Here is a 115,343-nt window from a genome sequence, read left to right as displayed (position 1 = left end):
CGTGATGGAAAGGCCTAGCCCGGTGCCGTCTGGGCGCCCGCTGACCATCGGGAAGAACAGGGTGTCTTGCAGCTCGGCCGGAATGCCCGGCCCGTTGTCGATAATTTCGATTTTGGTGACCAGTCGGTGGCGCACGTGGCCAATGGTGAACTGGCGCATGGCGCGGGTACGCAGGCTGATACGCCCCAGCCGCAGCTCGTTTTGGCTGCCGATGGCTTGCATCGCGTTGCGCACGATGTTGAGGACGGCCTGGATCATTTGTTCACGGTCGATCAGCAGGTCGGGCAGGCTCGGGTCATAGTCGCGCACCAATGTGATGCTGCCCTGTGTTTCGGCCTCAACCAGGCTGCACACCCGCTCCAGCACTTCGTGGACATTGGTCATGGACAGCGAAGGCAGCTTGTTGGAGCCCAGCATGCGGTCGACCAGGTTACGCAGGCGGTCGGCTTCTTCGATGATCACGTTGGTGTAGTCACGCAGGTTTTCGTCCGGTAACTGACGGGCCAGCAACTGAGCAGCCCCACGAATGCCGCCCAGGGGATTCTTGATCTCGTGGGCCATGCCGCGTACCAGCATCTTGCTGGTTTCCTGCTTGGACAGCTGGGCTTCTTCTTTGGTGATGCGCAGCAAGCGGTCACGGGGGTGGACTTCGAGCAGCAGCATCGTGCCGCCATTGCTCAAGATGGGGGTTACGGCGTAATCCACCGTGAGGGTCTGGCCCGTCAGCGAGGTCAGCATGGCTTCGCGCTTGGTAAACGGATGCGCTTGCTCAACTGCCTGGCGCAGCGAATGCAGGGCCTCGGTGGACTCTGTAAAAAGCTCACTGATGAATTGCCCGTGACTGCGTTGACCGCTGATTGCCAACAGCATCTCTGCCGCCGGGTTCATGTACTCAAGGCGCAGATCGGCATTCAGTAACAGCGTGGCGGTGGTCAGGTTGTCGAGTAACAGTCGGTGCAGGGCGTCACTGATGGTCATGGGCCGATCCCGGATTGCGTGCGCGGGTGAGGCGCTGGTGCAATGAAAATGCAAAAACCAAACCAAGGCTCTGAAAAGAAGCATTAAACGCCTGAAATAGGCGCCTGAAACCCGTTCAGGCAATGCAGCCGGGCGGTGCGCAGGTGTTTTTGAACCAAATTGGGCTGGCTAATGCACAATCAAACTATCGTCGCACCAATATAGTGCATTTTTGATGAATGGATTCAGTTGCTCTGAAATGAGCCGGGGATGCTTGATTGGCGCGTTGAGGGTGGTGAGTCTGTGGCAGTCATTGTGTCGTCGCTGGCGAAGGCTGCGTTCGTCGCAAGGTCCTGCGGCCAGCGGCTACAGGTTTGGTGTTGTCAGTGAGACAGTGCCATGCCAGGCGCACCGGCATAGAACACGATCAGTTCAACGGGGGCCTTGCCGCTGATACCTCGATGGGAGGTGTTGACCACCTCGGGCAGAACCTGGCCAGGCTTGAGCGTGGTTTTGTGGATGCCGTCTTCGGTTTCGACCATCAGTTCACCGGACACCAGGTAGGCGAGGTTAGGCATGGGGTGGCTGTGCCATTTCAGCGTGGTGTTGGCCGGGAGCGTGATCTTGACCACGGTGAATTCCGGCTTGGCGTCCGGATAGCTATAAGCCGCCCCATCCCAGGACTTGTCAGCCTTGAGCAACTGCTCGACCTTGACCTCTGTGGGGGTGTTTTTACAACCCAGCAGTACCAGGCAGGCGCAAGTCAGGAACAGGGGTTTGAGGGCCATGAAAGGGTGCATGTCAGTCTCCGTTGGTTTGAGTGGCCTAAAGCTACCGATCACTCATCAAGGTGGCTGTCAGGTGCTGGCATGAATCCAGAGGCCCTGATCCTGTGCTCGCGTAAGACGTCGCCCACAAAAAAGCCTCCCGTAGGAGGCTTTTTCGAATCACGCCGCTTGCGCGGGCGTCACGGGATTAGCAGCTGTAGTACAGCTCGTATTCCAGTGGGTGTACGAAGGTACGAACCTGGATTTCTTCTTCGCTTTTCAGGGCGATGTAAGCGTCGATGAAGTCGTCGCTGAAAACGCCGCCTTTGGTCAGGAACGCACGACCTTTGTCCAGCTCTTCCAGGGCTTCTTTCAGGCTGCCGCAAACTTGTGGGATCTCTTTGGCCTCTTCAGGCGGCAGGTCATACAGGTTTTTGTCAGCTGCGTCGCCAGGGTGAGTCTTGTTCTGGATACCGTCCAGGCCAGCCATCATCAGTGCAGCGAAGCACAGGTACGGGTTGGCCGCTGGATCCGGGAAACGTGCTTCGATACGGCGAGCTTTAGGGCTGGACACGTAAGGAATACGGATCGATGCGGAACGGTTGCGAGCCGAGTAGGCCAGCATTACCGGAGCTTCGAAACCTGGTACCAGACGCTTGTAGGAGTTGGTAGCCGGGTTGGTGAAGCCGTTCAGTGCCTTACCGTGCTTGATGATGCCGCCGATGAAGTACAGAGCGGTGTCGGACAGGCCGGCATAGCCTTCGCCTGCGAAGGTGTTCTTGCCATCTTTGGAGATGGACATGTGAACGTGCATACCCGAGCCGTTGTCGCCGTACAGAGGCTTAGGCATGAAAGTAGCGGTACGGCCGTAGGCGTCTGCCACGTTGTGTACGCAGTATTTCAGGGTCTGAACTTCGTCAGCCTTTTTCACCAGAGTGTTGAACTGCACGCCGATTTCGTTCTGGCCGGCAGTTGCCACTTCGTGGTGGTGTACTTCGATAACCAGGCCCATTTCTTCCATGGCGTTGCACATGGAGGTACGGATTTCGTGGTCATGGTCGAACGGCGGAACTGGGAAGTAGCCACCTTTGACGCCTGGACGGTGGCCTTTGTTGCCGCCTTCCACGTCCTGGTCGGACATCCACGAACCTTGTTCGGAGTAGATCTTGAACATGGAACCGGAGATATCGGACTTGAACTTCACTTGGTCGAAAATGAAGAACTCTGGCTCCGGGCCGACGAAAACGGTGTCGCCGATACCGGTGGACTTCAGGTATTCCTCGGCACGAGTAGCGATGGCGCGTGGGTCGCGGTCATAGCCTTGCATGGTCGAAGGTTCGATGATGTCGCACACCAGGATCAGCGTAGGCTGTTCGGTGAACGGGTCCAGAACGGCAGTGCTGTCGTCTGGCAGCAGGATCATGTCGGACGCTTCGATGCCTTTCCAGCCAGCAATGGAGGAGCCGTCGAACATTTTGCCGTCGGTGAAGAAGTTTTCATCCAGCGCATCACGGGCCGGCATGGTCACGTGGTGCTGAGTGCCTTTGGTATCAGTGAAGCGCAGATCAATCCACTTGACGTCATGATCTTTGATGAGTTGAACCGACTTCGACATAGTGTCCTCCGGGGTGGCTTAGGGCGGGTAGTGGAATGCCCTTAATAAGTGGTTGATGCCGGCGCGAATACTCTGCCAAGGCAACCTGCCTCACAAGGGAGCAAATTGCATGCCAGTGCCCCGACTTGGGTTTAATGCCCCAATCTCAAGCAGGTTAGAGACGAAGACTACCGATTAGGCGCACTTATCGCACTCAAATGAAGCGATTAAAGGCATTTACGTCCCATTTTGGTGCGTCGAAAACCGTTTGTACGATAACTGGTTAAACCTTGAACAATTTCCGCTATAATCCGCGCCCCCCTTTTTTGGCAGGCTGCTCGCGCGCTGTTTTCATGAAACTAATCGTTAAAGTCTTCCCCGAAATCACTATCAAGAGCCGTCCGGTTCGGATGCGTTTCGTCCGTCAATTGGCTAAAAACATCCGTGCTGTGCTCCGCGATCTGGACCCGGCTGTGGTGGTGACGGGCGTGTGGGACAACATCGAACTGCAAACGCGCGTCAGTGATCCTAAAGCCTTGAAAGAAATGACCGAACGCCTGAGCTGCATGCCGGGCATCGCGCATTTCCTGCAAGTTGACGAGTACCCGCTGGGCGACTTCGACGACGTCGTTGAGAAGTGCAAATTGCACTTTGGCGATGCTCTGGCCGGCAAGATCTTTTCCGTGCGTTGCAAGCGCGGTGGCAAGCACCCATTTACCTCGATGGAAATCGAGAAATACGTCGGCAGCAAGCTGCGTCGTGAGTGCGGTGCCGCCGGAATTGATCTGAAAAAGCCGGAAATTGAAGTGCGCTTCGAAATTCGCGACCAACGGTTGTTTGTGATTCACAGTCAGCACGACAGCATAGGCGGCTTCCCGCTGGGCTCTCTGGAACAGACCCTGGTGTTGATGTCCGGCGGTTTCGATTCCACCGTCGCGGCCTACCAGATCATGCGTCGCGGCCTGATGAGCCACTTCTGCTTCTTCAATCTGGGCGGACGTGCCCATGAACTGGGCGTGATGGAAGTCGCGCACTTTATATGGAAGAAGTACGGCAGCTCCCAGCGTGTGCTGTTTGTCAGCGTTCCGTTCGAAGAAGTTTTGGGCGAAATTCTCGGCAAAGTCGATAACAGTCATATGGGCGTCATTTTGAAGCGTATGATGTTGCGCGCTGCGACCCGTATTGCCGAACGTCTCGAAATTGAAGTGCTGGTGACGGGTGAAGCGATTTCCCAGGTGTCGAGCCAGACGCTGCCCAACTTGTCGCTGATTGACTCGGCTACCGACAAACTGGTGTTGCGTCCGCTGATTGCGAGCCACAAGCAGGACATCATTGATCAGGCGGTTGAAATCGGTACGGCCGATTTTGCCAAGCACATGCCTGAATATTGCGGGGTGATTTCGGTCAACCCCAAGACCCACGCCAAACGCAACCGCGTGGAGTACGAAGAACAACAGTTCGATATGGCCGTGCTCGAGCGAGCGCTTGAGCGGGCCAAAATGGTGCCGATTGATCGAGTGATCGAGGAATTGGGCCAGGACTTGCAAGTCGAAGAAGTCAGCGAAGTGCTGGCGGGCCAGATCGTGATCGACATCCGTCACCCGGATGCTCAGGAAGATCAACCGCTGGAACTGGCTGGCATCGAAGTACAAGCGTTGCCGTTCTATGCACTGAACAGCCGCTTCAAGGAACTGGATGACACTCGTCAGTACCTGTTGTATTGCGACAAAGGCGTGATGAGTCGCCTGCATGCTCACCATTTGCTCAGTGAGGGACATGCCAATGTGCGCGTTTATCGACCGAGCTAAGAGCCCGGGGCTGTATGCCTGTGGCCTGCGTCACCGGCCCCCCGACGCCACCGTCAAGCTGTAACGGCTTGCACGGACTCTACTGTTAATCGCTGCCTGGACTCAGTCAGCACACCGAATCCTCTGATCGAGATACACAAGTGATCGAAAATCTACGTAACATCGCCATCATTGCTCACGTTGACCACGGTAAAACTACCCTGGTAGACAAACTCTTGCGTCAATCCGGCACTCTGGAGCGCAACGAGCTCAACGACGAGCGCGTGATGGACTCCAACGACCAGGAAAAAGAGCGCGGCATTACCATTCTTGCCAAGAACACCGCTATTAACTGGAACGGCTACCACATCAACATCGTGGACACCCCGGGCCACGCCGACTTCGGCGGCGAAGTTGAACGCGTAATGTCGATGGTTGACTCCGTTCTGCTGCTGGTTGACGCTCAAGACGGCCCTATGCCGCAAACCCGTTTCGTGACCAAGAAGGCTTTCGAAGCCGGCCTGCGTCCAATCGTGGTGATCAACAAGGTTGACCGTCCAGGCGCGCGTCCGGACTGGGTTCTGGATCAGATCTTCGACCTGTTCGACAACCTGGGTGCTACCGAAGAACAGCTGGACTTCAAAGTAGTTTACGCCTCGGCCCTGAACGGTATTGCTGGTCTTGACCACACCGACATGGCTGAAGACATGACCCCGCTGTACCAGTCGATCGTCGACAACGTACCGGCTCCAAAAGTTGACCGTGACGGTCCATTCCAGATGCAAATCTCGGCACTGGACTACAACAGCTTCCTGGGCATTATCGGCGTTGGCCGTATCGCTCGTGGTCGCGTCAAGCCAAACACCCAGGTTGTGGCTATCGATGCCGACGGCAAGCGCCGTAACGGTCGTATCCTGAAGCTGATGGGTCACCACGGTCTGCACCGTATCGACGTTGACGAAGCAGCTGCCGGCGACATCGTCTGCATCAGCGGCTTCGACCAGCTGTTCATCTCCGACACTCTGTGCGACCCACTGAATGTTGAAGCGATGAAGCCGCTGACCGTTGACGAACCTACCGTTTCGATGACCTTCCAGGTTAACGACTCGCCGTTCTGCGGCCGTGAAGGCAAGTTCGTAACCAGCCGTAACATCAAAGAGCGTCTGGACAAAGAACTGCTGTACAACGTTGCTCTGCGCGTTGAAGAAGGCGACACCGCTGACAAGTTCAAAGTGTCTGGCCGTGGTGAGCTGCACTTGTCCGTACTGATCGAAACCATGCGTCGCGAAGGCTTCGAAATGGGTGTTGGTCGTCCGGAAGTGATCATCCGCATGGTTGACGGCGTTAAGCACGAACCGTACGAAAACGTAACCATCGACCTGCCAGAAGAATCCCAGGGTTCAATCATGGAACAGATCGGTATCCGTAAAGGCGATCTGACCAACATGGTTCCGGATGGCAAGGGTCGTGTTCGTCTTGAATACAACATCCCTGCACGTGGCCTGATCGGTTTCCGTAACGAGTTCCTGACTCTGACTTCGGGCGCTGGCATCCTGACCTCGATCTTCGACCGTTACGACGTGATGAAGTCGGGCGACATGTCCGGCCGTCAGAACGGCGTTCTGGTTTCGGTTGCTACCGGTAAGGCTCTGACTTACTCGCTGGAAACCCTGCAAGCTCGCGGCAAACTGTTCCTGGGTCACGGTGAAGACGTGTACGAAGGTCAAATCGTCGGCATCAACAGCCGCGACAACGACCTGGGCGTTAACCCAACCAAAGGCAAGAAGCTCGACAACATGCGTGCTTCGGGTAAAGACGAAACCATCGCTTTGGTTCCGCCTATCCGCTTCACTCTGGAGCAAGCTCTGGAATTCGTACAGGAAGATGAACTGTGCGAAGTAACGCCTAAGTCCATCCGTCTTCGTAAGAAGATCCTGGGCGAAAGCGAGCGTACCCGCGCTGCGAAGAAATCCGGTAACAACTAAGTTATTTAGTTAGCCGTAAAAAAACGCCCCCGACCTTGCGGTCGGGGGCGTTTTTTTATGTCCGGGTTTTAGACGTTTACCTGTAGCCGCAGCCGGCGGCAGTGGCTACAGGTGATGCCTTAGAAAACCATCAACTTCTCGCTGCTGTTCTTGCGCTCAACGGCTTTAGGCACGTAGGCGCAATAACCAGGGCGGGGGCCCACTCGCGGGTGGTTGCGGCAGGTGTCCGGGCGGATTTCATAGATGGTGCACATCCGTGACTTGCGATCCAGATACAGGCAGTCGTTGTTGCTCATGCGCTGCAACGTGAAAATCCCGGACTTCTGGTTGAAGCGCTCCACGATCCCTTCTTTTTGCAGGCGCTTGGCGATGTTCTTCGGTGGGTCGCCCATCTCGAATTCATCGACGATGCCGATGCGGATCAGGTCTTTGATCTTGACCTCGACCGGCAACGTGCAGCAGCTGGAAATGCAGGAGCCGCACATGGGCGCGGAGTATTTGGCCCAGGTATCGAGACGGTCGATTTCCGCGGCGGCGATCAGGTTGGACTTCATCAGGCTTGTATTCCAGCGTGCATCAGGGCGCGCGATCATACCGGTGTTGATGAATGTGTGAACAACCATTTGCCGGTTTTTCGATCAGGGCCATGTTTTAAAGCATTCAACGGCGTATTTGCCTCGTTTTGGGGCATCGCACATGTCGTCAGTTTTATTTAAACAATCACCCAAAAAAATCTTTAACCAAGTCACTTTGTTTCTGTCCAAGCGTCTAGGCTGACACCATTCGTTCTTCAAATCGCCCATCTCGATTGAGGTTGTATCGATGTCCCAGGAACCGCTTGTTCGTGACGCACAGGTGGCGGCTTTCCGTGCCGCTGTAGTAGCCAAACTGACTTACGCGGTGGGTAAGGACCCGGAACACGCGTTTGACCATGACTGGTTTGAAGCTATTGCTCTGGCCGCCCGCGACCATATGGTCGAGCACTGGATGGACCACACGCGCCAGATTTATCGCAAGGACCAGAAACGGGTGTACTACCTGTCGCTGGAATTTCTGATCGGCCGCTTGCTGTATGACAGCCTGAGCAATCTGGGGTTGCTGGAGGTGGCCCGCGAAGCACTGACCGAGCTTGGGGTCGACCTGGAGCGTATCCGCCTGCTGGAGCCGGATGCGGCGCTGGGCAACGGCGGTCTGGGCCGGTTGGCCGCCTGCTTTATGGAAAGCATGTCGACCCTGGGCATTGCGGCTCACGGCTACGGCATCCGCTACGAGCACGGTCTGTTTCGCCAGAGCATTGTCGACGGCTGGCAACAGGAGCAGACCGAGAACTGGCTGGACTTTGGCAACCCCTGGGAGTTCGAGCGTGCCGAGGTGTTGTACTCGGTCGGCTTTGGCGGTTCGGTCGAGACCAAACAGGATGAGCAGGGCCAGCTACGCCAGATCTGGTGGCCGGGCGAGACCGTACGAGCTATTGCGTATGACACCCCCGTAGTGGGCTGGCGCGGGGCCAGTGTCAACACCTTGCGGCTGTGGCGGGCGAGGGCGCTGCACGATTTGAACCTGGGCCGGTTCAACGCGGGCGACCATTTGGGCGCCGTGGCCGAAGTGGTGCGGGCTGAAAGCATCTCTCGCGTGCTGTACCCGGCTGACAGCAACGAAGCGGGGCAAGAGCTGCGCCTGCGCCAGGAGTTCTTCTTTGTATCGGCCTCGCTGCAGGACCTGCTGCGTCGTCATCTGCATGTGCATGACACGCTGTTGAACCTGGCCGAGCATGTCTCGATCCAGCTCAATGACACCCATCCCTCGATTGCCGTTGCCGAGTTGATGCGCATTCTGGTCGATGAACACGGCATCGAGTGGCACGCGGCGTGGCAGGTCACGGTCGATACCTTGTCATACACCAACCACACGCTGCTTCCGGAGGCGCTCGAAACCTGGCCCGTTGGCTTGATGGAGCGCCTGTTGCCGCGCCATATGCAGATTATTTATCTGATCAACGCGCACCATATCGATGCGTTGCGGGCCAAGGGTATTCACGACTTTGACGTGCTGCGTGCGGTTTCGCTGATTGAAGAGGACCACGGGCGGCGAGTGCGCATGGGCAATCTGGCCTTCCTGGGTTCCCACAGCGTGAACGGGGTATCCGGGCTGCACACGCAGTTGATGCGCAGCACCGTGTTTGCCGAACTGCACAAGCTCTACCCTGATCGGATCAACAACAAAACCAACGGTGTCACCTTTCGCCGCTGGCTGTTTCAGGCCAACCCACCGTTGACCTCGATGCTGGTGGATGCACTGGGGCCCGATGTCCTTGATGAAACCGAGTACAAGCTGATCAAGCTGGAGCCTTTTGCCGAGCGTGCCGATTTTCGCAAACGTTTCGCCGAACAGCGCCTGCAAAGCAAATGCACCCTGGCGGCGCTGATTTATGAGCGTTTGGGTATCGTGGTCAACCCTGAAGCGATGTTCGATGTGCAGGTCAAACGGATTCACGAGTACAAGCGTCAGCTGCTCAACCTGATGCACACCGTGGCGCTGTACCAGGCCATTCGTGCCGAGCCGGGTAATCATTGGGTGCCACGGGTGAAGATTTTTGCCGGCAAGTCGGCGGCCAGTTATGAACAGGCCAAACTCATCATCAAACTGGCCAACGACATCGCCCGCACCGTCAACAATGACCCCACCGTGCGTGGTTTGCTCAAGGTGGTGTTTATCCCCAACTACAACGTCAGCCTGGCCGAAAGCATCATTCCGGCGGCGGATCTGTCCGAGCAGATATCCACTGCAGGCTACGAAGCATCGGGCACCAGCAACATGAAATTCGGCCTTAACGGCGCACTGACCATCGGCACGATGGATGGGGCCAACGTGGAGATGTGCGAGCGGGTCGGGGCGGACAACATGTTTATCTTCGGGCTCAGTTCGCAGCAGGTTGAAGCGCGCAAACACAATGGCGAGTTCCACGCGGCGCCGGATGTGGCCGCATCCCATCGGCTCAATGATGTGCTGCAGGCGATTCGCGGCGGGGTGTTTTCACACGATGACCCGGCGCGCTACACCGGGCTGGTGGACTCACTTATTGAGTACGACCGGTTTCTGGTGTGTGCGGATTTCGATGCTTATTGGGATGCGCAGATGCGTGTGGAACACCTGTGGCAGGACAAGGACGAGTGGTGGCGCAAGGCGGTGCTGAACACGGCGCGCATGGGCTGGTTCTCATCGGACCGCACCATTCGTGAGTACGCCACCGACATCTGGAAAGCGCTGTAACGCACCTGTAGTCGCTGCCGCAGGCTGCGAAGGGGGCATTTAGCCCTTGAGAGCACGGGTTGCTCTGCAACCCTTCGCAGCCTGCGGCAGCGATCACAGGGTTTTTTGCAGGTGATTTAAGGGTTCAGCAGAACCCGCTCTGTCGGTTCTGAGTCTGATTAGAAGATTTGCACGGCAACACGCGCTAAACTGCGCGGGTTTTTCGCCCCCTCCCCATTGTTCGGAGCCTTACATGTCCCGCGTTACCCTGAGTCGCTATTTGATCGAGCAGACCCGCAGCAACAACACGCCTGCTGATTTGCGTTTCCTCATCGAAGTGGTGGCGCGTGCTTGCAAAGAGATCAGCCACGCCGTGTCCAAAGGCGCCCTGGGTGGTGTTCTGGGCAGCATGGGCACCGAAAACGTACAAGGTGAAGTGCAGAAGAAACTCGACGTGATTTCCAACGAGATCCTGCTCGAAGCCAACGAATGGGGCGGTCACCTGGCCGGCATGGCGTCCGAAGAAATGGACAATGCCTACCAGATCCCGGGCAAGTACCCGAAAGGCGCCTACCTGCTGGTATTCGACCCACTGGACGGTTCGTCGAACATTGATATCAACGCTCCGGTCGGCACTATCTTCTCGGTACTGCGTTGCCCGAACGAATACCTGACCCAGAATGAGCCGTTGAACGAAAAGGCCTTCCTGCAGCCAGGCACCCAGCAGGTAGCTGCCGGCTATGCCATCTACGGTCCTCAGACCATGCTGGTATTGACTCTGGGCGACGGCGTTAAAGGCTTCACCCTGGACCGCGAAATGGGCAGCTTCGTTCTGACCCACGAAGACATCACCATTCCTGAAACCACCCAGGAATTTGCCATCAACATGTCCAACCAGCGTCACTGGGAAGCTCCGGTCCAACGCTATGTAGACGAGTTGCTGGCGGGTGAAGAAGGTCCGTTGAACAAGAACTTCAACATGCGTTGGGTGGCCGCGATGGTTGCCGACGTACACCGTATCCTGACCCGCGGTGGCCTGTTCATGTACCCGCGCGACAGCCGTGAGCCGTCCAAGCCGGGCAAGCTGCGCTTGATGTACGAAGCCAATCCGATGTCGTTCCTGGTTGAACAGGCTGGCGGTGCGTCCACTGACGGCCATCAGCGCATCCTCGATATCCAGCCTGAAGGCCTGCACCAGCGTGTAGCGGTGTACCTGGGTTCGAAAGAAGAAGTGGCGCGCATTACCGATTACCACAAAGCCTAAGCACGCCTCACTGCCCCCTCCTGTGGGAGCGGGCTTGCTCGCGATAGCATCGATACGGTCAATCAGTTGAACCGGGTTGCATGCATCGCGAGCAAGCTCGCTCCCACAGGTGTTTCAGATCATTGTCTTTGCCTGACTGACGCCCCTCGCCAAACAAATCCCTGCAACCTGCGGGAACCACCCTGCACTTTTCTCTTCTAAGCTTGCATCAGGCATCTATGCCGACCTTTCCATGCAGGAGCTTTCCATGAAGTTGCGTACTTTGGCGGTGTTGTCGTTCTGCGTATTGCTGGCGGCGTGCAGCAAGATCAATCAACAAAACTACTCAAAACTGTCGGCAGGCATGACCAAGGCTGAGGTTGAACAGCTGCTGGGCAGCCCGACCGATTGTTCGGGTGCATTGGGGGTGTCGAGCTGCACCTGGGGCGATCAGAAGAGCTTTATCAGCGTGCAATACGCGGGCGATAAAGTGCTGATTTTTTCGGGGCAGGGTCTGAAGTAATACCGCTCAGGAGCGTTCGCGATGAAACGTCTTTTAGTCAGCCTGGGGGCCGCACTGTTGCTGGCCGGGTGCGCGGGTTCCAGCAGCGATTCGCTGGCGCCCAACACCGTTGCAAGCGTCGATCTCAAACGCTATCAGGGCACCTGGTATGAGTTGGCGCGCTTGCCGATGTTCTTCCAGCGCAACTGTGCGCAGTCCGAAGCCCATTACAGCTTGAAGCCTGACGGTAACGTAGCCGTGTTGAACCGCTGCCGCACAGCAGAGGGCAAGTGGGAAGAGGCAAAGGGCACGGCAACGCCGCAGGTGGAGGGTAAAACCGACAAGCTGTGGGTCGAGTTCGACAATTGGGTATCAACAGTACTGCCGGGTGTCACCAAGGGCGACTATTGGGTGTTGTACCTGGGGGACGACTACAGCACGGCGCTGGTGGGCAACCCCGACCGCCGCTATTTGTGGTTGTTGTCGCGCAAACCGCAGGTTGATCAGCAAACCCGTGATGAATTGCTCAGCAAGGCTCAGCAGCAGGGCTACGACACGTCACGTTTGATCTGGCGTACGCCGGATGCACAGATGCCCAAAGACACCCAATAAACAAAAACGCCCCTCAGTTGGCACCAAGGGGCGTTGGCTGGGCGCTTAGGCGCGCAGCAGGGTCTTCCATGCGCGGTTCTGGTACACGGCGATGGCTTGCTGCTTACGGGCATTGAGCAACTCGTCGTTGTGCTCTGCGTCGTCAGTGATTGGCAGGTTGGCCAATTCCTGCAGCTTGTTCATCTCGCCGTACAAACGGTCCAGTTCCGGAATTTCCAGCACGTTACGCGCCAGACGCAACCAGGCCTGAATGCGCTCGATGCGCGGCAGTTGCTCGGCCAGATCTTCGGGTTGCTGCTGGTAGCGGTTCAAGCGCAAGGCAATCGCCTCATCCGACAACAAGCGCGGCAGCCAGCTGTGCAGTTGTGCGGCGCCTTGACGGTTGCCACGGGTGGTGCCGCGATCAACGGTCCAGCTGCGCGCCATCAACCAGCGCGAAGTGTTCAGTGAGAACTGGCCCCAGCGCGGGTCTTCCAGCTCTTCAAGGAACTGCTCAGGGGCGGCTTTACGAACGTCTTCGTCGTCCTGGCCGATCTGAACCAGCGGGCGCCAGTCTTCAAGCAGGGCGTCCAGCTCAGCACGCAAGGTGCTGGTGGACTGGCGTGGAGCGGCTTGACCCAGGCTGCTGACCAGCGCGCGCAGGTCAATCAATTGCTGAACCCAGTCCTGCAGCAAACGCCAGTGGCCATTGAAACGGTACTGCTCGGCCAGACGCTGGCTGTTGCCCAGCAAGTGCCAGGCCAGGGCGGCGAAGGCATCGTCCAGTGGCGTCTCGGGTGTCAGCTCTGGGGCGGGCAGGTTGACGCTGTAGCTGTTGGCGTCGAACAGGCGATAGCCACGTTCGGCCTTGCTGATGTCACAAGGCATCAGGGCCAGCTTCTCGGCCAGTTCTGCCGCCAGTTCCAGCAGGGCAGATGGCTCGCCTTCGCGCAGTTCGAGTTCCAGTTCGCAGATTTCTTCTTTCTGCTTGCCGGCAATCACGTGACCCAGGTCCAGGGCCGCTTCGATGACCACTTTGGCCTTGCCGCGGCCCCAGGAGATTTCAGCGCGTTCACGTACGAAATCAGTGGTGAAGATTGGCTTCAGGGTTTTTTTGTCCAGCTCGGCCAACTCTTCTGGCCAGCATTCGCCATCGAGCTTCTTGATGTCGAGCTTGGCTTTCGGCAGGTTCCAGTCGTACTCATTACGCTCGGACAAACCGGCGATGCTTTGGCCGCGGGTCTTGAGGGTCTGAATCACGTCTTCGCCATCGCGGCGCAGGCGCAGGGCAACCTTGGCCTTGGCCAGATCGCGCTCAGGCGTGTCGAAGTACTGGTTCAACAACTCACGGCTTTCCCAGCCACTTTTGTTGCGCTTTTTCAGCAAGGGGTGCTCGCGCAGGGCGGCGAGGGTTTCGCGGCTGACGCGGAGTTTGATTTCGGTTTCTTTCTGCATGGCCGGAAAATCCAGGATCGGTGCGCAGCCGGGAAAAGTGTGGCTGCCAAGGCCGTGCAGTGTACAGGACAAGCCGCCCCGGCGCGCCGAACGGGTTTATTCTGCGCAGCAGATGGCTCTATGATGGGCCTCGCCCCGCCAACAGGAAGTCAGCGCATGCCTTTACCTTCCATGAAAGAGCAGTTCGCTGCCTTGATCGCCACACCGTCGGTCAGTTGCACCCAGCCTTATCTGGATCAGTCCAATCGCGGGGTGATCGATTTGCTGGCCACCTGGCTGAGCGAGCTGGGCTTTAGCTGCGATATCCAGCAGATCAGCCCCGGCAAGTTCAACTTGCTTGCCACCTTCGGCAGCGGTCCCGGAGGACTGGTGTTGGCCGGTCATAGCGACACCGTGCCCTACGATGAAGCGCTGTGGCAGACCGATCCACTCAAGCTGACAGAAGTGGATAACCGCTGGGTAGGCCTTGGCAGTTGCGACATGAAGGGTTTTTTCGCGCTGGTGATCGAAGCGGTGCGCCCGTTGCTCGATCAACCGTTCAAGCAGCCGCTGCTGATTCTGGCCACGTGCGACGAAGAGACATCGATGGCTGGCGCCAGGGCGCTGGTCGAAGCCGGCAGGCCGCTGGGCCGTGCCGCGGTGATTGGCGAGCCGACCGGACTCAAGCCGATCCGCATGCACAAGGGGGTGATGATGGAGCGCATCGAGATTCTCGGGCGCAGTGGCCACTCATCCGACCCAAGCCTGGGGCACAGCGCCCTTGAAGCCATGCACGATGCGATCAGCGAACTCAAAGGCCTGCGTCAGCAGTGGCTCAACGAATACCGCAACCCGCAGTTCAGCGTGCCGCAGCCGACCCTGAACTTTGGCTGTATTCATGGTGGCGATAACCCGAACCGTATTTGCGGGCAGTGCTCGCTGGAATTTGACCTGAGACCGTTACCGGGCATGGACCCCAACGAGCTGCGGGCCATCATTCGCAGCAAGCTGCAACCTTTGGCCGAGCGCCATCAGGTGAAAATTGATTTCGCGTCCATTGCAGCCGGAGTGCCGCCATTCGAACAGGACGCCGATGCAGAGCTGGTACGGGTGGCCGAACGACTCACCGGCCATCGCGCGCAAGCAGTGGCGTTTGGCACCGAAGCGCCTTATCTTCAGCAGCTTGGCTGCGAAACGCTGGTACTGGGCCCGGGCGACATCGCCTGTGCGCATCAGCCGGGGGAATACCTGGAAATGTCACGTTTGCAGCCGACCGTGCGTCTACTGACTCAACTGGTCGAACACTATTGCCTGAAATAGTGGCGATCCCCTTTGCTTTTCACACAAGGAGAACACGCGTGTTGCCGACCCTGTTTCGACGATAACCATCAGCCCGATGTGCGTTTGCTGTTTTAGCCCTTTTTTAGGCGATTTATTTTTTACAGGCTTTGGTTATGCACGATTACGTTAACTGGTTGCGTCACGCGTCTCCTTACATCAATGCCCACCGCGATTGCACCTTTGTCGTCATGCTCCCCGGCGACGGTGTGGCGCATCCCAATTTTGGCAATATCGTCCACGACCTGGTGCTGTTGCACAGCCTGGGCGTGCGCCTGGTGCTGGTTCACGGCTCGCGTCCGCAAATCGACAGCCGCCTTGAAGCCCGTGGTCTGGTGCCGTACTACCACAACGGCATGCGCGTCACCGACGCCTCCACCCTGGAATGCGTGATCGACGCCGTGGGGCAGTTGCGCATCGCGATTGAGGCGCGCTTGTCGATGGACATGGCATCTTCGCCGATGCAGGGCTCGCGCCTGCGGGTAGCGAGCGGCAACCTGGTGACGGCACGGCCGATCGGCGTGCTCGATGGCGTGGACTTCCACCACACCGGCGAAGTCCGTCGTGTCGACCGCAAGGGCATCAACCGTCTGCTCGATGAGCGCTCGATTGTGTTGCTATCGCCCTTGGGCTACTCGCCGACCGGTGAGATTTTCAACCTGGCGTGTGAAGACGTCGCCACCCGTGCCGCTATCGACCTGGCGGCTGACAAGCTGCTGTTGTTCGGCGCCGAGTCCGGCTTGCTCGACGCAGAAGGGCGCTTGGTGCGCGAGCTGCGCCCACAGCAAGTGCCTGCCCACATGAAGCGTTTGGGCAGCGACTACCAGGCCGAGCTGCTGGAAGCGGCGGCCGAGGCCTGCAGCGGTGGTGTGGCTCGTAGCCATATCGTCAGCTATGCCGAAGATGGCGCCTTGCTGACGGAGCTGTTCACCCGTCATGGTGGCGGTACGTTGGTGGCCCAGGAGCAATTCGAACTGATCCGTGAAGCAGCGATTGAAGACGTCGGCGGTTTGCTGGACCTGATCAGCCCGCTGGAAGAACAGGGCATTCTGGTGCGTCGCTCGCGAGAAGTGCTGGAGCGTGAGATCGAACAGTTCAGCGTGGTTGAGCGCGAAGGGATGATTATCGCCTGTGCGGCGCTGTATCAGATTGCTGATTCGGATGCGGGGGAGCTGGCGTGCCTGGCGGTGAATCCGGAGTACCGTCATGGTCGCCGTGGGGATGAGCTGCTGGAACGCATCGAAAACCGCGCCCGGGCACAAGGGTTGAAAACCCTGTTCGTATTAACCACGCGTACTGCGCACTGGTTCCGTGAACGCGGGTTTGAACCTAGCGGTGTCGAGCGCCTGCCGGCGGCGCGAGCGTCGCTGTACAACTATCAGCGTAACTCCAAGATCTTCGAGAAAACGCTGTAAAGCGCCTGTGGCTCCCTCACCTTATGCAGCCTCCAAAACTTTGTAGTCGCTGAGGAGCGGAGCGAGGCTGCGATCGAGCGCGAAGCGGTCGTAAACCCGGTGAGCGTGGTGTATCTGACACACCGCAGCGAATGGATTTACGGCCGCTGCGCAGCCGATCGCAGCCTCGTGCCTCGTCAGCGACTACAGCAAAGGCTTTGAGGGGCTTTTGATCTGCCTAGTTACTGATCGCCAAAATACTCGCCTGATACGAGGCCACAAACAGGTCGAAGTCGCCTTCTTCTGTTTGTTCGGTCTGGATCTGTTCGAGCAATGACTTGCGTGCTTTCTCTTCAAACGCGGCCTGATCTTCTGCGCTCAACGGTTCGCTACGGAAGAACTCGGCATGGGCCAGGCTTTGGCGCATCGAGAACTGGGCGAAGCTTTCGTTGTGCTCACTCATGCTGGCCAGCACTCTGGCAGACGGCGTCAGTGACACGTCCTTGATCTTGGCCAACTGTTCGTCGACGGCTTTGCTGTGGTGATCGCCACCGTGGCTCTGGTCGAGCAGGGCGGCCAGCGGCGCGATTTTTTCCAGCAGTTCTGCCGCCCATTCCTTCATGTCGACGGCTGCACCATCACGCTGCAGTTGCAGGCCCGGACGGCGACCCTCCATGACTACGCTCAGGAAGTTCGAAGAGCAGCTGCCGCACCCTGTGCTGTCGAACTGCGGGCTGTCTTGCAGCGCGCAATACAGCAGGAAGGCGTCCAGAAAACGTGCCTCTGGCAGGTCAATGCCCACCGGCAGGAACGGGTTGATATCCAGCAAACGCACTTCAACGTACTGCACGCCACGGGACACCAGGGCCTGAATCGGCCGCTCGCCGGTGTAGGTCACACGCTTGGGACGGATGTTGGAGTAGTACTCGTTTTCGATTTGCAGGATGTTGGTGTTCAACTGCACCCATTCACCATCCTTGTGCGTGCCGATTTCAACATAAGGCGCGTAAGGCGTGGCCACTGCTTTGCGCAGGCTGTCGGTGTAGCTGTCCAGGTTGTTGTAGCACGGCGTCAGGCCAGCCTGGGCGTTGCTCTGGTAACCCAGGTCGCTCATGCGCAGGCTGGTGGCGTACGGCAGGTAGAGCGTGTCGGGATCCAGTTGTTCCAGCTGGTGTGAACGACCGCGCAAAAAGCCGGCGTCCAGCGCTGGGGAGGCACCGAACAGGTACATCAGCAGCCAGCTGTAACGACGGAAGTTGCGAATCAGGGCGATGTAGGCGTTCGACTGATAGTCGCGCTCGGTACCCACAAAGCCTTCGGCCTGCATCAGCACGGGCCACAGGGCCTCGGGCAGGGAGAAGTTGTAATGGATACCGGCGATGCACTGCATGGTCTTGCCGTATCGCAGGGCCAGGCCCTTGCGGTACACGTACTTGAGCTGCCCGATGTTGGACGTGCCGTAGTAGGCAATCGGGATATCTTCTTCGGCCGGCAACGGGCACGGCATCGAAGGGCTCCACAGGAACTCGTTGCCGAGCTTGCTGTAGGCAAAGCGGTGGATCTTGTCGAGGCTGGCCAGCGTCTGCGCCGGATCGGGCAGGGCCGGGGTGATGAACTCCAGCAGCGATTCGGAATAGTCGGTGGTGATTTGATCGTTGGTCAGCGCCGAGCCCAATTCTTCAGGGTGCGGGGTCTGAGCCAGGCGTGCGTCAGGCGTGACGCGCAGGCATTCGCGCTCGATGCCGTGCAGGCATTGCTCAAGCAGAGTGAGGTTAGCGCGCTTGCTGAGCAGAGCCAGGCGGCGGTTGAGAAGTTGGCTCAAGTTGGATTCCTTCACGCGTCAGTCGCCCCAATATGGGGGTGGTCAGGACGGTCTACAAGGGTGAAGTTGAAACCGGCGTGGTCGCCTGGCTTTTATTGATACTGCTTTGGCCCCGTCCCTGTTTCGGCCCCTGAGCGCTCCAAGCGCCTTCCGGCACCGCGTCAGCAGTACCGAAATTAACTCAAATGACCCCGTGGCGGCTACAGGACAGCGAACGTGCCTTGTGCTTTTGCGACCAGTTTGTCGCCCTGGAATACATCGGCTTCGACCACCAGCGTGCGTCGTCCGGGGTGGATGACTTTGGCGATGCACAGCACGTCGCCTTCAGACACCGCGCGGATGTAGTTGATCTTGCACTCGATAGTCGCGCTCTGCTGATCGAACCCATGGGCGCTGGAACACGCCAGCCCCATGCTGATATCGACCAGGCTGAACAGCGCGCCACCGTGCAGCTTGCCACCCCGGTTGCGCAGTTGCGGCTCCAGGCTTAGCGCTACGTGCGCCACGCCGTCTTCCACCGACTGCACGCGGCAACCGATCAACTCGCTGAAAGCGCTTTGGGTCAGGCCGTCCGGGAGCGCCATTAGCGTTTCTTCAACTGTTTGGCGTTGGCAAACAGCGAAGCCATCGCGTTGTTGCTTGGCGCGGCGGCAACGGTTTCTTTACGGGGTGCGGTGTTTTGCTGGCGCGGGGCGGAACCCGGGCGTGCACCACGGGCGCCGTCAATCTTCTCGCCCGGGGTGTCGCTCATGCGCATCGACAGGCCAACGCGTTTGCGCGGGATGTCGACTTCCATGACCTTGACCTTGACCACGTCACCGGCTTTCACGGCTTCACGCGGGTCCTTGATGAACTTCTCGGACAATGCCGAGATGTGCACAAGGCCGTCCTGATGCACGCCGATATCGACGAAAGCCCCGAAGTTGGTCACGTTGGTCACCACGCCTTCCAGGATCATGCCCAGTTGCAGGTCCTTGAGGTCTTCGACGCCTTCCTGGAACTCAGCCGTCTTGAACTCGGGACGCGGGTCGCGGCCCGGTTTTTCCAGCTCTTGCAGAATGTCGGTCACGGTCGGCAGGCCGAAGGTTTCGTCGGTGAACTTCTTCGGGTCCAGACGCTTCAAGAAGCTCGCGTCGCCGATCAGCGAGCGGATGTCGCGCTCGGTGTCCGAAGCAATGCGCTTGACCAGCGGGTAGGCCTCGGGGTGAACCGCCGAGCTGTCCAATGGGTTGTCGCCATTCATTACGCGCAAGAAACCTGCCGCTTGCTCGAAGGTTTTTTCGCCCAGGCGGCTGACTTTTTTCAGCGCCGCACGGGTTTTGAACGCGCCGTTCTCGTCGCGATGACTGACGATGTTTTGCGCCAGCGTGGCGTTGAGGCCCGAGATGCGTGCCAGGAGCGCCACGGATGCGGTGTTCACGTCCACGCCCACGGCGTTTACGCAATCTTCAACCACAGCGTCCAGGCCACGTGCCAGTTTGAGTTGGGACACGTCGTGCTGGTACTGACCCACACCAATGGACTTGGGATCGATCTTCACCAGTTCGGCCAGCGGGTCTTGCAGGCGGCGGGCAATGGACACGGCACCACGGATCGATACGTCCAGGTCCGGGAATTCCTTGGCCGCCAGTTCCGAGGCCGAGTACACCGAAGCACCGGCTTCAGAGACCATCACCTTGGTGACTTTCAGGGCCGGGTATTTTTTCATCAGGTCGATGACCAGTTTGTCGCTTTCGCGGCTGGCAGTGCCGTTGCCGATGGCGATCAGCTCCACCGAGTGCTTGGCGCACAGGGCGGCCATGACCGAGATCGTCTGATCCCATTTGTTGTGCGGTACGTGGGGGTACACGGTGGCGTATTCGAGCAGCTTGCCGGTGGCATCGACCACGGCAATCTTGCAGCCGGTGCGCAGGCCCGGGTCCAGGCCCAGGGTGGCGCGCGGGCCAGCAGGTGCGGCCAGCAGCAGGTCGTGCAGGTTGTGGGCGAATACGTTGATCGCTTCGGTTTCAGCACCGTCGCGCAACTCACCCAGCAAGTCGGTTTCAAGGTGGGTGTAGAGCTTGACCTTCCAGGTCCAGCGCACTACTTCGCCAAGCCACTTGTCCGCCGGGCGGTTCTGGTTTTGCAGGCCGAAACGTTCGGCAATCATCATCTCGCCGGGATGCATCGACCCAGGCAGTTCTTCGCCCACTTTGAGTGAAGAGCTGAGAATACCTTCGTTGCGACCACGGAAAATCGCCAGCGCACGGTGAGAAGGCATGCTTTTGAGCGGCTCATCGTGTTCGAAGTAGTCGCGGAACTTGGCGCCTTCTTCTTCTTTGCCAGCGATCACGCGGGCACTGAGAATGGCTTCGTTCTTGAGGAAGCTGCGCAGTTTATCCAGCAGGCTGGCGTCTTCGGCGAAGCGCTCCATGAGGATGTACTTGGCGCCGTCGAGGGCCGCCTTGGTATCAGCCACCCCTTTTTCTGCGTCGATAAAACGGGCAGCTTCGGTTTCAGGGTTGCGTGTCGGGTCGTTGAACAGGCCATCTGCCAGCTCGCCAAGGCCTGCTTCCAGGGCGATCTGGCCCTTGGTGCGGCGCTTTTGCTTGTAAGGCAGGTACAAGTCTTCGAGGCGGGTTTTGGTCTCGGCGAGTTTGATGTCGCGGGCGAGTTCGGGTGTCAATTTGCCTTGTTCTTCGATGCTGGCGAGGATGCTCACGCGCCGTTCGTCGAGTTCACGCAGATAGCGCAGGCGTTCTTCCAGATGACGTAACTGGGTGTCATCCAGGCTGCCGGTCACTTCCTTACGGTAGCGAGAAATGAAGGGTACGGTGGAGCCTTCATCCAGAAGAGCGACGGCCGCTTCGACCTGCTGCGGGCGCACGCCAAGTTCTTCGGCGATGCGGCTGTTGATGCTGTCCATAAAACCACCTGACAAATTGTGATGCAGGCTCGCAGGCCCGGGCTTGAAGGCCTGCGAGGCTGGTTGAGCGGCCCGGAGGGCGCCGCTACCTGGGCCAAAAGGGCAGCCTGTTGACCCGTGAAATCAGCAAATTACGGCAGGTGTTGAAAAAATAAATCCTGCCACAACCATTGAAAATTCGAGGTTGCCTGACACAAAAGGCGGCGCATTATAACCAGCGTTCCCGGATTCAGGGGACTGCAGGCTGCGGCCACATTGATTGGTCTGCTGTTTGTAGAGGAAAAATCTGCTAACAATGCACACCATGCGTATGACAGCAGCTAAGCCATAATGCGCGCCGAGATCACAGGAGCATCTAATGAGCAGCATTGCACAACCGGCTGAAGGCGAAAAAATTCTCATCGTTGATGACGATCCTGGACTGAGCAGCCTGCTGGAACGTTTCTTCGTCAGCAAGGGCTATCGTGCCCGGGCTGTGCCGAACGTCGAGCAAATGGATCGTTTGCTGGCTCGTGAGGTATTTAACCTGGTGGTACTGGATTTGATGCTGCCCGGTGAAGACGGCTTGTCTGCCTGCCGCCGCCTGCGTGCAGCGGGCAATCGGGTGCCGATCATCATGCTGACTGCCAAGGGCGACGAGCTGAGCCGCATCAAGGGCCTGGAACTGGGCGCAGACGATTACCTGGCCAAACCGTTCAACCCCGATGAGCTGATGGCTCGGGTGCGGGCTGTATTGCGCCGCCAGTCGGCACCGGTGCCGGGTGCGCCGGGCAGCGAAGACGAAAGCGTGACTTTCGGTGATTACGAGTTGTCCCTGGCCACCCGCGAACTCAAGCGCGGTGATGAAGTTCACATGCTCACTACGGGTGAGTTTGCGGTACTCAAGGCCTTGGTCATGCATGCTCGCGAGCCATTGACCCGTGACAAGCTGATGAATCTGGCCCGTGGTCGCGAATGGGATGCACTGGAGCGTTCAATCGACGTTCAGATCTCCCGTTTGCGTCGCATGATCGAGCCTGATCCGTCCAAACCGCGCTATATCCAGACTGTCTGGGGCGTAGGTTATGTGTTCGTGCCGGATGGTAACGCGACCAAGTGACCGATCATTTGTAGGAGCGAGTCATTCAGGTTCCTGAGTGGCTCGCGATTCATTTTTTTGCGGGCTTTTGGGCTCGTTCCTGCAAAGTGTAAAAACGGCTGTCTATGAAAACCCCTCTCTGGTTTCCCCAAAGTTTTTTCTCGCGCACTCTCTGGCTCGTCCTGATAGTCGTTCTGTTTTCCAAGGCACTGACGCTGGTTTACCTGCTCATGAACGAGGACGTGTTGGTCGACCGCCAATACAGTCACGGTGTGGCACTGACCTTGCGCGCCTATTGGGCGGCCGATGAGGAAAACCGCAACAAGATTATCGATGCCGTTGATTTGGTGCGCGTCGTGGGTGGTGGTGTGCCCGAGGGTGAGCAGCACTGGCCTTACAGCGAAATCTACCAACGTCAGATGCAGGACGAGCTAGGCCCTGACACCGAAGTTCGCTTGCGCATGCACACGTCTCCCGCCCTGTGGGTGCGTGCGCCTAGCCTGGGTGAAGGCTGGTTGAAAGTGCCGCTGTATCCGCATCCGCTTCGTGGGCAGAAAATCTGGAATGTCCTGGGCTGGTTCCTGGCCATTGGCTTGTTATCCACTGCGTCGGCGTGGATTTTCGTCAGCCAGCTCAATCAGCCGCTCAAGCGACTGGTGTATGCGGCTCGTCAACTGGGGCAGGGGCGCAGCGTGCGCTTGCCGATCAGCGACACCCCCAGCGAGATGACCGAGGTGTACAGCGCCTTCAATCAAATGGCTGAAGATGTTGAGCAGGCAGGCCGTGAGCGTGAGCTGATGCTTGCCGGTGTGTCCCATGACCTGAGAACACCGCTGACCCGTTTGCGCCTTTCTCTGGAGCTGATGGGCAACCACAGCGACCTTTCAGACGATATGGTGCGTGACATTGAGGACATGGATGCGATTCTCGATCAGTTCCTGGCCTTTATCCGTGATGGGCGTGACGAGCCGGTCGAAGAAGTTGATCTGTGTGATCTGATCCGCGAAGTGGTGGCGCCCTACAACCAGAACGGTGAACAGGTGCGCTTGCGCTTGCAGCCGATCCAGCCGTTTGCGTTGCGTCGGGTGTCGATGAAGCGTCTGCTCAACAACCTGATCGGCAATGCCCTGCACCATGCGGGCGAAGACGTTGAGGTTGCTGCATATGTGTCCGGAGACGTCAGTGCACCGTACGTGGTGCTCAGCGTAATGGACCGGGGCGCGGGTATTGATCCTTCGGAACTTGAAGACATCTTCAATCCGTTTATTCGCGGTGACCGTGCCCGTGGTGGCAAAGGCACAGGGTTGGGCCTGGCTATCGTGAAGCGGATTGCCTCCATGCATGGCGGCAATGTTGAATTGCGTAACCGTAGCGGCGGTGGGCTGGAAGCCCGTGTACGCCTGCCGCTGGGGCTTATGTTGCCAAGAGGGGCGGTGTAGATTTTTCTGGCCCTGTGGGAGCGGGCTTGCTCGCGATGCAGGCGGCGCGGTCAGCCAGTTAAACTGCGGTGCTGCCATCGCGGGCAAGCCCGCTCCCACAGGGTTTGACGGGCGTTTAGCCTTTGCCCTTGGTCCGTGTCATGTGCGGGCTGCTGTTTTTTTCAAGATGTTGAATGATGATCCCGGCCACGTCCTTGCCTGTGGTGGTTTCAATACCTTCCAGGCCCGGCGATGAATTGACCTCCAGCACTAATGGGCCGTGGTTGGAGCGCAAAATATCGACCCCCGCCACGCTCAACCCCATGACCTTGGCCGCACGAATGGCGGTCATGCGCTCCTCAGGGGTGATCTTGATCAGGCTGGCGCTACCGCCCCGGTGCAGGTTGGAGCGGAACTCGCCAGGTTTGGCCTGACGCTTCATGGCCGCGATGACCTTGTCCCCGACCACGAAGCAGCGAATATCGGCGCCTCCCGCTTCCTTGATGTATTCCTGCACCATGATGTTTTGCTTGAGCCCCATAAAGGCCTCAATCACCGATTCAGCGGCAGTGGCGGTTTCGCACAGCACTACGCCGATGCCCTGGGTGCCTTCCAGTACCTTGATCACCAGCGGCGCGCCATTGACCATCTCGATCAGGTCGGGAATGTCGTCAGGGGAGTGGGCAAAACCGGTCACAGGCAAACCCAGGCCTCGACGCGACAGCAGTTGCAACGAGCGCAGTTTGTCCCGTGAACGGGCAATCGCTACCGACTCATTGAGCGGGAACACCCCCATCATTTCGAACTGACGCAACACTGCACAGCCATAGAACGTGACCGAGGCGCCAATACGCGGGATTACGGCGTCGAAGCCTTCCAGTGGCTTGCCGCGATAGTGAATCTGCGGCTTATGACTGGCAATGTTCATATAGGCGCGCAGGGTATCGATCACTACCATTTCATGGCCTCGTTCGGTACCGGCTTCAACCAGACGACGAGTGGAATACAGACGCGGGTTACGCGACAGCACAGCGATCTTCATGCAACACCTGTGGCAGAGGTAGTAGTGACCGGAAACACCGGCTTGTCTTGAACGTATTTATGTTCTGGATTGACGACCAGCTGGCCGTCAATCAGGGCTTTCGAGCCCAGTAATAAGCGGTAACGCATCGATTTGCGGCAGGCGAGGGTGAACTCGACCTGCCAGACCCGATCGCCCAGCGCCAGGCCGGTACGGATCACATAGCGAACCTGGGTGTGACCATTGGAGCTTTTTATGGTTTTTATGGCGACTAACGGGGCTTCACAGCGGCGGTGGCGCAGCTGTACCAACGTGCCCAAATGGGCATTGAAACGTACCCACTTTTCACCCTCGCGCTCAAATGGCTCGATCTCGGTGGCGTGCAAGCTGGAGGTACTGGCACCGGTGTCGATTTTCGCCCGCAGGCCGGCAACTCCCAAATCGGGAAGCGCCACCCACTCGCGCAGACCGACAACGGTCAAGTGATCAAAAGTCTTCAATATAAGTAACCAGCGATTAACGTATTCAGGCTGCAGGAGAAACCCTGCAGGTAAAACAATCGGCGATGCCGATTTGGCTGTGTAGAAACGGTATTCACGCAGAATATCCGGCAAATGGCGACAGTTATCTACGTGTACGCTATTCAGCAGGCAGGCATTCTATCGGGCTGATTGCTTCAGTTGTTCATCGCAAGTAGTAGTACAGTTCTGACTATTCAAATGAAGAGGGATTCCAGTGGCACAAAAACAGGAAGTGGACGACAAGGTTCGCCTGGACAAGTGGCTCTGGGCAGCGCGTTTTTACAAAACCCGTGCATTGGCCAAAGCCGCGATCGAAAGCGGCAAGGTGCATTGCCGTGGTGAGCGCTGCAAACCGAGCAAAGAGCCACGGGTGGGCGATGAACTGCAAATACGTGTAGGCCTTGAAGAACGTACTGTGGAAGTCAAAGCACTGTCAGTGGTGCGTCGAGGCGCTCCCGAGGCTCAATTGCTGTACGCCGAAACCGGGCAAAGCATTGCCAAGCGGGAAAACGCAGCGGCCATGCGCAAATCCGGTGCAATGGGTATCAGCACCGAAGGAAAACCAACCAAGAAACAACGACGCCAACTGCATCAGTTCCATGATGCCAGTGGGGCCGAGTGAGCTGGCCGAAGCTCGCAAACCGTACGTCGAGTCTGTGTGCGCATAACTTGTAATCATCCATGTATGGCGCCATATAGGGTCATTAGACCTGCACGACATCCAACGATCCGTACACATTTTGTCACCAATTCAGAACTCTATTCTTATGTCCGACTTACTCAAAAACGATGCCACACAACGCTTTATGTTCGATACCAGCGACGCCCGTGGCGAACTGGCATCGCTGGAGCATAGCTACGCTGACGTGTTGGCCAAGCACGCTTATCCACAGCCGGTCCAGCAGTTGCTGGGCGAGCTGATGGCTGCTGCTGCGTTGCTGGTGGGCAACCAGAAAATTGATGGTTTGCTGAGCTTGCAAGCCCGTTCGGAAGGCCCGGTGCCGCTGCTGATGATCGAATGCACCAGCGACCGTGAGATACGCGGCCTGGCACGTTTCGACGCCGATCGCATTGCTCCTGATGCCACTCTGGCCGACCTGCTGCCCAATGGCGTACTGGCCATTACCATTGATCCTACGGTTGGCAAACGCTACCAGGGGATTGTGGACCTGAACGGCGAAACCCTGGCCGACTGTTTCACCAACTACTTCGTGATGTCCGAGCAAGTGCCAACCCGCTTCTGGCTGGTTGCCGATGGCCAGCGCGCCCGTGGCATGTTCTTGCAGCAGTTGCCTGCCGACGTGGTCAAGGATGAAGACGAGCGTGTGGACAGCTGGGACCGGCTGCTGATGCTGGGCGATACACTCAAAGCTGAAGAGCTGCTGGGGCTGGACAACGAGACTATCCTGCACCGCCTTTATCACGAAGAAACCGTGCGTCTGTTTGACAACGAGGCCATCGAATTCAAGTGCAGCTGTTCCCGTGAGCGTTCGGGCAATGCCCTGACCAGCCTCGGCCACGAAGATGCGCTGACTCTGGTGACCGAGCATGGCGGTCATATCGAAATCGACTGCCAGTTTTGCAACGAGCGCTACCTGTTTGACGCGGCTGATGTCGATCAATTGTTCGCAGGCGCGGGTGTTGAATCCCCTTCTGGCACTCATCACTAAAACGTTTCAGCCTAGGTAAAACACCTGTCAAACCCCGTTCTTGCGCGGTTCTGACAGGTGGGCCCTACTCTTTTTGGGGTTTTCTGGCATAATCCGGCCCACTTTTTTCGCGGTAGTAGTGCAAATTTTTCTACTACAAAACGTTTGGCGCACTCGGCCAATGGCCGACGGGGAACCTCATGACGCAAGCTAATAACGCCGTGTACACCGATCTGAGCATCGACGATCTGGTCAAAGAAGCCCTGAGCCGTGGTGAAGGCGTGCTTGCCGACAATGGCGCACTGGTTGTCGAAACTGGCCACCGTACAGGCCGTTCACCGGCTGACCGCTTCATTGTTGAAGAACCGTCCACTCAGGCATCCATTGCCTGGGGCCCGATCAACCGCAAGTTCCCGGCCGACAAGTTCGATGCCTTGTGGGACCGCGTCGAGGCGTTCAACAACGCGCAAGAGCATTTCGTTTCCCACGTGCATGTAGGTGCTTCCGAAGACCACTACCTGGCCGTGAAAATGACTACCCAGACTGCCTGGCAGAACCTGTTCGGCCGTTGCCTGTTCATCAACCCGGCTCAGTACAACCCGGCCGGTCGTGAAGAGTGGCAAGTGCTCAACGTGGCCAACTTCGAGTGCGTACCTGAGCGTGATGGCACCAACTCTGACGGTTGCGTGATCCTCAACTTCGCCCAGAAAAAAGTGCTGATCGCCGGTATGCGTTACGCCGGTGAAATGAAAAAAGCCATGTTCTCGGTACAGAACTTCCTGTTGCCTGCTGCTGACGTGCTGCCGATGCACTGCGCTGCCAACATTGGCGAAGAAGGCGATGTGACCCTGTTCTTCGGCCTGTCCGGCACCGGTAAAACCACCCTGTCCGCCGATGAAAGCCGTTACCTGATCGGTGATGACGAACACGGTTGGGGCGAAGGTGTGGTGTTCAACATCGAAGGCGGTTGCTATGCCAAGTGCATCGACCTGTCCGAGAAGAACGAGCCGGTCATCTGGAAAGCCATCAAGCACGGCGCCGTGTTGGAGAACGTTGTTCTCGACGATGCAAAGCACCCTGACTATGCCGATGTCAGCCTGACCCAGAACAGCCGCGCAGCTTACCCGCTGGAGCACGTTGCCAAGCGTTCCGAGAAGAACCTGGGCGGCGAGCCAAACGCTGTGATCTTCCTGACCTGCGACCTGACCGGCGTATTGCCGCCCGTGTCGATCCTCAGCGAAGAACAAGCGGCCTACCACTTCCTGTCCGGCTACACCGCACTGGTGGGCTCGACTGAAATGGGTTCGGGCAGCGGCATCAAGTCCACCTTCTCCACCTGCTTCGGCGCACCGTTCTTCCCGCGTCCGGCTGGCGAATACGCAGAGCTGCTGATCAAACGCATCCGCGGCTTCGGCTCCAAGGTGTACCTGGTCAACACCGGCTGGACCGGTGGTGGCTACGGTGTTGGCAAGCGCTTCAACATCCCGACCACCCGTGGCGTGATTGCTGCGATCCAGAGCGGTGCTCTGGTCGGCGCAGAAACCGAACACCTGGACACCATCAACCTCGACGTGCCATTGGCCGTACCGGGCGTTGACACTGTTCTGCTCAATCCACGCAACACCTGGGCAGACAAAGCTGCCTACGACGAAGCTGCCAAGGCATTGGCTGGCCTGTTCGTAGAGAACTTCAAGAAGTTCGACGTCAGCGACGCGATCAAGGCAGCGGGTCCGAAGGCGTAAGCATTCGGTCAGTGTGTTGATCCACAAAGAAGCCGCCTGAGAGGGCGGCTTTTTTGTGCCTGAGCAGATGCATCCTGTGGGAGCGGGCTTGCTCGCGATGGCATCGCCGGGGTGACTCTGGCAAACCGCGTTGCCCGAATCGCGAGCAAGACTGCTCCGACAGAACGTCTTACCTAAGCTTCCAGGTTTTGCGTATCCCAATGGCCGCTGCTGATCGCCGCGTACAGCATGCCGATGGTCAGGGGTACTTTGCCCTCGCGGCCCTTGGCCTTGCGCTTGAGGTGCGGGTCGTTGCCCGCAGGCTGGAAGTAGCGGTAGGCATCATAGTCCGCCAACTCGAGCCCGAAACGTTCCTCGAGGGCTTCCATCAAATGCTGGGCATCGCTGCCATTGCAGCCAAGATCCGCGTTGATCGCGGTCTTGAGACTGATGGTTTTGTGTTCCGGCAGGCCGATTTCTTCATGCAGCAACTGCATCAGCTCGCGCAGGATGGGGGTGTCCGGGAGGTCGGTGGCGAGTTTCATTATCAAAAGTCCGAAAAGAGTTTCAAGGTATCTCTCCTGGCGAATGACTCTTCAACCAGTCAGCCAGTGCTGCGTTCATGCGTGTTTGCCAGCCGGGGCCGGAGGCCTTGAATTGCTCTACGACTTCGGGAGCAAGACGGATGGTGATTCGTGTGAGCACTTTGTTCGCTTTGGGTCTGCCGCGTTTAATCAACAGCGGACCTTTGAACTCGTCGGCAGCTTCAAAAAAGGCTTCTGTCAGTTCGGGCGCGTCATCCGGGTCAACCCAGTCGATGGGCGTAGAGTGCTTGTTCGCGCTCATTGGCTTTCCTCATGGAAATAATACGGCGGTCCGCGCCGCGCGGTGTCCAGACCAAAACAATCATGCGCTCCTGTAACAGGCCGATGCTGATTAGTCGGACTTCGCCGTAATCCTGGCGTGAGTCTTCAGATGTGAAGTGATGACCTGCAAATAGGGTTTTTGCGTCAGCGAAATCAAGGCCTCGCTCGATTAGCGTCTTGTTGCGTTTGGTGATGTCGTAGGTTATTTGCATCAATTTATCGTATGCACAATAAATACTACTGACAAAATCCTGTTATTGCCAAATTTTGCGTTTTCTCCTGACAAAGGGTTATTCAGGGCATCCTGGCTCGACCCTGTATCATCCCCTCTCAATTTGCCCCCGGCCTTTTCTCGATCGGCTGCAAACCTGGCGTAGAGTCTTGCGCTTTGCAACGGTCAAAGGAGTGACAGTCATGCACAACACCCTGGAACAGGTCTTTGGTTATCCACAGTTTCGTGCCGGGCAAGAAGCGGCGATCAGTGCCGTGTTGGCTGGACGTTCAGCGGCGGCGATTTTCCCTACGGGATCGGGCAAATCCCTGTGCTACCAACTGCCGGCGCTGCTGTTGCCTCACCTGACGCTAGTGGTTTCGCCGCTGTTGGCCTTGATGCAGGACCAATTGGCTTTTTTGCAGCGCCACGGGATTGCAGCGGCCAGCATCGATTCGGCGCAAAGCCGCGACGAGGCAAGCGCCGTCATGGCCCGGGCGAAAGCGGGCGAGTTGAAGATCCTGATGATTTCGGTCGAGCGACTGAAAAACGAGCGCTTTCGTAACTTTTTGCAGCAAGTGCCGATTTCCCTGCTGGTGGTGGACGAAGCGCACTGTATTTCCGAGTGGGGGCATAATTTCCGTCCGGACTACCTGAAGCTTCCGGACTACCAGCGCCAGTTCAATATCCCGCAAGCGCTGCTGCTGACCGCGACGGCGACCCCTAATGTGATCGCAGACATGCAGGTCAAGTTCGCGATTGCCGAGTCGGACGTCATCACCACCGGTTTCTATCGCGCCAATCTCAATCTTTGGGTCGAGCCCGTCACTGGTGCCGCCAAGCGTCAGCGCCTGGTGCAGTGGATGGGCGAGCGTCTCGGTCAGCCGAGCATTGTGTATGTCACGCTGCAAAAGACCGCCGAGCACATTGCCCAGCACTTGAACCAGAACGGGATTAGCGCCAACGCCTATCACGCCGGTTTGCCCCATGATCAGCGCGAGGGCATTCAGCGCCAGTTCATGGGCGGGCAGTTGAATTGCATCGTTGCCACCATTGCCTTTGGCATGGGCATCGACAAGAGCGACATCCGTAACGTGGTGCATTTCGACTTGCCCAAGTCGATCGAAAACTACAGCCAGGAAATCGGCCGCGCAGGGCGTGATGGCGCACCCTCGGAGTGCCTGGTGCTGGCCAATCGCGACAGCCTCAATGTGCTGGAAAACTTTGTGTACGGCGACACGCCGGAGTTGCAGGGCATTCGCTATGTACTCGATGAGTTGCGTGAGGCAATTGTGCAAGGGCAGTGGGAGTTCATGCTGCTGCCTCTGTCCGATCAGAGCAACATTCGTCAGTTACCGCTCAAGACTTTGTTGGTCCAGTTGGAACTGCGTGGCCTGATTGCCCCTCGCTATGCCTATTTCGCCGAGTATCGTTTCAAATTCCTGATAGAACCTGATGTGTTGCTGGCCAAGTTTGAGGGCGAGCGTCAGCAATTTGTCTCGGCCATCATCCAGACTTCCAGCCGAGCCAGAACCTGGGCCACGGTGAATTTCGACGGGCTGTACAGCCAGCATCAGGCTGATCGGAACCGGGTGGTCAAAGCGCTGGATTACTTTCAGGAGAAGGGCTGGATCGAACTTGAAAGCAAGCAGATGACCGAGGTCTACAGCCTGTTGGTTCAAGATTTTGATGCTCAGGCTCTGAGCCTGGAACTGCATGCCTACTTCAAGGCTCACGAGCGTGGCGAGATTACGCGGATTCACGCAATGTTGGCGCTGTTCGCCAGTGAAACCTGCTTGAGCTACCGGCTGGCGCAGTATTTTGGGGATGAGCAGGCGCCGCAGCAGTGCGGCCATTGTTCAGTGTGTGCTGGGCAGGTCGCTCACTTGCCGGAGCCGCCCGCACTGATGCCGCTTGTGGATAAAAACTTCGAAGCTCTGTGTGGTGCTTTTATCCACAGGCATCAGGAGTTCACGGGAAGTTATCCCCCGGCAGAACGCCTGACCCGGTTTTTATGCGGGATCAGCGTGCCGATGTTCACCAAGATGAAAGCGCGTGCCATTCCAGGTTTTGCGGCATTGGAGAACTACCCCTATGCCGCGGTCCGCGATTGGGCGGTGAAAGGGCTGAGTTAACGGGTAGTCGCTGCCGCAGGCGGCGAGGGCGACCGCAGTTTTGTTACCCCAACAACTCGCGCAGCACCCGGGTGAAGTCGCGGCAGCTGGCTTCTTCATCGGCATGACGGCCGTCGCGCACCACCCACTGACCGTTGACCAATACGTCTCGTACCTGACGATCGCCGCCCGCAAACAGCCAGCGGTTAAGAATGGCGTCGTCCTGTGCCGTGGCCAGGTACGGGTCATTACCGTCCAGTACCAGCCAGTCGGCGCGCTGACCAACGGCTAATCCGGCAACCGCCTGGCCCATCGCCTGGGCGCCGCCCACCAGTGCGGCGTCATACAGAGTGCGGCCGACCATCGGCTGGTCGCTGCGATACATCCGGTTGCGGCGCTGATCGCGCAAGCGCTGGCCGTATTCCAGCCAGCGCAGCTCTTCAACCACGCTCAGGGACACATGGCTGTCCGAGCCAATGCCCATTCGCCCGCCTTGAGCAAGGAAATCCACGGCCGGAAAAATGCCGTCACCCAGGTTGGCTTCGGTGGTCAGGCACAACCCGGCCACGGCCTGGCTCTGCGCCATCAGCTGGACTTCGGCAGCGTTGGCGTGGGTTGCATGCACCAGGCACCAGCGTTGATCGACCTCAACGTTGTCATACAGCCACTGGATTGGACGTTTGCCGCTCCAGCTCAGGCAATCGTCGACTTCCTTTTGTTGCTCTGCGATATGGATATGCACCGGGCAGGTCGTGTCGCCGGCCTGCAGAACTTCGTGGATTTGCTCGGGAGTGACGGCGCGCAGCGAGTGAAAGCACAAGCCCAGGGTTTGTGCAGGCTGTTGAGCCAGCAGCGGCTTTAGCTGTTGCTGCAGCTTCAGGTAGTGCTCGGTGCTGTTGATAAAACGCCGTTGACCGTCGTTGGGTGCCTGCCCGCCAAAGCCGGAGTGGCTGTAGAGCACTGGCAGCAAGGTCAGGCCAATGCCGGTGGAGCGCGCCGCTTCGCTGATGCGCAGCGCCAGTTCTGCTGGATTGGCATAGGGCTGGCCCGAAAGATCGTGGTGCACGTAATGGAATTCAGCCACCGAGGTGTAACCGGCCTTGAGCATTTCGATGTACAACTGACGGGCAATGACACCGAGCTGTTCAGGGCTTATTTTTCCGACGAGCCGATACATTAAATCGCGCCACGTCCAGAAACTATCGTTGGGGTTGCCCGCCACTTCGGCCAAACCGGCCATGGCCCGCTGGAATGCGTGGGAGTGCAGATTCGGCATGCCCGGTAGCAGTGGGCCGTTCAGCCGTTCGGCGCCGTGCGCGTCGGCATTGGCCTGGATTCGGGTCAAGTAGCCATCGGCACCGACCTCGATGCGGACATTGGTAGCCCAGCCTGTAGGCAGTAGCGCGCGCTCGGCAAAGAAGACGGACATCGGTTCGGTACCCCATTGCTTGTAATTTGTATATACATATACAGACGTTTGCCTGCTCGGTAAACTCCGGCAAGCTACGACTCTTAACTCATTACCAAGGATTGCCTGTGTCGACTCCGCCTGTCGTGTCCCCGCTGGCCGCCCACATGGGCGATAGCCCGGCCCCGCTTTACGCTCGAGTAAAGCAAATGATCACTGCGCAGATCCAGAGCGGAAACTGGCCGCCGCATTATCGTGTGCCTTCCGAGAGCGAGCTTGTGACCCAGTTGGGGTTCAGCCGCATGACCATCAACCGTGCGCTGCGTGAAATGACCGCCGACGGCTTGCTGGTGCGCATGCAGGGCGTTGGCACCTTTGTGGCCGAGCCCAAGACCCAGTCCGCGCTGTTCGAAGTCAACAATATCGCCGATGAAATCGCTGCTCGCGGGCACAAGCACACCTGCAAGGTCATCAGTCTGGGTGAAGAAATGGCCGGCTCGGAACGTGCCGCCGTGCTCGACATGCGTGAAGGGCAGAAGGTCTTTCACTCACTGATCGTGCACTACGAGAACGGGATTGCCGTGCAAATCGAGGACCGTTTCGTCAATGCCCTGGTGGCACCGGACTACCTCAAGCAGGATTTCACCCTGCAAACGCCTTACGCCTATTTGTCTCAAGTCGCCCCGCTGACTGAGGGCGAGCACGTGGTCGAAGCGATTTTGGCTGACCCCAAAGAGTGCAAATTACTGCAAATCGAGCCTGGCGAGCCGTGCCTGCTGATTCGTCGCCGCACCTGGTCGGGTCGTCAGCCTGTTACCGCCGCCCGACTGATCCACCCCGGTTCCCGTCATCGTCTTGAAGGACGTTTCAATAAATGATCCAGCCTGAAGTTTTACGTGCCGTCGACTATCCGCGCATGCCGTGGAAGAACGGCGGCGGCAGCACTGAAGAAATCACCCGAGACGCAGGCGAGGGCCTTGATGGCTTTGGCTGGCGCCTGTCGATTGCCGATATCGGCGAGTCGGGCGGCTTTTCACGTTTTGACGGCTACCAGCGAATCATCAGCGTGCTGCAGGGTGCGGGCATGAACCTGCAGGTCGACGGGGTGAGCACGCGGGCACTGTTACCGTTCGATGCTTTTGCATTCAAGGGTGAAAGCGCCGTTGCCTGCACCCTGATCGATGGTCCGATTCGCGACTTCAATCTGATCTATGCCCCGCAGCGCTACACCGCGCGGTTGCAATGGCTGGAGGCGACCACCCCTCAGCGCGTGTTCACTTCGGCGCACACCCTGGTGGTTTTCAGCGCAGGCGAACAGGTTCATGTGGGCCTGGGTAACACCTGCCACGAACACCTGGGCCGTTACGACTGTTTGCAACTGAGCGGCAATCGCGAGTTGCTTGAAGTGACGGTGACAGGCCTGTGCTGTGTGATTGAGTTGAGCGCGGTCTAACTGATCATGTAGTCGCTGCCGCAGGCTGCGAAGGGTTGCGGAGCAACCCGTTTTCCTGGAGCACCCGCGTCCCGCTTCGCAGCCTGCGGCAGCGACTACACACGCTACACGCTCTGTTACCGAACGCCCCAACTCAGCGCACAGACCTCCTCCAGTAACACTCCTGCGAATCATTCATCCTCTTCTCAAAAACCTGGCGCACGGTTTTTAGCCTGTGTTTTCGGGCTCTCTAACTTTTTCATTTGCGAATTTCACACATTGGCCGCTAACTTGCATATGCTTGTATGTACAAGTACATAAGTGTGCGTCGATCCTCTTCTCACACCCGACGCATCCGACTATCGCTGAGGAGTTACCCGTGACTTCAACTACCCCAAAATCGCCTGCCGAGTTCACCCGTCACCGTGAAGGTGAAATCCGCGCCGCCCGTGGCACCCAGCTCACTGCTAAAAGCTGGATGACCGAAGCGCCGCTGCGGATGTTGATGAACAACCTCGACCCGCAAGTGGCCGAGAACCCGACCGAGCTGGTGGTGTATGGCGGTATTGGCCGGGCAGCACGTAACTGGGAGTGCTACGACAAAATCGTCGAAAGCCTGACCAACCTCAACGATGACGAAACCCTGCTGGTGCAGTCGGGCAAGCCGGTCGGCGTGTTCAAAACCCACAGCAATGCACCACGGGTACTGATCGCCAACTCCAACCTGGTACCGCACTGGGCCACGTGGGAGCACTTCAACGAACTCGACGCCAAAGGCCTGGCCATGTACGGCCAGATGACCGCCGGCAGCTGGATCTACATCGGCAGCCAGGGCATCGTCCAGGGCACCTACGAAACCTTCGTCGAAGCCGGTCGCCAGCACTACAACGGCAGCCTGGTCGGCAAGTGGGTACTGACCGCAGGTCTGGGCGGCATGGGCGGCGCACAGCCTCTGGCCGCCACCCTGGCCGGTGCCTGCTCGCTGAACATCGAATGCCAGCAAAGCCGTATCGATTTCCGCCTGGCCACTCGCTATGTCGACGAGCAAGCCGTGGACCTGGATGACGCGCTGGCCCGTATCGCCAAATACACCGCTGAAGGCAAAGCGATCTCCATCGCGCTTTGTGGGAACGCCGCTGAATTGCTGCCAGAAATGGTTCGTCGTGGCGTACGCCCGGACATGGTCACCGACCAGACCAGCGCCCACGACCCCCTGAACGGCTATCTGCCAAAAGGCTGGACCTGGGAGCAGTACCGCGACCGCGCCGTGACCGATCCGGCAGCCGTGGTCAAAGCCGCCAAAGCCTCGATGGGCGAGCACGTTGAAGCCATGCTGGCCTTCCAGAAAGCGGGCGTGCCGACCTTCGACTACGGCAACAACATTCGTCAGATGGCCAAAGAAGTGGGCGTAGAAAACGCCTTCGACTTCCCTGGTTTTGTACCGGCTTATATCCGCCCATTGTTCTGCCGTGGTGTAGGCCCGTTCCGCTGGGTCGCGCTGTCGGGCGATGCCGAAGACATCTACAAAACCGACGCCAAGGTCAAAGAGCTGATCGCTGACGACGCCCACCTGCACAACTGGCTGGACATGGCTCGCGAGCGCATCAGCTTCCAGGGTCTGCCGGCACGTATCTGCTGGGTTGGTCTGGGCCAGCGCGCCAAGCTGGGCCTGGCGTTCAACGAAATGGTGCGCAGCGGCGAGCTGAAAGCCCCGATCGTGATCGGCCGCGACCATCTGGACTCCGGTTCGGTATCGAGCCCGAACCGTGAAACCGAGTCGATGAAAGATGGATCGGACGCCGTGTCCGACTGGCCATTGCTCAACGCCCTGTTGAACACCGCGAGCGGCGCGACCTGGGTTTCGCTGCACCACGGCGGTGGCGTGGGCATGGGCTTCTCTCAGCACTCGGGGATGGTGATCGTGTGTGACGGTACCGACGAAGCGGCTGAGCGTATCGCCCGTGTACTGCACAACGACCCGGCAACCGGCGTGATGCGTCACGCAGATGCGGGCTACGACATCGCCATCGACTGTGCAAACGAGCAGGGCCTGAACCTGCCGATGATCAACGGCTGATAAATACCTGTAGTCGCTGCCGAAGGCTGCGAAGGGGCTAGCAGGGCCTTCAAGAAAACGGGTTGCTCCGCAACCCTTCGCAGCCTGCGGCAGCGACTACCACATACATTTCGGTTACACGCGTGAAGGAGTATTAACGTGCTTGAGTTAAACCTGATCCCCGGCCAACTGAGCCTTGCCCAACTGCGTGACATCTATCAGCAGCCAGTCACCCTGAGCCTGGACGAAAGTGCGTCGGCGCAGATCGATGCCAGTGTGGCGTGCGTTGAGCAGATCCTTGCCGAGAACCGCACCACGTACGGCATCAACACCGGTTTCGGTTTGTTGGCTTCGACCAAAATTGCCAGCGAAGACCTGGAAAACCTCCAGCGCTCCTTGGTGCTGTCCCACGCAGCCGGTATCGGCGAGCCAATCAGCGATGATCTGGTACGCCTGATCATGGTGCTCAAGGTCAACAGCCTGAGCCGTGGTTTCTCCGGGATTCGTCGCGTGGTGATCGATGCGTTGATCGCGCTGATCAATGCCGAGGTTTACCCGCACATTCCACTTAAAGGTTCGGTAGGCGCATCCGGCGACCTGGCACCGTTGGCGCATATGTCGCTGGTGCTGCTGGGCGAAGGCAAGGCCCGTTACAAGGGTGAGTGGCTGGATGCCGTCACGGCCTTGAAACAAGCCGGTCTTGAGCCGCTGACCCTGGCTGCCAAAGAAGGCCTGGCCCTGCTTAACGGCACTCAAGTGTCGACGGCCTATGCCTTGCGCGGTCTGTTTGAAGGCGAAGACCTGTTTGCTGCCGCGATGGCCTGTGGCGGCCTGACCGTTGAAGCCGTTCTGGGTTCGCGCTCGCCGTTCGATCCACGCATTCATGCTGCCCGCGGTCAACGCGGTCAGATCGACGCCGCTGCCATTTACCGCGACCTGCTGGGCGCGAGCAGCGAAGTGTCCGAGTCGCACAAGAACTGCGACAAGGTACAAGACCCGTACTCCCTGCGTTGCCAGCCGCAAGTGATGGGTGCCTGCCTGACCCAGTTCCGCCAGGCCGCCGAAGTGCTGGGCATTGAAGCCAACGCAGTGTCGGATAACCCGCTGGTATTCGCCGAGCAGGGCGACGTGATCTCCGGTGGCAACTTCCACGCCGAGCCGGTTGCAATGGCTGCTGACAACATGGCGCTGGCGATTGCAGAAATCGGTTCGCTGAGCGAGCGTCGGATCTCGTTGATGATGGACAAGCACATGTCGCAATTGCCGCCGTTCCTGGTGGCCAATGGTGGCGTGAACTCCGGCTTCATGATCGCTCAGGTAACGGCTGCGGCCCTGGCCAGCGAGAACAAGGCGTTGTCCCACCCACACAGCGTTGACAGCATTCCGACCTCGGCCAACCAGGAAGACCACGTATCGATGGCCCCTTCTGCTGGCAAGCGTCTGTGGGAAATGGCCGAAAACGTCCGAGGCGTACTGGCGATCGAGTGGCTGGCCGCGTGCCAGGGTCTGGATCTGCGTGATGGCCTGAAAACCTCGGCCAAGCTTGAAGTCGCTCGTACCACCCTGCGCAGCAAGGTTGCTCATTATGAGAAAGACCGCTTCTTCGCGCCGGATATCGAAGTTGCCATGCAACTGCTGGCAACCCGTTGCCTGAACGATCTGCTGCCTGCTCACGTTCTGCCAAGCCTGTAACCCCAAAAAACGCAGAGGGTCTTATCGACCCTCTGCGTCTCTGTTTTCGCCGACAAAAATAATCAAGGACGCGAAATGCAAAACCAGACTCAAGGTTTGAAACGCGGGCTATCCGCTCGCCACATCCGTTTTATGGCGCTGGGTTCAGCGATCGGAACGGGTCTTTTTTATGGTTCAGCCGCTGCCATCCAAATGGCTGGGCCTGCTGTGCTGCTGGCGTACCTGATTGGTGGCGCCGCGGTGTTCATGGTGATGCGTGCACTGGGCGAAATGGCCGTGCATAACCCGGTATCCGGCTCGTTTGGCCAATATGCCAGCACCTACCTGGGCCCCATGTCCGGCTTTATCCTGGGCTGGACCTATGCCTTCGAGATGATCATCGTGTGTCTGGCCGATGTCACCGCCTTCGGCATTTACATGGGCTTCTGGTTCCCGGAAGTCGCGCGCTGGATCTGGGTGCTGGGCATCGTGCTGCTGATCGGCGGCTTGAACCTGTGCAGCGTCAAAGTCTTTGGCGAAATGGAGTTCTGGCTGTCGCTGCTTAAAGTTGCCGCGATCGTGGCCATGATCCTGGCCGGTTTCGGCATCATGCTGTTTGGCATCGGTACGTCTGGCAGCACGGATGCCGTGGCTACCGGCATCAGCAACCTGTGGTCCTTCGGCGGCTTCATGCCTAATGGCGTGGGCGGTTTGATCGCTTCGTTTGCCGTGGTGATGTTTGCCTTCGGCGGTATTGAAATCATCGGCATCACTGCCGGCGAAGCCAAAGATCCGCAGCGTGTGATTCCGAAAGCGATCAACGCGGTGCCGCTGCGCATTCTGCTGTTCTATGTACTGACCCTGTTTGTGTTGATGGCGATCTACCCTTGGACCCAGATCGGCAGCCAGGGCAGCCCGTTTGTGCAGATCTTTGACAGCCTGGGCATCAGCTCGGCGGCCACCATTCTGAATATCGTGGTGATTTCGGCGGCGGTGTCGGCCATCAACAGCGACATCTTCGGCGCGGGTCGCATGATGTATGGCCTGGCCCAGCAAGGGCAGGCACCTAAAGGCTTTGCAAAAATCTCCCGCCATGGCGTGCCGTGGATGACCGTACTGGTGATGGGCGCTACGTTGTTGGGCGGTGTGGTGCTCAACTACCTGATCCCGGAAAACATCTTCCTGGTCATCGCCTCGATTGCCACCTTCGCCACGGTCTGGGTGTGGTTGATGATTTTGGTGACCCAAGTGGCCATGCGCCGCTCCATGACCCGTGAGCAAGTAGCCGAGCTCAAGTTCCCGGTACCGTTCTGGCCGTATGCGCCAATGGCTGCTATCGCATTCATGGTGTTTATCTTCGGCGTACTGGGTTACTTCCCTGAGACCCAGGCGGCACTGATGGTAGGCGCGGTCTGGATTGTATTCCTGGTGGTGGCTTATCTATTGTGGGTAAAGCCGGCAGCGGGTCGGGCGATTGAAGTGGCTCCCGAGCTTTCCTGAGTTTTTGAACATTGACGGAGTGACGCAATGAAAACCCTTTGGCAACACTGCAATGTCGCAACCATGGCCAATGGCACGTACTCGATCATCGAGGATGCCGCCATTGTCACCCGTGATGGCTACATTGAGTGGATTGGTCCGCGTCAGCAGTTGCCGACGGGCGAGTATGGTCAAACCCACGGCCTGGAAGGGGCGTGGGTGACGCCGGGGCTGATCGATTGCCATACGCACACGGTGTTTGGCGGTAATCGCAGCGGCGAATTCGAGCAGCGCTTGCAGGGCGTGAGCTATGCAGAAATCGCCGCAGCCGGGGGCGGTATTGCCAGCACCGTGCGTGCGACCCGAGCTTCCAGCGAAGATGAATTGTTCGCCAGTGCCCGTCAGCGTTTGCTGTGTTTGCTGCGCGATGGCGTCACCAGCGTCGAGATCAAGTCCGGTTACGGCCTGAGCCTTGAAAGCGAGCGCAAAATTTTGCGGGTGATCCGTCGTCTGGGTGAAGCGTTGCCGGTCACGGTGCGTAGCACCTGCCTTGCGGCCCATGCCTTACCGCCGGAATACAAGGACCGTGCCGACGACTATATCGAGCATATCTGCAACGAGATGCTGCCCGCGTTGGCTGCCGAAGGTCTGATAGACGCGGTGGATGCGTTCTGCGAATACCTGGCGTTTTCGCCCGCCCAGGTTGAGCGGGTATTCAAAGTGGCGCAGCAATTGGGCTTGCCGGTCAAATTGCATGCCGAGCAGTTGTCCTCATTGCATGGCTCAAGCCTTGCGGCGCGCTACCAGGCGTTGTCGGCGGACCATCTGGAATTCATGACCGAAGAAGACGCCATTGCCATGGCCGCCTCCGGCACCGTGGCCGTGCTCTTGCCCGGTGCATTTTACTTCTTGCGTGAAACCCAGTTGCCGCCGATGGACGCCCTGCGCAAGCACGGAGTGAAAATCGCCATCGCCAGCGACCTCAACCCCGGCACGTCCCCTGGCTTGTCGTTGCGCCTGATGCTGAACATGGCCTGCACCTTGTTCCGCATGACCCCCGAAGAAGCCCTGGCTGGCGTCACCCAGCATGCAGCGACGGCATTGGGTATGGGCGAGACCCACGGTTCGCTTGAACCCGGCAAAGTGGCTGACTTTGTTGCCTGGAACATTGATCGTCCGGCAGACCTGGCCTACTGGCTGGGTGGTGATCTGGACAAACGCGTCGTGCGCAGCGGCGTTGACGTAACGCTTTAGGAGAAAAGCTTGTGGACAAGGTTCTGACATTCAAACAAGGCCGTGTGCCATTGCTGATCAGCATGCCCCATGCAGGCTTGAAGCTGACACCTGCGGTCAAGGCCGGGCTGATCCCCGAAGCGCAAAGCCTGCCGGATACCGACTGGCATATCCCGCGGCTCTATGAGTTTGCCGCCGAACTGGGTGCCAGCACCCTGGCGGCGGAGTATTCGCGCTTTGTGATCGACCTCAATCGCCCGCAGGACGATGCGCCGATGTATGTAGGTGCGACCACCGGGCTGTTCCCGGCCACGCTGTTCGACGGTGTGCCATTGTTTCGCGAAGGGCAGGTGCCTTCTGCCGCAGAGCGTGCAACGTATCTGGAGCAGATCTGGAAACCCTACCACCTGACCCTGGAGCAGGAACTCAAGCGCCTGAAGGACGAGTTTGGCTATGCGCTGCTGTTTGATGCGCACTCCATCCGTTCTTGCGTACCGCACCTGTTTGACGGGCGCTTGCCGGACTTCAACCTGGGCACTTTCAATGGTGCCAGTTGCGATCCGACCCTGGCCCGCGACCTTGAAGCCATTTGTGCCGAGCATCCGGCCTATAGCCACATCCTGAACGGACGCTTCAAGGGCGGTCATATCACTCGTCACTACGGCAGTCCGGCGGACAACATCCATGCCGTGCAGCTGGAACTGGCCCAGTGCACTTATATGGAAGAGTTCGAGCCGTTCAACTATCGCGAAGACCTTGCGGCACCGACCCAGGTGGTGCTCAAGCAGTTGCTGGCGCGGATTATCGAGTGGGGCCAGCAGCGATACTCCAAGGGCTGAGTCGGGTTGTATGGGAGCGGGCTTGCCCGCGATGCCATCGCGGGCAAGCCCGCTCCCACAGGGTTTAAGCAACAGCCCGATATTCAACCACAGTGTTTTTAAGGGCATGCTCATTGCACCCAATCGGGTTTATGATGCCAGAGGCAACATTATCCCGACCTCCCGGAGTGCGTAATGCAGACCTTGTTCCCGCAGATCAAACCCTACGCCCGGCATGAACTGGCAGTCGATGGCCCGCATGTGCTTTACGTTGACGAGAGCGGTTCGCCAGACGGCCTGCCAGTGGTGTTTGTCCACGGTGGACCGGGTTCGGGCTGCGATGCCAACAGCCGCTGCTACTTCGATCCGGGCCTGTACCGCATCATTACCTTTGATCAGCGCGGTTGCGGGCGTTCAACCCCCCACGCCAGTCTGGACAGCAACACGACGTGGGACCTGGTTGCCGACATGGAACGGATCCGCCTGTTCCTGGGCATCGACAAGTGGGTGCTGTTTGGTGGCTCGTGGGGCTCGACCCTGTCACTGGCGTACGCGCAAAGCCATCCGGACAAGGTGCACGGGCTGATTCTGCGCGGGATCTTTCTGGCTCGTCCTCAAGAAATCGAATGGTTCTATCAGGCAGGTGCCAGCCGGATCTTTCCGGACTACTGGCAGGAATACATAGCGCCAATCCCGCCGGATGAGCGTCATGACCTGATGAGTGCCTTTCATAAGCGCCTGACAGGCAATGACCAGATTGCCCAGATGCACGTGGCCAAGGCCTGGTCGACCTGGGAAGGCCGTGCGGCTACCTTGCGGCCAAACCCGCAAGTGGTCGAGCGCTTCTGTGACCCGCACCGGGCACTGTCCATTGCCCGCATCGAATGCCACTACTTTATGAACAACGCGTTCCTGGAGCCCAATCAGCTGCTGCGTGACATGTACAAGATTGCCCATCTGCCGGCGGTCATCGTGCATGGTCGCTACGACATGATTTGCCCGCTGGATAACGCCTGGGAGCTGCATCAGGCCTGGCCTGGCAGTGAGCTGCAGATCATTCGTGAAGCCGGACACGTCGCTTCCGAACCCGGGATTACCGATGCATTGGTACGCGCCACCGAGCAAATGGCCCGCAGCCTGCTCAACTTGCAACCGGACGAAGCATGAGGGGGTTGTTGCAGCGTGTCAGTGGGGCGCGGGTTGAGGTCGCGGGGGAGATAGTCGGCTCGATCGACCAGGGTTTGCTGGTGCTGGTCGCCGTCGAACCCGGTGATACCGAGGCAAGCGCCGCCAAGTTGTTGCACAAGCTCCTCAACTACCGGGTGTTCAGCGATGCCGAAGGCAAAATGAACCTTTCGCTGGCCGATATTGGCGGTGGTTTGCTGCTGGTATCGCAATTTACCCTGGCGGCAGACACCAAAAGTGGCCTGCGCCCCGGCTTCTCCACGGCGGCCCCTCCTGCGTTGGCCGAGGCGTTGTTCAATCATCTGCTGGGAGAGGCCAGACGTCTTCACCCGACAGTAGAATCAGGTCGTTTTGGGGCCGATATGCAGGTGCATTTGGTCAATGATGGCCCTGTGACATTTCTGTTACAAATCTAAAACCCTTAAAAACCGCGTTTTCGTCTGAAAACAGGCGGTTTTAGCGAGAAATACTTGCTGACAGTAGATGCGTTGTCACGCGGGCTACTAGATAATCCTGCGCTACACAGAGACTAATCCGACGCGTCTGGGGAATCATTCATTCCTTTGACGGTCGGAACAGTGCTCGCCAACCTGGCATTTAGATCGCTGGCCGTTGGTTTCATCATCTGTTTTCGGCGAGGTTTGCTCGTGATTGTTAGTCCATTTAATGCACCAAAAATGTCTGCCAAGCGGTTACGCAACGCACTGGTGACGGGCTCTGCGCTCTTTTGCTTGTTCGGTGCGGGTCAACTGTGGGCATTCAGTCTGGATGACGTGGCGGCTGAGGCTAAAACCCTCGCCGAACAGAAATACCAAGCGCCACGCAGCAATTTGCCAAAAGAGTTCCGCGACATGAAGTTCGCGGACTACCAGAAGATTCAATTCAACCGTGACAAGGCCCAGTGGGCGGGCGATAAAACCCCGTTCAAATTGTCCTTCTATCACCAGGGCATGCATTTCGACACGCCGGTGAAAATCAACGAAGTGACGGCCACCACGGTTGAAGAAATCAAGTACGACGCCAGTCGTTTCGATTTCGGTGATGTCCAGTTTGATCCAAAAGCTACCGAGAACCTCGGTTGGGCGGGTTTCCGCGTGCTGTATCCGATCAACAAGGCGGATAAACAGGACGAAATCATGACCATGCTCGGCGCGAGTTACTTCCGCGTTGTGGGCAAGGACCAGATCTACGGCCTGTCGGCCCGTGGTATGGCGATCGACACTGCATTGCCGTCGGGTGAAGAGTTCCCGCGTTTCACCGAATTCTGGATCGAAAAACCCAAGCCTAACGACAAGCACCTAGTGATCTTCGCCTTGCTGGACTCGCCACGGGCTACCGGTGCTTACCGCTTTACCCTGCGCCCTGGTGTTGACACCGTCGTGGACGTCAAAGCGCAAATGTTCCTGCGTGACAAGGTTGGCAAGCTGGGCATTGCTCCGCTGACCAGCATGTTCCTGTTCGGCGCTAACCAACCGTCCAAAGTCCTGAACTACCGTCGCGAGTTGCACGACTCGTCGGGTCTGGCCATTCATGCCGGCAACGGCGAGTGGATCTGGCGTCCGCTGAACAACCCGAAACACTTGTCCGTCAGCAACTTCTCGGTTGAAAACCCGCGCGGCTTTGGTTTGCTGCAACGTGGCCGTGACTTCAGCCACTACGAAGACCTGGACGACAACTATGACAAGCGCCCAAGCGCCTGGATCGAACCGCAGGGTGACTGGGGCAAAGGCTCCGTTGACCTGGTAGAAATTCCGACCGCCGATGAAACCAACGACAACATCGTTGCGTTCTGGAGCCCGGAAACACTGCCAGAGCCGCTCAAACCGTTTGATTTCGCTTACCGCATGCACTGGACCCTGGACGAAGCTGCCCTGCATCCAACGGATAGCGCCTGGGTCAAACAAACCCTGCGCTCGACCGGCGACGTCAAGCAATCGAACCTGATCCGTCAGCCAGACGGCAGCGTTGCGTATCTGGTGGACTTCGAAGGCCCGTCGCTCAAGGCCTTGCCAGAAAACACCCCGGTACGCAGTCAGGTCAGTGTCGGTGACAACGCCGAACTGGTTGAGAACAACGTGCGTTACAACCCTGAAACCAAGGGCTGGCGCTTGACGCTGCGGATGAAAATCAAGGATCCGAGCAAGTCCACAGAGATGCGCGCAGCGCTGGTTCAGGACATCGAGCAAGCCCCTGTGGCCAAGGCACACGAGAAGAAAGATCACGTGGCCAAGGACGCCAAGGCCCCTGCGGCCCAAGCGCCTGCAGCCACTCCAGAACCGGTGAAGACTGAAAAAGTGTTGACCGAGACCTGGAGCTACCAGTTGCCAGCCGATGAGTAATGCTCAGCCCCAGCCAGCCTCGCTCAGCGAGTACCTGGCGCATCTGCCACTGAGCGATGAGCAGCGCGCGGACCTTGCGAGCTGCACCTCGTTCGCCGAGTTGCATGCGCGTCTGTCCACGCAGGCCGATGTCGATGCTACTGAGGCCGCGCAGGCCTCGGTGGGCACGCGTCTGAACCTGACGTCGGCCGCAGAGCTTGAGGAAGCAGAAATGCTCGCCCTCGATGCCAGCGGCCGGGTGATGCTCAAGGCCACGCCGCCGATTCGTCGCACCAAGGTGGTGCCCGAGCCGTGGCGCACCAACATTCTGGTCCGTGGCTGGCGGCGCCTGACCGGTCGCAGCAATCCGCCTGCGCCGAAAATCGACGAGCGTGTATTACCCCATGCCCGCTGGCGTACGGTGGGTTCGATCCGCCGTTACATCCTGCTGGTCTTGATGCTGGGTCAGACCATCGTTGCCGGCTGGTACATGAAAGGCATCATGCCGTACCAGGGCTGGGCGTTTGTCGACCTTGAAGAGGTGCTGCACCAGCCGTTGATGCAAACGGCGCAACAAGTGCTGCCGTATGCCTTGCAGACCAGCATCCTGATTCTGTTCGGGATTTTGTTTTGCTGGGTATCGGCGGGTTTCTGGACGGCCTTGATGGGCTTTCTGGAGCTGCTGACCGGCCACGACAAGTACCGTATTTCCGGCAAAAGCGCCGGGAATGAGGCAATCCCTGAACAGGCACGTACTGCGCTGGTGATGCCGATCTGCAACGAAGATGTCACCCGTGTTTTTGCAGGTTTGCGCGCCACCTACGAGTCGGTTGCCGCGACCGGCGATCTGGATCGCTTCGACTTCTTTATCCTCAGTGACAGCAACGATCCTGACATCTGTGTTGCCGAGCAACAGGCCTGGCTGGATGTGTGCCGCGAAACAGAAGGCTTCGGGCGAATTTTCTATCGCCGTCGTCGCCGTCGTGTGAAGCGCAAGAGCGGCAACCTCGACGACTTCTGCCGTCGCTGGGGCGGTGATTACAGGTACATGGTGGTGCTCGACGCGGACAGCGTGATGAGCGGTGAATGCCTGACCAGCCTGGTGCGCTTGATGGAAGCCACGCCAGACGCCGGGATCATCCAGACCGCGCCGCGAGCATCGGGCATGGACACCTTGTATGCGCGCATGCAGCAATTTGCGACGCGGGTGTACGGACCCCTGTTCACTGCCGGTCTGCACTTCTGGCAGTTGGGTGAATCCCACTACTGGGGCCACAACGCAATCATCCGCATGAAGCCGTTTATCGAACACTGCGCTTTGGCGCCGTTGCCGGGTAAAGGTGCTTTTGCGGGCGCGATCCTGTCTCACGACTTTGTTGAAGCCGCGTTGATGCGCCGTGCCGGTTGGGGCGTGTGGATTGCCTACGACTTGCCGGGCAGCTATGAAGAACTGCCGCCGAACCTGCTGGACGAACTCAAGCGTGACCGTCGCTGGTGCCACGGCAACCTGATGAACTTCCGCCTGTTCCTGGTCAAGGGCATGCACCCGGTACACCGTGCGGTGTTCCTCACGGGCGTGATGTCTTACCTGTCTGCGCCGTTGTGGTTCTTCTTCCTGTTGCTGTCGACCGCCTTGCTGGCAGTCAACACGCTGATGGAACCGCAGTACTTCATGGAACCGCGCCAGTTGTATCCGCTGTGGCCGCAATGGCACCCGGATAAAGCCGTGGCGCTGTTCTCGACCACGATCGTGCTGTTGTTCCTGCCTAAACTGCTGAGCATCATCCTGATCTGGGCCAAGGGCGCGAAAGAGTTTGGTGGCAAGTTCAAGGTCACGCTGTCGATGCTGCTGGAGATGCTGTTCTCGATGCTGCTGGCACCTGTGCGCATGATCTTCCACACCCGCTTTGTACTGGCTGCGTTCCTGGGCTGGGCGGCGACCTGGAATTCGCCACAGCGTGACGATGACTCCACGCCGTGGAGCGAAGCGGTGCGCCGTCATGGTCCGCAAACCCTGCTGGGTGCGGCCTGGGCTGCGTTGGTGTTGTGGTTGAACCCGAGCTTTTTGTGGTGGCTGGTGCCGATTGTCGGTTCGCTGATGTTGTCGATTCCGGTGTCGGTGATCTCCAGCCGGGTCAAACTGGGCCTCAAGACTCGCGATGAAAGCCTGTTCCTGATTCCTGAGGAATACGCACCACCCCGTGAATTGTCGGCCACAGCCGAATACACCCACGAAAACCGCTACCATGCACTGCATGACGGTTTTGTGCGGGCCGTGGTTGATCCACAGCAGAACGCACTGGCCTGTGCCCTTGCGACGTCGCGTCACCGTGAGGCCGAGCCGATTGAATGGCTGCGTACTGAACGTGTGCGTCACGCACTCAAGGTGGGTCCTCAGGGTGTCAGCGACAAAGAGCGCATGGAGCTCTTGAGCGACCCTGTTGCCCTGGCCCGCTTGCACGCGCTGGTGTGGAACGAAGGTCACGAAGGCTGGCTGAACGCCTGGCGTGAGTCGGTTGCCGCTGACCCTCACGCACCGTTTTTGCCGCTACAGCCTGCTACCTGATTGATATAAAAGCCCCACCTCGGTGGGGCTTTTGCTTTGTAGTCGCTGCCGCAGGCTGCGAAGGGTTGCGTAGCAACCCGTTTCTCCAAAGGTACCACGCCCCCCCCTCGCAGCCTTCGGCAGCGACTACAGTTCCTGCGGCCTATAGTGCTTTTCTCTCGCAAAACTCGTCTCATAACCCTCAGTGAGTTAGCATCCGTTTTCGAATGGGTGAGTGCCCGGCTGTATTGGCTTTTTGAATCGAGCCTGCCGTTGGCCAACGCCTTAATTGAGTAGGTGAGGGGGAGTTGTGATGAAGAAGTTTGTGTCGAAACTGCTGTGCGGTGTGACTGCATTACTGGCGATCAGCGCAGCCCATGCAGGCGCAATTGATGACGCGGTCAAACGCGGCACTCTGAAGGTGGGCATGGACCCAACCTACATGCCATTTGAAATGACCAACAAACGCGGCCAGATCATTGGTTTTGAAGTTGACCTGCTCAAAGCGATGGCCAAGGCCATGGGTGTGAAGCTGGAGCTGGTTTCCACCGGTTATGACGGCATCATCCCGGCGTTGATGACCAACAAGTTCGACATGATCGGCAGCGGCATGACCCTGACCCAGGAACGCAACCTGCGCCTGAACTTCAGCGAACCCTTCATCGTAGTGGGCCAGACCGTGCTCATTCGCAAAGAGCTGGAAGACAAGGTCAAATCGTACAAAGACCTCAACGACCCGCAATACCGCCTGACGTCCAAGATTGGCACCACGGGTGAAATCGTTGCTCGCAAACTGATGTCAAAAGCCCAGTACCACGGCTACGACAACGAGCCTGAAGGTGTTCTGGACGTCGTCAACGGCAAGGCTGATGCCTTTATCTACGACGCCCCATACAACGTTGTAGCGGTTAACAAGTTCGGTAACGGCAAGCTGGTGTTCCTCGACAAGCCGTTCACCTACGAGCCTTTGGCCTTTGGTCTGAAGAAAGGCGACTACGACAGCATCAACTTCATCAACAACTTCCTGCACCAGATCCACGAAGACGGCACTTACGATCGCATCCATGACAAGTGGTTCAAAGACACCGCCTGGCTCAAAGACATGGAATAAGGCTGATTGATCAATCGCGGGCAAGCCCGCTCCCGCGCCCTGTGTGGGAGTGGGCTTGCCCGCGATGACGGCCTCCCTAGCGACACAAAACGTGGAACCTGAAAGTGATCAAACAAAAAAAAGTCCAGTGGCCCTGGCACGTATTGACCGTGCTGGTGCTCATCGGTCTGGCGGGTGCGTTGTATTACGCCACTTCGCTGATGTCTTACGAATGGCGCTGGAACCGTGTTCCGCAGTACTTCGCCTATCAGGCCGAAGAAGCCCAGCGGGCAGCTGAACGCTCGACCATCATCGAACTGGTACGCAAGGGCGACACTGCCGAAGTCGTGCTGCGTGGCGAAGATGGCAAAGAACAACGCGTAACCGTTGCCGACAACAGCCTGCAACTGGCTGAAGGCGACGAGGTCGATGAAGGCGATGTCATTGGCGTGAACCGCCACTGGGCCGCAGGACCGCTGCTCTGGGGCTTGTGGACCACTGTCTGGCTGTCGCTGGTGTCTGGCGTATTGGGTTTGATCATCGGGCTGGCCACCGGCCTGTGCCGACTGTCGAACAACCCGACCCTGCGCGACCTCTCGACGCTGTACGTCGAACTGGTACGCGGTACACCGTTGCTGGTACAGATTTTCATCTTCTACTTCTTCATTGGCACGGTGCTCAACCTGTCCCGCGAGTTTGCCGGTACTGCCGCGCTGTCGCTGTTCACCGGTGCGTACGTGGCCGAAATCATTCGTTCGGGCGTGCAGTCCATTGCCCGCGGGCAAAACGAAGCGGCGCGCTCGCTGGGCCTCAACAGCAGCCAGTCGATGCGCCATGTGGTGCTTCCGCAAGCGTTCAAACGTGTGCTGCCGCCATTGGCCGGGCAATTTATCAGCCTGGTAAAGGACACCTCGCTGGTGTCGGTGATCGCCATTACCGAACTGCTCAAAAGTGGCCGTGAGGTCATCACCACCTCGTTTTCGCCGTTCGAAATCCTGTTCTGCGTAGCGGGCCTGTACCTGTTGATCAACCTGCCGCTGTCGCATTTCGCCAGCCGGCTTGAGCGGAGGCTCGCGCAAAGTGATTGAAGTTCGCGAACTGGTAAAAGTCTTCGACACCCGCGGCCACATCGTTCGTGCGGTAGACAACGTCAGCACCACTGTCGCCCAGGGCGAAGTACTGGTGGTGATCGGCCCGTCGGGCTCTGGCAAGTCGACCTTCCTGCGCTGCCTCAATGGCCTGGAAGACTTCGATTCGGGCTCCGTCAGCATCGACGGCCTGGACCTGGCCAACCCCAAAACCGACGTCAATGCCTATCGGCGTGAAGTCGGCATGGTGTTCCAGCATTTCAACCTGTTCCCGCACATGACCGTGCTGGAAAACCTGTGCCTGGCACAAAAGGTTGTGCGCAAGCGTGGCAAGGTCGAACGTGAAGCCAAGGCCCGCGCATTACTGGACAAGGTGGGTATCGGGCAGAAGGCCAACGAGTACCCGTCGCGCCTCTCGGGCGGCCAGCAACAGCGCGTTGCGATTGCCCGTGCGTTGGCGATGGAACCCAAGGTGATGTTGTTTGACGAGCCCACCTCGGCGCTCGACCCGGAAATGGTCGGCGAAGTACTGGACGTGATGAAGACCCTGGCCCGCGAAGGCATGACCATGGTCTGCGTGACCCACGAAATGGGCTTTGCCCGCGAAGTGGCGAACCGCGTGCTGTTCTTCGACCATGGCAAGCTGCTGGAAGACTCCGCCCCGGAAGACTTCTTCACCTCGCCCAAAGACCTGCGCGCCCAGGCGTTCTTGCGTCAGGTGCTGTAGTTCTGAATGTGTGGGAGCAAGCCCGCTCCCACACAGGGTTACAAGGCTGTCAAACCTTGAACCGTCCAACCAATGCCTGAAGATGCGTGCCCAGCCGCGCCAGTTCAATGCTCGAAGCCGCAGTCTCTTCGCTCGCGGCGGCGGTTTGCTCTGACACATCACGCACATTCAACACGCTGCGGTTAATCTCATCGGCCACCGCACTTTGCTGCTCGGCGGCGGCTGCGATCTGCTGGTTCATCCCCTGAATCGTCGACACCGTACGGGTGATGTTGCCCAGTGACTCGCCCGCACGGCGGGTCAGCTCAACGCTGTTGTCTGTCAGGGCACGACTGTTGTCCATGCTGCTGGACACCTGCTGGGTGCCGCTTTGCAGACCGGCAATCAACTCTTCGATTTCTTCTGTGGATTTTTGCGTGCGCTGCGCCAGGCTGCGCACCTCGTCGGCCACGACCGCAAAACCACGACCGGCCTCACCGGCCCGTGCCGCTTCGATGGCGGCGTTGAGGGCCAGCAGGTTGGTTTGCTGGGCGACGGACTTGATCACGTCCAGCACGCTGCCGATCTTGTCGCTTTCGCGTTTCAGATGGCCCATGGCATCGGTGGAATGGCCGACTTCAATGGCCAGCTTCTCGATCTGGGCGATGGCTTGCGCGACCACGTTGTCGCCCTCGCGGGCCTGCTGGTCAGCCGCGACAGCCGCCTCGGAGGCTTCTTCCGCATTGCGCGCCACCTCTTGAACGGTGGCGGCCATTTCGTGCATGGCCGTGGCGACCTGATCGGTTTCGACTTTCTGGCTGTTAACCCCCGCGCTGGTTTGTTCGGTGACCGCCGAGAGTTCTTCCGCTGCACTGGCGATTTGAGTCACGCCATCGCTGATCCCGCCAATCAACTCGCGCAGGCCTTGGGTCATCCGTTGTATGGCTTGCTGCAGCTGCCCCAGTTCGTCGCGGCGGTCGGTGTGATGGTCTTGGGTCAGATCCCCGGCCGCGATGCGCTCAACGGTCTTGAGCGTGCGTTGCAGCGGGATCACGATCTGACGGGTAATGACCCAGGCGGCGATCATTCCCAGCACCAGCGCCAGCAGCGCGCAACTGATCAACAGGGTCGTGGCCTGATGGCTTTCGCTGTTGCGTTTGGCTGTCTGCAGTGCCGAGAGCTTCTGGCTCTGCTCGATCAGGACATCGCCCTGCTGGTGCATGCGCTCAACGGCCTGTTCGGGGCGGGAGCCCTGGATGAGATCGGTGAAGGCGCGTTTGTACTCGGTAACGGCATTGAGTTGCTGCTCGACCAGCACCAGGTCGTCGGGCGATACCAGCTGTTTGTGTGACTGCTCCAGCGCGTTGTCCAGTGCACTCAGTTGGCCGGTGACACCGGCCAGTGTGTCTTCTCCCGGATGGCGTTCGTATTCAAGGCGGGCAATGCGCAGGTCTTTGGTCAGCCCGATGATTTTCGAGATATTGGCCAGTTTGTCGCCTCTGTCGATCACCGACATCAGGCCATTCCAGCCCGTTGCGGCGATCAGCAGAGTCAGCACCAGTACCAGCCCGAAGCCCAGGCTGAGTTTGCGATTGACGCTTATATTGCCCAGCAGTTGGGCCAGCCGACGGTACATGGTGATACTCCTTCAAGGGGTATCAGGCCATCGGCGCCGGGGGCCGGAACTGAAGGGCAGTTGCCGTTAGTGTGATGGGAGTCGCACTGGCCGAGGGTCAGACCTTGAAGCGGGTGACCAGTGTTTGCAGGTGCGTTCCCAGCCTTGCAAGTTCCACGCTGGCGGCGGCGGTCTGCTCGCTGGCTGCGGCGGTTTGTTCCGACACGTCGCGCACGTTCAGCACACTGCGGTTGATCTCTTCGGCCACCGCGCTTTGCTGTTCGGCTGCTGTCGCGATCTGTTGGTTCATGCCCTGAATCGTCGATACGGTGCGGGTAATGGTGTCCAGGGACTCGCCCGCGCGGCGGGTCAGCTCAACGCTGCTGTCGGTCAGCAGGCGGCTGTTGTCCATGCTGCTGGACACTTGTTGAGTCCCGCTTTGCAGGCCGATGATCAAGACTTCAATCTCTTCCGTGGACTTTTGCGTACGCTGCGCCAGGCTGCGCACTTCGTCGGCCACCACGGCAAAACCGCGCCCGGCTTCGCCCGCCCGAGCGGCTTCGATGGCGGCGTTGAGGGCCAGCAGGTTGGTTTGCTGGGACACGGCCTTGATCACGTCGAGGACGCTGCCGATTTTGTCGCTTTCCTGTTTCAGATGAGCCATCGCCTCGGTGGACAACACCACTTCAGCCGCCAGGCGCTCAATCTGTGTAATGACCTGGGCGACCACGGTATCGCCCTCACGGGCTTGCACGTCGGCGGACATTGCCGCCTCGGAGGCCTCTTCGGCATTGCGTGCAACTTCTTGAACCGTGGCCGTCATCTCATGCATGGCCGTGGCCACCTGATCGGTTTCGATTTTCTGGCTGTTGACCCCGGCGCTGGTTTGTTCGGTCACGGTGGACAGCTGTTGGGCCGCACTGGCGATCTGAGTGACGCCGTTGCCGATGCCGCCGACCAGCTCTCGCAGCCCGCCGCGCATGCCTTCGATGGCCTGTTGCAGTTGGCCCAGTTCGTCGCGACGGGTGGTCGGATGCTCCTGGCTGAGATCACCAGCCGCCACGGCTTTGACAATATCGAGGGTGTCGCGCAAGGGGGTGATGATCTGCCGGGTGATGATCCACGCCGCAATGACGCCCAGCAGCAGGGCCAGGCTCGCGCAGATCAGCAGCGCGGACTTGGCCTGGCGGGTATCGCTGTCGCGCTGGCTGAGTTGGGACGCCGACAGTTCATTGCTCAGATCCACCAGGGCATTGCCCAGCACTTGCAGTTGCGACAATTGCTTGTCGCTGTGTACCTGAGAGTCGCGAAACTCGATAAAGGCGGCCCGATAGTTTTTCAGTGCTGTGCTGGCCTGCGCGAACTGGGGGCTGTAGGCACTGGGCATGATGCTGCTCAGGCGTGCGAGTTCTGTCAGCGCCTGGTCGATGGCTTCGATCGCAGGTGTAGCCGCTTCAAGATCGCCCGTGTGGGTATAGCCGCGCACCTCGAACCGCGCTTGCAACAGCAACCGGCTGACCTGGTTGACGCTATTGAGCTCGGCCAGGTTGTCACCCTGCAGCACGTCTTTTTCGATGGCGGCGATACTGGCCAGGGCGGCTTCGGACGTTGCACCGAGCTTGCCCCGGCTGACCTCGCGGGCCTGGGTTGCCTCGTCGATAGCCGCGAAGATGGTTTTGTATTGCGACACGACCTTGAGTTCCTGGTCGCTCAGGCTCAAGTCACTGGCCTGGACCATGCGCTCCTTGGCGGCGGCGAGGTTGGTACCGATCTCGTTGAGCAGATCGTTGACCAGATCGGGGCCGTTTTCGCCGTTGTCCTTGTCGTAGGTGACGCGGGCGATGCGCAGGTCCTTGATCAGCGTGATGACCTGGGAAATATTGGCCAGCTTGTCGCCGCGATCAATGACAGACATCAGCCCCTTCCAGCCGGTGACGGTGATCAGCAGTGTCAGCAGCAAGACGGTACCGAAGCCCAGGCTGAGTTTACGAATGACACTGATATTGCCCAGGGTGGCAGATAACCAATGGTTCATGGACGAACTCCTTTTTTTGATCGATTGGTATCGATAACAGCCGTCCATGGCTTCTTGAATGATCTTGACGTGTTAATGCATCGGCTCGGTCGAGCAAAACTGAAGCAGGCAGATGATACAAAATGTATTTAAATCGGGCTGTCAGAACAACCGGGCGAGCAGGGCGGTGACGGCGGTTTCGACCCGCAGGATACGTGCCCCCAGTTGCACCGGTTGCAGGCCTGCCTTGGCCAGCAAGTCGATCTCGTAGGGAATCCAGCCACCTTCCGGGCCGATGGCCAGGGTCACGGCTTCATCCAGCCCGCGCGGGCAGGCCGGGTAATCTCCCGGATGGCCCACCAGGCCCAATGTGCCTTCGACCAGCGCCGGCAAACGGTCTTCGACAAACGGCTTGAAGCGTTTTTCGATAATGACTTCGGGCAAGACGCTGTCCCGTGATTGCTCCAACCCCAGGATCAATTGCTCACGAATGGCTTCGGGTTCCAGGAACGGTGTCTGCCAGAAGCTTTTTTCGACCCGATAACTGTTGACCAGAATGACCTTGGGCACGCCCATCGAGGCCACGGTTTGCAGTACCCGGCGCAGCATTTTCGGGCGTGGCAGGGCAAGCAACAAGGTCAGGGGCAGTTTGGCCGGTGGTGGTTGGTCAAGGCTGTGGATAACCAGTTCGGCTTCCCTGGCCTCAAGGCGCACCAGTTCGGCGCTGCCCATCAATCCGCCAATCTTGCCCACGCGCAGGCTGTCGCCGACAGCGGCCCGATGAACTTCCTGCATATGAGTCAGGCGCCGATCGCGCAGGATCACGCGGTCGGCGGCAATGAAATCAGCCTCTTCGAGGAGCAGCAGGTTCACGCTTGCGGTGCTGGCGGTTGGGCGTCGCTATCAGCCGAGGGTTCGTCCGGGTCTTCGCCGCGTTTGTTCTTGCTGATCAGGCTGCCAAACAGAATGCCGATTTCAAACAGCATCCACATCGGGATCGCCAGCAAGGTTTGCGAGAAGATATCGGGCGGGGTCAGGATCATGCCGACCACGAAACAGCCGATGATCACGTACGGGCGGATCTTGCGCAGGTATTGCACGTCGACAATGCCGATCCATACCAGCAGCACCACGGCCACCGGGATTTCAAAGGCCACGCCAAAGGCAAAGAACAGGGTCATGACAAAATCAAGGTAGCTGCTGATATCGGTCATCATCGCGACGCCTTCCGGGGTGGCGGCGGCGAAGAACTTGAACACCAGCGGGAATACCAGGAAGTAGGCGAACGCCATGCCGGCGTAAAACAGGAAGATGCTGGACACCAGCAGGGGCACGGCGATGCGTTTTTCATGCTTGTACAGGCCGGGCGCAATAAACCCCCAGATCTGATGCAGGATCACCGGAATGGCAATGAACAGCGAGACCATCATGGTCAGCTTGAGCGGCGTCAGGAACGGCGAGGCCACGTCGGTCGCGATCATCGTCGCACCCACCGGCAGGTATTCACGCAGCGGCGTGGAGACCAGGGTGTAGATCTGCTGGGTAAAGGCGAACAGCCCGGCAAAGATGATGAAAATCGCCGCGATGCAGCGCAACAGGCGGGTGCGCAGCTCGGTGAGATGCGAGACCAGCGGCATTGGCTGGTCGTGTTCTGGCTTATCGCTCATGCGCTTAAGGGGCTCGCGGTGGCAGAGTGGGGTCGTGTGGCGCTGCCGGTTGAGGCGCAGGGTCGGACGCGGTTTTGCTCAGGCTCACGGGCGCGGGGCTCGCAGGCTCGACTGGCGCTGTGCTGACGGTCGGCTCGGTCGGCGTTGGCGGCTTAACGGCGTCCTGCAGCGGAGCCAGGATTTTCTTGGCTTCTTCTTCCATCGACAGGATGTGTTCGTTGTGCAGCTGCCGACGAATTTCGTCCGCGCCGATTTCACGTTCAACTTCCTGTTTGATCGCATTGAAACTGCGTTTCAAGCGCCCGATCCACAGGCCCGCGGTGCGCGCAGCACCCGGCAGGCGCTCGGGGCCGAGCACCAGCAGGGCCACCAGGCCAACGAGCAGCAGTTCACTGAAGCTGATACCGAACATTAGTTTTGGCTCACACGTCTTTGCGGGTCGGCTCTTCGACTTTTTGCGCCTGCACGTCGATGGTGTGCGGCTCGTTCAGGGTCGAAGTCGTGTGTGGCTGCGGGGCGGCGGTTGGCTGCGCAGGCGGAACCACGGGCTCGGCTGGTTTTTCGTCGTCGTTCATGGCTTTACGAAAGCCCTTGATCGATTCGCCGACATCGGTGCCCAGGTTTTTCAGTTTTTTGGTGCCGAAGACGAGGACGACGACTACCAGAATGACGATCCAGTGTTTCCAGTCAAAAATGCCCATGATGTGATCCTTAACAGAGTGATTTAGGCGGACGGCCGTGAGGCTTTTTCCACGTGGCCAGAGGTTCCGATACGACGCTCCAGTTCATCCAGTACGGCCTGAGGATGCTGCCCCAGCTGGGCCAGCATGATCATGCTGTGGAACCAGAGATCGGCTGTTTCGTAGATCACATCGCTGCAATCACCACTGATGGCGGCGTCTTTGGCGGCGATGATGGTTTCGATCGACTCTTCGCCGACTTTTTCAAGAATCTTGTTCAGACCCTTGTGGTAAAGGCTTGCGACATAGGAGCTGTCGGGGGTGGCGCCTTTGCGCGCTTCGAGCACTTGGGCTACGCGGCTCAAGGTATCAGTCATGGGAGTGCCCTGCGTGATAAATGGCGTGGGGATCTTTAAGCACCGGGTCGACGGTCTTCCACTCGGCATTGTCGTATACGCGATAGAAGCAGCTCTGGCGGCCGGTATGGCAGGCGATGTCACCGATTTGCTCAACCATCAGGATGATCACGTCGGCGTCACAGTCCAGGCGCATTTCATGCAGCTTTTGCACGTGGCCGGACTCTTCTCCCTTGCGCCACAACTTGCCACGGGAACGTGACCAGTAAAAGGCACGGTTCTCGGCGGCGGTCAGGCTCAGGGCCTCGCGGTTCATCCAGGCCATCATCAGCACGCGCCCGGTTTTGTGGTCTTGGGCAATCGCCGGCACCAGGCCGTCGTTGTCCCACTTGATCTCGTCCAGCCAGTCTTTCATGTTCGACTCCGACAACCTGCCTCAACCCTGTGGCTGAGGCCTGGTGAATTCACAGTTTGCCAGCCTCGCCCGGAGCTGGCTATCGGCGCACGATCAGATACAAGCCTACGGCCAGCATTATGCCGGCAGGCCAATAGCCTGCAGTGTGCAGCGGACCGATACTGGCCAACAATGCGCCAGCTGCCAAGTGCCCGGCACCGATCAGGCGCAGGAACCAGCCGTCGCGAGACTCGCGAACGATCAATGGCGGGTTGTTGGCGTGTGGTTGCGACATGCGTTCCAGCAGGTCGCGGGTCATGCCGGCCAGGTGCGGGATTTGCTCGACCTGGCTGTGCAGGTTGCGCAGCAGGGTCTTGGGGCTCACGCGCTCACGCATCCAGCGCTCGAGGAACGGCTGGGCGGTGCTCCACAGATCGAGGTCGGGGTACAGCTGGCGCCCCAGGCCTTCGATATTGAGCAGGGTTTTTTGCAGCAACACCAACTGCGGCTGGACTTCCATATTGAAGCGCCGAGCCGTCTGGAACAGGCGCATCAGCACCTGGCCAAAGGATATTTCCTTGAGCGGTTTTTCGAATATCGGTTCGCACACGGTGCGGATGGCCGCTTCAAACTCGTTGAGTTTGGTGTGGGCCGGTACCCAGCCAGAATCAATGTGCAACTGCGCCACACGGCGGTAGTCGCGCTTGAAAAAGGCAAACAGGTTACGCGCCAGATAGTCCTGGTCCTCGGGGGTCAGGCTGCCGACGATGCCGCAGTCGATGGCGATGTATTGCGGGGCCCAGGGGTTAACGGTGCTGACAAAAATGTTGCCGGGGTGCATGTCGGCGTGGAAAAAGCTGTCGCGGAACACCTGGGTGAAGAAGATTTCAACCCCGCGCTCGGCCAGCATCTTCATGTCGGTGCGCTGATCTGCCAGTGCTTCGAGGTCTGTGACTTGAATCCCGTAGATTCGCTCCATCACCAGCACTTTCGGGCGGCACCAGTCCCAGTAGATCTGCGGGACGTACATCAGGGGCGAGCCTTCGAAGTTGCGCTTGAGCTGGCTGGCGTTGGCCGCTTCGCGCAACAGGTCGAGTTCGTCGTAAATGGTTTTCTCGTAGTCCGTCACCACGTCCACCGGGTGCAGCAGGCGGGCATCAGCGCTCAGGCGCTCGGCCGTGCGGGCCAGGATGAACAGCCAGGCGAGGTCGGAACCGATGATCGGCTTGAGGCCCGGGCGCACAACCTTGACCACCACTTCTTCGCCGGTCTTGAGCTTGGCCGAGTGCACCTGGGCCACCGAGGCCGAGGCCAACGGCTGGATGTCGAAGCGACTGAACACTTCGCTGATCCTGGCGCCCAGTTGCTCTTCGATCAGCTTGACGGCCAACTGCGGGTCAAACGGCGGCACGCGATCTTGCAGCAACATCAACTCATCGGCGATGTCGGCGGGCAGCAGGTCGCGACGGGTAGAAAGGATCTGGCCGAACTTGATGAAAATCGGTCCCAGATCCTGCAGGGCCAGGCGCAGGGCCGCGCCGCGGCTCAGCTCCAGCTTTTTGCGCGGGAACCAGCGCCACGGCAGCGCGTAGCGCAGGGACAGCATCCACCACGGCAACGGCAGGGCGAACAGCAGGTCATCCAGTCGGTAGCGAATGACGACGCGCTGGATACGAAACAAACGGCGTATGGCAAGCAGCTTCATGCGTTATCGCTGGAATTGAGGGATCGGGAGAGGCGCTCAACGCGTGCCTCCAGGCGATCCAGGTCGAGTTTGATTTGGTCGAGTTCGTCAAAGCGCGCTTGCGCCTCACGTTCGCCGACCAAGGTACGGGCTTCTTCGCTCAGGTATTCGGCCAGGTTCTGATTGAGGCTGGCGAAGCCTTGCTGGTACCAGTTGGCACGGCTGCGCACATGCCCCCCGATCAATGCCGTGGCTACCGGCCCGATCCAGTTCGAGAGTTCGTACTCCCAATCCAGCTCCAGGTCTTGCAGCACCGCTGCCAGTTCCATCAGCACCGCGCTGTCGCCTTCCAGCTCGACTTCAGGGCTGTGCAGGATGGTGCTTTTGTCCTTGCTCAAGGCAAGGCGCAGCAGGCTGGAGGCGGGAGCGCGCAGGGTGCAGTCGGGGTCGGCCGCCCATTGGGTAGCTAGCAGCAGGCCTTCATCGCTGGGCAGAATGAACAGGTGCAGCGAGGGGCTCGCACACTCGACGGCAATCAACTTGCCGGTCAAGGGTCGCAAGCGCGCCAGGGCCGTGCTGTCCAGCCGCACTATGCGGTTGACGCCGAGTTCGACGCTGGCGAGAAGGCCGCGCAGCAACATCAGGGCTTGATGCCGCGATGCAGGGCAACGATGCCGGAAGTCATGTTGTGATACGTCACGCGGTCAAAACCGGCCTCGACCATCATTGACTTCAGGGTTTCCTGATCCGGGTGCATGCGGATCGATTCGGCCAGGTAGCGATAGCTGTCCGGGTCGTTGAGGATCAGCTTGCCCACCATCGGCATGAAGGCGAACGAGTAAGTGTCATAGACCTTGGACATCAGTGCGTTGGTCGGCTTGGAGAACTCCAGTACCAACAGGCGGCCGCCCGGCTTGAGTACGCGCAGCATGGAGCGCAGGGCGTCTTCCTTGTGGGTCACGTTGCGCAGGCCGAAGGCGATCGTCACGCAATCGAAGTAGTTGTCCGGGAACGGCAGCTTTTCAGCGTCGGCCTGAACGAACTCGATATTGCCGGCTACGCCCTTGTCCAGCAGGCGGTCGCGGCCGACCTTGAGCATGGAGGCGTTGATGTCGGCCAGTATCACTTGGCCGGTCGGACCTACCAGGTGGGAAAACTTGCGGGCCAGGTCACCGGTGCCACCGGCGATGTCCAGCACCTTGTTGCCAGGGCGAACGCCGGACAATTCGATGGTAAAGCGCTTCCACAGACGGTGCATGCCGCCTGACAGAACGTCGTTCATCAGGTCATATTTGCCGGCTACAGAGTGGAAAACCTCGGCGACTTTCTCGGCCTTTTGGCTTTCCGGTACGTTTTTGAAGCCGAAGTGAGTGGTGGGTTCGGCATCGCTGCCTTTGCGCTGATCAGTCATATCGCTGTCACCAAAAGAGAATGCTGGCCATTCTAATCCCGGTGGCCGGCTTTGTCTTGGCGAGGGTGAATGTATAGTGGCGGCTTTATTTAACAGGAGCGACGCCATGGCGCGTATCAGCGTTGAACGTACCCACAGCCTGGGCCTTGAGGCTGCACGTGAGAAAGCCCAGCCTCTGGTCGAGAAACTGGCCAGCCAGTACGGCCTGACCCCTGCCTGGGCCGGTGACACCGTAAAGTTGAAACGCTCCGGCGTGAACGGCACCCTGCAAATCAGCGAAACCAGCGTCAAGGTCGATGTGGAGCTTGGGCTGCTGATGTCAGCGATGAGCGGCATGATCCAGTCAGAAATCGAACGGTCGCTGGACAAAGCCCTGTCGTGATCGTAACCGCCTGCCCGTCGTGATGATCTGCGGTGGGCGGAGCCGGAATAGGCAGGCATCAGAATTATGATTGTGAGAATGTTCTAAATGAAGCGCTGTAATAGTTGACTTCGTATAAGCGAATATTTTTTGTAGTTGATGTGGAAGGTTTTTTTATATTCCAGGGTCGATTTTGTTGTTTTGAATTTATATGGGTTTTTACCTAGTGTTGTTTTAAACATAAACAACAAAGGTAATCCTGCATGACTTATCACGTGTGTTCCATTACTTATAAAACAACGCTGACTGAGGCCGTAATGGCAGACAGGGTCAGGCGTGTTGCAGAGTCTTTTTCATCTTCGCGAGGCTATCAAGTTGTCCCGGGGTGTGAGGGTGAACGCTTTATATTGCAGAGTTCCAGTTCGCAACGAACGGGTTTTGTAATGGTTGGTTCCGGCGTGGTCCAGTTTTTTGTGTATGTGTTTGGCGCACAAGAAGCGCTGGCCAACGCCCATGCTGTTGAAGCCGAGATGGGGGCGTTAATGAAAAAAGAGTTCGCTGACTCGGAACAAATACCTGGAACGCTGCTAAAACCCCTTCGAACAGTGAAAGAAATCGAATTCCCTGATATCGATGAAGCGCTGCTTAAGATTGACTTGTCTGAAGCGCAACCCGGTGACATCAAGCTCGTTTAATGGGTCGCTAAACCGTGGTGCTCACCTTGATACAAGGTTGTTTAGCGTCTACACCTGAAGCAGGTGAGCACCTTTGTTCATCTTGATGATTCGACGATCTTGCTCACTGACGTCGCGACTTAACATTAAGGGGAACACGATGGCTGCTAAAAAACCGACTGCAAAAGAAAGTCATTCATGGGTTGGCAAGGTTGAAGAGTACTCACGCAAAATCTGGCTGGCAGGTCTGGGCGTGTACTCGAAGATTGATACCGATGGCAGCAAGCTGTTTGACACCCTGGTCAAGGATGGCGAAAAAGCCGAAAAGCTGGCCAAGGACGCGGGTCACAAAGTAGCCGAGGGTGTAAAGGCATCAACGTCATCTGCCCGTTCTCGGGTTGAAGATGTTAAAGATTTGGCACTGGAGAAATGGAGCGAGTTCGAAGAGGCTTTCGATAAGCGTCTCAACAGTGCCATTACCCGATTGGGTGTACCCAGCCGAGAAGAAGTCAAAGCGCTGCATGCCAAGGTCGAGACGCTGACCAAGCATATAGAGAAGCTGACTGCGGCCGCTGCCAAAGTCACGGCCACCAAGGCCCCGGCTGCGAGCAAGCCTGCACCGGCAAAGCCTGCAGTAAAAGCTGCGGCAAAACCGGCGGTTGTAAAATCGACGGCTAAACCAGCGGTAAAAGCGGCTGCCAAGCCTGCCACCAAGCCCACTGCCAAAGCGGTAGCCAAACCTGCGGCCAAGGCACCTGCGGCGGCCAGCAAGCCTGCACCTGCCAAAGCCGCAACAGCCAAGCCCGCCGCCAAAAAGCCTGCTGCCAAAAAGCCCGCAGCGGCTCCCAAAACGCCTACGGCTGAGGCAGCGGCAACTACACCCACAACGTCTGCTTGATTGCAGGCACATAAAACCCTGTAGCAGCTGACGTAGTAACGTAGCTGCTACAGAGATAGGTGCAACGGGATCAAAGCATCAGCTTTACGACCGATACCGACGGGTCGCGGGACTTACCGGCTTTTTCCAGCTCTTGCAGATAGTCAGCCCACAGCTCTTGCTGGCGTACGCCGAGCTGGTAGAGGTATTCCCAGGTAAACAACCCGCTGTCGTGTCCGTCATCGAAGGTCAGTTTCAGCGCGTACTGGCCTGCTGGCTCGATCTTGCTCAAACCGACATTAATTTTGCCGAATTGCAGAATCGGATTGCCGTGGCCCTGAACTTCGGCGGACGGGGAGTGCACGCGCAAAAATTCGGCAGGCAAGTGGTATTGCTCGCCGGACGGGTATTTAAGCGTGAGGGTTTTGGAGGCTTTGTGCAGGTTGATGGCGCTGGGGATCATGGTCATAACCTTAGGTCATTGCACAAACACTGTAGCCGCTGGCGCAGGCTGCGATCGCCAACGCAGTTGGCGCAAGATCCGTAGATCGTTGAAGGCCTTCGCCTTATCGCAGCCTGCAGCAGCGGCTACAGGTGTTCGGTTTACAAGATATAGCGCGAGAGGTCTTCGTTCTCGGCCAGTTCGCCCAGGTGGCTGTTCACGTAGTCGGCGTCGATGCGAATAGGCTCGTCTTTCTGTGCGCTGGCAATATCACCGGCGCTGAAAGACACCTCTTCGAGCAAGCGCTCAAGCAGTGTGTGCAGACGACGAGCACCGATGTTTTCGGTTTTTTCGTTCACTTGCCAGGCAATTTCGGCCAGGCGCTTGATACCTTCAGGCAGGAACTCGATGTTCAGGCCTTCGGTTTTCAGCAGTTCGCGGTATTGCTCGGTCAGGGATGCGTGTGGCTCGCTGAGGATGCGCTCGAAATCTTGTGGCGACAGGGCCTTGAGTTCAACGCGGATCGGCAGGCGACCTTGCAGTTCTGGCACCAGATCGCTTGGTTTGCTCAGATGGAACGCGCCAGAGGCGATAAACAGGATGTGGTCGGTTTTGACCATGCCCAGCTTGGTATTGACGGTGCAACCTTCGATCAGCGGCAGCAGATCGCGCTGCACGCCTTCGCGGGACACATCGGCGCCACCGACATTACCGCGTTTGGCAACTTTGTCGATTTCATCGATAAACACGATGCCGTGCTGCTCGACTGCTTCCAGGGCCTTGGCCTTGAGTTCTTCGTCATTAACCAGGCGACCGGCTTCTTCGTCACGCACCATTTTCAGTGCTTCTTTGACTTTCAGCTTGCGGCTCTTGCGCTTGCCTTTGCCCATGTTGGCAAACAGGCTTTGCAGCTGGTTGGTCATTTCTTCCATGCCAGGCGGCGCGGAGATGTCCACGCCAACGGCATCGGCGACTTCGATTTCGATTTCCTTGTCGTCCAGCTGGCCTTCACGCAGACGCTTGCGGAACAGTTGGCGAGTGTTGGAATCCTGCGGTACGGCGGCTTCTTCGCCGAATGTGCGGGCAGGAGGCAGCAGGGCGTCGAGGATGCGCTCTTCGGCGGCGTCTTCGGCGCGGTGGCGAACCTTCACGATTTCCTGTTCGCGCAGCAGCTTGATTGCAGCGTCAGCCAGATCACGGATGATCGACTCGACGTCACGGCCTACATAGCCAACTTCGGTGAACTTGGTGGCTTCAACCTTGATGAACGGTGCGTTGGCCAATTTGGCCAGACGACGGGCGATCTCGGTTTTACCGACACCGGTAGGGCCGATCATCAGAATGTTTTTTGGCGTCACTTCAACGCGCAGCTCTTCGGGCAGTTGCATACGGCGCCAGCGGTTACGCAGCGCGATGGCTACGGCGCGCTTGGCGTCGTCCTGGCCGATGATGTGGCGATTGAGTTCGTGGACGATTTCGCGGGGAGTCATGGACATGGTAGTTGGCGTTCCTCTAGCTAAAGTAAGGTTCACAAACGGGCTGGGACTCCAGCCCGGCAGGCGTCTTATTCAGCGAGGTCCTGCTCCTCAATAGTGATGTTGTGGTTGGTGAACACGCAGATGTCGCCAGCAATACCGAGTGCTGTTTCAGCGATTTCGCGGGCCGACAGATCGGTTTTCATCAGCAGGGCGCGGGCTGCAGCCTGGGCAAATGCACCGCCCGAACCCATTGCGATCAAGCCGTCTTCGGGCTCAACCACGTCACCGTTACCGGTGATGATCAGGGATGCGTCCTTGTTGGCAACTGCCAGCATGGCTTCCAGGCGACTCAGCGAGCGGTCGGTACGCCATTCTTTGGCCAACTCGACAGCGGCGCGAACCAGATGGCCTTGATGCTTTTCAAGTTGGCCTTCAAAACGTTCGAACAGAGTGAATGCATCTGCGGTGGCACCGGCGAAACCGGCGATTACCTGGCCGTGATAGAGACGGCGGACTTTTTTCGCGTTGCCTTTCATCACGGTATTGCCAAGAGAAACCTGGCCGTCGCCAGCCATGACGACTTTGCCGTGGCGGCGTACTGAAACGATGGTGGTCAAGGGAGAGTCTCCACGCAGCGGGGCGAAAATGCCTGATGGAAATACATATGGGGGTTGTCGCGGATTTTTCAACAGCGGGGAGGGAATGGGGATGAGCGGGGGGCAGAATTTTGCGAGGGTGGTGTGGGAGCGGGCTTGCTCGCGATGGCATCACCGCGATTACCCTGACACTCCGGGTCGCCTGCATCGCGAGCAAGCCCGCTCCCACAGGGTGCAGTGGAACCCCGTGGGAACGGTTGCTGTCAGCGTCGTTGTTGCAGCAGCAAGTTGTTGAATCCGCCGCCCGCCAATTGCTTTTGGGCCACGGTCAATTGATCGCGGTTGCTGAACGGACCGACCAGCACCCGGTACCAGGTTTCGTCTTTTACCGTACCGGCTTCAACCGTAGCGGTCTGGCCCAGCAGGATGATTTGCGCCCGTACCTTTTCAGCATCGGCCTGTTTGCGGAACGAGCCCGCTTGCAGGAAGAACTTGGTGACCGGCGCCGCTTTTACGACAGGCGGCGCAGGAGGCGGTGTAATACCGCTCAGGGCTGCCTGGGCGCGGGCGGTGTCGATTTTTGCAGCTTCAGCCGGCGTGACCGGTGCCAGCGGCGCGGTTTGCGGCGTTGGCAGGGTCTTCTCGGGTACGGCTTCTGGCGGCACGATCACTTCAGACTCGGGCAGCAGGGTGTAGAAGTCGTACTTGGGTTTGGCCGGCTGGGTCGGGCTAGGCGCTGTCTTGTTGGCTTCCGCCGCTTTCGTGGCTTTGACCTGCTCTTGCTTGACCCGTTTGACGTCGTCGCCCTGGCCGGGCTCAAGCTTCATCAAAAACACGATAAATGCGCCAACGGTCAGGCCGATGGCCATCCATAGCCAGCCCGGAATAGGCTTTTTAGCCGGTGCCTGGTACCGACTGGCGCCGCGCTTGGGTGCAGGTTTTTTCTTGGCTGCCAACTTACATGCGCTCCAGAGTTTCCAGACCCAGCAGTTCCAGGCCTTGCTTTAGGGTACGGCCCGCCAGAGCAGCCAGGCGCAAGCGGCTTTGTTTTTGCGCTTCGTTTTCTGCGCTCAGGATCGGGCAGTTCTCGTAGAAGCTGGAGAACAGCCCGGCTACTTCGTACAGGTAGGTGCAGAGGGTGTGCGGGGTGCCTTTTTCAGCAACGTTGTTCAGCACTTCACCGAACTGTGCCAGCTTGGCTGCCAGTTCATGCTCTTGCGCAGCTTCAAGCACGATCTGACCCTGCACCTCTTCGAAGCCCTTGCCCAGCTTGCGGAATACGCCCGCGACACGGGTGTAGGCATACAGCAGGTAAGGTGCGGTATTGCCTTCAAAGTTCAACATCAGGTCGAAGTTGAAGCTGTAGTCACTGGTGCGGTGCTTGGACAGGTCCGCGTATTTCACGGCGCCAATCCCGACAACTTTGGCGATGGCGCGCAGTTCGTCTTCCGCCAGCTCCGGGTTTTTCTCTTTGACCAGCGTGTAGGCGCGCTCTTTGGCTTCGTTGAGCAGGTCGATCAGTTTGACCGTACCGCCATCACGGGTCTTGAATGGACGGCCATCAGCGCCGTTCATGGTGCCGAAGCCCATGTGCTCCATTTCCATCGGATGGGTGATGAAACCGGCCTTGCGGGCTACGGCAAACACTTGCTGGAAGTGCAGGGCCTGACGCTGGTCTACGAAGTACAGGGCGCGATCAGCTTTCAATACGCCGCTGCGATAGCGGATGGCTGCCAGGTCGGTTGTCGCGTACAGATAGCCACCGTCTGCTTTGACGATGATGACCGGCAGGGGCTCGCCGTCGGCATTTTTGAACTCGTCGAGGAATACGCACTGGGCGCCATTGCTCTCGACCAGCATGCCTTTGGCCTTGAGGTCGTTAACCACGTTGATCAGGTCGTCGTTGTAGGCGCTTTCGCCCATCACGTCGGCCATGGTCAATTTTACGTTCAACTGCTCGTAGATTTTCTGGCAGTGCGACAGCGAGATGTCCTTGAACTTGGTCCACAGCGCCAGGCAGTCCGGATCGCCGGCTTGGAGTTTGACCACCAGGCTACGGGCGCGATCGGCAAATTCCGGCGACTCGTCAAAACGTTTCTTGGCGGCGCGGTAGAAGTTCTCCAGGTCACTCAGCTCGTCGCTGGTGATCGGGTTTTCTTCCAGGTAGGCCATCAGCATGCCGAACTGGGTGCCCCAGTCGCCTACGTGGTTTTGACGAATCACGTCGTCGCCCAGGAACTCCAGCACGCGGGCCACGCCGTCGCCAATGATGGTGGAGCGCAAGTGGCCCACGTGCATCTCTTTGGCCAGGTTGGGCGCCGACATATCGACCACGGTGCGCATGGCTGGAGTGGCTTTGCGCACGCCGATTTTTGGATCGGCCAGGGCTGCGTCCAGGCGCGAGGCCAGGGCCTGGGTGTTCTGGAAGAAGTTCAGGAAGCCGGGGCCTGCAATTTCGGTCTTGCTGATTTGCTCATCGGCCGGCAGTGCGGCGATGATTTTTTCAGCCAGATCACGGGGCTTCATGCCCGCAGGCTTGGCCAGCATCATGGCGATATTGCTGGCGAAGTCGCCGTGGGTTTTGTCACGGGCGTTTTCCACCTGAATCGCTGGCGTCAGGCCTTCAGGCAACACACCTTCTGTGACGAGTTGAGCTAGGGCTTGTTGAATCAGCTGGCGAATGGTGTCTTTCATGGTCTTCTCTTTCGACCGCAAGCGCGGTAGCGCTTCAGTGCGCAGGTGGAAAAACTGGGCATTATCCGTTGCCGGGTCGGCCTTGCCAACCATAGCAGGCGGGTTATGGATCTGCGGTGTTCGGTTATTACTGCAAAACGGTGGGTGCGGGTGTCATGAGGTGACTTAATAAAGGTCTACCGGATCCACATCCAACGACCAGCGAACCTGGCGACCGCTGGGCATTTGTTCAAGGGCCAGCAGCCATTGGCTCAGCAATCGATGCAGCGGCCCCCTGGCGTTGGCTTGCAGTAACAACTGGGCGCGGTAGCGCCCCGCGCGGCGTTCCATCGGTGCGGGCACCGGGCCGAGCAGTTCGATGCCGCCCAGATTCAATTCGGCCAGCAGGCGTTCAGCCTCGGTGCAGGCCTCATCCAGAAAACCTTCCGCCTGTCCGGGTTTATGGGCTTCGGCACGCAGCAGCGCCAAATGCGCGAAAGGTGGCAGCCCCGCAGCCCGACGCTCGCTCAAAGCCTGTTCGGCAAAGGCAAAATAGCCCTGCTCAGTGAGCTGGATCAACAACGGATGGTCGGCCAGATGGGTCTGGATGATCACCTTGCCCGGCTCTTCGGCGCGGCCCGCACGGCCTGCGACTTGAACGATGAGTTGGGCCATGCGCTCGCTGGCGCGAAAATCACCGGAGAACAGGCCGCCATCGGCATCCAGAATCGAGACCAGCGTCACCCGTGGGAAGTGATGGCCTTTTGCGAGCATTTGCGTGCCGATCAAAATGCACGGTTGACCCTTTTGAATGGTGGCAAACAACTGGTTCATCGCGTCTTTGCGCGAGGTGCTGTCGCGATCGACCCGCAGCACGGGGTAGTCGGGGAACAAAATCCCCAACCGCTCTTCAGCGCGCTCAGTCCCTGCGCCTACCGGGCGTAAATCAACCTTGCCGCATTGCGGGCAATTGCGTGGAACGCGCTCGACGTAGCCGCAGTGGTGGCAGCGCAGTTCGCCGGAGCGCTGATGAACGGTCATGCGCGCATCGCAGCGTTGGCACTCCGACATCCAGCCGCAGTCATGGCATAACAGTGTGGGGGCAAAGCCGCGGCGGTTCAGAAACACCAGGACTTGTTGGCCGGCAGCGAGAGTCTGACCGATGGCTTGTTGCATCGGGCCGGATATCCCGCTGTCCAGCGGGCGGCTTTTCACATCAAGACGCAGGAAGCGCGGTTGTTTGGCCCCGCCAGCGCGCTCATTCAACCGCAGCAGGCCATAACGACCGGTGTAGGCGTTGTGCAGGCTTTCAAGAGAAGGTGTCGCGGAGCCCAGCACGATGGGGATGTTTTCCTGCCGAGCTCGAACCAGCGCCAGGTCTCGGGCGTGATAGCGCAAACCTTCCTGCTGTTTATAAGAGCCGTCATGCTCTTCGTCGATGATGATCAGCCCGGGGTTTTTCATCGGGGTGAACAGCGCAGAACGAGTGCCAATAATAATGTCGGCCTCGCCATCCCGTGCCGCCAGCCAGCTTTCAAGGCGCTCACGGTCGTTGACCGCCGAATGCACCAAGGCGATGCGCGCATTGAAGCGCTGCTCGAAACGGGCCAGGGTTTGCGGACCAAGGTTGATTTCGGGGATCAACACCAGTGCCTGCTTGCCCGCCTGCAGGGTCTCGCGGATCAACTGCAAATACACTTCGGTCTTGCCGCTGCCGGTCACTCCGGCCAGCAAGAAGGCATGGAAGTGGTCAAAACCGGCGCGAATCGCTTCGTAGGCCGCCCGTTGCTCGCTGTTGAGCGGCAGCTCTGGCTGGGCCAGCCAATGTTCGTGACGCTCGCTGGGTGCGTGTCGGCGGACTTCAACGGTCACCAGTTCTTTGGCCAGCAGCAGGTCGAGGCTGTCTTTGCTCAGCATCAGCTTGCTCAATAGTTGATGCGCCACGCCGTGGGGGTGTTGGGCAAGCGTGGCCAGTGCTTCACGCTGGCGCGGTGCGCGGGCGATGCGCGGATCGTCCATCCGGGCGCCGGGGGCTATCTGCCAGAAACGCTCCTGGCGAGTCTCGGCCAGTTCGCCCTGGCGCAGCAAAACCGGCAGCGCCCAGCTCAGGGTGTCGCCCAGGCTGTGCTGGTAATACTGGGACGTCCACAGGCACAGCTTAAATAAGGAAGCCGGCAGCGGCGGCACGGCGTCGAGCAGGGCAATCGCCGGTTTGAGCTTGTCGGCCGGGACTTCGCTGTGATCGACCACTTCGACCAGGATGCCGATCATCTCGCGTCGCCCAAACGGCACCCGCAGGCGCATGCCCGGCTGGAGTTGACTGCGCAGCACGCCAGCAGGCGCCCGGTAATCAAACAGTCGGCGCAGGGGGGAAGGCAGGGCAAGGCGCAAAATGGCGTCGGGCACGCGGGGCTCTCAAGTGATGAACGGCAAAGATGGCCCGGAGCCTAGCAGACAAAGCCCTGCGGGACTAAAAGGCCAGGTGCTGAAAGATGAATGATTTTTGATGGAGCATGCTTGGCCGCTTGCGTCAATGCAAAGGTCTGGTATTATCGGCGCCCTAATTTTACGTGCGGTATTCAACAATGGTGTTGAGTGGCGGCACGCTAGCCCGAGGAATACCCCATGAAAGCCGATATCCATCCAGCGTACGAAACAATCCTGGTAACTTGCAGCTGCGGCAACAAGTTCGAAACTCGTTCGAACCTGTGCAAGCCACTGGGCACTGACGTATGCAACGAGTGCCACCCGTTCTACACCGGTAAGCAGAAGACTCTGGACATTGGCGGTCGTGTTGATCGCTTCAAGACTCGTTTTGGTGCTTTCGGCGCTAAAGCAGCAGCTCCAGCAGCAGAAGCAGAAAAAGCAGCCGAGTAAGGCTGATGACCTTGAGCAGCCTTTCGGGTCTGGTCAGGTTATTGAAAAAGGCGTCCCTTGCGGGCGCCTTTTTTATGCCTGCGATTTGGTTTTCCGGCGCTTGGGCTGCGCCGCTTTGCCCGGCCCCTGGCGCTGTTTCCTACGCGTTGGTAGAGCGCGTGTCCGACGGCGACACCTTGCGTCTGAAGGATGGTCGCAGCGTGCGCATGATCGGTATCAATGCTCCTGAAACAGGTAAGAAAGGCCAGTCCGCCGAGCCTTTTGCTGACGCAGCCCACAAACGCCTGCAAGCGCTGGTTGCGCGCAGCGATGGCCGGGTCGGGCTGTTGGTGGGTACGCAGGCCCAGGACCGTTATGGTCGTACCCTGGCCCATGTGTTTGGTGCTGATGGCAGCAATCTAGAAGCCCAGCTTCTGGCAGATGGCCTGGGGTATCAGGTGGCGATAGCGCCCAATGTCGCACTGCTCGATTGTCAGCAAGCGGCTGAGCGCAGTGCCCGGGCAGCAGGCCTGGGGCTTTGGCGGCAATCGCCGGTGCTGGCGCCGCAGCAAATCAGCCGTTCAGGCTTTGCTCTGGTGGGCGGTAAGGTCGACAAGGTGCAGCGCAATCGTGGGGGGCTTTGGATCGATATGCAGGGTGGTTTGGTGCTGCATATTGCACCCAATCAGTTGGCCAATTTCGATCAGAAAACCCTTGCTGGCCTGCAAGGTAAACAGGTCGAGGCCAGAGGCTGGGTGCTGGATCGTTCGCGTCGAGGCGGGTTAAAGGAAGGGCAGGCGCGCTGGATGTTGTCTTTGACTCATCCGGGGATGCTGAAAGTGGCAGCGCATTAAAAATTGTAGACAATTTTTAATCTAGATTGTGAACACTATAGCCCTTATGGGGCGCGGCTCTTGGGCCAAAGTCGTAAGGCAAAGCCCTTGACACTGCTGACTGGTCAGTCTTGTCGGGACTTTGCGACACGCGTATGCTCGGCGATTCGTCTGTCCAACAGCAAAAAAGCGGAATGCCCACATGTCTGATTTGAAAACCGCCGCTCTCGAATACCATGCCCAGCCCCGTCCAGGGAAACTGAGTGTCGAGCTCACCAAACCTACCGCTACAGCCCGCGATCTAGCGCTGGCTTACAGCCCGGGTGTAGCCGAACCAGTACGCGAAATCGCCCGCGACCCTGAACTTGCCTACAAATACACTGGCAAAGGCAACCTGGTAGCCGTGATTTCCGATGGCACCGCTATTCTGGGCTTGGGTAACCTCGGCCCATTGGCCTCCAAGCCTGTTATGGAAGGCAAAGGCGTGTTGTTCAAGCGCTTTGCCGGTATCGATGTATTCGATATCGAAGTTGACTCCGAGAGCCCACAGGCTTTCATCGACACCGTAAAACGCATCTCCATCACCTTCGGCGGCATCAACCTCGAAGACATCAAGGCACCTGAGTGCTTTGAGATCGAACGTGCTCTGATCGAGCAGTGCGATATTCCTGTATTCCACGATGACCAGCACGGCACCGCTATCGTGACCGCGGCCGGCATGATCAACGCCCTGGAAATCGCTGGCAAGACCCTGTCTGACGCCAAGATCGTTTGCCTGGGCGCCGGTGCAGCAGCCATCTCCTGCATGAAGTTGCTGGTGAGCATGGGTGCAACCATCGAAAACATCTACATGATCGACCGCACCGGCGTGATCCACTCCGGCCGTGACGATCTGAACCAGTACAAGGCGGTATTCGCCCACGCAACCGAGAAGCGCACCCTGGCTGACGCCATGAACGGCGCAGACGTGTTCGTTGGTCTGTCGGGTCCGAACCTGCTGAGCGCTGAAGACTTGCTGCGCATGGCACCTAACCCGATCGTGTTCGCGTGCTCGAACCCTGATCCGGAAATCTCGCCGGAACTGGCTCACGCCACCCGTGACGACGTGATCATGGCCACCGGTCGTTCGGACTACCCGAACCAGGTCAACAACGTACTGGGCTTCCCGTTCATCTTCCGTGGTGCTCTGGACGTTCGCGCCAAGCGCATCAACGAAGAAATGAAAATCGCAGCGGCCAATGCGCTTCGTGAACTGGCCAAACTGCCAGTGCCACAAGAAGTGTGTGACGCCTACGGCGGCATCAAGCTGGAATTCGGTCGTGAATACATCATCCCGAAACCAATGGACGTGCGCCTGATCACCCTGATCTCCGACGCAGTTGCCAAAGCGGCTATCGAGACCGGTGTTGCAACCCTGCCATACCCGAAGAACTACCCGCTCAAAAGCGTTGATGACGTCTTCAACGGCTAAACCCGTGTAGCGTGTCAACTCAAGCCCCGGCGCTGCAAAGCGTCGGGGCTTTTTAGTTTTTGCAGGGCTGGATCATTTATCAGCTCGTAGGAAGACGGGATTATTCCACATAAAAAATAGGATCTTTCTTACATAAAGTCCCGCGATCATCCGTTAGCGTCACTCCTTTATTTTAAGGGTGCTTTTTTCTGAAGTTTGCCCTCTGTGCCTATAGGAATCACGGATGTTCACGCCCTCACGTCAGAAGTGTAATAGCAGGACCAGTTTTCAATTGATTGACGAGCGAGGCGCAGGTGAGCCCTATGCAGGGTTGGTCTATGAGCTCGTAGACAGGGAAGGAAAGAAGCACAGCGGCCATCTGGATGCCACTGGAGGCGGTGAGGTTGGCAATCATCTTGTAGAGCCAGTTGCCATCACGTTCAGGCAGTTATATAGCGGTCGCAATGATGTGTATTCGCGGCTAATCCATCGCAAGCATTACCCCCTCAAGATTACCGAGCTTCAGGTCAGGGCCGAGCACACCCGATACCTCAATAAAAACGGCGCCCGCACGCAGCATAAACCGCTACCTATCGATGCCTGTACCGATTACTTCCAGGTTGAAGTCCGACACCTTGTCGAGCATGTTTCGCACTTGCCGCCTATGGTCGATTGTCACCACCCCCTTGAACGCGGCCCACTTGGGGTATCCCTGGCGGTCGGTCGTCATGCCTTGCTGGAAGTTCGGCCCTTGCGAGCCTTGTGCCCGTTGCTGTCTACCGATTCGCAGTTTTGCGCGCTGAATCTTTACCAGTTGGCATTGATGGCCACGTTGAGCAATTGTCCTTTCGAGCACGCCACAGGCAAGTCGCGAGTGACCACGCCCTGTGCGGAGTTGAGCATGGGGGACTGGCAGGTCAGCCCGGAGCAAGCCAAGTCCTATTACCCGCTGTATGAAGAGGTGGCGTACTCCAGACGACTGGAAATTGTTCCTTTTGACCCTGTGCTGTATCCGGTCAATAACCCTCTTGGTGGGGCGGATCAGCAGACCCCGGCCAGTGTGCATTTTCGCGGTGATATTCGTTTTGGATCAAAAGGTACAAGTGCACAAACCTTTGTGACCCATAACGACAAAGTCATTTTGATTGCTGTTCGAGGCACCTGCTCCTGGTCCGACCTCTTGCAGGATGCCGATGCCCCTCAAGTGCCGTTTGAAGAAGGCGAGGGAAAGGTGCATGGCGGTTTTTACGAAGCTGCACGGCAGGCGTTTGAGCTTGTTGATGCTTATCTGGATAAATTCCATGCCGGGCAAAAAGTACTGGTCTGCGGTCACAGCCAGGGAGGGGCAATTGGTTTGATCCTTGCGCAGATGCTGCGTTTGCGCCGGACTTGCGACGTACGGCTCTACACCTATGGAGCTCCTCGTGCAGCAGATGGGGCCTTCGTCAATGCAGCCAGTGGGCTGGTGCATCAGCGCATGGTCAACCATCACGACTCGATCCCCAGTGTCCCTGGAAGCTGGATGAACAGCCCGTTATCGGCTTATCGCGCAGGTTCGGTGCTCAGCTTTACGAATGTGCCTGCAGGTTTTGGGGTGTTTGTGGCAGGCCTGAGCCAATTGCTTGGGGAGCCTTATCAGCATCACGGAACCTTGCGTCACTTCATGCCGGTGGAGTTTGGTCAGGGGCAGGTGTCGCATGTGATGTGGGGGCCGTTGAGCGATACCGTCACCCAGCATGCTGTGAGTCACGCGATGCTTGAGCAAAAAATCGGCGTGCCAGAATCCGATGGGCTGCTCAAGCAACGGGTCGACGTTGGCCAGCAGTTCATGGTCGACAGTTACATTCCGAGCAGTTGGGCGGTTCTGCGTCGAAGCCAGCAAGCGCTGAATGCCCATTGCTCGCTGGTGACGGAGCGTGAAGTACTGTTTGTGGATCAGGCACTTGAACACGTCGCCCAACAACTGCGGGCTCACTACCGTGAGGTAATGACGCGGGCCGACGGTGTATTTGAACAGCAGGTGCGAGTCATGAATCTGTTGATGCGCGAGATGGGCAACGTCCAGAAAACCCGCGAGGGGCTATACCAATTGAGGTTCAGGGTGCCCAGTCGCAGAGATGTATATGGAGGGTTCGCGCAGCACTGCGATGTCCTGGCCGAAAGCCTGGCGCGCTGGGAGGCACACGCCGAAAGTACCCGTATCGATCAGCTGGCCATGGCGCCGGTAGCTGAGATGCTCGACGGGACTGGTCCCTTGAAGTACATGCTCGCTTGAGCAAACTACAAGTTACACGTGAACAACCGCTCTTCACCTGCAACTTGTAGCTAAGCGCTCGCTGCTCTCTTCGTCAGAAGAGATCTATTGGAGCCCCATCATCTGCCGGCAGCGGGCTGCCAGGCGCTACGCTGTTGCCCAGTTCGCTGTTGGTCGGCGGCGTATCTTCGCTCTTGAACAGCTCAAAGTAGGCGCCTGGCGTTCCAGGGGAAGCGATACGGCCACTTAACGGGTCAATCCGCAAGCTGAGGATGCCTTCGGGCTCAGGCAACGTATGAGCCGGCTTGCCCTTGAGCGCGCCACCCATGTAGGTCATCCAGATCGGCAGGGCTACGGTGCCACCATATTCCCGACGGCCGAGGCTTTCAGGTTGGTCAAAGCCGGTCCATACGGTAGTCACGTAATCGGCGTTGTAGCCTGAGAACCATGCATCCTTGGACTCGTTGGTCGTACCGGTTTTGCCCGCCAGGTCGGTGCGTCCCAGCGCCAGGGCGCGGCGACCAGTACCGAGCTTGATCACGTCCTGCAGCATGCTGGTGAGAATGTAAGTGGTGCGGCCGTCAACAATGCGTTCGGCCACCGCTTGCGTCTCGACGGTAGGCAGGCCGGGTGCTGCATTGATGGTGTCGATGGTCAGCGCTGCAGCTTCTGGCGGCACATCCTTGCCTGCGGCTTTGGGCACGCTTGGCGGGTTGGCCACGAACAGGGTCTCGGCGTTGCGGCTTTCGATCTTGTCGATCAGATACGGCGTGATTTTGTAACCACCGTTGGCGAATGTGCTCCAGCCGGTAGCGATCTCCATAGGCGTCAGGGTTGCAGTACCCAAGGCCAGCGACAGGTTGCGCGGCAGGTCCTGCTTGTTGAAACCAAACTTGCTGATGTAGTCGACGGTGCGGTCGACACCCAGGCTTTGCAGCAAGCGGATCGAGACCAGGTTGCGAGATTTGTACAGGGCCTCTCGCACGCGAATCGGGCCGAGGAATGTGTTGGTGTCGTTCTTTGGACGCCAGACCTTGTCCAGGTACTCGTCTACAAACACGATCGGTGCATCGTTCACCAGAGTGGCGGCGGTGTAGCCGTTATCCAGCGCGGCGCTGTAAATGAAAGGCTTGAAGCTTGAGCCTGGCTGGCGTTTGGCTTGCATCGCACGGTTGTAGTTGCTCTGCTCGAAGGCAAAGCCTCCCACCAGTGAGCGGATAGCACCGTTGTTCGGGTCCAGGGATACCAGCGCACCTTGTACGGTGGGCACCTGGCTGAACTTGTAGCTGCCATCGGTCTGCGGCTGCACGCGAATCAGGTCGCCGACCTGAGCGACATCCGAGGGCTGCTTGGGCATTGGGCCCATGCTGTTGGTATTGAGGAACTTGCGTGCCCATTTCATGGTGTTCCAGGAAACGTGAACTTCGCCGGTGCGGGTCAGCACTTGCAGGCCGTCCTTGTCGACCTGGGTCACGATTGCAGGCTCCAGGCCGCTGATTGCCCGTTGCTTGGCCAGCTCTTGAGTCCAGACGGCCAGGGTCTTGCCCGGCAGGCGCGACTCGGGGCCTCGATAGCCGTGGCGCTGGTCATAGGCAATCAGACCTTCGTGAACTGCAGTGTTGGCGAGCTCCTGAAGGTCGCTTGGCACCGTTGTTGTGACGCGGAAACCTTCGGTGTAAGCCTCGCTACCATAGCGTCCGACCATTTCGGCCCGGGCCATTTCAGCGATGTAAGGCGCGCTCACTTCCGGGGTTGGCACGTGGTAGCTGGCGTTTACGGGCTCTGCGACAGCAGCTTCGTAGCTGGCCTGATCAATCTTGCCCAGCTTGTACATGCGGCCCAGGATCCAGTCGCGGCGCTCTTTGCTGCGTACCGAATTGGCCAGTGGATTAAAGCGCGAAGGGGCCTTGGGCAGGCCGGCAATCATGGCCATCTGCGCCAGGCTGAGGTCGCGGATCGACTTGCCGTAGTAAACCTGCGCAGCGGCTTCGATGCCGTAAGCGCGGTTACCCAGGTAAATCTTGTTCACATACAGCTCAAGGATTTCGTCCTTGGTCAGTTCGCGTTCGATTTCCAGTGCCAGCAGGATCTCGTTGGTTTTGCGCGAAAAGCTGCGCTCGCTGGACAGGAAATAGTTCTTCGCCACCTGCATGGTGATGGTGCTGCCACCTGATTGTATGTGTCCGCTTTTTACCAGTTGGGTAGCGGCACGCATCAGGCTACTGGGATCAACCCCGTAATGATTGGCGAAGTTGTCATCTTCTGCAGAGAGCAGGGCATTGATGAAATTGGGGGGAATGTCGGCGAACTTGATTGGAGAGCGGCGCATTTCGCCAAACTCTGCGATCAACTTTCCGTCGCTGGTGTAGACCCGCAAAGGAATCTGCAACTGGATGCTTCTCAACGACTCTACGGACGGCAAGCCAGGACTAAGATAGAGAAACGCGCCGCTCAACACGAGCAACAGCCCGCAGAACACAGCAACGAAAGACCACCCGAAAAACTTCAGCAGACGAATCAAGGCTTTTGGATTTCCAGATTAAGAAATGGGTTTGCACGTCAGGGTAGTGCGCAGCTGCGCCGGGTCGACGATACGGAAAAAAACGCACGGCATTATAAGCATTTTTCGCTCATGGGCGTCATGAGCCGCATGTCAGAACAGGTTTTGAACGGATCTCATTTTTTACCCTCCGTAAGTTACGGATTGCATTAGGGAAAACAAAAGTGCCCGGATTTCTTCCCAGAACACGCCATCGCTGTCTCGGCGTTGATATCAGCCAGCAAGCAATCAAAATCGTCGAACTGAGCCGCTCCCAAGGTCGGCTCAAGCTCCAGGGTTATGCCATAGAACCGCTGCCAGCCGGGCTTACGGAACTTCAGACCGGCGCCGAGTCCAAAAGTGTCGTTCAAGTGCTCCTCGGGGCGCTGGAAAAAGCTGCCGTTGTGACCCGTGATGCGATTGTCGGGATGCCTGATGGGCAAGTCATCTGCAAAACCCTGGAGATCGAGGCGGGTTTGAATGAAGTCGAGCTTGAACTTCATGTACGACTGGAAGCGGAGCCATACATTCCTTATGCGCTGGATGACGTGGCGCTTGATTTCGAGGTTGAAGACGTTTCATCGACCCATCCCGGACGGGTCCGCGTGCAGATGGCGGCGTGCCGCCAAGAGGCTCTTGAGTGGCATCGTTCGGTCTTGACCGGCGCAGGCCTGACCCCTCGGGTGGTTGCTGTCCAGGCCCATGCCCTGGCGTGCGGGGTTGAGGCAATGACAGCGGGCATGGCGCTGCAAGGTGCAGTGGCAGTACTCGACCTTGCAACCCATGCAGCGCTGTTGAGCGTTGTGTACCAAGGGCAGGTTGTTTACTACCGCGAGTTGCTCCCTGAGCACGGAGACACAGAGGCGCACGGATTCGAAAGCAGGGTGTCCGGGCATCTGGAGCGCGGGCTGGAGCTGTTTTTTCAGTCCGGCGTTGAAGGCACGATCGACATGATCATATTGGCTGGCAAGGCGGCAGCGACTCCGGGGCTGAGTCAGTGGGTTGAAGCCCGGCTCGGAAGGCCTGTACGCGCCGCCAATCCCTTTATGGGCATGAACGTTGAGCCTGGGCTCGCACCTGAAGCCTTGCTCTGCGATGCTCCTGTGTTGTTGACTGCCTGCGGTCTGGCCTTGAGGGGGTTTGATTGATGGCGAGAATCAATTTGTTGCCCTGGCGCGCGTTGTTGCGTGAAAAGCGGCGCAAGCGGTTTTTGATGGTGCTGGCAGTCCTGTCGGTGGGAACAGTGGCCGGATTGTTTGCTGCTGACCAGTTTATCGACAACCTGGTAGAGCAGCAGCTGGAGCGCAATGACTTGATCCGCAGTGCCACGTTCCAGCTGGACGGCCGTGCGGAGCAAATCGATCAGTTGAAAGTACGCCGCGAGCAATTGCTTGAGCGTATGCAAACAATCGGGGCGCTGCAGAGCAGCCGATCGAGCAGCGGGATTATTCTGGAGCAATTGGCGCGCAGCTTGCCCGAAGGCGTGCACTTCACTGACGTGAAAATGACCGAGGGCACAATAGTCATCACGGGGGTTGCCCAGTCCAATACCCTCGTCGCGCAATTGATGCGCAATCTGGATGCTTCACACTGGCTGGAAACGCCCGAGCTCAATGACGTCAAGGCCGATCCTGCCCATGCCGGCGGGCCAGAGCGTCAGTTTCAACTGACGGTGCGCGAGGCCCGGCATACACCCGCTGCGGGGGCGTTGTGATGGCCGCGCAGTGGCTACACAGCCTGCGCAGCTTTGACCTTCGGGAGCTGGACCTCGGGCATCCGGGAGTCTGGTCGCCAAAACGCAAAAATCTCGTCGCGCTGGCGTGGTTGGGCATGATCCTGGCGCTGGGGTATCCGTTGCTGTTGCAGCCCTCGTTTGCCCGGTTGCAACTGCAGCATGAAGCTCAAGCCAGACTAAAGGCCGAATTTGAATCCAGGGTTGCCCAGGTTGCGAACCTGGATGCCTACTTGAAGCAAATGCAAGGGCTGGAAGCCGCCTTTGGCGTATTGCTCGAACAACTCCCTGCCCAGGCGCAAGTGCCCGGTTTGCTGGATGAGATTTCGCGACTGAGCCACCTCAACGGCCTGGTGGTCGAGCATATTGAGTGGTTGCCCGAAGTCCTTCAGCCGTTCTATGCCGAACTGCCCCTGCAGATGACTCTCGCCGGTGGGTACCACGAGTTGGGGCTCTTCGTCAGCGCCATGGCGAGCCTGCCACGCATAGTCACCCTTCATGATTTCGCACTTGCTCCGCTCAACAGCTCAGGTAGCGGCCAGTTACGCATGACGCTGCTGGCCAGGGCCTACCGCACCCACGATCAAGGACTGATCCCATGAGTGTCTGTTTTCGACTGTTTGGCGCTGGATTGCTGGCGACGCTGGCGGGGTGCGATGGCCCGCAGGGTACCGTTGAGCTGCAAACGTATTTGCAGACCGCTCAGGTGCAATCGGGTGAGGCCATTGAGCCTCTTCCGGAAATCAATCCAGCGCACGTGTTCACCTATGACGCGTTGACGCTGCGCAATCCTTTTCAGGCCGTGCCCAGGGGCGGGGCTGGCAATTGGCAGGTCAGCCTCGTCGGTGACGAGCTTGACGGTGACCGGGCACGTCAGTTTCTGGAAGGCTTCGATCTTGAGCAATTCGAGATGGTCGGGACGCTGTCCAATGATCTGGAAACCAACGCATTGCTACGGGTCAACGGTGTCATCCACCGTTTGAAAGTAGGTGATTACCTGGGGCGCAACAATGGCCAGATTGCTTCGGTGGACGTGACCCAGGTTGAAGTGTTTGAAGTGATTTCCGATGGTCGGGGCGGCTGGTTGGAAAGGTCCCTGACGATCCCTTTAAAGCAACACTCTTAACGGATAAACACCATGAAAAGGATTTTACCGGTCTGCGTACTGGCGCTATGGAGTGCGCTGAATTCGCAGTCAACGCTGGCGGCTGCCCAGGCCACAGTCATCCCCTCTTCGTATGTCGGCGAAACAATGTCCCTGAACTTTCAGGAGGTCGAAGTGCGCGCAGTGCTTCAGCTACTGGCAGATTTCACGGGGTTCAATGTGGTGGTCAGCGACGCCGTACAGGGCAGCATTACCCTGAACCTGCAGGACGTACCGTGGGATCAGGCGCTGGATCTGGTGCTTAAAAGCAAGGGTCTGGGCAAGCGCCTTGAGGGTAATGTGCTGTTGATCGCGCCCTCTGAAGACATCGCGGCTCGCGAGCGTCATGAACTTGAGGCCCGCAATCAACTGGCCCGCCTTGCGCCTTTGCGCAGAGAGCTGGTGCAGGTCAATTACGCCAAGGCTGCAGATATTGCCAAATTGTTCCAGTCTGTGACCGGTGCTCAGCCCGACGTTGACGGGCAGGGCACAATCGCCGTGGATGAGCGCACCAATAACATAATTGCCTTTGAGTCTGGTGAGCGGCTGGAGGAGTTGCGCCGCCTTGTGGCTCAGCTGGATGTGCCGGTACGTCAGGTGATGATCGAAGCCCGAATTGTTGAGGCGGGTGTGGACTATGAGAAAAGCCTGGGGGTTCGTTGGGGTGGCACCCTGCGCAACGAAGGCCACTGGAGTGCGGGCGGTATTACCCGCACGCCTGCATCAGGGGCAGTGCCCGGCGATCTGAGCGCGCCCTTTGTGGACCTGGGCGTTTCGGGTAATACATCAGGGCTGGGCATCGCCTTTATCACCAACAATGTGTTGTTGGACCTGGAGCTGGCAGCCATGGAAAAAACCGGCAACGGTGAAATCATCTCTCAGCCCAAAGTAGTTACCTCCGACAAGGAAACCGCCAAAATCCTCAAGGGCACTGAAATTCCCTATCAAGAGTCCAGCTCAAGCGGTGCCACATCGGTATCGTTCAAGGAGGCCTCGTTGTCCCTGGAGGTGACACCGCAAATAACCCCTGACAACAGCGTCATCATGGAGGTCGTCGTAACCAAGGACGAGCCCGATTACATGAACCGGGTCCATGATGTGCCGCCAATCAAGAAGAATGAGGTCCGGGCCAAGGTGCTGGTCAAGGACGGTGAAACCATCGTGATTGGGGGAGTGTTCTCAAATACTCAGAGCAAAGTAGTAGATAAAGTGCCATTTTTAGGAGATCTGCCGTATGTTGGCCGACTTTTCCGTAGAGACGTTGTCCTGGAAAAAAAATCCGAACTGCTGGTGTTCCTGACTCCGCGTATCATGAACAACCAGGCGATTGCTGTGAGTCATTGATTCTGTGAGAAATTTGATTCTTGTTGGGCCAATGGGGGCTGGAAAAAGCACCATCGGACGTTTGCTGGCCAAAGAGTTGCACCTGCCGTTCAAAGATTCCGATAAGGAAATTGAAGTGCGCACGGGTGCCAATATCCCGTGGATCTTCGACAAAGAAGGTGAGCCCGGCTTTCGTGACCGTGAAACGGCCATGATTGTCGAACTGTGTCATGAAAATGGCATCGTGCTGGCGACCGGTGGTGGTGCCGTCATGCGTGCGGAAAACCGCCAGGCGTTGCGCAATGGCGGACGAGTGGTTTACTTGCATGCTTCCATCGAGCAGCAGGTTGCGCGTACCTCACGTGACCGCAATCGGCCTTTGCTACGCAACGCAAACCCGGAAAAAATCCTGCGCGACTTGCTGGCCATTCGCGATCCCCTCTATCGGGAAATCGCTGATCTGGTGGTCGAAACCGATGAGCGACCGCCTCGCATGGTGGTTCTGGATATTCTCGAGCGACTGGCGCAGCTTGCTCCTCGGTAAGACCGCTGTGCTGGACCATTAAAGTGCGGTACGAAATGCGCTATCCTCGGCGCCAGCAAAGGCTATCGGGTCGTGTCAGAAAAGAGGCGACCATCACTTGATAATTGCGAAGCAGGTCGCCGGTGACCTGTTTCAACGCGGGGATTCATGCAGACACTGAAGGTTGATCTAGGCGAGCGTAGCTACCCGATTCATATTGGCGAAGGTTTGTTGGATCAGCCGCAGTTGCTGGCCCCCCATATCGCGGGTCGCCAAGTGGCCATTGTGACCAATGCAACGGTCGCACCCCTCTATCTTGAGCGCCTGACGCGCAGCCTCGCGCAGTACTCGGTAGTGCCGATTGTCCTGCCCGATGGCGAATCATTCAAAAACTGGGAAACCCTGCAGCTGATTTTCAGCGGCCTGCTCACGGCTCGCCACGATCGGCGCACCACGGTGATTGCCTTGGGCGGCGGCGTGGTGGGTGACATGGCGGGTTTTGCCGCTGCCTGTTACCAGCGCGGTGTTGATTTCATCCAGGTGCCGACCACCTTGCTGTCTCAGGTCGATTCGTCGGTGGGCGGCAAAACCGGGATCAACCACCCGCTGGGCAAGAACATGATCGGTGCTTTTTATCAGCCCAACCTGGTACTGATCGACACCCAGACCCTCAACACTCTCCCGGCCCGCGAATTGTCTGCAGGGCTGGCAGAAGTCATCAAGTACGGCCTGATTTGCGATGAGCCGTTCCTGACCTGGCTTGAGGACAACATGGACGCGTTGCGTGCGCTGGATCAGGTCGCCCTGACCGCTGCGATCCAGCGTTCGTGCGCCGCCAAGGCTGAAGTGGTGGGTGCCGATGAACGCGAAACGGGGGTACGTGCCACCCTCAACCTCGGTCACACCTTTGGCCATGCCATCGAAACCCATATGGGCTACGGCGTATGGTTACATGGTGAAGCGGTAGCCGCTGGCACCGTAATGGCTCTGGAAATGTCCGCCCGCCTGGGCTGGATCAGCCATGCAGAGCGTGATCGCGGCATTCGAATTTTTCAGCGCGCCGGTTTGCCAGTAGTGCCGCCCGGCGAAATGACGCCAGCCGACTTCATGCAGCACATGGCGGTTGACAAGAAAGTGATCGACGGCCGCATGCGGCTGGTGCTGTTGCGTCGTCTGGGCGAAGCCACGGTGACTGACGATTATCCACACGAGGTTCTCCAAGCCACGCTGGGTGCGGATTACCGCGCGCTGGCTCAGCTTAAAGGTTAATAAGATCCCGATGACTAGTTTGCATGCCGACGAGGCGTTCCTCGGTCACTTCCAGCTCAACCACGACCCTTTTGCGCCACGGGTGCCGGGCTTCAAGTTTTTCCCTGCCCAGCGCAAGCCGGTGCTGGGGCAGTTGCATCACCTTGCCCGCTACAGCCAGTTGTTGCTGGTGGTTACCGGGCCTGAGGGCAGCGGTAAAACCTTGCTGCGCCAGGCGCTGGTCGCGAGCACCAACAAACAGTCTGTGCAGAGTGTTGTGGTTTCTGCGCGGGGTGCTGGCGATGCGGCTGGCATTCTGCACCAGGTGGCACAGACCCTGAATGTTGCACGCCCCGATGTCGGCTCCATTCTGGCGCAAGTCGTGCAATTGGCACTGACCGGACAAGAAGTCTACTTGTTGGTCGATGACGCCGAGCAGCTGGACGAGTCGGCACTGGAAGCATTGCTGGCGCTGGCTGCGGGAGCGCCGGAAGGCCGTCCGCATGTGTTCCTGTTCGGTGAGCCGTCGATGATTGCCGGGTTGGAGCAGTTGAGCCCGGATGAAGAACGTTTTCATGTCATCGAATTGCAGCCGTATACCCTCGATGAAACCCGTGAGTATCTGGCTCAGCGCCTCGAAGGTGCTGGGGCAGGAATCGAACTCTTTAGCGCTCAGCAGATCTCAGATATACACGAGAGCTCCGAAGGCTGGCCTGGCACTATCAACCAGGTCGCCCGCGATGCAATGATCGAAGCCATGATTGCCAGCCGCTCAGCGGTCAAGCGTCCAAGTATGGGGTTCAAGATGCCGAAGAAACACGTATTGGCCATTGGTGCAGTAGTGGTAGTGGCTGTCGCTGCTGCTGTATTGATTCCTGGCCGTGGCAAGGCGCCAGTCGCGCCGGGTGCCGAACAGACACAACTGGGGCAGGCCGCTCCAAATGGCGGCGCCAAGCCGTCTGTTGATTTCGCTGGCTCTTCGCAGCCGATGCCATTGCCGCTGGTAGGGCAATCCCAACCGGTGATGCGTGGTCCGTTGGCCGAAGCGGCCGGTGATATGCCTGAGGGCGACGATGGCGGTGTGCCTGCGGTCGACGGCGGTGTAGCTTCGCCGCCAACTGTCACCACCACGGCGCCACCGGTTGGCGTGCCATCGGGCCCTGCGCCAGTGGCGACCCCGGCGCCAACCGTGGCTACGGCCAAGCCAGCGCCTGCCCCTGTCGCCAAGCCTGCTCCGGCCCCAGCCCCGGCAGCCAAGCCGGTGGTCAAGCCAGTCGAGAAGCCGGTCGTTGTTGCCAAGGCCGCACCGGGCGGCAGCTGGTACTCCAGCCAGCCTGCCAACAACTATGTGGTGCAGATCGTCGGCACCAGCTCTGAAGCGTCTGCGCAAAATGTCGCTAAAGAACTGGGCGGCGATGCTCGCTATTTCAAGAAGTCCTTGAACGGCAAGCCGCTGTACGTCGTCACCTACGGCAATTTCCCAAGCCATGCCGCAGCCACCGCGGCAATCAAGAACTTGCCAGCGAAGACACAGGCTGGTAAACCTTGGCCTCGCACTGTCGCCAGCGTCCAAAAAGAGCTGGCTACAGCTCGCTGATGATCCGGCGACCTTACCCAGGTCGCCGTTCTAGCACATCAAATTCCTGCTTGTGCATACGGGCTTATCAAGCCGTGTGCCTTGTGGTGTCTGCGCCGCGCAGCAGTCGACATCAAAAATGTTTTGACTAGCACGAGCAATCGCTTTAAACCTTTCATAAATGCGACACGAACTTACGGTTAATCGCCGTTAAATTTGTGGGCCTATGTGACGGTGTGTAGAATGACCACCCTTTTGCCCCTGCCAAGCTGGCGTACGTTCAGCGCGGGGAGCAAGTGGTTGAATTAAAAGAAATTTGCCCCTTTTTGGGGCAGCCTGGTGAGAAAGTGTCTATGAAAGCAGGTCTGTACCACCCCGATGAATTCAAGGATAACTGTGGTTTCGGCCTGATTGCCCATATGCAGGGCGAGCCTAGTCATACCCTCCTGCAAACCGCCATTGAAGCCCTGACCTGCATGACCCACCGCGGTGGGATCAACGCAGATGGCAAGACCGGTGACGGTTGTGGCCTGCTGATTCAAAAGCCTGACCTGTTCTTGCGTGCAACCGCCAAAGAACAGTTCGGCGCAGATTTGCCCAAGCAATACGCCGTCGGCATGGTGTTTTTCAACCAGGACCCGATCAAGGCTGAAGCGGCCCGCGACAACATGAACCGCGAAATCCTCGCGGCGGGCCTGCAATTGGTGGGCTGGCGCAAGGTGCCGATCGATACCAGCGTTCTGGGCCGTCTGGCATTGGAACGTTTGCCGCAGATCGAGCAAGTGTTCATCGCTGGCGAAAACCTGAGCGATCAGGACATGGCGATCAAACTGTTCAGCGCCCGTCGCCGTTCATCGGTGAGCAACGCCGCTGACACCGATCACTACATCTGCAGCTTTTCCCACAAGACCATCATTTATAAAGGCCTGATGATGCCGGCGGACCTCACCGCCTTCTATCCAGACCTGAGCGATGAACGCCTGCAAACCGCAATTTGCGTGTTCCACCAGCGTTTCTCCACCAACACCCTGCCGAAATGGCCGCTGGCCCAGCCATTCCGCTTTCTCGCCCACAACGGCGAGATCAACACCATCACCGGCAACCGCAACTGGGCCCAGGCCCGTCGCACCAAGTTCGCCAATGACCTGATCGGTGACCTCGACGAGCTCGGCCCGCTGGTTAACCGCGTGGGTTCTGACTCCTCGAGCATGGACAACATGCTGGAACTGATGGTCACCGGCGGTATCGATCTGTTCCGTGGCGTGCGCATGCTGATTCCACCGGCGTGGCAGAACGTTGAAACCATGGACCCCGACCTGCGGGCGTTCTATGAGTACAACTCCATGCACATGGAACCGTGGGACGGCCCGGCTGGCGTAGTGATGACCGACGGTCGTTATGCTGTCTGCCTGCTCGACCGCAACGGTCTGCGCCCTGCGCGCTGGGTGACCACCACCAACGGCTATATCACCATCGCTTCTGAAATCGGCGTGTGGGACTACAAGCCAGAAGACGTGATCGCCAAAGGCCGTGTCGGTCCGGGCCAGATCCTGGCCGTGGACACCGAAACCGGTCAGGTGCTGGACACCGACTCCATCGACAACCGCTTGAAGTCGCGCCACCCGTACAAACAGTGGCTGCGCAAGAATGCCCTGCGCATTCAGGCGACCATGGAAGACAACGACCACGGTTCGGCGTTTTACGACGTTGATCAGCTCAAGCAATACATGAAGATGTACCAGGTGACGTTCGAAGAGCGCGACCAGGTGCTGCGTCCGTTGGGCGAGCAAGGCTACGAAGCCGTAGGCTCGATGGGTGACGACACGCCAATGGCCGTGCTGTCCCAGCGTGTTCGCACGCCGTACGACTACTTCCGCCAGCAGTTCGCGCAGGTGACTAACCCGCCGATCGACCCGCTGCGTGAAGCCATCGTCATGTCGCTGGAAATCTGCCTCGGTGCCGAGCGCAACATCTTCCAGGAATCCCCGGAGCACGCTTCCCGTGTGATCCTCAGTTCGCCCGTGATCTCGCCTGCCAAATGGCGTTCGCTGATGAACCTCGACCTGCCGGGCTTTGAGCGTCAGATCATCGACCTCAACTACGACGAGAGCGTGGGTCTTGAAGCGGCCGTGCGCAATATCGCCGATCAGGCCGAAGAAGCCGCGCGCGCCGGTCGTACCCAGATCGTTCTGAGTGACCGTCATATCGCACCGGGCAAGTTGCCGGTTCACGCCTCGTTGGCTGTGGGCGCCGTGCATCACCGCTTGACCGAAAAAGGCCTGCGCTGCGACAGCAACATCCTGGTTGAAACCGCTACTGCCCGTGACCCGCATCACTTTGCGGTGCTGATCGGCTTCGGCGCCTCGGCGGTCTATCCGTTCCTGGCTTACGAAGTGCTGGGTGACTTGATCCGTACCGGTGAAGTGCTGGGCGACCTCTATGAGGTGTTCAAAAACTACCGCAAAGGCATCACCAAAGGCTTGCTTAAAATCCTGTCGAAGATGGGTATCTCGACCATTGCCTCGTACCGCGGTGCGCAGTTGTTCGAAGCCATCGGCCTGTCCGAAGAAATCTGCGACCTGAGCTTCCGTGGCGTGCCAAGCCGCATCAAGGGCGCACGCTTCGTCGACCTTGAAGCCGAGCAAAAGCTGCTGGCAGCCGAGGCCTGGAGTGCGCGCAAGCCGATCCAGCAAGGCGGTCTGCTCAAGTACGTGCACGGTGGCGAATACCACGCCTACAACCCGGACGTAGTCGCTACCCTGCAAGCCGCTGTGCAGCAGGGTGACTACAGCAAGTTCAAGGAATACACCGCGCTGGTCGACAAGCGTCCGGTGTCGATGATCCGCGACCTGTTCCAGGTCAAGACCCTCGACACGCCGCTGGCCATCGACGACATCGAACCGCTGGACTCGATTCTCAAGCGTTTCGACTCGGCCGGTATCTCGCTGGGCGCCCTGTCACCAGAGGCCCACGAAGCCCTGGCTGAAGCCATGAACCGTTTGGGCGCACGCTCCAACTCCGGTGAAGGCGGCGAAGACCCGGCACGTTACGGCACCATCAAAAGCTCCAAAATCAAGCAAGTGGCCACTGGCCGTTTCGGCGTGACCCCGGAATACCTGGTCAACGCCGAAGTGCTGCAAATCAAGGTTGCCCAAGGCGCCAAACCGGGCGAGGGCGGGCAACTGCCGGGCGGCAAGGTCAACGGCCTGATCGCCAAACTGCGCTACGCCGTACCGGGCGTCACCCTGATTTCGCCACCGCCGCACCACGACATCTATTCCATCGAAGATTTGTCGCAGTTGATCTTTGACTTGAAACAAGTCAATCCGAAAGCGCTGGTATCGGTGAAGCTGGTAGCAGAAGCAGGCGTAGGCACCATCGCCGCAGGCGTGGCCAAGGCCTACGCCGACCTGATCACCATCTCCGGCTATGACGGCGGCACCGGTGCATCACCGCTGACCTCCATCAAGTACGCGGGCGCTCCGTGGGAGCTGGGCCTGGCTGAAACCCACCAGACCCTGCGCGGCAACGACCTGCGCGGCAAAGTGCGGGTACAAACCGACGGCGGCCTGAAAACCGGTCTGGACGTGATCAAGGCTGCGATCCTGGGCGCAGAGAGTTTTGGCTTCGGTACTGCACCGATGATCGCACTGGGCTGCAAATACCTGCGTATTTGCCACCTCAACAACTGCGCCACCGGCGTTGCGACCCAAAACGAATCGCTGCGTAAAAATCACTACATCGGCACCGTCGACATGGTGGTCAACTTCTTCACCTACGTGGCCGAAGAAACCCGCGAGTGGCTTGCCAAGCTGGGTGTGCGCACCCTCGAAGAGCTGATCGGTCGTACCGACCTGCTGGAAATCCTGCAGGGCGAGACCGCCAAGCAGCACAACCTGGACCTGACTCCTCTGTTGGGCAGCGATCACATCCCGGCGGACAAACCCCAGTTCTGCCAGGTCGACCGCAACCCTCCGTTCGACAAAGGCCTGCTGGCCGAGAAGATGGTCGAACTGGCCACTTCAGCGATCAACGACATGAGCGGTGCCGAGTTCGACCTCGACATCTGCAACTGCGACCGTTCGATCGGTGCCCGTATCTCGGGTGAAATTGCCCGTGCTCACGGCAACCAAGGCATGGCCAAAGCACCGATCACCTTCCGCTTCAAAGGCACTGCAGGTCAGAGCTTTGGCGTGTGGAACGCCGGTGGTTTGCACATGTACCTGCAAGGCGATGCCAACGACTACGTGGGCAAAGGCATGACCGGCGGCAAGCTGGTGATAGTGCCGCCTGCGGGCAGCATCTACAAAACCCAGGACAGCGCCATTGTCGGCAACACCTGCCTGTATGGCGCAACCGGCGGCAAGCTGTTTGCTGCGGGTACGGCGGGTGAGCGTTTTGCAGTGCGTAACTCCGGTGCTCACACCGTGGTTGAAGGCACGGGCGATCACTGCTGCGAATACATGACCGGCGGTTTCGTCTGCGTACTGGGCAAAACCGGTTACAACTTCGGCTCGGGCATGACCGGCGGTTTCGCCTACGTGCTGGATCAGGACAACACCTTCGTCGACAAGGTTAACCACGAACTGGTGGAAATCCAGCGGATCAGTGGTGAAGCGATGGAGGCCTACCGCAATCACCTGCAACACGTGCTGGACGAATACGTTGAGGAAACCAACAGCGAGTGGGGTCGCAACCTCTCGGAAAACCTCGATGATTACCTGCGTCGTTTCTGGATGGTCAAGCCCAAGGCTGCCAGCTTGAAATCGTTGCTTTCCAGCATCCGTGCCAACCCGCAGTGATATGCGCCTGAAAAGTTTGATGAGGTTTTAACCATGGCTGAACGTCTGAGTAACGACTTCCAGTTCATCGATGTCGGGCGCAAAGATCCGAAGAAGAAACTGTTACGTCAACGCAAAAAAGAGTTCGTGGAAATCTACGAACCCTTCAAGCCCCAGCAGTCGGCCGAGCAGGCCCACCGCTGCCTGGGTTGCGGCAACCCGTACTGTGAATGGAAATGCCCTGTGCATAACTTCATTCCCAACTGGCTGAAACTGGTGGCCGAGGGCAACATCCTCGCCGCCGCCGAACTGTCGCACCAGACCAACACCCTGCCCGAAGTCTGTGGCCGGGTGTGCCCGCAAGACCGCCTGTGCGAGGGTGCCTGCACCCTCAACGACGGTTTTGGCGCGGTGACCATCGGTTCGGTGGAGAAGTACATCACCGACACCGCGTTCGCCATGGGCTGGCGCCCGGACATGTCCAAGGTCGTCCCGACCGGCAAACGTGTGGCCATTATCGGCGCGGGCCCTGCGGGCCTGGGCTGTGCCGACGTGCTGGTACGTGGTGGTGTGACCCCGGTGGTCTTCGACAAGAACCCGGAAATCGGCGGCCTGCTGACCTTCGGTATCCCGGAGTTCAAGCTGGAAAAAACCGTACTGAGCCACCGTCGCGAAGTGTTCACCGGCATGGGTATCGAGTTCCGCCTCAATACTGAAATCGGCAAGGACATCAGCATGGAACAGCTGCTGGCCGAGTACGACGCCGTCTTCATGGGCATGGGCACCTACACCTACATGAAAGGTGGTTTTGCCGGTGAAGACCTGCCAGGCGTGCACGATGCACTGGACTTCCTGATCGCCAACGTCAACCGCAACCTGGGCTTTGAAAAGTCGCCGGAAGATTTCGTCGACATGAAAGGCAAAAAGATTGTGGTACTGGGTGGCGGCGACACGGCCATGGACTGCAACCGTACTTCGATTCGCCAGGGCGCCAAATCGGTGACCTGTGCGTATCGTCGTGACGAAGCCAACATGCCCGGCTCCCGTAAAGAAGTGAAGAACGCCAAGGAAGAAGGCGTGAAGTTCCTTTACAACCGTCAGCCGATTGCCATTGTTGGTGAAGGCAAGGTTGAAGGCGTGAAGGTGGTCGAGACCCGTCTCGGCGAGCCGGATGCCCGTGGCCGACGCAGCCCTGAGCCGATTCCGGGTTCTGAAGAGATCATTCCGGCAGACGCCGTGATCATCGCCTTTGGTTTCCGCCCAAGCCCGGCGTCATGGTTCGAGCAGTTCGACATCCAGACCGACAGCCAGGGCCGCGTGATTGCGCCCGAGCAGTCGAAATTCAAGCACCAGACCAGCCACCCGAAGATTTTTGCCGGTGGCGACATGGTGCGCGGCTCGGACCTGGTCGTGACCGCGATCTTCGAAGGCCGTACTGCGGCTGAAGGGATCATGGATTACCTGGGCGTGTAACCCTATCCCCTGTAGTCGCTGCCGCAGGCTGCGATCGAGCCCGAAGGGGTCGCTCTTCTCCTTGAAGAGCGAAGGTCCTCCGGCCCTTTTCGCAGCTTTCGGCAGCGGCTACAGGAAATTGTATTTGTGGGTTAAACCGCGACAAATCGCCCCGATAGATAAAAGGCACGGCACTTGCCGTGCCTTTTGCGTCCGTCTCTGAGAAAATGCCCCCACTTTTTTTCCGGATGCTGACATGACTGTTCTCAAGAATGACCGTTTCCTTCGCGCTTTGCTCAAGCAACCCGTAGACGTAACCCCTGTGTGGATGATGCGTCAGGCCGGTCGCTACCTGCCGGAGTACCGTGCCAGCCGCGCCAAGGCCGGCGACTTCATGAGCCTGTGCAAGAACGCCGAATTCGCGTGTGAAGTCACCATGCAGCCTCTGGACCGTTTCCCGCAGCTGGATGCGGCCATCCTGTTCTCCGACATCCTGACCATCCCCGATGCCATGGGCCAGGGCCTGTATTTCGAGACCGGCGAAGGTCCCCGCTTCAAAAAAGTCGTCAGCACCCTGGCCGACATCGAAGCGTTGCCGATTCCCGATCCGCAAAAAGACCTCGGCTACGTGATGAACGCCGTCAGCACCATCCGCAAGGAACTGAATGGTCGCGTGCCCCTGATCGGCTTCTCCGGCAGCCCGTGGACTTTGGCCACCTACATGGTTGAAGGCGGCTCCTCCAAGGACTTCCGTAAAACCAAGGCCATGCTCTACGACACCCCGCAAGCCATGCACTTGTTGCTCGACAAACTGGCGCAGTCGGTCACTTCTTACCTCAACGGGCAGATCCTGGCCGGTGCGCAAGCGGTGCAGATCTTCGATACCTGGGGCGGCAACCTGTCGTCTGCGGCGTACCAGGAGTTCTCCCTGGCTTATATGCGCAAAATCGTCAGCGGCCTGATCCGCGAGCACGAAGGCCGCAAAGTGCCGGTCATCCTGTTCACCAAGAACGGTGGTCTGTGGCTGGAGAGCATTGCCGATGCAGGCGCCGATGCGCTGGGTCTGGACTGGACCTGCGACCTGGGCGAAGCCCGCAAGCGAGTGGGCAACAAGGTTGCGCTGCAAGGCAACATGGACCCGACCGTGCTGTACGCAAACCCGGAAGCAATCCGCACCGAGGTCAAGCGCATCCTGGCCAGCTACGGCAAGGGTTCGGGCCATGTGTTCAACCTGGGTCACGGCATCACCCCGGAAGTGAAGCCGGAACACGCAGGCGCCTTCATCAGCGCGGTGCACGAGTTCTCGGGGCAGTATCACGAGTAAGCTCGACTTTTAAAAAACCCTGGCGAATGCCGGGGTTTTTTTTGACTGCTATTTGCATCAGTTATGGGTTATGGCTGTGACAATGGCTATTGAATAACTAATTCATACTCCTACATCCTTGCAGGAAGTTTCCTACATACATTTCGATACGCCTCCGTAAAATCCGAGCGCTATTGCTTTATTTGTTTCAGTAAAAAATATTACTTGGGGTGGCATGTTCATCAAAGGATTGTCGCTTTTGGTGGGGGTTAAATATGTCTACATGTTTCTTTGCTGAAGTCATGACTTGGCGGTCATCGTTTTTTGTGATGTTGCGTGCGTTCTTCGAATATGCAGTGCCAAAAATAGCGGTCGTAACGGCTGCCTAATAAAAACTAAGGAACTCTTATATGAAATTTGCACTTTCTAAGTCTGGGGCTTTGATGGGGTGTGCATCTTCGCTGACTCTACTGGCGTCACTGTTCGCGTCACAACAGGCGGTTGCACATGGTTATATGAACGAGCCACCGTCACGCGCGTATGCCTGTCGCTTGGCCCTGAACACCAACTGTGGTCCAGCTGAATATGAACCGCAAACAGTGGGTGAAGCTCCTAAAGGCTTCCCGGCCTTTGGTCCTGCCGATGGCAAGATCCCGAGCGGTGGCAATGCCATGTTCTCGGCTCTGGATGCCCAGTCTGCAACCCGCTGGCATCTGAGCGAAATCAAGAACCGCAACATTGAATTCAGCTGGTTCTACACCGCTGCCCATAAAAGTACCAAGTGGGAATACTTCATCACCAAAACCGATTGGAACCCTAATCGGCCCCTCACCCGCGATGACTTTGATACGACCCCGTTTTGCAGCGTTGAAGGCGGCGGTGGCGTACCCATCGATGGCGCAGCGGGCGGCAATGGCCCGGCAGCCAAAAAACACGCCTGTGTGATTCCGGCAGACCGCACGGGTCAGCACGTGATTTTGGGAGCATGGACAGTAGACGACACTGCGGCGGCTTTCTACGACGTGGTGGATGTCAATATCACCGCTGAAGGGGCAGCGCCTGACGGCTGGACCAAAGTCGGAGCGTTGACGCCGACTCACTCATTGCTGCCAGGCGACACCGTCAAGGCTCGAGCCTTTACCGGCAGTGCGGAAAGTGCCGAATACAGCTTCTCGATCGGCATCGACTCCATAGCAGAAGGCTTGCCAGAAAACTGGTCCTACAAGTTGGCGCAAACCGTGAACGCGAGCAACAAGCCGGTACGTGCCGGTATTCGCAACGAAGAAGGCGTCATTGAGCCAATCAAAGGTGCCAATACCTTCTACGCCAAGGCCCAAAGCGGTGTCACCAACTACCAGTTGCTGACCCAGATGGTTCCAGACCCGGCCGCCTACATGCACGTGCATGACGTTGCCGCCGAGTACGTATTGGACAAAGGCAAAGGCGCTGTTGGCTTGACCCTGATGACCAACAAAAACCTTACGGTTGAAGCGACGGTCTACAACGAAGCCAACAAACAAGTGGGCTACACCAAGCAAAACGTGAACGCAACCACTGCACCGTTGAGCGTTGACGTCAGCAGCGCCCCGGGTGCTCACGCCTTAAAGCTGATTGCCAGCAGTGCAGATGGTCGTGAAAACTTCCAGGAGTTGAAAACCTTGACCCTGACCGGCGAAGGTGGCGGTCAGCAGTACGATGCCATCTACCCTGAAGGTTTCAAGGCTTACAAGGCAGGTACCACTGTGTTGCAGCCAAAAAACGGCCAGGTGTACGAGTGCAAGCCGTGGCCTGCTTCGGGTTACTGCGCACAGTACTCGCCTACAGCCACTCAGTTTGAACCGGGTACCGGCTCGCACTGGAACATGGCATGGACTGAGAAGTAAGCAGTCCTGAACAACACCGGGCTGTTTATCATGAACAGCCCGGTTTGTTGAAGAGATCAGGGAATAAGCTTCGATGAAGACTATTAACTACTCGACATTGCAGAAAGTGCTCCATGGGTTCTCTGCAATGTTGATTATTTGGTTGATGGCGTCGGGTTTTTATATAGGGCTTGTCGCTGAGGCAGTCAGTTATAAGCAAGTTATTGGCAGCATGAATGTTTCGTTAGGGCTGCTGTTGACACCCGTTTTTATACTCAGGTTTTGTGTGTCCTTTGGTCGAGGTTGTCCGGCTACAGTGGACGTTAATAATCTTGCGCCATGGCTGGCTTTTTTTATCCATACCCTGCTGTATCTGACGGTTGTAACGGTTCTGGTTTCAGGTGTTTTGATGATGGACGTACCGATCAGTTTTTTTAATATTGTGAGTTTCCCAGCGCCCATGGAAAACAGCCAATTGCATGAATTATTTGCCCTTATTCATACACAAGCCTGCGCAGTATTGGTGTTGTTGGTGAGTGTGCATGTGGCAGCGGTGATCAAGCACCACTGTGCAGGCCGACCCATCATTAAACGCATGTTTTCGTAACGCACAATTAACTGCAGGGCCTGGCGGGACTGCAAAGGCACCCAGGTGAGACAGTCTTGAACAGTTTTAAGCGCGTGATTAGCCGTTATGGGGCATCTGCAATGAGCGGGGGGCTGCTGGTATTGCCTTTGGTCTATGGCAGTTATCTGGCATGGCAAGAACTGCAGTATCGCGACGCCTTGGGCCCGGCCCGCGAGTTTGCTCCTGTCAGTGCGCCGGTTGTGCCTGCGGCCCAGCCTTTTAAAGCCCAAGCCATTGCCACGGTGATGGGCCTGAACACCCAGGCCGCCTGGGTGCCGAGCGCGGAAGCCTTGCAGTTGCGGGCCAGTTTTGTATCGACTCAAGGCCCGTCTCAAGCGCTGTTGGCTGGCGCACAAGGCAGCCGCTTTTACTCGGTAGGTGATCTTTTACCCGGTGGCAGCGTTTTGCGTCGTGTCGAGGTTGGCCATGTAGTGCTGTGGCGAAATGGTCGTGAAGAGCGCCTCACGCTCAAGCCCGCCAGTCGGCATGTGTTACCTGCATCAGCTACCGGCAGCCCTGACCCGCTAGCCACTTCAGTCCATCTGCGGCCCCTTGTTGGCCAGCCATAGAGAAATGCCATGACCCCATTCAATACGTTAAGCATCGGCCAATTTTTGGCATGCGGGGTCATGTCCTGCGCGCTGCTGTTTCACACCTCGGCCACTGCCGCCGGGCAGTACTGGAAGTTGGCAATGAAGGATGCCGAGCTGCGTGATGTGGTGCAGGAAATGTCTGCGGTACTGGGCACTACCGTGGTGCTCGATCATCGGGTGCAGGGGCGGATCACGGTAATCTCCGAGCAGGAACTGGATCGGGAAGGCGTGCGCCGGTTGTTCTACGCAGTGCTGGATGCGCAGGGGTTCTCCGTCATCGATCAAGGTGATCGTTTATTGATCATTCCAGTAGCCGAGGCCAAGGCCCAGGCAGGGAATACGGATACCCGATCTGCCCCGGCCCAGGCATTTGTTACCCGTGTGATCGAACTCAATGCCAGCGTTGCCGCCGACCTGGCAGGCCTGTTGCGGCCTCTGGTGTCGAACAATGGCTATGTGGGGCCTTCGGCCTCGACCAATGCGCTGGTCATCACCGACACCGTAGCCAATACCCGGCGTATTACCGATATCGTGCGTCAGCTGGATGCCGGTACCCGTTATGGCCATTCCGTGGTCGAGCTTAAACATGGGCTGGCCAGTGACATCGCCAAGGTCATGGAGCAGTCACTGGATAAAAAAGCCACGGGCGCGAGCAGCCAGGTGATTGCAGACATGTCGGCCAATCGTCTGGTGATTTTGGGCAGTGAAGCCATGCGCAAGCGTTTAAGCGCGCTGGCCCGTTCGCTGGACACACCGGCCAACGCCCAGCAAGAAAACTCGCGGGTCATTCGTCTGCGTCACAGTGATGCCAAGCTGTTGGCCGAGGTACTGCTGGCCGTGGGTCAAGGCATGAAGCAAGAGACCGCCCTGGCCGGTGCCAGCCAAAAAGCGTCGTCTCGCGAGGTGATGGTGGCGGCCGATCAAAGCCAGAACGCCTTGGTGCTGATGGCTGATCCCGCGCAGGTCAGGACCCTTGAAAGCATCGTGCGCCAACTCGATCAGCCTCGCTCACAGGTGTTGATCCACGCCGCCATTGTTGAAATTTCCGGGGATATTGTTGAAACCCTTGGCGTGCAATGGGGAGTGAACACCGGTGGTGCCACGGGCGGGATCAGCTTTCCCGGCACCAACATTCAGATCGGTGCCTTGTCCGCGAGCAATGCGAAACTGCCTGAAGGAGGCGTGTTGCAAGTGGGCGGCGATCGTTTCAATGCGCTGATCTCGGCCCTGGCCAGCGATACCAACAACAATGTGCTGTCCACGCCCAGCCTGCTGACGCTGGATAACCAGGAAGCCGAAATTCTGGTGGGGCAAAACGTACCGTTCAAAACCGGCTCCTACACGGGCTCTGGCGAGAATTCCAACAACCCCTTTACCACCGTGACCCGCCAGGACATCGGCATTAGTCTCAAGATCAAACCTCACATCAACGATGGCAGTTCGCTGCGCCTGGAAGTCGCACAGGAAAACTCCGAGATTGCGCCTTCGTTGCAAGGCATCGACTCGACCGATTTGATCACCAACAAGCGCGCTTTAAAAAGCACCATCCTGGCTGAAGACGGCGAAATCATCGTGATTGGCGGGTTGATCAAAGACAGTGTGCGCACCCAAGTGAGTGGCGTGCCATTGCTGCGCAGCATTCCGTATCTGGGTGCGTTGTTTCGCTGGAACAAGGATACCCACACCAAAACCAACCTGATGGTGTTTTTGCGCCCGACCATTGTGCGCAGCAAACAGGACCTGCGTGAGATCAGCGAAGCCCGCTACAACACCTTGCGCAACCTGAGCCAGCCCGCTGGCAAAGACAAAAACGCTCGGTTGTTGCCCAGCAAAGCGAATCAAATGTTCGACGCCAGGCTGCAAGATCCATCGGCGGTGGATCTGCGTCAGCCCAAAGCCCAGCGCCCATGACTCTGATCCCCGCACGTTTGCCATTCAGCTTCGCCCGACGTTTCGGGGTGCTGCTGGACGCCTCTTCAATCCCGCCGATCCTGTTGGTTCGAGCAGACACACCCTTGAGCGCACTGGCCGAAGTGCGGCGCTGGGCAGGCCACGAAGTGACCGTGCAGGTGATCGCGGATGCGCAATTCGGCGAGCGCCTGGCCAAGAGCTACAGCGCCGGCCACAGTGCCGCCGAGCAGGTGGCCCAGGGGCTGGACGACGACCTTGACCTCATGAGCCTGGCCGAACAAGTCCCCCAGACCGCCGACCTGCTGGAGCAAGAAAATGATGCCCCGATCATTCGGCTGATCAACGCCTTGTTGCGCGAAGCCATGCGCGAGAAAGCCTCGGACGTACACCTTGAAACCTTCGAGCATTACCTGTCGGTGCGCATGCGCATCGACGGTCAACTGCGCGAAGTCCTCAGGCCCAAGCGCGAACTGGCCAACTTGCTGGTGTCACGGATCAAGGTCATGGCCCGGCTGGATATTGCTGAAAAGCGCGTGCCCCAGGATGGCCGCATCAGCCTGCGCCTGGCCGGGCATGAAGTGGATGTGCGGGTTTCGACCTTGCCCTCGGCCCACGGCGAGCGCGTGGTGATGCGTTTACTCGACAAGCAGGCCGGGCGCCTGGATCTCAAATGCCTGGGCATGCCCGCCGCCACCCTGAACCGGTTTGAGCGGATCCTGGCGCGTCCCCACGGGATCTTTTTGGTGACCGGCCCCACGGGCTCGGGCAAAACCACCAGCCTGTATGCCGCACTCAGCCATCTCAACCACCCGAACCGCAATATTCTGACGGTCGAAGACCCGGTGGAATATCACCTGCCGGGTATCGGCCAAACGCCGGTCAACACCAAGGCCGACATGACGTTCGCCCGTGGCTTGCGGGCGATTTTGCGCCAGGACCCGGATGTGGTCATGGTGGGTGAAATCCGCGACCGCGAAACCGCAGAAATTGCCGTCCAGGCGTCGTTGACCGGGCACCTTGTGCTGTCGACCCTGCACACCAACAGCGCCATTGGCGCAGTGACCCGGCTGGTGGACATGGGAGTCGACGCCTACTTGCTGGCTTCGTCCCTGGTCGGGGTATTGGCCCAGCGCCTGCTGCGCACCCTGTGTCCCGACTGCAAAGTCCCGTACCCCGCCGATCCTCCAGCCTGCACCCGGCTGGGACTTGACACCCAAGCCGCCCCGACCCTGCATCGCGCCCAGGGTTGCAGCCACTGTCAGCAAGGCTACCGTGGGCGCACCGGCATCTACGAACTGGTCAGCATCACCCCGGCCCTGGCCGATTTGATCCACCAGGGTGCCAGCGAACCGGACTTGGCACGGGAGGCGCGCCAACGTTCCCCCAGCCTGTTTCAAGACGGTCAGCGATTGGTGCTTGAAGGCCTGACCAGCCTCGATGAACTGCTGCGCGTCACCCAGGCGGACTGAGCATGCCAGCCTTTGACTATCAGGCGCAGGACGCCAATGGACGCACCTGCCGAGGCCAGCAAGAGGCCGACAGCGCTCGCCATGCACGCCAGATACTGCGTGAGCGGGGCTTGCGCATCACCCGTTTGAGCGGGGCTAAAAAAAGCCGCCCTGGCGGTCGGCATGGGCAGGCGGGTACGCGGCTTGGGGTCACTGACCTGGCCTTGCTCACACGCCAGCTGGCGACCCTGATTCATGCCGGTCTGCCACTGGAAGAAGCCTTGTCCGCGGTGACCGCGCAAAGTGAAAAAACGGCGGTGAGCAACGTCTTGGCCGCCGTGCGCAACCGTGTCACGGAAGGTCATGCACTGGCCACAGCGCTATCGGCGTTCCCGCGTGCATTCCCGGAGCTGTTTCGGGCAACGGTGGCCGCCGGTGAGCGCAGCGGCCATCTGGGCCATGTGCTGGAGCAACTGGCCGACTACACCGAAGCCCGCCAGGCCTCGCGCCAGAAAATTCAGCTGGCATTGGTCTATCCAATGATCCTGATGTTCGCCTCGGTGGCCATCGTCGGCTTTTTGCTCGGTTACGTGGTGCCCGACGTGGTCAAAATATTTATCAACAGCGGCCAGCCTCTGCCCCCGTTGACCCAGGCCATGATCGCCATGAGCAACGGTTTGCGCCGCTACGGCTGGCTTCTGCTGATGCTCCTGATGGCGGGTACAGGCGCTGCTCGCTGGGCCTTGCGTCAACCCCGGCTGAAGCTGCGCTGGCATGTACTGCAACTCAACCTGCCGCTGGTGGGCCCGGTGCTGCGTGCGATGGAAGCCGCACGCTTTGCCAGCACCCTGGCGATTTTGGGCAAGAGCGCCGTGCCGTTGGTGGATGCCCTGGAAATCTCGGCCACGGTGATTGCCAACCTGGCCATTCGCCAACGCATGCTGGATGTCGCCCGTTCCGTACGTGAAGGCGGCACCCTGGCCCGAGGGCTGGAGCGCAGTGGCGATATCCCCCCGATGATGCTGCACCTGATCGCCAGCGGCGAACGCGCCGGTGAGCTGGACAGCATGCTGGCGCGCGCCGCCGAGCAACAGGAAAAAAACCTCGCGGCGCGCATCGCGCTGGTGGTGAGCTTGTTTGAACCGATCATGTTGGTGCTGATGGGCGGCGTGGTTTTACTGATCGTCATGGCCATCCTGTTGCCCATTCTTAGTCTTAATCAACTGGTGAATTGACTGATGACACTCCCTGAAAAATCCTCTCAACGCGGCTTCACCCTGATTGAAATCATGGTGGTCGTGGTGATTATCGGCGTACTCGGCGCCATCGTGGTTCCGCAATTCATGAGCCGTCCGGACCAGGCCAAAGTGACCGCTGCGCGCACCGATATTCAGGCGATCGCCACCGCCCTGGAAATGTACCGTCTTGATACCTTCAACTACCCCTCCACCCAGCAGGGCCTGGAAGCTCTGACCAAACAGCCCTCTGGCAGCCCGGTGGCGAAAAACTGGAACCCCCAGGGGTATCTGAAAAGCATGCCGCTGGACCCTTGGGGCACGCCTTATCAATACCTGAATCCGGGCACTCGCTCGGCGGGTTATGACCTGTTTTCCTTTGGCTCCGACGGGGTGCCTGGCGGTGAAGGGTATGGCGCCGATATCGGCAACTGGGGCAACTGAGGCATGCGTCGAGCGGCGGCCGGTTTCACCCTGATCGAGCTGATGGTGGTCATGGTGTTGATCGGCGTGCTCGTTTCGATGGTGCATATCAGCCTTGGCGACAACAACAGCCGCAACGCGCGTCAGGAAGCAGACGTCTTGCTTGGCCTGATCCACGGCTTGCGCGAAAAGGCCGTGCTTGAGGGGCATGAATATGGCCTGCGGCTGGAACCCGGGGCCTACCAACTGATGCGCTTTGAAGGTGAGCAGTGGCAGGCAGTCGAACCATGGGTGTCACTGCCTGTGGGGCTGGTACTGGCGCTGACGCTGGATGGTCAGGATCAGCCACTGATAGCGGGTTCGGTCACGCCGCAGTTGTTGTGGTTGAGCAGCGATGAAAACACGGCATTTGAACTGCACCTCGACAGCCCGCCGCAGCGCTGGCGCAGTATCGTTAGCGACGGCCTGGCTGATGCCGTGATTGACGTACCCGAGTCCCGACATGAACGCTGAAAAAGGCTTCACCTTGCTGGAAATCATGATTGCACTCGCCGTGTTCGCCACGCTGGCGGCGGCGCTCATGTCTGCCAGCCAGTATGTGCTGGGGCAAAGTGCGCGGGTTGAGGCCCGGCTGTTTGGCGCCTGGCTGGCCGACAACCACCTCAGCGAATTGCAGCTGCAAACCCCGCCACCGGCGCCGGGGCAAAAAACCCTTCACTTGAGCTATGCACAACGCGACTGGCGCGTGAGTCAACGCATCGTGTCCGAGCCTGGCACGGGTTTGCTGCGGGTTGAGCTCAGCGTCAGCCCGGCGGGCAGCGAACAGACTGTGCAATCGGTGACCCACTGGATCGGCGCCACACATGACTAAGCCACAGGCGGGTTTTACGTTGCTCGAACTGGTGATCGCCATCGCGATTTTTGCGTTGCTGGGCATAGGCTGCTGGCGCTTGTTTGACGCCATCGTGCGCGCCGAGCGCAGCAGCAGTGCTCACGAACAATCCCTGCGCAGCTTGCAGCTTGCAGCGTGCCGTTGCGATGATCGAGCGCGATGTGTTGCAGGTCCAGACCTCGGCCAGGCAGCCGGGCTTCAGGGTGTTGCCCAATGAACTCACCCTGCGCCGAGGCAATTGGCGCAACCCGCTGGGCCAGCCGCGCAGCGAGCTTCAAGACATCAGCTATCAATTCGAAAACGGTGTGCTCTGGCGCTACAGCCAAGGTGTGGATTTGCCCGTGCTGCAAAAACAAAAACTGCTTGGCGATGTGCGTGACATGAGCTGGCGCTTATACGACGAACACACCGGTTGGCGCAGCGATTGGCCCACCGGCAAGGCGGCCCCCAAGACAGCGCCCAAAGCCCTGGAAGTCCAGTTTTCGGTCGGGCGATTTGAGCGGGTTCGTCGCGTGCTGTTACTGCCGGAGGGGGAGTAATGCGCAAGGCCCAGCAAGGTATCGCGTTGCTCACCGTTTTGCTGGTCATGAGCCTGGCGCTGTTGATCACCGCGGGCATGCTGCGCAGCCATCGACTGGCCTTGCACGGCAGCGCTCAACAAATGCACCAACTGCAATTGCGCCAGTTGAGCATTGCCGGAGAATCCTGGGGGCGTCAGCGCTTGCGCGATATGCTGGTCGATCCAAAAGCAGTCGTGGCCGCGGGGCAAGGCTGGGCCACGGGGACACCGGCACTGGACAGCGAAAATGCCCGGATTGAGGTGCAGATCGAAGACCTGGCCGGGCGCTTTGACATGACCGCCTTGCTCGGCAAAGCGCCCGTCGATGAAGTGATCGCCCAACGCTGGTTGCGCCTGCAAACCCTGCTTGAAGTCACCCCCGTACCCGCCAGTACCCTCCAGGGGCTGAGCCTGAGCGATATCAGCCAATTGCGTCAGGTACCCGGCGTCGACGCCCGGTGGTTGACGCGCATGCAACCCTGGCTCGCGTTGTTGGGCAGCGGCGGGCTGCTGAACATCAACACCGCGTCTGCCACCCTGCTGGCGACCCTTGAGGGCGTGACGCCAGACATGGCGCGCAGGCTTGTGGCCGAGCGTCCGTTGCAAGGCTACGCCAGCGTGCAGGACTTTACCTTTGTACCCGCGCTGATCGGGCTTGGGGTCCAAAGCCAAGGCCTGGGGATTGGCAGCCGCTGGTTTCGGATCAGCACCGAGGTGCGACTGGGGCAAAGCCGTTTGCGCCTTGAAAGCGATATAGCGCGAAATCTTGAAACCGGGAAGTGGCACCTCCTGCAGCGGCGCTTTTTAGCGCCCCAACACAGCGAATCCTCTTGATGAACAGTTGGCTTTATCTCACGGTCGAAGGCTTTGCCCACAGTGCTGATCCAGACTTCGAGCACGCCCGCGTAATCGTCTGGCGCGACGGCGCCCCCCTTGAAAACACCTCACTGAGCGCGGCTGCGGCCGGACTGAAAGACCATGAGGTGAGATTGATCCTGCCGATGGAGATGTGCACCTGGCTATTGACGGAACCTTGGCCCGGCAGGCGTCGGCCCAGCGTGCAAGCACTGGCCTTCGCCGTGGAAGATCAACTGGCGGGGGACCTTGATGAGCTGCACATCGCCGTCGGCCCGGCGGATGCCCAGCAGCGCTATCCATTGCTGATTACCCATAAACAACGCTTGCAAGGGTTATTGGCACACCTGCATGAGCGTGGGTTGAACATCGTCAGCGTGCAGGCGGACGCCGACGTGTTACCCCACGATCAGACCTGCATGGCCTGGTGGGATGGGCGCTGGATTATTGGGGGGGCGTTGGAGGCCAGGCTGGCGTTGACAGAGCAGGCGCTGGCGGCTGTAAAAAGCGCTTTGCCCACGCAACTGATCAAGCGGGACATCGATTGCAACGCTCCCCCCGAAGGCGCTATCGACCTGTTGCAAGGCGAGCTTCGTCGTCAGATGAAGGGGCTAGCGTGGCGGCGAGTCGGTGCCGGGTTTTTGATCATATTTGCCCTGGCATTGGGCTTCACCCATTTGCGAAGCAGTTTTCTGGAAGGTGAAGCGGCGCGCTTGCAGGCCCTCAGCGAACAGCGCTTCAAGACCCTCTACCCCGAACAAACCCGTATTGTTGACCTGACCGCGCAACTCAGGGCACTGCAACAACAAGCGGCTGCCCCGCACAGTGGTCATATGGCGCGGCTGGTGCAACTGACTGAACAGGTGATAGGTGCCAGCAGTGTTGAAGTGCAACAGATGGAATGGCGCACGGATGTCGGCTGGGTACTCACTATCACCGCCGCCAGCTTCGCCGAGCTTGAATACCTGCGTACGCGGGGTGTGCAGAACGCACTGCCCGTCATCTTGGGCACTGCCAGCCAGCAGGGCAGCCGGGTGCAGGCATTACTCACCCTGAAGGACGTTATATGAAACCCCATCTGCGTGAGCGCTGGCAGCACTTGTCGCGTCGAGATCGTCAACTGTGTGGCGGGCTGGCGGTGTTTTTGCTGGTTGTATTCTGTGCCTATGGGCTTTGGTTGCCGGCCCAGCAGAGGTTGGTGGCGGCTCAAGGGCTGTACCTTAAGAACGTGGCACTCGCGGATGAAGTCCAGCGGGCCAGGCCAGCGTCAGCCACCGAGGATTCTGGTCAGCCGTTGGCCGCTCGCTTGAGCGAAAGTGCTGCGAGTTCGGGGTTGAATGTCGAGCAGTTCGAGCTGGACGCCGGTGTTGTACGTATCACCCTGAGCGGGGATGCGGTTGCGGTGCTGGTCTGGCTCAACCGCATCGAACAACAGGGCGCCCGCTTCGAAAGTCTGAGCCTGGAGAAGCGCGACAGCAGCCTCCAGGCCCGGCTGCAGATCAACAACTGACGCTACAGGAGGCGGGTATTGCCCGGCAGCACCGGCAATCGGGCCAGATGCAGCGACACCAGCAGCGCAATCAGCAACATGCCGACGATAAACGCGCCAATACCGTTCCAGCCTGCGAGATGCCAGAACACGCCACCCAGGGTCCCGGCGACGCTCGACCCGGCGTAGTAGCTGAACAGGTACAGCGACGATGCCTGCCCCTTGGCTTTGATGGCCCGGCGGCCGATCCAGCTGCTGGCCACCGAATGCGCACCGAAAAAGCCGAACGTGAACATCAGCATGCCGATAATCACAAACGCGATGGGTTCGAGCAGGGTCAGTGCGATCCCGGCCAGCATCAGCACAATCACGGCCCAGAGCACACGGCGGCGGCCCAGCTTGTCGGCCAGCGCGCCAATTTGCGCCGAGCTGTAGATGCCCGACAGATAGACGATGGACAGCAAACCCACCAGCGCCTGATTCATGTTGTAAGGGTCAGCCAGCAGGCGATAGCCGATGTAGTTGAACAACGTCACAAAGCTGCCCATCAGCAAGAAGGCTTCGAGAAACAGCCACGGCAGGCCCGCATCGCGAAAGTGCATGGTGAACCCGTCCAGCAGGCTGCGCGGGTTCATGGCACGGGGGCGGAAGTTGCGCGACTCGGGCAGGATCTTCACAAAGATCATCGCGGCGGCCAGGGCCAGGCCGCCGATGACCAGCATCGCGGTGTGCCAGCTCACAAAGTCGATCAACACGCCACTGATCAACCGCCCGCTCATCCCGCCAATGGCGTTACCGCCAATGTACAAACCCATGGCCAAACCGATGTGCTGGGGGTGAATTTCTTCACTCAAGTAAGTCATCGCCACGGCTGCCAGACCGCTGAGCGACAAACCCACCAGCGCCCGGGTGATCAGCACGCCTTCCCAGGTCGGCATCATGGCGCTGAGCAATGTAAAGGCTGCGGCAGAAAACAGTGCAAATACCATCACCGGTTTGCGCCCAAAGGCGTCGGAAATAGGCCCGGTAATCAGCAGACCAATGGCCAGCATCGCCGTGGCGACCGACAGGATCAGACTGCTTTGTGCCGCATTGATCCCGTATTCATGGGACAGCACCGGCATCATCGGTTGCACGCAATACAGCAGCGCAAAAGTCGCAAAGCCCCCCGAGAACAGCGCCAGCACCGTACGCATAAACATCGGCGTGCCTTTCTCGATAAACACATCATTGAGTTGGGAGACAACATCATCCAGCGCAGACGGCGGGATTTCGTGGGCGAGCGGTGCAGCAGCAGTTTTCACGGGGACCTCAAATTGCGGTAAAGCCGAGCGGCAATGACGAAAGAATATAGGCAGCTAACGATTCTTTCCAATATATTGTTCGACCTGTTTGATAGGTTTAACGACTCAATGGAGCTTGTATGGAATTGCGCCATTTGCGCTACTTCATCGCCGTCGCCGAAGAGCTGCACTTCGGCCGGGCGGCGCAGTTGCTGGGTATCTCGCAACCGCCCCTGAGCCAGCAAATACAGGCGCTGGAGCAGGAACTGGGGGCGCGTTTGTTTGATCGCACCAACCGTCGGGTTGAGCTCAGTGAAGCCGGGCGATTGTTTCTGGAAGAGGCGCGACTGGTGCTGGCCCAGGTCGACAAGGCGGCCGATGTGGCCCGTCGCGCGCAGCTGGGTGAACTGGGCGAATTGAAGATTGGCTTTACCTCCTCGGCACCGTTCAATTCCAGCATTCCCCAGGCCATTTTTGCGTTCCGCCAGGCGTTCCCGGCGGTGCACCTGAACCTCAAGGAAATGAGCAGCCGCGAGGTGGCTGAGGGGTTGGTGGATGAGACCATTGAAGTCGGCATCATGCGTCCGCTGGCGTTGCCTGAGTCGTTAAGTGCCGTGGAGTTGTTTCGTGAGCCGCTGGTGGCGGTGATCCGTGCCGATCACCCCTTGGCTGAAGGCAGTGACCATGGCTTGCAGTTGGCGGCGTTGGCGGATGAGCCTTTTGTGTTCTTCCCGCGCAGTTATGGCAGCGGTTTGTATGCGCAGTTATTGAGCCTGGCGCGCCAGGCGGGTTTCAGCCCGCACTTTTCACAGGAAGCGGGTGAAGCCATGACCATCATCGGGCTGGTGTCGGCGGGGCTGGGGGTGTCGGTGTTGCCGGCGTCGTTCCAGCATATGCGCATCAAGGGCGTGGTCTATCGGCCGCTGCTTGATCCTGATGCCAATACGGCGGTGTGGCTGGTGCAGCGCAAGGGCAGCAACTCACCGATGGCGAATGCGTTCGCGGATTTACTGACCCGTAAAACGGTGGCCAGGGTTTAGGGCTGCCAGGTTTTTTGTGGGCGCTGACTTTACGACTGCTGCGCAGCCTCGCACAGCTCGTCAGCGGCTACAGATTTTGTCGCCAACCCCGCGTTGTAGCCGCTGACGAGTAGAACGAGGCTGCGTCCGATCGCGAAGCGGTCGCAAAACCGGCGCCCGCGATTTGCCAGATAAACCGAGGGGTCGCTCTCGCGCAAGGTCACTAATGGCTTATTAAACAAACTGGATTTTCTGACGAAAGGGAGTGTAATCGCCTGATTCTGCGGGTGTAGCCTTGGGCTTACCTTTTGCGGATGATTGAAATCACTCGCAGTTCAACATTTTCGCGTTGGCTTTCAGGCTTGCCTGACAGTCGAGCTCGTGCGCGTATTTTGGTCAGAATTGATCGGATGGCAGAAGGTCATTTTGGTGATACCAAGTCGATCAGGGCAGGGCTGAATGAAGTTCGAATCGATTACGGCCCCGGTTACAGGCTGTACTTCATGCAGCATGGCCATCAATGGATCGTTTTATTGTGTGCTGGGGATAAAAGCAGTCAAACCCGTGATATCAAACAAGCGCGGTTGATTGCCAAAACCTGGAAGGAGAAAGACTTGTGACTGAGCATTTCACTCGTTGGGACAGTACCGAATTCCTTAAAACGGAAGAAGATATTGGGCACTATCTTGAAGCCTGCAGGGATGAAGCGGGTGATGATCCTGCCTTCATTACCAAAGCCATGGTCAGGGTTGCCGAGGCACGTGAGACTCTGAAGACCCTGGATAACCAGCCATCCCAGAGCCGGACAGATGCAGTGCGATGACAAACCAGTTTGTTTGTAAACAAGGCGCCGAGAGGCGCCTTTGTCATTTCTGAGGCTTACAACGGTTTTACCAGCGCCGCTTCAGACAGCTGTTTGGCCGTGCGTTCATTCTGGTTGTCCTTGAGGTCGCGCACGATATCGCGGTCCAGCAGGCGCACCCAGCGGATGTAGTTCTTGTGGATCTTGCCGTCCTTGTAGTCCAGGCCGCTGCTGTCGCGGTACTGGATACGGTAATGGTCGGCGCTGTACGGAATGTCGATTTCAGCGTGGTATTGCTCGCGCACGGTGATCTGCGCCTGCACCTGCTGGGGGGTGATTTTTTGCAACGTCCAGCCACGCCCGACCAGGGCTTTGACGATGGCTTGCTGCATTTGCGCACGGTCGCTGTGGATCGAGGCATGCAAGGTGCGGTCCGGGTTCTGAATGGGTTTGCTGGTGCAGGACACGGTGCCCAGCAGGGCAAGGGCTATCAGGGTAATACGCAGCAAGTAAGGCATTCCATTGGCTCCAGAGGTGTTAAACCCAGCGACGGAAGATCAACGAGGTGTTGACCCCGCCAAAGGCAAAGTTGTTGTTCATCACGTAATCGTTGTGCATGACGCGCAATTCGTCGCGCAGGTAGTCCAGTTCGCCGCAACGGGGATCGACTTCATCCAGGTTGAGCGTGGGCAGGTAGCGGTCGCTGTTCATCATTTCGATGCTGAACCACGATTCCAGCGCGCCACAGGCGCCCAGGGTGTGGCCCAGATAGCTTTTCTGGGAGCTGATGGGCATGTGTGTGCCGAACAGCTCGCGGGTGGCCAGGGTCTCGGCAATATCGCCTTGCTCGGTGGCGGTGCCGTGGCCGTTTACGTAGCCGATGGCCTGCGCGCCAATGCCCGCGTCTTCCAGTGCCAGCTCCATCGCCCGGCGCATGGTGCTGACTTCCGGGCGGGTGGTGTGCTGGCCGTCGGCGTTGCTGCCAAATCCGACGATTTCAGCATGGATATGCGCGCCACGGGCCAGTGCGTGTTCCAGCTCTTCAAGCACCAGCATGCCGCCGCCTTCGCCGATGACCAGGCCGTCACGGCCCTTGTCATAGGGACGCGGGCTGGTGTGCGGCGCGTCGTTTTTCAGGCTGGTGGCGTAGAGGGCGTCAAATACCATGGCTTCGGTGGGGCACAGTTCTTCTGCACCGCCGGCGAGCATCAGGGGCAGGCGACCGAACTTGATGGCCTCGTAGGCGTAACCGATGCCCTGGCTGCCGCTGGTGCACGCGCTGGAAGTGGGGATCAGGCGCCCGGTCAGGCCAAAGAAGATGCTGATATTGGCCGCCGTGGTGTGCGGCATCATGCGCACGTAGCTGTTGGCATTGAGGCCGTCCGCCACGGAGTTGAGCAGCATATTGCCGAATGCCTTGATCTCATCGGTGCTGCCGGTGGACGAGCCGCAGGCCACGCCCATGCGCCCGTCACGAATGATCGGGTTGCCCAGCAAGCCGGCATCCTGCAACGCCATCTCCGCTGCGCCAACGGCCAGGCGCGAGACGCGGCCCATGCTGCGCAATTGTTTGCGGGTCCAGTGCGCGGGCACCGCAAAGTCATCAATCGGCCCGGCCAGCCGCGTGTTGAGTTCGGTGAAACGGTCCCACTCGTCCATGCGCCGAATGCCACTGCGCCCGGCCACACAGTTGGCTTCGATGCTGGCCCAGTCACTGCCCAGGGAGGTGATACCGGCCATGCCGGTGACGACAACGCGCTTCATCAGCACAGGCCTCCATTGACGGCCAGCACCTGACGGGTGATGTAACCCGCTTCGGCCGACATCAAAAAGTTAACCGCCCCGGCGACTTCTTCCGGGGTGCCCATGCGTTGGGCGGGGATCATTTTCATCAGGTCTTCTACCGGTACGTTTTCGTCGAGCATGGCGGTGTTGATCAACCCCGGCGCAACGCAGTTGACGGTGATTTTGCGTTTGCCCAGTTCGATGGCCAGGGCCTTGGCGGCGCCGATCAAACCCGCCTTGGAGGCGCTGTAGTTGACCTGGCCGCGATTGCCGATCAGGCCCGATACCGAAGTGATGCAGACGATGCGTCCGGCAGCACGGCGACGGATCATGGGCATCATGACCGGGTGCAGCACGTTGTAGAAACCGTCGAGGTTGGTGCGCATCACGACGTCCCAATCGTCTTCGCTCAGGGCCGGGAACGCCCCGTCGCGGGTCAGCCCGGCGTTGAGCACGACGCCGTAATAGGCACCGTGGGTTTCAACATCGGCTTCGAGCATGGCTTTGCATTGGGCGCGATCCGACACGTCGAATTGCAGCACCCGTGCGCTGCGGCCCAATGCCTGGACTTCAGCCATGACGGCGTCGGCTTCACTGCGGCCACTGCGGCAATGCAGCACCAGGTCAAAACCGGCTTGGGCCAGACGCAGGGCAATGGCGCGGCCGATGCCACGGCTGGAGCCTGTGACCAAAATGGAGTCAGTCATGGCGGGTCTCCTGGGATGCTTGAGCAAGGTAGTTTTCAGCCTGGGGCGGACGGAATACGTTCAGGCGGGCGCTGGCACGGATGCCGGGGCCGGTGAGGTGACACTCGAACACGCCCATGCCGTTGTCGTCTTCCAGCGAGCGCAGCGCGTGGATGTGCAGTTGGGCACCGAGGGGAAAGTGTTCGACGTTGCATTCAAATTTGCGGGTGCCGAGCAAAAAGCCCAGCGCCACGGGACGGCCTTGCAGGCGGGCGTGGCAACCGGCGTAGGCAGCGACGCTTTGCGCCATCAGCTCAACGCCCACCCACGCGGGCAGGCTGCCGTCTTCGCGGTTGAACAAACCGCCTGCGTTCACGGTGAGACAGGTTTGAATCTGCTCTTCATCAAACGCCAGCACCTGATCGATGAGGATCATGTCGCCAGCGTGGGGCAGCAGTTCGGCGAGCGGCCAATCAATCATGGGGCGTCTCCGATAATAAGGCTGACGTTATTGCCGCCGAAGGCAAACGAGTTGCTCATCAGGCAGCGTTGTGGCGCCGGTGCCAGGGTCTGGCCGGGCGTTACCCAGTTCAGCGCAGGCAGCACCGGGTCGGGTTGACCGTCCCAGACGTGCGGGGGCAGGGCATCGCCGTGGGTCAGGCTCAGCCAGCAAAAGGCGGCCTCCAGTGCCCCTGCCGCACCCAGGGTGTGGCCGGTCATGGGTTTGGTCGAAGAGCACGGCACGCCTTGGGGGAAGACCTGTGTCACGGCGTGGCTTTCCATCGCGTCGTTGTGCAGGGTGGCGGTGCCATGCAGGTTCAGATAGCCGATGTGCGCGGGCTGCAGACCCGCACGACCCAGGGCCTTGTGCATGGCTTGAGCTGCGCCGCGCCCGGAGGGTTCAGGGGCGGAAATATGATGCGCATCACTGCTGGCGCCCGCGCCGAGCAGGGCGATGGAGTGAGTGCCCGCGGGTTGCTTGCTCATCACAAACAGCACCGCCGCCTCCCCGATATTGATGCCGTGGCGGTTCACCGAAAAGGGGTTGCAGCGTTCATCCGACACGGCTTCCAGCGATGAAAAGCCGTTGAGCGTGAGTTTGCACAGCGTGTCGACACCGCCGCACAGCACCACGTCGCACAGGTTCATGTCCAGCAGTCGCTGGGCACTCATCAGGGCGCGGGCGCTGGAGGTGCAGGCGGTAGAAATCACATAGGTCGGCCCGTTGATGTTCAGCCAGTCGGCCAGAAACGTGGCCGGTGCGCTCAGCTCTTGCTGCTGATAGTCGTAATCGCCGGGGAACTGTTGATGTTGCAAGTAGTGGGCAATGCCACGGCTGGCTTCATCGATGCCCGAGGTGCTGGTGCCCAGCACAACGGCAATGCGCTCGCGGCCGAACGTCTGGATCGCCTGTTCGATGTCGTCTTTGATCTGCAACGCAGCGTCGAGCAGCAACTGATTGTTGCGACTGCATTGCGGGCTGAGTTCAGCCGCAATTGCAGGCAGCTCGCCACTGACCGCGCCGAGGGTGATTGAGCGCTCGGGCACCCAGCCGCTTTGACGCTGCATGCCGGAGCAGTCACCGGCAAACAGCTTGCGCGCGACTTCATCGGTGCCGCGACCCAGCGAACAGACCACGCCCAGGGCATTGAGGTAAGCAGTCATGGGGCGGCCTCCAGCGGGCTGATCCGGTAGTGCAGATCGCCCTTCATATCGATACGAAAGACCCGGGGTTGCAGGTACTGCACTTGCCAGCGCTGTTCCATGAAGCGCCGATCAGGTTCAGCGGTTGCCTGTGGATAATTAACCGACAATTCAGCCGCAGGTGTCAGTGCAAACAATAACGCCGCGAACAGCTCGCGGGCTTCGGGATTGGGCGGCAACAGACCATCGGCGTGCCAGGTGCCGTCCTGCAACAATTGACGTGCCAGAGGAATGCCCAGCGGGTCCATCAACGACCAGCGCAGCCCGGCATTTTCCTGCTGAATCACCAGTAACCAGTCCTGACGCTCATCGGCGTGTTCACGCTGGATATGCAACTGCATGGGCAAGGCCAGGGTTGGGGTGTGCCTGGGCAGCGGCAAGCTGGTGCAGCTACTGAGCAGCATGCACATCAACAACCACACAAACATTATCCGTGTGGGAGCGGGCTTGCTCGCGATGCAGGCAACTCGGTTCAACGGATTCACCGCAGCGATCCTGTCGCGAGTAAATCCGCTCCCACAGGGGATTGGGGCTTGCGCGCCACCACGTTGACCAGGGTTTCCTCCCGTTGCCCTACCGGTTTTGGCTTGAGCACGCCCAAGCGCTCCAGCAGGCCGAAATCCTTGGAGCGGCTCCACCACAGGTAGGGGTATGAGACGTTTTGCGGACCGAATTCAAAACCCTGATCACGGATCATGTCCAGGTATTGCTCCGCGCTTTTCTGCACATGCATGGGGTGGCGGAACAACCAGCGGATCACCCAGGTGTCGATGTAGGCTTCGGTGGACTCGGCAAACAGCAAGTACCCCCCCGGTTTGAGCACCCGGTAAAACTCGGCCAGTGCCCGGTCCTGCTGCACCAGATGGTGGAAGGTCTGGTGGCAGAACAGGATGTCGACACTGGCATCCGGCACGTCAAGTTCGGCGCAGTCGCTGCCGATCAGTTCGATGTCGATACCCTGACGCCGGGCTTCTTCTGCGCTCAATTGCAGGCTCAGCGGATCGGCATCCAGGCCAACCAGACGCGTGGGGGTGAAGGTTTTATGCAGATACTGGAACGATTTTCCCTGGCCGCAGCCGGCATCGAGAATCACCGGCGCGCTTGGCAGCTCTTCACTGAACAGGCTGCGCAGGTCATTGATGGCCACCCGCAGCACATGGTGCTGCCAGGTGTGGCTGCGCAAAAACCAGAAGCCCAGACGGGTTTCTTCAACGTAGGTATCGCTCAGAGGTTTCATGGCGACTCCGTAGCGCAAATGTCCGACAGCATGCGCAAACGGCGCTTGGGTTCGCTGACAAACGGGTTGTTTTCATCCCAGGCATAGCCCGCCAGGATCGAACTGATCATACGGCGGATCTGTGGCGAGCTGTCAGGGTGGAAGATCACGTCCTGGAAGGTGCCGGCGTACCAGCCTTCGACGTAGCAGCGGAAGGTGTCGACCCCGCGCTTGAGCGGTTCGGCAAACTCGGCTTGCCAGTCCACGGCCTCGCCTTGCAACTGACGGTGCAGTACGCCAGCGGCCATGCTGGCCGAGCGCATGGCAATGGTCACGCCCGAAGAGAACACCGGATCGAGGAACTCGGCGGCATTGCCCAGTAGCGCAAAGCCAGGGCCGTGCAGGGTTTTGACGTTGGCCGAGTAGCCGCCGATGGTACGCGCCGCAGTGTCCCACACAGCATTGGCCAGCACGCGTTGCAGGCTAGGGGTCTCGTCGATGAAGCTGCGCAGGCACTCGTCGAGGTTTTCGCTGCGCCCGGCAAAATGTTCAGCTGCCGCGACCACGCCCACCGAGCAGCGGCCATTGCTGAACGGAATGCTCCAGAACCAGATATCGCGCTGGGTCGGATGGGTGGTCACGAGGATTTTGTTGCGATCAAAACCGTCGCAATCAATGCGGTCTTCAACGTGGGTAAATACGGCCTGGCGCACCGGGAAATTCGACGGCGCTTCAAGATCGAGCAAGCGCGGGAGCACGCGGCCATAGCCGCTGGCGTCGAGGATAAAGTCGGTTTCGAGCTGATAGCGGCTGCCGTCTTCGCGTTCAATGTCCAGCAACGGTCTGTCCCGTTCAACATCGGTGGCGATCACGGTCTGGCCGTAGCGGATTTCAACACCTTGCAAGGCGGCCTGATCGGCCAGCAGCTTGTCGAAATCGGCGCGTTGCACCTGAAAGGTGGTGGGTTTGCCGTTGCTGAACGTGTCACCAAAATCGAAGGCGCTGTATTGCTCGCCCCAGGCGAAGGCGGCGCCGTTTTTGAGCTGGAAACCGGCCGCTTGTACCGCTTCCAGCATGCCCGCTTCTTCGATGAAGTCGATGCAGTGCGACAGCAGACTTTCACCAATGGAAAAGCGCGGGAAGTGTTGGCGCTCGATGATCAACACATCGTGGCCCTTGTGTTTGAGCAAGGCCGAAGCGATGGCGCCGGACGGCCCTGCGCCAATCACGACAACCTGACGACGTTCCATTTCTATTCCTGACACAGGCGCTCCTTGCCGGGTACTACGGCAGACTTCAAAGGGGGTTTACTCATGCCCGCCAACGCCGGTAACAGCGTAGCGATCAGGCTCATCAACATCAGCGCAAAGTACAGCGCGGGGCTGATGAGTTGTTGTTGCAGCAGCAGGTTGAGGAAGACGATTTCGCTCAATCCGCGAATGTTCAGTAACAGGCTTTCACGCCATTTGCTGGCCCCGGCAAACGTCGGCGTGGCCCAGCTCACCCCGAGCCAGTTACCCAGCAGCTTACTGACCATCGGCAGCAGCAATAGTGCGGTCAGTTGCAGCAGGCTGATGTCGCTCAGGGCGCTGTGAACATTGATTTGCACAATGCCGAACGTGAGGATCAGCGGGATCGCCAACGTGGTCTGCAAGCGTTCCAGCCATACAGCGTTTAACGGCATGACCAGCTTCACCTTGAGCCACGCCATGCAGATCAAATAGCCGACGCCGAAAATAAGGGCATTGAGTCGGTAATGTTCGGCCACCACCAGCAAGGCAAAAAAGCTCAGGCTGTAACACAACGGCTGACGGATACGCA

General features: G+C 58.7%; 102 protein-coding genes and 2 pseudogenes (2 of these 104 running past the window's edge). 62 read left to right on the top strand and 42 right to left on the bottom strand.

Annotated features, from left to right (window positions below; genetic code table 11):
• The 3 genes from glnL to glnA all read right to left on the bottom strand — a co-directional run.
• Positions 1-978: the 5' portion of a nitrogen regulation protein NR(II) gene (gene glnL, locus V6P94_RS01745; protein ID WP_133079131.1), read on the bottom strand. The gene continues 108 nt to the left of window position 1, outside the view; 978 of the gene's 1,086 nt are visible here — the first part of the coding sequence; it begins with the start codon at positions 976-978; its stop codon lies off the left edge, out of view.
• A gap of 362 nt (positions 979-1,340) precedes the next feature.
• A complete protein-coding gene (locus V6P94_RS01740) occupies positions 1,341-1,757 on the bottom strand; it encodes a cupin domain-containing protein (protein ID WP_219262548.1) in 417 nt (138 codons plus the stop codon).
• A gap of 175 nt (positions 1,758-1,932) precedes the next feature.
• A complete protein-coding gene (gene glnA / locus V6P94_RS01735; RefSeq protein WP_095035246.1) occupies positions 1,933-3,339 on the bottom strand; it encodes a glutamate--ammonia ligase in 1,407 nt (468 codons plus the stop codon).
• Between the two features lie 332 nt (positions 3,340-3,671).
• Between glnA and thiI the strand changes: the two genes are divergently transcribed.
• Together thiI and typA are read left to right on the top strand one after the other, a co-directional pair.
• Entirely contained in the window at positions 3,672-5,126 is a 1,455-nt protein-coding gene (thiI, locus tag V6P94_RS01730; protein ID WP_133079133.1) for a tRNA uracil 4-sulfurtransferase ThiI, read from the top strand.
• Between the two features lie 140 nt (positions 5,127-5,266).
• Positions 5,267-7,090: a translational GTPase TypA gene (gene typA / locus V6P94_RS01725; protein ID WP_133079134.1), complete on the top strand. Its 1,824-nt coding sequence runs from the start codon at positions 5,267-5,269 to the stop codon at positions 7,088-7,090.
• A 119-nt stretch (positions 7,091-7,209) separates the two neighbouring features.
• On the opposite strand, the gene V6P94_RS01720 is transcribed toward typA, so the two are convergent.
• A complete protein-coding gene (locus V6P94_RS01720) occupies positions 7,210-7,647 on the bottom strand; it encodes a YkgJ family cysteine cluster protein (RefSeq protein ID WP_037031547.1) in 438 nt (145 codons plus the stop codon).
• A gap of 265 nt (positions 7,648-7,912) precedes the next feature.
• Here V6P94_RS01720 and V6P94_RS01715 point away from each other — a divergent pair, with 265 nt between their 5' ends.
• The 4 genes from V6P94_RS01715 (at position 7,913) to V6P94_RS01700 (ending at position 12,696) form a co-directional block, all read left to right on the top strand.
• Positions 7,913-10,360, top strand: coding sequence for a glycogen/starch/alpha-glucan phosphorylase (locus V6P94_RS01715; protein WP_133079135.1), 2,448 nt, complete (start codon positions 7,913-7,915; stop codon positions 10,358-10,360).
• Between the two features lie 232 nt (positions 10,361-10,592).
• Positions 10,593-11,603 carry a class 1 fructose-bisphosphatase gene (locus V6P94_RS01710; protein WP_019821792.1) on the top strand — a complete coding sequence of 337 codons (1,011 nt, stop codon included), beginning with the start codon at positions 10,593-10,595 and terminating at the stop codon, positions 11,601-11,603.
• A 247-nt stretch (positions 11,604-11,850) separates the two neighbouring features.
• The gene (gene bamE, locus V6P94_RS01705; protein ID WP_133079136.1) at positions 11,851-12,105 is read left to right on the top strand and encodes an outer membrane protein assembly factor BamE; all 255 of its coding nucleotides are present in this window, start codon (positions 11,851-11,853) and stop codon (positions 12,103-12,105) included.
• Positions 12,106-12,126: 21 nt separating this feature from the next.
• Positions 12,127-12,696 (top strand): lipocalin family protein, encoded by a 570-nt coding sequence (locus V6P94_RS01700; protein ID WP_133079137.1) that lies wholly within the window; start codon positions 12,127-12,129, stop codon positions 12,694-12,696.
• A 45-nt stretch (positions 12,697-12,741) separates the two neighbouring features.
• On the opposite strand, the gene V6P94_RS01695 is transcribed toward V6P94_RS01700, so the two are convergent.
• Positions 12,742-14,130, bottom strand: coding sequence for an inorganic triphosphatase (locus V6P94_RS01695; protein ID WP_133079138.1), 1,389 nt, complete (start codon positions 14,128-14,130; stop codon positions 12,742-12,744).
• Between the two features lie 156 nt (positions 14,131-14,286).
• Between V6P94_RS01695 and argE the strand changes: the two genes are divergently transcribed.
• The gene (argE, locus tag V6P94_RS01690) at positions 14,287-15,429 is read left to right on the top strand and encodes an acetylornithine deacetylase (protein WP_326427567.1); all 1,143 of its coding nucleotides are present in this window, start codon (positions 14,287-14,289) and stop codon (positions 15,427-15,429) included.
• 134 nt (positions 15,430-15,563) lie between these two features.
• Positions 15,564-16,862: an amino-acid N-acetyltransferase gene (argA, locus tag V6P94_RS01685; protein WP_133079140.1), complete on the top strand. Its 1,299-nt coding sequence runs from the start codon at positions 15,564-15,566 to the stop codon at positions 16,860-16,862.
• 217 nt (positions 16,863-17,079) lie between these two features.
• Here the strand turns inward: argA and gshA are convergent, their stop codons facing one another.
• From gshA to V6P94_RS01670, 3 genes are all read right to left on the bottom strand, one after another.
• On the bottom strand, positions 17,080-18,663 hold the full coding sequence (gene gshA / locus V6P94_RS01680; protein WP_338648940.1) for a glutamate--cysteine ligase: 1,584 nt from the start codon (positions 18,661-18,663) through the stop codon (positions 17,080-17,082).
• A 200-nt stretch (positions 18,664-18,863) separates the two neighbouring features.
• Positions 18,864-19,247 carry a PaaI family thioesterase gene (locus V6P94_RS01675; protein WP_133079142.1) on the bottom strand — a complete coding sequence of 128 codons (384 nt, stop codon included), beginning with the start codon at positions 19,245-19,247 and terminating at the stop codon, positions 18,864-18,866.
• On the bottom strand, positions 19,247-21,568 hold the full coding sequence (locus V6P94_RS01670) for a Tex family protein (protein ID WP_219262544.1): 2,322 nt from the start codon (positions 21,566-21,568) through the stop codon (positions 19,247-19,249). Before V6P94_RS01670 ends, V6P94_RS01675 begins: the two co-directional genes overlap by 1 nt.
• A gap of 358 nt (positions 21,569-21,926) precedes the next feature.
• On the opposite strand from V6P94_RS01670, the gene ompR reads away from it, so the two are divergent.
• Together ompR and V6P94_RS01660 are read left to right on the top strand one after the other, a co-directional pair.
• Complete coding sequence (gene ompR / locus V6P94_RS01665; RefSeq protein WP_048386441.1) at positions 21,927-22,667, top strand: two-component system response regulator OmpR; 741 nt, start codon at positions 21,927-21,929, stop codon at positions 22,665-22,667.
• Positions 22,668-22,771: 104 nt separating this feature from the next.
• Entirely contained in the window at positions 22,772-24,085 is a 1,314-nt protein-coding gene (locus V6P94_RS01660; protein WP_019821770.1) for an ATP-binding protein, read from the top strand.
• A 115-nt stretch (positions 24,086-24,200) separates the two neighbouring features.
• On the opposite strand, the gene rimK is transcribed toward V6P94_RS01660, so the two are convergent.
• Positions 24,201-25,106: a 30S ribosomal protein S6--L-glutamate ligase gene (gene rimK, locus V6P94_RS01655; protein ID WP_016783140.1), complete on the bottom strand. Its 906-nt coding sequence runs from the start codon at positions 25,104-25,106 to the stop codon at positions 24,201-24,203.
• A complete protein-coding gene (locus tag V6P94_RS01650; protein ID WP_173667409.1) occupies positions 25,103-25,552 on the bottom strand; it encodes an ATP-dependent zinc protease in 450 nt (149 codons plus the stop codon). The genes rimK and V6P94_RS01650 overlap by 4 nt, the downstream gene beginning before the upstream one ends.
• A 268-nt stretch (positions 25,553-25,820) precedes the next feature.
• Between V6P94_RS01650 and V6P94_RS01645 the strand changes: the two genes are divergently transcribed.
• The 3 genes from V6P94_RS01645 to V6P94_RS01635 all read left to right on the top strand — a co-directional run bounded on the left by V6P94_RS01645 (position 25,821) and on the right by V6P94_RS01635 (position 28,997).
• Positions 25,821-26,228 carry a S4 domain-containing protein gene (locus V6P94_RS01645; protein ID WP_133079144.1) on the top strand — a complete coding sequence of 136 codons (408 nt, stop codon included), beginning with the start codon at positions 25,821-25,823 and terminating at the stop codon, positions 26,226-26,228.
• A 145-nt stretch (positions 26,229-26,373) separates the two neighbouring features.
• A complete protein-coding gene (gene hslO / locus V6P94_RS01640; protein ID WP_133079145.1) occupies positions 26,374-27,276 on the top strand; it encodes an Hsp33 family molecular chaperone HslO in 903 nt (300 codons plus the stop codon).
• A gap of 179 nt (positions 27,277-27,455) precedes the next feature.
• Positions 27,456-28,997 (top strand): phosphoenolpyruvate carboxykinase, encoded by a 1,542-nt coding sequence (locus V6P94_RS01635; RefSeq protein ID WP_133079146.1) that lies wholly within the window; start codon positions 27,456-27,458, stop codon positions 28,995-28,997.
• A gap of 173 nt (positions 28,998-29,170) precedes the next feature.
• On the opposite strand, the gene V6P94_RS01630 is transcribed toward V6P94_RS01635, so the two are convergent.
• Genes V6P94_RS01630 through V6P94_RS01620 form a run of 3 tightly spaced genes read right to left on the bottom strand, consistent with a single transcriptional unit; the run spans position 29,171 to position 30,054 of the window.
• Positions 29,171-29,521: a DUF1493 family protein gene (locus V6P94_RS01630; protein WP_133079147.1), complete on the bottom strand. Its 351-nt coding sequence runs from the start codon at positions 29,519-29,521 to the stop codon at positions 29,171-29,173.
• A 22-nt stretch (positions 29,522-29,543) separates the two neighbouring features.
• The gene (locus V6P94_RS01625; RefSeq protein WP_133079148.1) at positions 29,544-29,822 is read right to left on the bottom strand and encodes a BrnA antitoxin family protein; all 279 of its coding nucleotides are present in this window, start codon (positions 29,820-29,822) and stop codon (positions 29,544-29,546) included.
• Positions 29,782-30,054: a BrnT family toxin gene (locus tag V6P94_RS01620; RefSeq protein ID WP_046810582.1), complete on the bottom strand. Its 273-nt coding sequence runs from the start codon at positions 30,052-30,054 to the stop codon at positions 29,782-29,784. Before V6P94_RS01620 ends, V6P94_RS01625 begins: the two co-directional genes overlap by 41 nt.
• A gap of 202 nt (positions 30,055-30,256) precedes the next feature.
• Here V6P94_RS01620 and V6P94_RS01615 point away from each other — a divergent pair, with 202 nt between their 5' ends.
• Positions 30,257-32,188, top strand: coding sequence for an ATP-dependent DNA helicase RecQ (locus tag V6P94_RS01615; RefSeq protein WP_219262541.1), 1,932 nt, complete (start codon positions 30,257-30,259; stop codon positions 32,186-32,188).
• A 43-nt stretch (positions 32,189-32,231) separates the two neighbouring features.
• On the opposite strand, the gene V6P94_RS01610 is transcribed toward V6P94_RS01615, so the two are convergent.
• On the bottom strand, positions 32,232-33,596 hold the full coding sequence (locus V6P94_RS01610; RefSeq protein ID WP_219262540.1) for a formimidoylglutamate deiminase: 1,365 nt from the start codon (positions 33,594-33,596) through the stop codon (positions 32,232-32,234).
• A 146-nt stretch (positions 33,597-33,742) separates the two neighbouring features.
• Here V6P94_RS01610 and hutC point away from each other — a divergent pair, with 146 nt between their 5' ends.
• The 14 genes from hutC (at position 33,743) to V6P94_RS01540 (ending at position 51,217) form a co-directional block, all read left to right on the top strand.
• Entirely contained in the window at positions 33,743-34,453 is a 711-nt protein-coding gene (gene hutC / locus V6P94_RS01605; RefSeq protein ID WP_219262600.1) for a histidine utilization repressor, read from the top strand.
• A complete protein-coding gene (locus V6P94_RS01600; RefSeq protein WP_133079153.1) occupies positions 34,450-35,028 on the top strand; it encodes a HutD family protein in 579 nt (192 codons plus the stop codon). The genes hutC and V6P94_RS01600 overlap by 4 nt, the downstream gene beginning before the upstream one ends.
• 358 nt (positions 35,029-35,386) lie before the next feature.
• A complete protein-coding gene (gene hutU, locus V6P94_RS01595; RefSeq protein ID WP_326427561.1) occupies positions 35,387-37,084 on the top strand; it encodes a urocanate hydratase in 1,698 nt (565 codons plus the stop codon).
• Positions 37,085-37,222: 138 nt separating this feature from the next.
• A complete protein-coding gene (gene hutH, locus V6P94_RS01590) occupies positions 37,223-38,755 on the top strand; it encodes a histidine ammonia-lyase (protein ID WP_133079155.1) in 1,533 nt (510 codons plus the stop codon).
• 75 nt (positions 38,756-38,830) lie between these two features.
• On the top strand, positions 38,831-40,234 hold the full coding sequence (locus V6P94_RS01585; RefSeq protein WP_219262193.1) for an amino acid permease: 1,404 nt from the start codon (positions 38,831-38,833) through the stop codon (positions 40,232-40,234).
• A 27-nt stretch (positions 40,235-40,261) separates the two neighbouring features.
• The gene (gene hutI, locus V6P94_RS01580; protein ID WP_338648938.1) at positions 40,262-41,467 is read left to right on the top strand and encodes an imidazolonepropionase; all 1,206 of its coding nucleotides are present in this window, start codon (positions 40,262-40,264) and stop codon (positions 41,465-41,467) included.
• An 11-nt stretch (positions 41,468-41,478) separates the two neighbouring features.
• Positions 41,479-42,285, top strand: a complete 807-nt coding sequence (gene hutG / locus V6P94_RS01575) for an N-formylglutamate deformylase (protein ID WP_133079158.1) — start codon at positions 41,479-41,481, stop codon at positions 42,283-42,285.
• Positions 42,286-42,459: 174 nt separating this feature from the next.
• A complete protein-coding gene (pip, locus tag V6P94_RS01570) occupies positions 42,460-43,431 on the top strand; it encodes a prolyl aminopeptidase (RefSeq protein ID WP_133076781.1) in 972 nt (323 codons plus the stop codon).
• Positions 43,428-43,865 carry a D-aminoacyl-tRNA deacylase gene (gene dtd, locus V6P94_RS01565; RefSeq protein WP_133076780.1) on the top strand — a complete coding sequence of 146 codons (438 nt, stop codon included), beginning with the start codon at positions 43,428-43,430 and terminating at the stop codon, positions 43,863-43,865. Before pip ends, dtd begins: the two co-directional genes overlap by 4 nt.
• 231 nt (positions 43,866-44,096) lie before the next feature.
• On the top strand, positions 44,097-45,788 hold the full coding sequence (locus V6P94_RS01560; protein WP_133076779.1) for a glucan biosynthesis protein G: 1,692 nt from the start codon (positions 44,097-44,099) through the stop codon (positions 45,786-45,788).
• Positions 45,781-48,333, top strand: a complete 2,553-nt coding sequence (gene mdoH / locus V6P94_RS01555; protein WP_338648937.1) for a glucans biosynthesis glucosyltransferase MdoH — start codon at positions 45,781-45,783, stop codon at positions 48,331-48,333. Before V6P94_RS01560 ends, mdoH begins: the two co-directional genes overlap by 8 nt.
• Positions 48,334-48,625: 292 nt before the next feature.
• On the top strand, positions 48,626-49,423 hold the full coding sequence (locus tag V6P94_RS01550) for a transporter substrate-binding domain-containing protein (RefSeq protein ID WP_133076777.1): 798 nt from the start codon (positions 48,626-48,628) through the stop codon (positions 49,421-49,423).
• A gap of 107 nt (positions 49,424-49,530) precedes the next feature.
• Positions 49,531-50,490 carry an amino acid ABC transporter permease gene (locus V6P94_RS01545; RefSeq protein ID WP_405046746.1) on the top strand — a complete coding sequence of 320 codons (960 nt, stop codon included), beginning with the start codon at positions 49,531-49,533 and terminating at the stop codon, positions 50,488-50,490.
• Positions 50,483-51,217, top strand: coding sequence for an amino acid ABC transporter ATP-binding protein (locus tag V6P94_RS01540; RefSeq protein ID WP_133076775.1), 735 nt, complete (start codon positions 50,483-50,485; stop codon positions 51,215-51,217). Before V6P94_RS01545 ends, V6P94_RS01540 begins: the two co-directional genes overlap by 8 nt.
• A gap of 49 nt (positions 51,218-51,266) precedes the next feature.
• Here the strand turns inward: V6P94_RS01540 and V6P94_RS01535 are convergent, their stop codons facing one another.
• The 11 genes from V6P94_RS01535 to ubiE all read right to left on the bottom strand — a co-directional run bounded on the left by V6P94_RS01535 (position 51,267) and on the right by ubiE (position 61,017).
• On the bottom strand, positions 51,267-52,832 hold the full coding sequence (locus tag V6P94_RS01535; protein ID WP_133076774.1) for a methyl-accepting chemotaxis protein: 1,566 nt from the start codon (positions 52,830-52,832) through the stop codon (positions 51,267-51,269).
• Positions 52,833-52,929: 97 nt separating this feature from the next.
• Positions 52,930-54,846, bottom strand: coding sequence for a methyl-accepting chemotaxis protein (locus V6P94_RS01530; RefSeq protein WP_326427555.1), 1,917 nt, complete (start codon positions 54,844-54,846; stop codon positions 52,930-52,932).
• A 141-nt stretch (positions 54,847-54,987) separates the two neighbouring features.
• A complete protein-coding gene (locus V6P94_RS01525; protein WP_133076772.1) occupies positions 54,988-55,698 on the bottom strand; it encodes a 16S rRNA (uracil(1498)-N(3))-methyltransferase in 711 nt (236 codons plus the stop codon).
• Complete coding sequence (tatC, locus tag V6P94_RS01520; protein ID WP_133076771.1) at positions 55,695-56,492, bottom strand: twin-arginine translocase subunit TatC; 798 nt, start codon at positions 56,490-56,492, stop codon at positions 55,695-55,697. The genes V6P94_RS01525 and tatC overlap by 4 nt, the downstream gene beginning before the upstream one ends.
• 4 nt (positions 56,493-56,496) lie before the next feature.
• Positions 56,497-56,904 (bottom strand): Sec-independent protein translocase protein TatB, encoded by a 408-nt coding sequence (gene tatB, locus V6P94_RS01515; RefSeq protein ID WP_219262189.1) that lies wholly within the window; start codon positions 56,902-56,904, stop codon positions 56,497-56,499.
• 10 nt (positions 56,905-56,914) lie between these two features.
• Positions 56,915-57,193: a twin-arginine translocase TatA/TatE family subunit gene (locus tag V6P94_RS01510; protein WP_019825245.1), complete on the bottom strand. Its 279-nt coding sequence runs from the start codon at positions 57,191-57,193 to the stop codon at positions 56,915-56,917.
• Between the two features lie 23 nt (positions 57,194-57,216).
• Positions 57,217-57,549, bottom strand: a complete 333-nt coding sequence (locus tag V6P94_RS01505; RefSeq protein WP_016783168.1) for a phosphoribosyl-ATP diphosphatase — start codon at positions 57,547-57,549, stop codon at positions 57,217-57,219.
• Complete coding sequence (hisI, locus tag V6P94_RS01500; RefSeq protein ID WP_338648931.1) at positions 57,542-57,943, bottom strand: phosphoribosyl-AMP cyclohydrolase; 402 nt, start codon at positions 57,941-57,943, stop codon at positions 57,542-57,544. The genes V6P94_RS01505 and hisI overlap by 8 nt, the downstream gene beginning before the upstream one ends.
• Before the next feature lie 79 nt (positions 57,944-58,022).
• The gene (gene ubiB / locus V6P94_RS01495; protein ID WP_133076768.1) at positions 58,023-59,627 is read right to left on the bottom strand and encodes a ubiquinone biosynthesis regulatory protein kinase UbiB; all 1,605 of its coding nucleotides are present in this window, start codon (positions 59,625-59,627) and stop codon (positions 58,023-58,025) included.
• A complete protein-coding gene (locus V6P94_RS01490; protein WP_133076767.1) occupies positions 59,624-60,247 on the bottom strand; it encodes an SCP2 sterol-binding domain-containing protein in 624 nt (207 codons plus the stop codon). Before V6P94_RS01490 ends, ubiB begins: the two co-directional genes overlap by 4 nt.
• Entirely contained in the window at positions 60,247-61,017 is a 771-nt protein-coding gene (gene ubiE, locus V6P94_RS01485) for a bifunctional demethylmenaquinone methyltransferase/2-methoxy-6-polyprenyl-1,4-benzoquinol methylase UbiE (RefSeq protein ID WP_338648929.1), read from the bottom strand. The genes V6P94_RS01490 and ubiE overlap by 1 nt, the downstream gene beginning before the upstream one ends.
• A gap of 106 nt (positions 61,018-61,123) precedes the next feature.
• On the opposite strand from ubiE, the gene V6P94_RS01480 reads away from it, so the two are divergent.
• The 3 genes from V6P94_RS01480 (at position 61,124) to V6P94_RS01470 (ending at position 62,950) form a co-directional block, all read left to right on the top strand.
• Positions 61,124-61,399 (top strand): polyhydroxyalkanoic acid system family protein, encoded by a 276-nt coding sequence (locus V6P94_RS01480; protein ID WP_338648928.1) that lies wholly within the window; start codon positions 61,124-61,126, stop codon positions 61,397-61,399.
• Positions 61,400-61,641: 242 nt separating this feature from the next.
• On the top strand, positions 61,642-62,073 hold the full coding sequence (locus tag V6P94_RS01475; protein WP_133076765.1) for a hypothetical protein: 432 nt from the start codon (positions 61,642-61,644) through the stop codon (positions 62,071-62,073).
• Between the two features lie 139 nt (positions 62,074-62,212).
• Entirely contained in the window at positions 62,213-62,950 is a 738-nt protein-coding gene (locus V6P94_RS01470) for a phasin family protein (RefSeq protein WP_133076764.1), read from the top strand.
• Between the two features lie 70 nt (positions 62,951-63,020).
• Here V6P94_RS01470 and V6P94_RS01465 read toward each other — a convergent pair whose 3' ends face one another.
• The 6 genes from V6P94_RS01465 to V6P94_RS01440 all read right to left on the bottom strand — a co-directional run bounded on the left by V6P94_RS01465 (position 63,021) and on the right by V6P94_RS01440 (position 70,524).
• Complete coding sequence (locus tag V6P94_RS01465; protein WP_219262202.1) at positions 63,021-63,392, bottom strand: gamma-butyrobetaine hydroxylase-like domain-containing protein; 372 nt, start codon at positions 63,390-63,392, stop codon at positions 63,021-63,023.
• Between the two features lie 140 nt (positions 63,393-63,532).
• Positions 63,533-64,867, bottom strand: coding sequence for an ATP-dependent protease ATPase subunit HslU (hslU, locus tag V6P94_RS01460; protein ID WP_133076762.1), 1,335 nt, complete (start codon positions 64,865-64,867; stop codon positions 63,533-63,535).
• A 68-nt stretch (positions 64,868-64,935) separates the two neighbouring features.
• Positions 64,936-65,466 carry an ATP-dependent protease subunit HslV gene (hslV, locus tag V6P94_RS01455; protein ID WP_003438754.1) on the bottom strand — a complete coding sequence of 177 codons (531 nt, stop codon included), beginning with the start codon at positions 65,464-65,466 and terminating at the stop codon, positions 64,936-64,938.
• A gap of 242 nt (positions 65,467-65,708) precedes the next feature.
• Positions 65,709-66,401, bottom strand: a complete 693-nt coding sequence (locus V6P94_RS01450; protein ID WP_133076761.1) for an SPOR domain-containing protein — start codon at positions 66,399-66,401, stop codon at positions 65,709-65,711.
• A gap of 1 nt (position 66,402) precedes the next feature.
• Positions 66,403-68,139: an arginine--tRNA ligase gene (argS, locus tag V6P94_RS01445; protein ID WP_326427549.1), complete on the bottom strand. Its 1,737-nt coding sequence runs from the start codon at positions 68,137-68,139 to the stop codon at positions 66,403-66,405.
• A 165-nt stretch (positions 68,140-68,304) separates the two neighbouring features.
• Positions 68,305-70,524 (bottom strand): primosomal protein N', encoded by a 2,220-nt coding sequence (locus V6P94_RS01440; protein ID WP_133076759.1) that lies wholly within the window; start codon positions 70,522-70,524, stop codon positions 68,305-68,307.
• Between the two features lie 219 nt (positions 70,525-70,743).
• Here V6P94_RS01440 and rpmE point away from each other — a divergent pair, with 219 nt between their 5' ends.
• The 4 genes from rpmE (at position 70,744) to V6P94_RS01420 (ending at position 75,532) form a co-directional block, all read left to right on the top strand.
• On the top strand, positions 70,744-70,995 hold the full coding sequence (rpmE, locus tag V6P94_RS01435; protein WP_019825265.1) for a 50S ribosomal protein L31: 252 nt from the start codon (positions 70,744-70,746) through the stop codon (positions 70,993-70,995).
• A 5-nt stretch (positions 70,996-71,000) separates the two neighbouring features.
• Positions 71,001-71,828 carry a thermonuclease family protein gene (locus V6P94_RS01430; protein WP_133076758.1) on the top strand — a complete coding sequence of 276 codons (828 nt, stop codon included), beginning with the start codon at positions 71,001-71,003 and terminating at the stop codon, positions 71,826-71,828.
• 181 nt (positions 71,829-72,009) lie between these two features.
• Positions 72,010-73,278 (top strand): malic enzyme-like NAD(P)-binding protein, encoded by a 1,269-nt coding sequence (locus tag V6P94_RS01425; protein WP_019825268.1) that lies wholly within the window; start codon positions 72,010-72,012, stop codon positions 73,276-73,278.
• Between the two features lie 271 nt (positions 73,279-73,549).
• Positions 73,550-75,532 (top strand): lipase family protein, encoded by a 1,983-nt coding sequence (locus V6P94_RS01420; RefSeq protein ID WP_338648927.1) that lies wholly within the window; start codon positions 73,550-73,552, stop codon positions 75,530-75,532.
• Positions 75,533-75,605: 73 nt separating this feature from the next.
• Here the strand turns inward: V6P94_RS01420 and V6P94_RS01415 are convergent, their stop codons facing one another.
• Entirely contained in the window at positions 75,606-78,029 is a 2,424-nt protein-coding gene (locus V6P94_RS01415; RefSeq protein WP_374105707.1) for a penicillin-binding protein 1A, read from the bottom strand.
• Between the two features lie 206 nt (positions 78,030-78,235).
• On the opposite strand from V6P94_RS01415, the gene pilM reads away from it, so the two are divergent.
• The 24 genes and pseudogenes from pilM (at position 78,236) to gspM (ending at position 105,048) form a co-directional block, all read left to right on the top strand.
• Positions 78,236-79,198 carry a type IV pilus assembly protein PilM gene (gene pilM, locus V6P94_RS01410; protein WP_133076756.1) on the top strand — a complete coding sequence of 321 codons (963 nt, stop codon included), beginning with the start codon at positions 78,236-78,238 and terminating at the stop codon, positions 79,196-79,198.
• Positions 79,198-79,764: a PilN domain-containing protein gene (locus tag V6P94_RS01405; protein ID WP_133076755.1), complete on the top strand. Its 567-nt coding sequence runs from the start codon at positions 79,198-79,200 to the stop codon at positions 79,762-79,764. Before pilM ends, V6P94_RS01405 begins: the two co-directional genes overlap by 1 nt.
• Positions 79,764-80,384, top strand: a complete 621-nt coding sequence (locus V6P94_RS01400) for a type 4a pilus biogenesis protein PilO (RefSeq protein WP_133076754.1) — start codon at positions 79,764-79,766, stop codon at positions 80,382-80,384. The genes V6P94_RS01405 and V6P94_RS01400 overlap by 1 nt, the downstream gene beginning before the upstream one ends.
• A complete protein-coding gene (locus V6P94_RS01395) occupies positions 80,381-80,908 on the top strand; it encodes a pilus assembly protein PilP (RefSeq protein WP_338648926.1) in 528 nt (175 codons plus the stop codon). Before V6P94_RS01400 ends, V6P94_RS01395 begins: the two co-directional genes overlap by 4 nt.
• Before the next feature lie 108 nt (positions 80,909-81,016).
• Positions 81,017-82,270, top strand: a pseudogene (locus V6P94_RS01390) (type IV pilus secretin PilQ); the annotation flags it as partial.
• 4 nt (positions 82,271-82,274) lie between these two features.
• The gene (gene aroK / locus V6P94_RS01385; protein ID WP_133076751.1) at positions 82,275-82,793 is read left to right on the top strand and encodes a shikimate kinase AroK; all 519 of its coding nucleotides are present in this window, start codon (positions 82,275-82,277) and stop codon (positions 82,791-82,793) included.
• Between the two features lie 147 nt (positions 82,794-82,940).
• Positions 82,941-84,041 carry a 3-dehydroquinate synthase gene (gene aroB / locus V6P94_RS01380; RefSeq protein ID WP_133076750.1) on the top strand — a complete coding sequence of 367 codons (1,101 nt, stop codon included), beginning with the start codon at positions 82,941-82,943 and terminating at the stop codon, positions 84,039-84,041.
• A gap of 10 nt (positions 84,042-84,051) precedes the next feature.
• Positions 84,052-85,617, top strand: a complete 1,566-nt coding sequence (locus tag V6P94_RS01375; RefSeq protein WP_219262182.1) for an AAA family ATPase — start codon at positions 84,052-84,054, stop codon at positions 85,615-85,617.
• 332 nt (positions 85,618-85,949) lie between these two features.
• Positions 85,950-90,398: a glutamate synthase large subunit gene (gltB, locus tag V6P94_RS01370; protein ID WP_133076748.1), complete on the top strand. Its 4,449-nt coding sequence runs from the start codon at positions 85,950-85,952 to the stop codon at positions 90,396-90,398.
• 33 nt (positions 90,399-90,431) lie between these two features.
• Entirely contained in the window at positions 90,432-91,850 is a 1,419-nt protein-coding gene (locus tag V6P94_RS01365) for an FAD-dependent oxidoreductase (protein ID WP_133076747.1), read from the top strand.
• 235 nt (positions 91,851-92,085) lie between these two features.
• A complete protein-coding gene (gene hemE, locus V6P94_RS01360) occupies positions 92,086-93,153 on the top strand; it encodes a uroporphyrinogen decarboxylase (RefSeq protein WP_133076746.1) in 1,068 nt (355 codons plus the stop codon).
• A gap of 389 nt (positions 93,154-93,542) precedes the next feature.
• Positions 93,543-95,015 carry an N-acetylglucosamine-binding protein GbpA gene (gbpA, locus tag V6P94_RS01355; protein ID WP_338648925.1) on the top strand — a complete coding sequence of 491 codons (1,473 nt, stop codon included), beginning with the start codon at positions 93,543-93,545 and terminating at the stop codon, positions 95,013-95,015.
• Positions 95,016-95,088: 73 nt separating this feature from the next.
• Entirely contained in the window at positions 95,089-95,601 is a 513-nt protein-coding gene (locus V6P94_RS01350) for a cytochrome b/b6 domain-containing protein (protein ID WP_338648924.1), read from the top strand.
• Between the two features lie 101 nt (positions 95,602-95,702).
• Entirely contained in the window at positions 95,703-96,191 is a 489-nt protein-coding gene (locus V6P94_RS01345) for a type II secretion system protein N (RefSeq protein ID WP_133076787.1), read from the top strand.
• 9 nt (positions 96,192-96,200) lie between these two features.
• Positions 96,201-98,126 carry a type II secretion system secretin GspD gene (gspD, locus tag V6P94_RS01340; RefSeq protein WP_405046734.1) on the top strand — a complete coding sequence of 642 codons (1,926 nt, stop codon included), beginning with the start codon at positions 96,201-96,203 and terminating at the stop codon, positions 98,124-98,126.
• On the top strand, positions 98,123-99,595 hold the full coding sequence (gene gspE, locus V6P94_RS01335) for a type II secretion system ATPase GspE (protein ID WP_338648923.1): 1,473 nt from the start codon (positions 98,123-98,125) through the stop codon (positions 99,593-99,595). Before gspD ends, gspE begins: the two co-directional genes overlap by 4 nt.
• A gap of 2 nt (positions 99,596-99,597) precedes the next feature.
• Positions 99,598-100,809: a type II secretion system inner membrane protein GspF gene (gene gspF / locus V6P94_RS01330; RefSeq protein WP_338648922.1), complete on the top strand. Its 1,212-nt coding sequence runs from the start codon at positions 99,598-99,600 to the stop codon at positions 100,807-100,809.
• Positions 100,810-100,812: 3 nt separating this feature from the next.
• Complete coding sequence (gspG, locus tag V6P94_RS01325) at positions 100,813-101,253, top strand: type II secretion system major pseudopilin GspG (protein WP_338648921.1); 441 nt, start codon at positions 100,813-100,815, stop codon at positions 101,251-101,253.
• Between the two features lie 3 nt (positions 101,254-101,256).
• On the top strand, positions 101,257-101,745 hold the full coding sequence (gene gspH, locus V6P94_RS01320; protein WP_338648920.1) for a type II secretion system minor pseudopilin GspH: 489 nt from the start codon (positions 101,257-101,259) through the stop codon (positions 101,743-101,745).
• Positions 101,735-102,103: a type II secretion system minor pseudopilin GspI gene (gspI, locus tag V6P94_RS01315; protein ID WP_338648919.1), complete on the top strand. Its 369-nt coding sequence runs from the start codon at positions 101,735-101,737 to the stop codon at positions 102,101-102,103. Before gspH ends, gspI begins: the two co-directional genes overlap by 11 nt.
• Positions 102,096-102,663, top strand: a pseudogene (gene gspJ / locus V6P94_RS01310) (type II secretion system minor pseudopilin GspJ). The gene gspI and the pseudogene gspJ overlap by 8 nt, the downstream one beginning before the upstream one ends.
• On the top strand, positions 102,663-103,517 hold the full coding sequence (locus tag V6P94_RS01305; protein WP_338648918.1) for a type II secretion system protein GspK: 855 nt from the start codon (positions 102,663-102,665) through the stop codon (positions 103,515-103,517). Before gspJ ends, V6P94_RS01305 begins: the two are co-directional and overlap by 1 nt.
• Positions 103,517-104,608 carry a type II secretion system protein GspL gene (gene gspL / locus V6P94_RS01300; RefSeq protein WP_338648917.1) on the top strand — a complete coding sequence of 364 codons (1,092 nt, stop codon included), beginning with the start codon at positions 103,517-103,519 and terminating at the stop codon, positions 104,606-104,608. Before V6P94_RS01305 ends, gspL begins: the two co-directional genes overlap by 1 nt.
• Entirely contained in the window at positions 104,605-105,048 is a 444-nt protein-coding gene (gene gspM, locus V6P94_RS01295) for a type II secretion system protein GspM (RefSeq protein WP_338648916.1), read from the top strand. Before gspL ends, gspM begins: the two co-directional genes overlap by 4 nt.
• A 2-nt stretch (positions 105,049-105,050) precedes the next feature.
• On the opposite strand, the gene V6P94_RS01290 is transcribed toward gspM, so the two are convergent.
• Positions 105,051-106,229, bottom strand: coding sequence for an MFS transporter (locus V6P94_RS01290; RefSeq protein WP_405046745.1), 1,179 nt, complete (start codon positions 106,227-106,229; stop codon positions 105,051-105,053).
• A gap of 221 nt (positions 106,230-106,450) precedes the next feature.
• Between V6P94_RS01290 and V6P94_RS01285 the strand changes: the two genes are divergently transcribed.
• The 3 genes from V6P94_RS01285 (at position 106,451) to V6P94_RS01275 (ending at position 108,152) form a co-directional block, all read left to right on the top strand.
• Positions 106,451-107,350, top strand: a complete 900-nt coding sequence (locus tag V6P94_RS01285) for a LysR family transcriptional regulator (protein WP_133076733.1) — start codon at positions 106,451-106,453, stop codon at positions 107,348-107,350.
• A gap of 293 nt (positions 107,351-107,643) precedes the next feature.
• Positions 107,644-107,949, top strand: coding sequence for a type II toxin-antitoxin system RelE/ParE family toxin (locus V6P94_RS01280; protein ID WP_133076732.1), 306 nt, complete (start codon positions 107,644-107,646; stop codon positions 107,947-107,949).
• Positions 107,946-108,152: a transcriptional regulator gene (locus V6P94_RS01275; protein ID WP_338648915.1), complete on the top strand. Its 207-nt coding sequence runs from the start codon at positions 107,946-107,948 to the stop codon at positions 108,150-108,152. The genes V6P94_RS01280 and V6P94_RS01275 overlap by 4 nt, the downstream gene beginning before the upstream one ends.
• A gap of 56 nt (positions 108,153-108,208) precedes the next feature.
• Here V6P94_RS01275 and V6P94_RS01270 read toward each other — a convergent pair whose 3' ends face one another.
• The 9 genes in view from V6P94_RS01270 to V6P94_RS01230 are tightly spaced (at most 53 nt apart) and all read right to left on the bottom strand, a layout consistent with a single transcriptional unit that may run on beyond the window.
• Positions 108,209-108,649 carry a hypothetical protein gene (locus tag V6P94_RS01270; RefSeq protein ID WP_338648914.1) on the bottom strand — a complete coding sequence of 147 codons (441 nt, stop codon included), beginning with the start codon at positions 108,647-108,649 and terminating at the stop codon, positions 108,209-108,211.
• A gap of 19 nt (positions 108,650-108,668) precedes the next feature.
• Positions 108,669-109,895, bottom strand: coding sequence for a beta-ketoacyl-ACP synthase (locus V6P94_RS01265; RefSeq protein ID WP_133076729.1), 1,227 nt, complete (start codon positions 109,893-109,895; stop codon positions 108,669-108,671).
• A complete protein-coding gene (gene fabG, locus V6P94_RS01260) occupies positions 109,895-110,623 on the bottom strand; it encodes a 3-oxoacyl-ACP reductase FabG (RefSeq protein WP_338648913.1) in 729 nt (242 codons plus the stop codon). Before fabG ends, V6P94_RS01265 begins: the two co-directional genes overlap by 1 nt.
• A complete protein-coding gene (locus V6P94_RS01255) occupies positions 110,616-111,083 on the bottom strand; it encodes a hotdog family protein (RefSeq protein WP_338648912.1) in 468 nt (155 codons plus the stop codon). The genes fabG and V6P94_RS01255 overlap by 8 nt, the downstream gene beginning before the upstream one ends.
• Positions 111,080-112,267 carry a beta-ketoacyl-[acyl-carrier-protein] synthase family protein gene (locus V6P94_RS01250; protein ID WP_338648911.1) on the bottom strand — a complete coding sequence of 396 codons (1,188 nt, stop codon included), beginning with the start codon at positions 112,265-112,267 and terminating at the stop codon, positions 111,080-111,082. The genes V6P94_RS01255 and V6P94_RS01250 overlap by 4 nt, the downstream gene beginning before the upstream one ends.
• Positions 112,264-112,734 (bottom strand): DUF3261 domain-containing protein, encoded by a 471-nt coding sequence (locus tag V6P94_RS01245; protein WP_338649420.1) that lies wholly within the window; start codon positions 112,732-112,734, stop codon positions 112,264-112,266. Before V6P94_RS01245 ends, V6P94_RS01250 begins: the two co-directional genes overlap by 4 nt.
• 53 nt (positions 112,735-112,787) lie before the next feature.
• Positions 112,788-113,543, bottom strand: coding sequence for a class I SAM-dependent methyltransferase (locus V6P94_RS01240; protein WP_133076725.1), 756 nt, complete (start codon positions 113,541-113,543; stop codon positions 112,788-112,790).
• Positions 113,540-114,772, bottom strand: coding sequence for an NAD(P)/FAD-dependent oxidoreductase (locus V6P94_RS01235; protein ID WP_405046733.1), 1,233 nt, complete (start codon positions 114,770-114,772; stop codon positions 113,540-113,542). The genes V6P94_RS01240 and V6P94_RS01235 overlap by 4 nt, the downstream gene beginning before the upstream one ends.
• 2 nt (positions 114,773-114,774) lie before the next feature.
• On the bottom strand, positions 114,775-115,343 hold the end of the coding sequence (locus tag V6P94_RS01230; RefSeq protein WP_338648909.1) for a sodium:proton antiporter. The gene runs 595 nt beyond the window's last position; only the last 569 of its 1,164 coding nucleotides appear in the window; its start codon lies beyond the right edge, outside the window; it ends in the stop codon at positions 114,775-114,777.

It is taken from the genome of Pseudomonas sp. ML2-2023-3 (assembly GCF_037055275.1).
Taxonomy (GTDB): Bacteria; Pseudomonadota; Gammaproteobacteria; order Pseudomonadales; family Pseudomonadaceae; genus Aquipseudomonas.
The sequence above is the reverse complement of the archived record's forward strand: the minus strand, read 5'-3'. Positions and strand labels throughout refer to the sequence as shown.

Bases quoted from the DNA above. Each gene is read 5' to 3' on its own strand.
- V6P94_RS01740 (WP_219262548.1), bottom strand. From the start codon at position 1,757: ATGCACCCTTTCATGGCCCTCAAACCCCTGTTCCTGACTTGCGCCTGC.
- glnA (WP_095035246.1), bottom strand. From the start codon at position 3,339: ATGTCGAAGTCGGTTCAACTCATCAAAGATCATGACGTCAAGTGGATT.
- thiI (WP_133079133.1), top strand. From the start codon at position 3,672: ATGAAACTAATCGTTAAAGTCTTCCCCGAAATCACTATCAAGAGCCGT.
- V6P94_RS01715 (WP_133079135.1), top strand. From the start codon at position 7,913: ATGTCCCAGGAACCGCTTGTTCGTGACGCACAGGTGGCGGCTTTCCGT.
- V6P94_RS01710 (WP_019821792.1), top strand. From the start codon at position 10,593: ATGTCCCGCGTTACCCTGAGTCGCTATTTGATCGAGCAGACCCGCAGC.
- bamE (WP_133079136.1), top strand. From the start codon at position 11,851: ATGAAGTTGCGTACTTTGGCGGTGTTGTCGTTCTGCGTATTGCTGGCG.
- V6P94_RS01700 (WP_133079137.1), top strand. From the start codon at position 12,127: ATGAAACGTCTTTTAGTCAGCCTGGGGGCCGCACTGTTGCTGGCCGGG.
- V6P94_RS01695 (WP_133079138.1), bottom strand. From the start codon at position 14,130: ATGCAGAAAGAAACCGAAATCAAACTCCGCGTCAGCCGCGAAACCCTC.
- argE (WP_326427567.1), top strand. From the start codon at position 14,287: ATGCCTTTACCTTCCATGAAAGAGCAGTTCGCTGCCTTGATCGCCACA.
- argA (WP_133079140.1), top strand. From the start codon at position 15,564: ATGCACGATTACGTTAACTGGTTGCGTCACGCGTCTCCTTACATCAAT.
- V6P94_RS01675 (WP_133079142.1), bottom strand. From the start codon at position 19,247: ATGGCGCTCCCGGACGGCCTGACCCAAAGCGCTTTCAGCGAGTTGATC.
- V6P94_RS01670 (WP_219262544.1), bottom strand. From the start codon at position 21,568: ATGGACAGCATCAACAGCCGCATCGCCGAAGAACTTGGCGTGCGCCCG.
- ompR (WP_048386441.1), top strand. From the start codon at position 21,927: ATGAGCAGCATTGCACAACCGGCTGAAGGCGAAAAAATTCTCATCGTT.
- V6P94_RS01660 (WP_019821770.1), top strand. From the start codon at position 22,772: ATGAAAACCCCTCTCTGGTTTCCCCAAAGTTTTTTCTCGCGCACTCTC.
- rimK (WP_016783140.1), bottom strand. From the start codon at position 25,106: ATGAAGATCGCTGTGCTGTCGCGTAACCCGCGTCTGTATTCCACTCGT.
- hslO (WP_133079145.1), top strand. From the start codon at position 26,374: ATGTCCGACTTACTCAAAAACGATGCCACACAACGCTTTATGTTCGAT.
- V6P94_RS01635 (WP_133079146.1), top strand. From the start codon at position 27,456: ATGACGCAAGCTAATAACGCCGTGTACACCGATCTGAGCATCGACGAT.
- V6P94_RS01630 (WP_133079147.1), bottom strand. From the start codon at position 29,521: ATGAAACTCGCCACCGACCTCCCGGACACCCCCATCCTGCGCGAGCTG.
- V6P94_RS01625 (WP_133079148.1), bottom strand. From the start codon at position 29,822: ATGAGCGCGAACAAGCACTCTACGCCCATCGACTGGGTTGACCCGGAT.
- V6P94_RS01620 (WP_046810582.1), bottom strand. From the start codon at position 30,054: ATGCAAATAACCTACGACATCACCAAACGCAACAAGACGCTAATCGAG.
- V6P94_RS01615 (WP_219262541.1), top strand. From the start codon at position 30,257: ATGCACAACACCCTGGAACAGGTCTTTGGTTATCCACAGTTTCGTGCC.
- V6P94_RS01610 (WP_219262540.1), bottom strand. From the start codon at position 33,596: ATGTCCGTCTTCTTTGCCGAGCGCGCGCTACTGCCTACAGGCTGGGCT.
- hutC (WP_219262600.1), top strand. From the start codon at position 33,743: ATGGGCGATAGCCCGGCCCCGCTTTACGCTCGAGTAAAGCAAATGATC.
- V6P94_RS01600 (WP_133079153.1), top strand. From the start codon at position 34,450: ATGATCCAGCCTGAAGTTTTACGTGCCGTCGACTATCCGCGCATGCCG.
- V6P94_RS01585 (WP_219262193.1), top strand. From the start codon at position 38,831: ATGCAAAACCAGACTCAAGGTTTGAAACGCGGGCTATCCGCTCGCCAC.
- hutI (WP_338648938.1), top strand. From the start codon at position 40,262: ATGAAAACCCTTTGGCAACACTGCAATGTCGCAACCATGGCCAATGGC.
- pip (WP_133076781.1), top strand. From the start codon at position 42,460: ATGCAGACCTTGTTCCCGCAGATCAAACCCTACGCCCGGCATGAACTG.
- dtd (WP_133076780.1), top strand. From the start codon at position 43,428: ATGAGGGGGTTGTTGCAGCGTGTCAGTGGGGCGCGGGTTGAGGTCGCG.
- mdoH (WP_338648937.1), top strand. From the start codon at position 45,781: ATGAGTAATGCTCAGCCCCAGCCAGCCTCGCTCAGCGAGTACCTGGCG.
- V6P94_RS01550 (WP_133076777.1), top strand. From the start codon at position 48,626: ATGAAGAAGTTTGTGTCGAAACTGCTGTGCGGTGTGACTGCATTACTG.
- V6P94_RS01535 (WP_133076774.1), bottom strand. From the start codon at position 52,832: ATGTACCGTCGGCTGGCCCAACTGCTGGGCAATATAAGCGTCAATCGC.
- V6P94_RS01530 (WP_326427555.1), bottom strand. From the start codon at position 54,846: ATGAACCATTGGTTATCTGCCACCCTGGGCAATATCAGTGTCATTCGT.
- tatC (WP_133076771.1), bottom strand. From the start codon at position 56,492: ATGAGCGATAAGCCAGAACACGACCAGCCAATGCCGCTGGTCTCGCAT.
- tatB (WP_219262189.1), bottom strand. From the start codon at position 56,904: ATGTTCGGTATCAGCTTCAGTGAACTGCTGCTCGTTGGCCTGGTGGCC.
- V6P94_RS01510 (WP_019825245.1), bottom strand. From the start codon at position 57,193: ATGGGCATTTTTGACTGGAAACACTGGATCGTCATTCTGGTAGTCGTC.
- V6P94_RS01505 (WP_016783168.1), bottom strand. From the start codon at position 57,549: ATGACTGATACCTTGAGCCGCGTAGCCCAAGTGCTCGAAGCGCGCAAA.
- hisI (WP_338648931.1), bottom strand. From the start codon at position 57,943: ATGAAAGACTGGCTGGACGAGATCAAGTGGGACAACGACGGCCTGGTG.
- ubiB (WP_133076768.1), bottom strand. From the start codon at position 59,627: ATGAAGCTGCTTGCCATACGCCGTTTGTTTCGTATCCAGCGCGTCGTC.
- V6P94_RS01490 (WP_133076767.1), bottom strand. From the start codon at position 60,247: ATGTTGCTGCGCGGCCTTCTCGCCAGCGTCGAACTCGGCGTCAACCGC.
- ubiE (WP_338648929.1), bottom strand. From the start codon at position 61,017: ATGACTGATCAGCGCAAAGGCAGCGATGCCGAACCCACCACTCACTTC.
- V6P94_RS01480 (WP_338648928.1), top strand. From the start codon at position 61,124: ATGGCGCGTATCAGCGTTGAACGTACCCACAGCCTGGGCCTTGAGGCT.
- V6P94_RS01475 (WP_133076765.1), top strand. From the start codon at position 61,642: ATGACTTATCACGTGTGTTCCATTACTTATAAAACAACGCTGACTGAG.
- V6P94_RS01470 (WP_133076764.1), top strand. From the start codon at position 62,213: ATGGCTGCTAAAAAACCGACTGCAAAAGAAAGTCATTCATGGGTTGGC.
- V6P94_RS01465 (WP_219262202.1), bottom strand. From the start codon at position 63,392: ATGATCCCCAGCGCCATCAACCTGCACAAAGCCTCCAAAACCCTCACG.
- hslU (WP_133076762.1), bottom strand. From the start codon at position 64,867: ATGTCCATGACTCCCCGCGAAATCGTCCACGAACTCAATCGCCACATC.
- argS (WP_326427549.1), bottom strand. From the start codon at position 68,139: ATGAAAGACACCATTCGCCAGCTGATTCAACAAGCCCTAGCTCAACTC.
- rpmE (WP_019825265.1), top strand. From the start codon at position 70,744: ATGAAAGCCGATATCCATCCAGCGTACGAAACAATCCTGGTAACTTGC.
- V6P94_RS01430 (WP_133076758.1), top strand. From the start codon at position 71,001: ATGACCTTGAGCAGCCTTTCGGGTCTGGTCAGGTTATTGAAAAAGGCG.
- V6P94_RS01425 (WP_019825268.1), top strand. From the start codon at position 72,010: ATGTCTGATTTGAAAACCGCCGCTCTCGAATACCATGCCCAGCCCCGT.
- V6P94_RS01405 (WP_133076755.1), top strand. From the start codon at position 79,198: ATGGCGAGAATCAATTTGTTGCCCTGGCGCGCGTTGTTGCGTGAAAAG.
- V6P94_RS01400 (WP_133076754.1), top strand. From the start codon at position 79,764: ATGGCCGCGCAGTGGCTACACAGCCTGCGCAGCTTTGACCTTCGGGAG.
- V6P94_RS01395 (WP_338648926.1), top strand. From the start codon at position 80,381: ATGAGTGTCTGTTTTCGACTGTTTGGCGCTGGATTGCTGGCGACGCTG.
- aroB (WP_133076750.1), top strand. From the start codon at position 82,941: ATGCAGACACTGAAGGTTGATCTAGGCGAGCGTAGCTACCCGATTCAT.
- V6P94_RS01375 (WP_219262182.1), top strand. From the start codon at position 84,052: ATGACTAGTTTGCATGCCGACGAGGCGTTCCTCGGTCACTTCCAGCTC.
- gltB (WP_133076748.1), top strand. From the start codon at position 85,950: ATGAAAGCAGGTCTGTACCACCCCGATGAATTCAAGGATAACTGTGGT.
- V6P94_RS01365 (WP_133076747.1), top strand. From the start codon at position 90,432: ATGGCTGAACGTCTGAGTAACGACTTCCAGTTCATCGATGTCGGGCGC.
- hemE (WP_133076746.1), top strand. From the start codon at position 92,086: ATGACTGTTCTCAAGAATGACCGTTTCCTTCGCGCTTTGCTCAAGCAA.
- gbpA (WP_338648925.1), top strand. From the start codon at position 93,543: ATGAAATTTGCACTTTCTAAGTCTGGGGCTTTGATGGGGTGTGCATCT.
- V6P94_RS01350 (WP_338648924.1), top strand. From the start codon at position 95,089: ATGAAGACTATTAACTACTCGACATTGCAGAAAGTGCTCCATGGGTTC.
- V6P94_RS01345 (WP_133076787.1), top strand. From the start codon at position 95,703: ATGAGCGGGGGGCTGCTGGTATTGCCTTTGGTCTATGGCAGTTATCTG.
- gspD (WP_405046734.1), top strand. From the start codon at position 96,201: ATGACCCCATTCAATACGTTAAGCATCGGCCAATTTTTGGCATGCGGG.
- gspE (WP_338648923.1), top strand. From the start codon at position 98,123: ATGACTCTGATCCCCGCACGTTTGCCATTCAGCTTCGCCCGACGTTTC.
- gspF (WP_338648922.1), top strand. From the start codon at position 99,598: ATGCCAGCCTTTGACTATCAGGCGCAGGACGCCAATGGACGCACCTGC.
- gspG (WP_338648921.1), top strand. From the start codon at position 100,813: ATGACACTCCCTGAAAAATCCTCTCAACGCGGCTTCACCCTGATTGAA.
- gspH (WP_338648920.1), top strand. From the start codon at position 101,257: ATGCGTCGAGCGGCGGCCGGTTTCACCCTGATCGAGCTGATGGTGGTC.
- gspI (WP_338648919.1), top strand. From the start codon at position 101,735: ATGAACGCTGAAAAAGGCTTCACCTTGCTGGAAATCATGATTGCACTC.
- V6P94_RS01305 (WP_338648918.1), top strand. From the start codon at position 102,663: ATGCGCAAGGCCCAGCAAGGTATCGCGTTGCTCACCGTTTTGCTGGTC.
- gspL (WP_338648917.1), top strand. From the start codon at position 103,517: ATGAACAGTTGGCTTTATCTCACGGTCGAAGGCTTTGCCCACAGTGCT.
- gspM (WP_338648916.1), top strand. From the start codon at position 104,605: ATGAAACCCCATCTGCGTGAGCGCTGGCAGCACTTGTCGCGTCGAGAT.
- V6P94_RS01290 (WP_405046745.1), bottom strand. From the start codon at position 106,229: ATGTTTATGCGTACGGTGCTGGCGCTGTTCTCGGGGGGCTTTGCGACT.
- V6P94_RS01285 (WP_133076733.1), top strand. From the start codon at position 106,451: ATGGAATTGCGCCATTTGCGCTACTTCATCGCCGTCGCCGAAGAGCTG.
- V6P94_RS01280 (WP_133076732.1), top strand. From the start codon at position 107,644: ATGATTGAAATCACTCGCAGTTCAACATTTTCGCGTTGGCTTTCAGGC.
- V6P94_RS01270 (WP_338648914.1), bottom strand. From the start codon at position 108,649: ATGCCTTACTTGCTGCGTATTACCCTGATAGCCCTTGCCCTGCTGGGC.
- V6P94_RS01265 (WP_133076729.1), bottom strand. From the start codon at position 109,895: ATGAAGCGCGTTGTCGTCACCGGCATGGCCGGTATCACCTCCCTGGGC.
- fabG (WP_338648913.1), bottom strand. From the start codon at position 110,623: ATGACTGACTCCATTTTGGTCACAGGCTCCAGCCGTGGCATCGGCCGC.
- V6P94_RS01255 (WP_338648912.1), bottom strand. From the start codon at position 111,083: ATGATTGATTGGCCGCTCGCCGAACTGCTGCCCCACGCTGGCGACATG.
- V6P94_RS01250 (WP_338648911.1), bottom strand. From the start codon at position 112,267: ATGACTGCTTACCTCAATGCCCTGGGCGTGGTCTGTTCGCTGGGTCGC.
- V6P94_RS01245 (WP_338649420.1), bottom strand. From the start codon at position 112,734: ATGTTTGTGTGGTTGTTGATGTGCATGCTGCTCAGTAGCTGCACCAGC.
- V6P94_RS01240 (WP_133076725.1), bottom strand. From the start codon at position 113,543: ATGAAACCTCTGAGCGATACCTACGTTGAAGAAACCCGTCTGGGCTTC.
- V6P94_RS01235 (WP_405046733.1), bottom strand. From the start codon at position 114,772: ATGGAACGTCGTCAGGTTGTCGTGATTGGCGCAGGGCCGTCCGGCGCC.